The sequence below is a fragment of the Neorhizobium lilium genome, from assembly GCF_004053875.1.
GTDB lineage: Bacteria > Pseudomonadota > Alphaproteobacteria > Rhizobiales > Rhizobiaceae > Neorhizobium > Neorhizobium lilii.
In genome coordinates, this window is the sequence record NZ_SBIP01000001.1 from 57672 (window position 1) to 171541 (window position 113870).

Sequence of the window (113870 nt, forward strand, 5' to 3'; positions counted from 1 at the left end):
GATGGGGCGTTGGTATGCGCGTGGTTCGGCGGATCGCTCGAAGGCAAGTCCGACATTTCGATCTTTGCTTCCGTTCTCCTGCCAGGTTCCAGCAAATGGGGACCAGCGCAACGATTGAGCAATGACCCTGCGCATTCGGAGCAGAACCCGGTCTTCTTCACGGCGCCCGACAGCCGGCTATGGCTGTTTCACACGTCGCAGCCCTCCGGAAATCAGGACGAATGCCGTATCCGCATGGCGAAGGTGGTGCGCGACGGTAAGGACCCGACCCGTCTGAGGACGGACGAAGGCCGATATCTCGATCTACCCCTCGGCTGCTTCGTGCGCGCTCCCTTGACCGTGCGCGATGACGGAGCTTGGTTACTTCCGATCTTCCGATGCCTGCAGCGGCCGGGGCAGAAATGGAACGGAAGCCATGATTATGCAGCAGTCGGCGTGTCGGAAGACGAGGGTCGGACATGGCGGCTGGAGGAAATCGGTCAATCCACAGGCTGCGTGCACATGAGCCCCGTTTCTCTGGGCGCAGGCCGGCATGCTGCCTTCTTTCGTCGCCGGCAGGCCGATCAGGTCTACCGCACCGAAAGCAGCGACGATGGTCGCTCCTGGAGCGCGCCTGAACCGACCGATATCCCGAACAACAATTCCTCCGTCGCAGCTATCCGTCTGAACGACGGGCGCGTGGCTGTCATCTGCAATCCGGTGAACGCAGCGCAGTCCAGCGACAGGCGCGCCTCCCTCTACGACGAATTGGGCGAGGATGACACGCGTCCGGATGCCGATCCGACCGGCGGCTGCGTGCCGGTCTGGGGCGTGCCGCGCGCACCCGTATCCGTCTGTCTCTCTGAAGATGGCGGAGGCAGCTTCCCGACGCGCGTCGTTATCGAGAATGGTCCCGGCACCTGCCTCTCCAACGATTCCACGGACGGCCGGAACAAGGAAATGTCCTACCCCTCGCTGCTGGAGGGACCGGACGGCAGCCTTCACATCGCCTATACCTATTACAGGCGCGCCATAAAATATGTGCGCCTTGCGCCCGGCTGGGCAGCAGTCATGGAAAGGAACGACCAATGAGCACGACCATCGGCATCACCATGGGCGATCCCTGCGGCGTCGGCCCTGAGATCACAGTGCGAGCACTGGCGGAAATGAGCGAAGCAGATCGCGGAGCGACGCGGATCTACGGCAATCTCGCGACGCTGGAAGCTGCACGGGACGCGGTCGGCGTCACCATCGATCTAACGCCCTATGTCGTCGACCTGCCGATCGAGGGAGCACCGCTTGCCTGGGGGCAGCTTTCCGCTATCGCCGGCGATGCCGCCTTCCGCTTCATCGAGAAGGCGGTGCGGGATGCGCAGGCCGGCGATATCGGCTGCATCGTGACTGCGCCAATCAACAAGGAAGCGCTGAACATGGCTGGCCATCACTATGATGGCCATACCGGCATGCTGCGCAGCCTGACAGGATCGTCGGCGGCCTACATGCTTCTCGCCTCCGAGCGGCTGAAGGTCATCCACGTCTCCACCCACGTTTCCCTGCAGGAAGCCATACGCCGCGCGACGACTGAGCGGGTTCTGGCAACGATCCGGGCCGGCGACAGTCACCTGAAGCGGGTCGGCTATGCCAGGCCGCGCATTGCGGTTGCCGGTATCAATCCCCATTGCGGCGAAAACGGGCTGTTCGGCACGGAAGACGAGGAGCAGATTGCGCCGGCGGTCGCGGCAGCGCGGGCCGAGGGCATCGACGTGCAGGGGCCGATCTCGGCGGACACTGTGTTCCACCGGGCCTATTCCGGCGGCTTCGATCTGGTGGTGGCGCAATATCACGACCAGGGGCACATCCCCATCAAGCTTGTCGCCTTCGACACAGCCGTCAACGTCTCCGTCGATCTGCCGATCGACCGGACCTCCGTCGATCACGGCACGGCTTTCGACATCGCCGGCAAGGGCATCGCCAATCACGGCAACATGAATTCCGCCATTGCCTATGCGCGCAAGCTCGTGGCTGGCGGAAAAGAAGGATAAATTACCATGGCCGTCGCTCCCATCACCATTCACCAGCCGCGCCGGCTTGCCGTCGGAGCGGGCATGATCCGCGAGGTCGGCACATGGGCCGACGAGGCCGCGTCCGTGCTGGTTATCGCGACGCCCATTACCGCAGGCTTTGTCGAACGGCTCCAACTGTCCGGACGGGTATCGGTATTCGACGCCATCCCCGGCGAGCCTGATATCGCCACTCTGGAGGCCGCGCTTGCGGCGGCCCGCACTGTCAGTCCGGATCTGATCGTCGGCCTGGGCGGCGGCTCCGTCATGGATGTCGCAAAGCTGGTGGCAGCTCTCTGGGACAGCGAGCAGGGGATCGCCGATGTTGCCGGACCGAACCGGGTAGTCGGCAGGAAGACACGCCTGGTCCAGGTAGCGACGACCGCTGGAACGGGCTCGGAAGCCGGCATCCGCTCGCTGATCACCGACCCGGTCAAAGGCAACAAGATCGCCGTCGAGAGCCCTCATTTGATCGCCGATTTCGCAGTTCTCGATCCCGAACTGACCTACAGCGTCCCGCCCGCCGTGACGGCGGCGACCGGTATCGACGCCATGGCGCATTGTGTCGAAGCCTTCACCAACCGTCGCGCCCATCCGATGATCGACGATTTCGCCCGCATGGGCTTTCGCCTGGTGGGCAAATATCTGGCGAGAGCGGTGAAGGACGGTGCCGACACCGAAGCCCGCGAAGGCTTGATGCTGGCCTCCTATTACGGCGGCATCTGCCTTGGACCGGTCAATACTGCGGCCGGACATGCTATTGCCTACCCGCTTGGAACGCTGCTGCACCTGCCGCACGGGCTAGCGAACGCGATCATCTTTCCCCATGTGCTTGCATTCAACCAGCCGGCCGCACCAGAGAAGACGACGGAAGTTGCCAAGGCTCTCGGCGCGGAGAGCGCTCGCTCACCCGGCGACGTCAGCGAGATTGCAAAAACCTTCTGCCTTGATCTTGGCGTGGAAATGGCGCTGGCTGCGCATGGGGCGAGGCAAGAGGATCTTCTGCGTTACGCAAGCGATGCCCACGCCATCCGCCGCCTGATGGACAACAACCCGATCGACATGAGCGTCGAAGACGTTCTCGGCATTTATCGCGCCGCGTATTGAGGCTGGCAACGACGACCGCCGTATTTCAGTCCCGCTGAGTCGTCTGGAACAGGCGCTCCCGCGATCCTTCGAGATGCGTCTGCATCAGTTGTCGTGCCGCCGGCCCGTCCTTGGCCAGGATTGCATTGGCGATCGCCTCATGTTCCGCGAAGACCCGAGAAAGGCCGGACGCCTCGCGCTTGACGGAAATGCCATGGAACTTCATGCCTGCCGAGATGTGATCTTTGAGAGCTACCATGGCGGTAGAGAAGTAGCTGTTATTGGCTGCGCGGGCGATGGCGAGGTGGAACTGATAGTCGGCATCCTCCCTGTGCGATTGCCGGTTGGTGGCATCGCGCAGGAGTTCAAGCGCCCGACGGATGGCGGCGAAACTATCCGCGTCATGCCGCGCGGCGGCGGCGGCTGCTGCGGCAGGCTCAAGCGTCAGGCGGAACTCGTAGCAGCTGAGAAGGTCCGCAACGTTTTCCAGCTGCCCGAAACCCAGCGGCTCGCGCAAGCCCACCGCGCGCACGAAGCTGCCGGCACCACGCCGCGAATAGATGAGCCCCTGCTCGCGCAAACGCCGCAGCGCCTCCCGGATCACCGGCCGCGACATCTCGAATTCGGTTGCCAGTTCATGCTCCGTCGGCAAACGCTCATCGGGCTTGTAGGCGCCGGATTTGATGGCCCTGAGCATTCGCTCGAAGACGATATCCGGGAGTGCCTTGCGTGCCGTTCCGTTGACCAGTCCCATGTCAGATCGCCCCGATGACCCGTGCGGCAATATCTTTCAGCGTGTGCGGCCGCCCGAACCCGCCCGATTTGGCGATGATGCAGTGACCATCCGCTTCGGCGACACCGAGACCGGGAAGACATTCTCCGCGAAGATCGAGCTCCGTAATGCCGGCTTTCGCCAAAACCGCCTGCGCCGTCGCACCTCCCGAGAGCAACCATGTCGTCGCAACGTCCGTCAGTCGAGGCACCACCCCCTCGGCAAGACGGCGCGATACCTCCTCAGGCGAACTGTCTTCCTGCCCGGGCAATGCCTGCACCAGCGTCACTGGCCCATCCGCTGGTGCCCTTGGCTCAACATGTCCGTTCGGCGCACCGGAATAGTCCACCGCTATCGCTTGCCGCAAAGCCGCCACCTGCGCAAGGGTGATCGGGTCCTGCGAACCGATGACGAACAGCGCATTGCCCTTGGCAACCTCGGCGGGTCGCGCCTCCGCCATTCCGGTCATCGACCGCGCCAGCGCTTCGGCCAGACCACGTGCGCCGATCAACAGATCGACGCCTTGCGCCAGCGCCGTATGGAGTGCCTGCTGCATCTGCTCTTCGGTCATCGTATCGGGGATCAGGTAGCGGTCGTCCGCACCTCCCAGCGCGGCGAGGAGCGAAATGGGTTCAGCGACGCCGAACCCTTCCACATGCCCTGCCCTCACCGCACGGCCGAATTCAGGAATGGCCGGCGCCACCAGCGCACGAGTGAACGGGATCGCGGACAGTTCGGCCGCAATATTTCCCTTCAGCCGCGAATCCACCTTCTTGAAAAGCGTAACGCCCTGAGGAAGAGCAGACAGTGATTGGGTAACCAGTTGATGCGCCGCTTCCGGCGAACATTCCCGGCAGTTCAGATCGATGGAAAGTACGTCCGGCTCATCACGCAAAGAATGCTCAATGGCATCTACATTCAAGACCACGCGCGTGCGCAGTCCGCGCCCCGCGAAGGGTGCGGCAGCATCAAGTGCGCCCGTGACGTCATCGGCGAGAATGACCAGCATTCAGCATGTACCTGTTGTAATCTTCCCAGAGCAATAAACCATATTCGCCAATGGGCTGAAATTCAACAGTAACAAATACGGCAGGCCTTGTTGCTGTATTTTCGTGTTGGCATTAGTCGGATGGAAGGCCTGAAAACATTCTAGCTTAAAGCGCGATGCCGCTTTCGCGATCGAAGACATGCACCTGGTCGGCGGGAATATTGGCGTCGAAACGAGCGCCGTAGCGGGCGGGATATTCGCCGTCGACGATTGCGGTCACAGGATGGCCGGCAAGGTCGAAAACGATATGAGTTTGCGCCCCGGTCGGCTCGACCAGCAGCGTCTGGCCTGAAAGCGTAGTTCCTCCCTGCCCTGGGCTCAGATGTTCCGGGCGAAGCCCGATCTTGATCGCCTGGCCGCGTGTTACCTTTCTGTCCGGCGCTATACGAATGGCCGTACGGTCGGCCAGCCGTGCCGCTGCCTCGCCTCCATCCCCATCCACTGTTCCGTCGAGAAGGTTCATGGCAGGCGAACCGATGAAGGCGGCGACGAAGAGATTGGCCGGCTTCCGGTAGAGATCCATCGGAGTTCCCTCCTGCTCGACCCGCCCCTGGTTCAGCACGACGATACGATCCGCCAGCGTCATGGCTTCGATCTGGTCATGGGTTACGTAGATCGATGTGGTTCCGACCTTCTGATGCAGCGTCTTGATTTCCGAGCGCATCTGCACGCGCAGTTTGGCATCGAGATTGGACAGTGGCTCGTCAAACAGGAAGACGGCAGGGTTGCGAACGATGGCGCGGCCCATGGCGACGCGCTGGCGCTGCCCACCCGACAATTGCGCAGGCTTGCGGTCCAGCAGGGCGGTGAGATCCAGCATCCTGGCCGCCTCGTTTACCCGCTCGGCGATGGCAGGTTTCGGCGTGCCGGCGAGGCGAAGGTTGAAGCCCATGTTTTCGGCGACCGTCATGTGCGGGTAGAGCGCGTAGGATTGGAACACCATGGCGATGTTGCGCTCCCGCGGCGTCAGATCGTTGACGACCCCGTCGCCGATGATGACATCGCCGGCACTGATCTCCTCAAGGCCCGCGATCATGCGCAGCAAGGTGGATTTGCCGCAGCCCGACGGGCCAACCAGCGCAATGAATTGCCCATCCTCGATGGACAGGGAAACGCCGTGGATCACTTCGAGTGCGCCATAAGCCTTGCGGACTTGTCTCAGTTCGACGGGTGCCATTCTGGTTACTCCGGATAGGGCTCAGGACTTCACCGCGCCGGCCGTAAGGCCCGCAATGATGTGCTTCTGTGCCAGGAAAAAGGCGATGATGGTGGGAAGGATGGTCAGCGTGATGAAGGCCAGCACCAGCTGCCATTCCGTGCTGAATTCGCCGCGATAGATCATGATGCCGAGCGGCCAGGGATAGAGGCTGTCGGAATTGAGCATGATCAGCGGCACGATATAATTGTTCCAGCTGCTGACGAAGGAGATGATGCCGACGGTTGCGATGATCGGCCGCGAAAGCGGCAGGGTTATATGCCAGAAGAAGCGCATATAGCCGCAGCCATCGACGAATGCCGCGTCGAACAATTCCTGCGGCAGGTTCCGGAAGTAGTTTCGAAACAGCATGATGCTCATGCCGAGGCCGAAGGCTACCTGCGGCAGCACGACGCCCCAGTAGGTGTCGATGAGCCCAAGATCGCGGATGCGGATATAGAGCGGTAGGATGGCGGTCGCGGCCGGGAACATCAGTCCGATCAGGAAGTAGTTGAGCAGGTAGCTGGACCCGAAGAAGCGGATATGCGCAAAGCAGAAGGCCGCCATGGCGCCGAATGCCAGTGTCAGGAAGACGGTGAGCAGCGCGATGATCAGCGAATTGCTCATCTGCAGCCAATATCGCTTGCTGAGGATGATATCCGTGTAGTTCGCCCATTGCCACTCGCTCGGCAGACCGAATGGATTACCACGTAGCTCGCCGAGCGTCTTGAAGCCGCCGAGCGCGGTGCTGAGCAAAGGCACCACGACGATCGCCGCGACTAGCAGCAGAGAGACATACATATAGATTTGTGTACCGGTGCGGACCCGCTGGCCTGACGTCGGCGCGCTGGCGGCATCGATGGGAGCGGAAGCGGAAATCTCAGTCATGGCGCATGAACACCCGCTTGTAGCTGAAGGCGAGCGTCACGCAGAGCACGAAAAGCACGACGCCGACGGCGCTGCCGAACCCGATCTGCATGCGGGTCACCCCAAAATTATAGAGGAAGGTTACCATGGTCTGGGTGGAGTTCGACGGACCGCCGCCGGTCAGAGGCATGATCATGTCGAACAGCTGCAGCGAGCCCACCACTCCGAAGAAAACCGAAAGGCGAACCGTAGAACCGAGCAGCGGCAAGGTGACCAGCCGGAATTTCTGAAACCCGGTCGCGCCGTCGATATCGGCCGCTTCGAGCACGCTTTTGTCGATCGACTGGAGCCCGGCGATGAACAGCATCATGTGGAAGCCGAAGTATTTCCAGACCACGACGCCCAGGATGGCATACATGGCCATGTCGCGGTCAGCGAGCCAGAACGGCGCTTCGACACCCAGGAAATGCGAAATACCGGCTACCAGGCCAAAATCGCCGTCATAGACAAAACGCCAGATCATGCCGGCAGCGACATCCGCCAGCACGTAAGGCAGAAAGAAGATCAGGCGGAAAAACAGGGCGCCCTTGATGCGGCTGGCAACCATGCTCGCAAGCCAAAGGGCAAGTGGTATCTGCACGCACACGGAAACAACGACGATCAACCCGTTATTGATCAGCGCCTGCGTGAAGGCGCCATTGCGGAAGATAAGCTGGTAGTTGCGCAGCCCGATCCACTGCGTCGGGCTGCCATAGCCGTTCCAGTTGTAGAAGGAATACCAGCCCGCCTCGCCCATGGGGAGGATCACGAGCACGGTGAACAGAAGCAGCGCCGGCGGCAGGAACAGGATCAGGACCGGCCACTTGCTGTGGGCCAGCGACCGCTTTCGCCGCCTCGGCACCGAAAGTGCACTTCCAGCGGTCACGACGTTGGTGGATATAAGCATCTCGCTCATTGGCTTTCGGGCCTCTTAGAACGCGCAACCCGGCGTCAGCCGGAAACAGAAGCCGGCGCTCCCGAGGCTTGCAGCCTTAAGGAATGAGAGGCCGGCATTGCATTTACTTGCGTTCGAGTGAGTAGGCGTCCTCGATCTGCTGTGCGGCGTCGGCCGGCTTTTCACCACCAGATACGATCTCGGTGCTGACGTCGTTGACGATCGCCCCGACATTGGGTCCGAGATCCTGGTCGAGGAAATTCTGGTGCCAGGTTTCCTTGGCCAGCGCCTCCGCCACCTCCTTCAGCAGCGGCCGGGAAATGGCCTCGCTTGCGCCCTTTGTGACGGGCATGATCTGCGTTTCCTTGGCCAACTGCTTCTGCACATCAAGGCTGCCCATGTAGCGCAGGAATTCCTCCGTCTCCGGCGGCGCATTCTTGGTCACTGCCCAACCGTTCAAACCGCCGAAACTGTCGGTGATGACACCGGGCCCACCCTTGACGACCGGGAACGGGAAGCGGCCGATATTGTCGTCAGCCAGACCCTTTCGGGTCGTTGAATTGGTCGCCTGGGTTGCCGGCGTGTTCTCGAAGCTCAGGATCATCGCTGCCCGTCCATCGCCGAAAGCGGCAAGCGCATCGTTCCAAGTTGCCCCGAGATAACCGTTCTGGAAGGGTTCGAGCTTTCCAAGAGCCGCAAGGTCTTCGCCAGCCTTGGCGAAGGCTGGCGCTGCAAAGCCGTCATTCTGACCGGCCTTGGCGTCTGCAAATCCCTTCTGCCCCGCCTCGCGCATGGCAAGATAGCTCCAGTAGAAATGCAGAGGCCACTTGTCGCGACCCCCACCTGCAATCGGCGTGATGCCCGCCTGTTTCAAGGTCTTCACAGTAGCTAGAAAGTCGTCCCAGGTGCCGATCTTGGACGCATCGATACCGGCCTTCTGGAATAGCTCCTTGTTGTAGTAGAAGGAGACAAGCCCGCTCTTGGAAGGCGCTGCCCAGACCTTCCCATCGAAGCTCAGGCCTTCTACAGCAGAGGGATTGATCGACTTGCGCCATACTGCACCATCGGCATCCAGCGTCGCATCGATAGGGCGAAGCGCTCCCGTAACAGACTGCGCCTGCAGCACACCGCCGCCCCAGGTGTAGTACATGGCCGGCGCATCCTTCGACTGAAGCAATGTCGGCAGCTTGGCCTTGAAGGCCTGGTTTTCAAGAAACTGCAATTCGATCTTGACGCCCGGATGCTTGGCTTCAAACTCCTTGGCGATCTGCGTCCAAAGCGCTATCGTAGATGGCACCTGCTCGACGTGCATCCAGCGGATCACGCTGTCGGCCGCTGCCGTACCGGCTGTCATGAACCCGCCCATCAGCGCGAGAGCTGCGGTCGAGACCGAAACGGTTTTAGTGATATTGATGGACATCGAAGACGCTCCTCCCAAAGCTTTAATTCTGTATCCGAATTAAATAATCGACATAAGCGACATCCTGTCAATAGCTCGGCTGCGTATAACTCCAAAATTGCCTATTTTATCGCCCTTAGATGATTATCTCTTGCGCATGTTTTGAAAATCGCCTTAAGAACGATGTGGATTTAATTTGCATCTCGAATTAATTTGAGCTGCAGTCACACGATGCAAGTGCGCCCAAGAGATGAAGACTGCCGATCCGGAACTCATGCGTGCGATGAACCGCCTCAGCGTGCTGGACACCATCCGGCGCCGCGGACCGATTTCACGGGTGGAAATATCCGAAGGAACAGAGCTATCGCCGACAACTGTGTCCGCCATCACGGGATCATTGCTTGATGACGGCCTTATCCTCACCCGCCACGAGGGGGACATCCGCAGCGAGACAGTTCGTGGGCGTCCGCGGGTCATGCTGGAGCTCAATCCGGCCGCCGCACGCGTGGTGGGCGCGAAGATCGCCGCCAGCCGTATGGTCTTTGTCGTTACCGATTTTTGCGGCGAGGTGCTGGCGACACTGACCCTGCCGATCCGGATCGACCGCCAGCCAATCAGCGTCATCGCCGACATTGTCGAGGACGGGGTGCGCCGATGCGTACTCGACGCCGGATTGTCGCTGGTGGACGTACACAGCGTCTGCCTGGGTTTGCCGGGAGTTATCGAACATCGTAGCGGACATATCCGTTCGAGCCCCATTCTCCGCGACACCAATGTGGATTTCGCCGCCGAGATGTCCGCACGCCTCGATACGACAACAATTGTTGAAAGCGACGCAACGGCCATCACGCTTGCGCATCATTGGTTCGGCCGCGCCCGCGATCTGGAAGACATGGTGCTGGTGTCGCTCGAACAGACCCTCGGCCTCGGCGTCCTGCACAACAACCGGCTGTTTCGTGGCGCCGGCGGCCTCAGCCACAATCTCGGCGATCTTGTTCTGGGGATGAGCAAGGATGGCGTCGTGCGGCTTTCAAGCCAGGCGGGCGAGAACGCCATACTCGGGTTTCAGCAGACGGATGGCCGCTTGGCAGAGGCTGTTCGGCTCGGCCGCGGCATGGCGCATGCGCAAACCCTTATCAAAGCCGACGATAGCCAGCTGATTACCGCGGCAATCCGTGCCGGCGAGACCATCGGCTTTACTATCGCTAATATCGTGACGCTGTTTGCGCCACCGCGGGTCATCCTCGTCGGCTCCTCGCTGGCTCTGGGCGAGCCTTTTCTGAACAGCCTGCGGGATGCCTACTCGCTTGCCATCCCGCCTTCGCTTCAGGGGGTCAGCGAGCTCGTCTTCGATGATTCGAACGACGACTTCTGGGCTCGGGGCGCGGCGGCCGTAGCGCTTTACGAACTTTACGAATCTCCCTGGAACACCACGGGGCCAGCGCGCTGAACAGTTAGAAGCATATGCCATCGGGAGGAAAATGATGGAAAAAGTCGGCATTGGCATCATCGGATGCGGTAATATCTCCGGCGCCTATCTCAAGGCCATGACCACGGATTTTCCGATCCTCGACATTCGCGGACTTGCTGACCTGAATGGCGAGCTGGCGCAATCAAGGGCTTCCGAGTTCGGGTTGCAGGCGAGATCGATCGAGGAGCTTCTGGGTGATCCGGATATCCAGATCATCGTCAATCTTACGGTTCCCAAAGCGCATGTCGCCGTCGCCCTGCAGGCGCTGGATGCGGGCAAGCACACCTATTCGGAAAAGCCGCTCGGCATCAATTTCGCCGAGGGCAAGAAGCTTGCCGATGCCGCACGCGCCAAAAACCTACGGATCGGCGCGGCGCCGGACACGTTTCTCGGCGGCGGACACCAGACCGCTCGCACATTGATCGATCAAGGGTTGATCGGCCTGCCGGTCGGCGGAACGGCCACCTTCATGTGCCCCGGCCACGAGCGCTGGCATCCCAACCCCGACTTCTATTACGAAGTCGGTGGCGGTCCCATGCTGGACATGGGACCCTATTACATCACCGACCTCGTCAACCTGCTGGGGCCGGTTTCGCAGGTCGCAGGCTTTGCCATCACGCCGCGTGCCGAGCGCATCATCACCAGCGAGCCGCGCAATGGCGAACGCATCCCTGTGCATGTGCCGACCCATGTGGCGGGCGTCATGGCCTTTGCCAGCGGCGCGGTCGTGCAGATCGGCATGAGCTTCGACGTTGCAGGACACAAGCACGTGCCGCTCGAAGTCTACGGCACCGAGGGCACGTTGATCGTGCCGGACCCGAACCGCTTCGGCGGGCCGGTGGAATACCTCAAGAAGGGCGGCCAGTTCGAGGAGCAACCTCTGACGTCGCCCTATTCGGACGGAAACTTCCGGTCGATCGGCGTTGCCGATATGGCCTATGCCTTGCGATCGAACCGGCCTCACCGCGCCAATGGCGACCTTGCCCTGCACGTGCTTGAGGTGATGGAAGCCTTTCATACGGCCGCCGCGGAAGGCCGCACGATCAAGATTACCACCACCACCGAGCGGCCGGCACCCCTGTCGGTGTCGCTCATCGACGGCCGGTTGGCCCAGTAATCGGAGGAGAAGAGAATGCGCGAAGCACTTATCGTATGGGGTGGCTGGAGCGGCCATGAACCACAGGAATGCGCCGAGGTCATCAAGGACATGCTGGAGGATGACGGGTTCAAGGTCTATCTCGAGCATTCCACCGAAGCCTTTGCGGATCCTTCAATCCATGACCTGAGCCTGATCGTTCCGATCATGACCATGTCGAAGATCGAGAAGGAAGAGGTGAAGAACCTAGCCGCCGCGATCGAAAGCGGCGTCGGGATCGCGGGCTATCATGGTGGAGCAGGCGACGCCTTCCGCGAGTCGGTTGACTATCAGTTCATCATCGGCGGCCAGTGGGTGGCTCATCCCGGCAACATCATCGATTACACGGTCAACATTACCAAGCCCGACGATCCGTTGATGGAAGGAATTACCGATTTCCCCTACACGTCCGAACAGTATTACATGCACGTCGATCCGTCGAACGAGGTGCTGGCGACGACAACCTTCACTGGCGACCACGCCTACTGGATCGATGGCGTCGTGATGCCGGTGGTCTGGAAGCGTAAATACGGCAAGGGCCGCGTCTTCTATTCCTCGCTTGGTCATGTGGCCAAGGAATTCGACGTGCCACAGATGAAGACTATCTTCCGCCGAGGCGCCAACTGGGCCGCACGGTAGTTTCAAAACTAGCGCTATATTCAGAGCAGATCCGGCGTCTACCGGATCTGCTTATTGGCCTAGAAGGACGCCCGCGGATCTCGCTTTGCCAGACGCGCCAGCAGATAATCCACCTCCGCGCGCGCCGTCGGCGTCAGCATCTGGGCCGGCTTGCGCTGCGCATCCAAGGCGATGACGCCGCGCCGTTTCAGCACATGCTTGCGTACAGCAAGACCTATCCCGAGCTGCTGTTCGTAGCGGATGAGCGGCAGATGCGCATCGAAAAGATCATGTGCCTCGTCGCGCCTGCCGCTTGCGAAAAGTCCTACCAGCTTTGTCAGCATGTCCAGGAAACCATAGCCCGTCATCGCGCCGTCCACACCGCGCTCCGGCTCGAAGTCGAGGAACATGCCGCCATTGCCGCACAGGATAGAGAAGGGCCTGAGTTCTCCCGCCTTCTGCATGGCGCGCAGCTTCGAGACCTTCTCCAGCCCTGGCCAGTCCTCGTGCTTCAGCATCAGGCATGACGGGTGGTTGGCCATTATCTTGGCGATCACGCCGGGAGACATGACCACGGTCAGCGTCAGCGGATAGTCCTGCAGCACCCAAGGCACGTCGTCGCCGACCGCCTCGACAGCACCCGCGAAATAATTGACGATCTGATCATCCGTCCTCAGGGCCGGCGTCGGCGCAATCATCACGCCTGCCGCGCCCATGTCCATCGCGCTGCGCGCAAGAGACCGCATAGCGGCAAAGCCGGGCGCCGGAACACCGACGATGACAGGCACGTTCGCACGCGACACGACGCGCTGGATGATAGCCCGACTTTCCTCGGGCTCCAGCTTCGGTGCCTCGCCCATGATGCCGAGAATGGTGATGCCGGTGCAGCCGCTCCGCTCATAGAAATCGGTGAGCTTGTCGATCGAGTGGAAATCGATTGACCCGTCCTCGAAAAACGGGGTGGTGGCAATGGCGTAGACACCTTTGGATTCTGTGCTGAATGTCACGGCTATCCCCTGATACACGGCTTCGCCCTGGCGGGCAGTCATGCAAACGTGTTAGCCGCTGCAGCCGCAAAGAACCAGCCGCAACGGAGACCATTGCGGCTGCCAATTTCAGCGCTGCTCCTGGTTAGCTCAGGCTTTTTCCATAGCGCTCGAAGCTCGCCGCAAGAGGCGTTGTACTCGCGCCCGGCTGCTGCGGGCGAAGATAGACGCCCTCGCGCACATTCGCCGGCTCCTCGAAGTGGTCCTTGATCCATGGAATATATTCGAGGATCGTTGACGCCGGATGCCAGTAGCTGAGATGCACATGCACCTGGCTCATTTCTCCGGCATGCGGCACGACAGGCAGCCGGTTTGCAAGCGCAAGATCCGCCACCTGGATATATTCGGTAATTCCGCCGAGACGCGTCACATCCGGCTGGACATAGGCCACTGCCCGCGCCTCGATGAATGAGCGGAAGGCATCCACCGTATAAAGCTGTTCCCCAAGGGCGATGGGTATCGAGGTATTGCGAGCCAGAACCGCATGACTGCCGACATCGTCGTACCAGAGCGGCTCCTCGAACCAGTAGATGTCGAGATCGCGTGCGCGTTCGCAGAACCTTTGGCATGTCGGAAGGTCCCACTTTCCGTTGCCGTCGATGGCAATACGGACATCCGGCCCCAGCCGGGCGCGCAGGGCAGCAAGCCTTACGACGTCGGCGTTGGGGTCGTCGTGCCCGACCTTGACCTTGATGCGGGTAAAGCCTTCGTCCTCGACCGCCCGCGTTGCGCCGGCGATAAGCTCGTCGCGGGAGAAGGACAGCCAGCCGATATCGGTATTATAGGCTTCGAGCTTCTCGGTGCGGGCTCCGCCGAGATAGCTCCAGAGTGGAAGGCCAGCCTTCTTGCTCTTCAGATCCCACAGCGCCACATCGACGGCCGCAAGGGCGAGCTGGGTTATGCCTGCCCGTCCGACCCATTGCAGGGATGGATAACGCGCCAGCTTCGTCCAGAGACGCGAGATATCCGAGGCATCTTCGTCAATCAGAAGCGGAGCATAGCAATCGCGTATGCAGGCCGTGATCAGCCGGTCCGAGGCGAGATGAGCATGGGTGCCGGTAAAGCCGTATCCTGTAAGGCCATCATCTGTGGTGATGGCGGCGCCGACGACAGCCCAATGGGTGATGCTGTGGGTGGAGTCCGATATGGAATCCGAGGTCAGTGGAAGATGCAGGATGAAGGGTTCGATAGTCTTAATTTTCACAGGCGGGCTCCTCCCTTTGGATGTTTGTGATTAGGATTGCGGCGTCACAAGACGCTCGATGTAAGGCAGATCGCGTGGCGAGATTGTTTCCGCCACTGCCCGAATTCGCAGCATGGCGCGCTCGCGCGAGACCTGGAGATGTTTGACAAGCGCTTCCCGCGCTTCACCCACATGTCCAGCGGACAGGCGCTCGATCACCGCCAGATGCTCCGGCAGAAAGGGTTCGGTCTCGAAGAGATGTGCGGCTGCGTGGTACAGGAAGTGGTGCGCAACCAGCAACGCCTGCGGCAGGCTGATTGCCTGCATCAGCGCGTCGTTTCCGCAATAGCTGAGAAGCTCCACATGCAGCTCCTGCTCCAACGCATCCAACACGCGCGAATCGACCGTCGTGATGGCTGCATTCGCCGCGGCCACATTGGTGGCAAGCCTCGGCAGCAGGTCTGCGGGGAGATGAGGAACCGCCTTCTCAAGCGCCAGGGGTTCCAGCACCCAACGCAGTTCATAAAGCTCGTTGATATGTTTTGCGGTCAGGCCGGGCGCATACCAACGGCCGCTATCGTCCTTGCGCACAATGCCGCGCTGCTGAAGTCGCCCCATGACGTCCCGGGCGACCGTGCGACTGACGTCATACGTCTTGGCAAGTGCGGCCTCGTTGATGCGCCAGCTCGCCAGTGACGTCCTGGACACGATCTCGATCTCGACCTGGCGGTAGATGAGCTCCCAGCTCGGCAAAAACTGGATCTTCTCGCCGATACCGGACGCGATCCCGATTGGCTGCCGAGGTTCTACCGACGAGACCGAGCCCTGGTTAGCCACCTCGTAGCCTCTCGCTCCTGCCCTATTGATCAGCCCCGAACGCTCCAGTTCGCCAAGCGCCTGTCGGGCAGGCGCACGGCTGATCCCGAACCGGGTCGCCAAGCCGGTTTCCGTCAGTCTTGCGCCTGGTTCCATTCGGCCTGTGCGGATTTCCTCCTCCAGGATTTCGAAGGCGCGCTGATAGAGCTTCTGCGCAATGTTCGCCATCGGCCTCTGGATCTCGATCTTTCGTACTCACCAAGATCAGGATTGCACTCCTCACGAATGATGTCTAGTGTGTACACAGTACATTCCTTGGGAGGAGCCGGGATTGACTCAAGCAGATACAGAACCGAAAGTTTCTCTAAAATCCCTGGAACAGTTCTGCCGCGGGGTACTTGCGGGTTGCGGAGCCGACGAGGCAACCGCTGCCGCTGCCGCACGTGCAATGATGCACGGGACGCGTTTCGGTGTGGACAGCCATGGCGTTCGCCTGCTTGGGCATTATGTGGAGGCGCTAGTCGGCGGTCGTATCAACAAGACACCGAAGCTTCACACAATCGGTGGCTTTGGAGCTGCGGAAACCCTGGACGCTGATCACGCGCACGGCGCACTGGCCACCTACACGGCAATGGAGCGGGCAGTCGCGATTGCTCGCCAGCTCGGCGTCGCCGCCGTGGCGATCCGCAACAGCTCGCATTTCGGCCCCGCCGGCGCTTATGCCCTGGAAGCCGCACGCCAAGGCCTGATCGGCTTTGCCTTCTGCAACTCCGACAGTTTCGTGCGCCTGCATGGCGGCGCATCGCGCTTCCACGGCACGAACCCGATTGCGGTCGCTGTCCCTGTGGCTGGGCAAGACCCGTGGCTGCTCGACATGGCCACCAGCGCAGTACCATTCAACAGGGTGCTGCTCTACCGCAGCCTGGGGAATCCGCTCCCCGAATCGGTCGCTTCCGACGCCCAAGGTGTCGATACGACTGACCCCAACGAGACCGAAATGCTGGCGCCGCTCGGCGGAGAATTCGGCTTCAAAGGTGCAGGCCTTGCAGGTCTTGCCGAAATCCTCACCGCCGTGGTCACCGGCATGCGTCTCAGCTTCGAGATCGCCCCCATGATGGGGCCGGATTTTACGAAACCGCGGCAGCTTGGCGCCTTTGTCCTGGCAATACTTCCGGAGGCCTTCGGCGATCGGGCGATGTTCAACGACGGCATGAAACGCTACCTCGAAGCTCTCCGGAATTCGCCGGCTCGATCGGACGCGACGGTTATGGCGCCAGGGGATCGGGAATGGCAGATTGCAGCGGACCGGGAGACCTATGGAGTGCAGCTGGATCCGGCCACATACCGGAGTTTCGAGTTGCTGGCGACGCGTTATGGCGTGCCCCTGCCGACAGCTGCGATCAACTCCTAATTGCTACAAAAGACGGCCGTTGCGAAAAAAGCCTTGCTGCACCTATTGACGGATGCAAATTGGTAAGACAACCTGACAAGACGCGCCGAGGAGGATCTGGCGCTGGGAGGATAGCATGTTCATGGCTCTGGAGCCGCGCCGCCTTTACAGGCAGGTCGCGGAGCAGATTCGCGCACTCATCGCATCCGGTGAGCTTCCGGCAGGTGAACGCCTGCCGGCCGAACGCGAGCTTGCGGAACGCTTCGGCGTGTCGCGGCCAACGGTGCGGGAAGCCTTGATCGTACTGGAAGTCGAAGGCCGTGTGCAGATCCGCATGGGCTCAGGCGTCTATATCAGCGGCAGTTCTCAACCTGCGGCCTCTGTTCTGCCGGATGACGACAGCGATGGACCTTTCGAAATTCTCCAGGCGCGCTGCATCATCGAGAGCGCCATTGCTGAGGAAGCCGCACGCTGTGCGACGCCTGCGGGCATTGCAAAACTCGACGAGATCCTGCTGCAGATGGAACGGTCGCTCGACGTTCCATCGAAAACCGTCGCTTGCGACCGCGCCTTTCATACGGCGGTTACCGATATAATCGGCAATGGCGCGCTGAACCGCTTCACAGGCTTCATATACGACAGCCGCATGTCGCCTTATTTCGAAAAGCTGGCGAGCCATTTCGAAAGCGTCGGCAGTTGGGGTCACGCGCTTTCCGAACACAGGGCCGTTCGCGACGCAATCGCGGCCAAGGATCCAACCGCTGCCCGCGAGGCAATGCGGCGGCATCTGACGCTGTCACAAAAGAGATTCTCTGAAAGCTTCGGGGAGGAGCCGGCGAGAGAGGACTGACCGCCCATCGCAGATGCGCGGTTCTTGGAAAATTCGAACATCATTTTGGGAGGAATTCATGACGTTCAGATGGAAAATGCTCTTGGGCGCAGCGGCAGTGACGCTCGCTTCTTCACTCACCGCTCACGCGGAAACGGTTCTGAAATGGGCTCATGTCTATGAGACGTCCGAGCCTTTCCACACGGAATCGCTCTGGGCGGCGCAAGAGATCGCCAAGCGCACCAACGGCCGTTACAAGATCGACGTCTATCCTGCATCCCAGCTCGGCAAGGAAGCGGATATTAACCAGGGCCTGAAACTTGGCACGGTCGATATCATCATCTCCGGCTCAAGCTTCGCCGCGCGCGACTACAAGCCGATCGGCGTCACCTACTTCCCTTATATCTTCCGCAATCCGGAGCACCTGATCGCCTACACCAAGAGCGATGTCTTCAAGCGGCTGGCCAAGGGCTATGAAGACAAGACGGGCAATATCATTACCGCCGTCAGCTATTATGGCACCCGCCAGACCACGTCCAACAAGCCCATCACCAAGTGCTCGGACATGGCCGGCCTGAAAATGCGCGTACCGGACGTCCCGGCCTATCTTGCCATGCCACGCGCCTGCGGCGCCAACACGACGCCGATCGCGTTCGCCGAAGTCTATCTTGCCTTGCAGAACGGCACAGTGGACGCCCAGGAAAATCCGCTGACGACGATCGAGGCAAAGAAGTTCTTTGAAGTCCAGAAGAACATCGTTCTGACCGGCCATATCGTCGATCACCTCAACACCATCGTCTCCAAGAGCCGCTGGGCAAGCCTTTCGGAAGAGGATCGCCAGATCTTCCGGGAAGTCATGCAGGAAGCGGGCGCTCGCACCACGAAGATCATCGAGGAGCGCGAAAAGGCGCTGGTAGAGGACTTCAAGAAGCGCGGCATCAATGTCGTGGACGTAGACAAGGCCGATTTCGAGAAGACCGTGCTGGAAAAGGTCGCCTTCGAGGACTTCGGCTACGTCAAGTCCGACTGGGAAGCCATTCGCGCCATCAAGTGAGAACCCGCCGGCGCGGCTTTGAAGAGCCGCGCCGCCATCCAATCCAGACGGGAACGCACATGTCTCATACCCAGGAAATCCACACACCGGTCACCCCGGAAGAACTGGCGCATACGTTCGAGGACGTGCCGGTCGAGGTCGATCTCAAAGCCTATGCCATCGAGGACTGGATAACGCTTGCCCTGTTCTGGCTGATGACGGGCTGCGTCTTTCTACAGTTCTTCACCCGCTACGTGCTGAACGACAGCTATGCCTGGACGGAAGAAATCGCCGTTAACTGCCTGATCGGGGTCGTTTTCCTTGGCGCGGTCATGTGCGTACGTGTCTCGCGCCATATCCAGGTGGATGTGCTGTATCACTACCTGCCGGCGCGCCTCACCCGCGTCATGGCGATCGCCGTAGACCTCGTTCGAATAGGCTTCTTCGCCTACGGCTCGTGGCTGATGTGGCGATACATGGAGATCGTCGCCGACGAGCGAATGGTCACCGTCGATCTGCCGCGCAACATCGTTTTCTACTCGGTGCTTGCCGCCTTCGTCCTCATGTTACTGCGCTCCATCCAGGTATTCGTCGCGAATATGCGCCGCGGCTATTCCGTGCTGGAGCGTCCCGAAGAATTCCAGTCGGTGGGAGATTGATCCATGCTGCTTCTGATCGGCTCATTTCTCGGCCTGATGATCATCGGCCTGCCGGTTGCCATTTCCATGGCAGTCTCCTCGGTTCTCTACATCGTCATATATGACGTCGCGCCGGACATCATCGTCGCGCAGCGCATGATCGCTGGCGTCGAGAGTTTTCCGCTTCTCGCCGTCCCCTTCTTCATCCTTGCCGGCAATTTGATGAACATCGCCGGCGTCACGGGGCGCATCTATTCCTTCGCGGTGGCGCTGGTCGGCTGGATGAAGGGCGGCCTCGCTCAGGTCAACATCATCGGCTCCGTTGTCTTCTCGGGCATGTCCGGCACGGCGCTGGCGGATGCGGCCGGTATCGGCACGATCGAGATCAAGGCGATGAAGGATCACGGCTATCCGATCGAGGCTGCCGTCGGCGTTACTGCGGCGTCGGCGACGCTCGGACCGATCTTCCCGCCATCGCTGCCCTTCGTCATCTACGGCATGATGGCCAACGTCTCTATCGGGGCGCTGTTCATGGCCGGCATCCTGCCCGGCGTCGTCATGACCCTGCTGATGATGATCACCGTTGCCGTTTTCGCATGGGTCAAGCGCTGGGGTTCGGACACACCGTTCAGCATGAAGATGATCGGCGGCGCCTCGCTGGAAGTGCTTGTCGTGATGATGGTGCCGCTTAGCGTCTACCTGCTGACGCTTGTGGGACTCTCACTCAATGTGGCGCTGCTGGTCGCGCTTCTGGTGCTGCTCGCATGCGACTGGTACTTCAACTTCTCGGCCGTGATGGCGCTGATGACCCCGGTCATCCTGATCGGCGGCATGACCATGGGCTGGTTCACGCCCACGGAAGCGGCAGTCGCCGCCGTGCTGTGGTCGCTTTTCCTCGGCCTTGTGCGCTATCGCACGATGACGATGAAGACGCTGGCCAAGGCGACCTTCGACACGATCGAGACGACCGCTTCGGTTCTGTTCATCGTGGCGGCGGCCTCAGTCTTTGCCTGGCTGCTGACGGTGAGCCAGACGGCGCAGCTGCTCTCCGGCGCCATCCTGTCCATAACCGACAGCAAATGGGTGTTCCTCATTCTCGTGAACATACTGATGCTGTTCGTCGGCTGCTTCCTGGATACGATTGCCGCAATCACTATCCTGGTGCCGATCATCCTGCCGCTCGCACTGCAGTTCCATGTCGATCCGGTGCATTTCGGCCTCATCATGACGCTGAACCTGATGATCGGTCTTCTTCATCCACCGCTCGGAATGGTTCTCTTCGTGCTGTCGCGCGTCGCCAAGCTGTCGGTCGAGCGGACGACCATGGCCATCCTGCCATGGCTGGTGCCGCTTTTCATCGCACTGATCCTGATCACGTTCATTCCGGCCATCACCTTGTGGCTGCCGACCGAAATGGGCCTGATCCGCTGACAAACCCCGGCCCGCGCCGCGGTGCGCGGGCTTTTCCTCCCAAAACCGAGACAAAGACATGCAGACCCGGATCGTCCGCCTTCACGGCAAGCAGGATATCAGGATCGAAACCGAAAATGCCCCGGCTCCCGGGCCGGGCGAGGTGCTGCTGCGGATGGCCGTGGGCGGGATCTGCGGCTCCGACCTGCACTACTATCACGATGGTGGTTTTGGGCCGGTTCGGGTCCGAGAGCCCATCATCTCCGGGCATGAGGCTTCAGGCTTCGTTGCAGCCCTTGGTGAGGGAGTGGCCTTTCCACCCGTCGGAACGCTTGTTGCCGTTAACCCGTCTCAGCCCTGCGGCAAATGCATCTATTGCGCCAAAGGGCAGCCGATCCATTGCCTCGACATGCGCTTCATGGGCAGCGCCATGCGGCTGCCGCACGAACAGGGCATGTTCCGCAACCTGCTTCTGGTTCCGGCCAAACAGTGCTTTCCCGTCGCGGAAGGCATATCGCCGGCGGAAACCGCCTGCGCCGAACCGCTTGCGGTCTGCCTGCATGCGGTCGCACAGGCCGGTGATCTGTCCGGGGCCAAAGTCCTGGTAACCGGCGCCGGCCCGATCGGGCTCCTGACGATAGCCGCCGCCAGATATGCAGGGGCGTCAGAGGTCGTGGCGACCGATCTTGCGGATGCCGCGCTGGAACGCGCCGCACCCATGGGCTCGACATCGACGATCAACGTGGCGCGCGAACCGCAGGCGCTTTCCCTTTATGAGGAAGGGAAAGGCTATTTCGATGTCGTGTTCGACTGCTCGGCCGCAGCGCCTGCCCTGCGTTCCGCTTTCGCGACAGTGAAACCGCGCGGCACCATCGTGCAGGTGGGCGTCACCGGAGACGTCACGATCCCGCTCAACGCGCTGGTCGGCAAGGAAATCGTCTGGCGGGGCTCGCAACGCTTCGACCAGGAATTCGCCCAGGCGGTGGATCTCATTTCGCGCAGGGCGATCGATGTCCGGCCGATCATCTCGCATTCCTTTCCGCTGGAACAGTCTGTCCAGGCCTTCGAACAGGCAGGCGACCGCACAAGCGCCTGCAAGGTTCAGATCGATCTCGGCACCCAAGCCTCACCTCTGGGAGTGATAGCATGAAGCATACATGGCGGTGGTTCGGACCCATCGACAAGGTGACGGTTCGGGATGCGGCACAGGCCGGCGCCGAGGGTATCGTCAGCGCCCTCCATCATATTCCGACCGGAGCGGTCTGGCCTAAAGATGAAATCGATCGGCGGCATCAAGAGATCAAAGCTGGCGGCCTGGTCTGGGATGTGGTCGAAAGCGTTCCGGTGTCGGAGGACATCAAGACGCAGAAGGGCGACTGGCGCGCGCATATCGGCGCCTGGCACGAAACACTGAGGCGGCTGTCCCAGAGCGGCATCCGCAAGGTCTGCTACAATTTCATGCCTATTCTGGACTGGACGCGCACTGACCTGCGCTGGGAAACGCGGCATGGCGCCAAAGCCATGCGGTTCGACCTTGCCGACTTCATTGCCTTCGACATTCACATCCTTAGACGGCCGGGCGCAGCGGAAGATTATCCGCAGGGTCTGGCAGAGGCCGCAGCCCGCAACTTCTCTCAGATGACCGACGAGAAGATTGCAGCGCTTGGGCGCAATATCGGTGCCGGCCTGCCCGGCTCGGCTGATGGCTATTCGCTCGACCAGCTTCTTGAAAAGCTGCGCTCCTATCACGGTCTGGAAGCAGCCCGCCTGAAGTCCAACCTGATCGATTTCCTATCGGAAGTCGTGCCCGTGGCGGAGGAAGTGGGCATCAATATCTGCGCTCATCCGGACGATCCGCCATGGCCGCTTCTCGGCCTGCCGCGAATCCTGTCCACGGAACAGGACTATGGGCATATGCTGAGCCATGTCGACAGCCAGGTAAATGGCGTCACGCTCTGCACCGGCTCGCTCGGAGCCCGGCACGACAACGACCTGGCGGCGTTTGCTGAACGCTTCGCCTCGCGCATCCACTTCGTGCATCTTCGCAATGTCACGCGCGATACCGACAGCGTTCCCTGCTCCTTCTTCGAGGACGAGCATCTGGAAGGCGGAACCGACATGGTTGCCGTCATTGCCGCTCTCCTAAAAGAAGAGCGGCGGCGGAAAGAGACTGGCCGCGAAGACCACCGCATCCCCATGCGCCCCGATCACGGCCAGGAAATCCTTGACGATCTTTCTCGTGGCGCACAGCCTGGCTATCCGGCCATTGGTCGCCTCAAGGGCCTTGCCGAACTGAGAGGCATAGAGCGTGCCCTCAGTCATACTCGATTTGGATTGAATTGAATGACCTCGCCGCGCCTCTCCTCCGCCACCGAACTTCCGTCATCCGTTTCCGCTCCAGCGTATGACCGCGGCGCCCTTGGTCCGGGCATTGTGCATCTTGGTATTGGTGCCTTCCACCGGGCGCACCAGGCCGTCTACACGCAGCGCGCCTTGCAGGCTGAATTCGGACCATGGGGCATCGTTGCCGTCAATCTGCGCTCGCCCGAGCCCGTGCAGGCTCTGGCCGAACAGGACGGGCTCTACTCGGTGCTGATGGGAGAGCGGGACGGAGACCAGGCAGAGGTTATCGGCGCGACGATCGACTGGATCTGCGCGGCCGAGCAGCGTGATCAGGTACTGGCCTATCTCGCCGACCCGCAGATCAGGATCGTGACACTGACAGTGTCCGAAAAAGCTTATGGCCTGCATCCCGGCACAGGCGGACTGGACCCGGCGCATCCGGCCATCGCTGCGGATCTTCAGAACCCGCAAGCGCCCGTCGGTGCGGTCGGCTTCCTGGTGAAAGGACTGGCGCTGCGCCAGGCGCGAAACGTGCCGCCTTTCACCGTTCTTTGCTGCGACAACCTGCCGGCCAATGGCCGCGTCGTTCGGCGTCTTGTGCTGGATATGGCTGAACGCCGCGATCCGGAACTGGCCCGGTGGATCGCCGAGCAAGGCGCCTTCCCCTGCAGCATGGTGGACCGTATCGTGCCCGCCGCGACAGACGATACGCGCCAGCGTGCAGCAGAGCTTCTTGGGGTCGAGGACCGTCTGGCAATCGAGACGGAGCCCTTCATCCAGTGGATCATCGAAGACAAGTTCGTCTCCGGTCGTCCTCAATGGGAGGCCGGTGGCGCCGTTTTTGTAAAGGACGTCGAGCCTTACGAGAAGATGAAGCTGCGGCTTCTCAACGGTTCCCACACGCTCATAGCGCATCTGGGCATACTGCACGGCCTGGACTACGTGCGCGACGTGATGACCATGCCTGCTCTTGCGGCAGAGGCCAAGCGGCACATGCAGGCAGCCGTGACGACCCTCGATCCGGTCTCCGGTATCGACCTCGATGCTTACATGCAGCAGTTGCTGGAAAGGTTCGCAAATCCGCGGATCGCCCATCGCAACATCCAGATTGCCATGGATACCAGCCAGAAGCTGCCGCAGCGCATCCTTGCACCCGCAATGGACGCGCTTGCCGCTGGCGGTAACGGCGCCGCTTTTGCAAAGGCGGTCGGCGTCTGGTTTGCCTCGTTGCGCCAGCGTATGGACTGCAACGATCCGCGCCGGGAAGAACTGGTAGCCGCTGCCCAAGAAAATGATCCCGCAGATCCGTCCGCACCGTTCTTCCGGATCGAGGGACTGTTCCCCGTCGAACTGATCAAGGCCCGCGCCTGGCGCGATCTGGTCAATGCGGAACTGGCGAACTGGCCATAAAAACTTAAGCCGGCGAGACCACGATGCTGTCCAGCATTGTGGTTCTTGCCGTTTCGAGGTGCAGCCGGCAGGCACTAAGCGCTTGCTCCGGCTTTCCACTGCGCAGGCCTGCGATATAAGCCAGATGTTCGGTCAGCGCGATCTCGTTTCGCAGCCGCTCGTCCTTCTTGTTCCATTGATAGTGGTAGTGGAAGATCAACGACATGACGCCCTGGATATTGCCAAAGAACCGGTTTGGCGCGACGCTGCCGATCAGCCGGTGAAAGCGGTGGTCAAGATCGGAAAAATCGCGGAAGCGGCGCTCCAGATCGCCGAGCAGCGCATGATGCTCCTCCTCGAGTGCAGCCAGTTCGTGCCAGGCCGGATGATCGGCTGGCAAGGCTACAAAGCGTTCCACGGCGCGGAACTCCATCACCTCCCGCATGTCGAACAGTTCGGCCACGAAATCGACCGTCAGGCCCAGCGCGCGCCAGCGACCGTTGCTCTGCTTTTCCAACAGGCCGAACAGGCTGAACCGGCTCAGGCAGTCGCGCACGGACGAGGTCGAAACGCCGAACTGCCGGGCGAGATCCAGCCCATTGACCACATGGCCGGGGCTGCAGTCGGGCCCGACCATCCATGCCATGAACTGCCGCTCCACCCGGTCAGTCAGCGGTTCCAGGTCTCCACCAGAAAGATAATCGCCCTTCAGCGGCGCCCGCGCCAGAAGCTTTGACCGCCCCTGCGCTGCCACGATCCCGCTGTGGGAAAGTGCAGCCAGGATTGCCCGCACCGTCGTACGGCTGACGCCGAGCCTAGCAGCCATTGAGGGCTCCGAAGGAAGGCTTTGCCTCAGCTCCAACCCGGCGAGGAAATCGAGGCATTGGTTATAGGTCCGTTTATAGACCGTCTTCGTCTTCATGCCCTGCTCCCGCCATTCCGAGATGATTCCATACGTCAATAACAGTCTGTTTTTTAAACCTGCTCTTTATCGATAAAAACAGATTGCCTCTGAGGCTAATGTCTTTTATCCAAAAAGAACAGAGCATGAGGAGGATATGATGAAGGCGCTTCTTTGCAACGAGCCGGGCAGCCTTTCGGTGGTCTCGCGGCCGGAACCGGTGCGGGCGGAGGGCGAGGTTCTTGTCCGTATCCGCCATGTTGGTATCTGCGGCACCGACTTCCACATTTTCGGCGGAAAGCATCCTTTCCTCGAATATCCGCGCGTCATGGGGCATGAGCTGTCCGGAACCGTCGAGGAAGCCGGCGCCAATAGCAGCCTGAAGAAGGGCGACCCCGTCTACATCGTGCCCTATCTCTCCTGCGGCACCTGCCAGGCCTGTCGAAAAGGCCTGACCAACGCCTGCCGCAATATCCGTGTGCTTGGCGTCCACTGCGATGGCGGCATGGCGGAATATCTATCCGTACCGGAGGGGAACGTGGTGCCAACCGGCAACATCCCGCTGGAAGACGCGGCTATGATCGAGTTCTTGGCGATCGGTGCCCATGGCGTCAAGCGCGGCAATCTGACATCTGCAGATCGTGTCCTGGTGACCGGCTCCGGCCCGATCGGCATGTCCGCCATCATCTTTGCCAAGGCGCGCGGCGCCCATGTGACAGTCATGGATACACGCGAGGACCGGCTGGCTTTCGCGGTCGACCGTCTTAGTGCCGACCAGACTATTATTGCCAATGGCGATGCAGAAGCGGAGGCCGAGCGTCAGACCGGCGGCGAATGGTATGACGTGGTCATAGACGCGACCGGCAATGCCACCCCTATCGAGCGCGGCTTCAACTTCCTTGCCCATGGTGCGCGATACGTTCTGCTCTCTGTCGTGCGGCAGGACATCACCTTCGCAGATCCGGAGTTCCACAAACGCGAGGCGACGTTGATCGCCAGCCGCAATGCCCAACCGGACGATTTCGCCGAGGTTGTACGGCAGATAGAGGCGGGCCGGGTCCCAACTCGCGCGCTCAATACCCATCGCGGTCGCCTGGAAGACGGCCCGACGCTGTTTACGGACTGGCTGAAGCCGGAAGCCGGCGTCATCAAGGCAATCCTGGAGGTTTGATCATGCTCGCCAAGAAGACCCTTCGCCTGAACCCGCAGGACAATGTCGTGGTGGCGATCGCAGACCTGCCAACCGGCAGTCCGGTGGAGAACGAGATTGTCTCGAGCGTGCGCGTTCCCCGCGGCCACAAGGTGGCGAGCCGTCCGATTCCGCGCGGCGAGCCGATCCGCAAGTTCGGTCAAGTGATCGGCTTTGCCAGCAGCGATATCCAGCCAGGAGACTGGGTGCACGAGAAGAACGTCACCATGGGCGACGACTTCGAGCGCGACTACGCCTTTGCCGCAGAAGCAACCCCGCCGGAGGGCCTGCGGCAGGGCGAGATGCCCGCCTTCTTCGAAGGTTTCCGGCGCGCCGACGGAAGGACCGGCACCCGCAACTATATCGGCATCCTCTCCTCCGTGAACTGTTCCGCCACCGCGGTCGATTACATCGCCGACGAGATCAACCGGTCCGGCATCCTCAACGACTATCCCGGCATTGACGGCGTTGTGCCGCTGCCGCACGGCCAAGGTTGCGGCATGGCCGGCAAGGGCGAAGCTTTCGACGTGCTGTCCCGGACACAGTGGGGCTATGCCAGCCATCCGAATTTTGCGGCGACGCTCCTCGTCGGTCTCGGATGCGAGGTCTTCCAGATCCCGCGCATGAAGGAAACCTACGGCATTGCCGAGGGTGACCACTTCCAGTCGCTGACGATCCAGGAGATCGGCGGCACGCGCAAGGCTGTCGAAGCCGGCGTCGCCCGCATCAAGGAAATGCTGCCCTTCGCCGCCCGCTCCGTCCGCGAACCCGTTTCGGCATCCGAACTGACGCTCGCGCTCCAGTGCGGCGGTTCTGACGGCTATTCCGGCCTGACCGCCAATCCAGCGCTCGGAGTGGCCGCCGACATGCTGGTGCGCCATGGCGGCACCGCCATTCTTTCCGAGACACCGGAGATCTATGGTGCGGAACACCTGCTGACCCGGCGCGCCGAAAGTGTCGAGATCGGCCAGAAGATCGTCGATCTCATCCACTGGTGGGAAGAATACTGTCAGCGCAATGGCGGCGAGATGAACAACAACCCCTCTCCGGGCAACAAGGCGGGCGGCCTTACCACTATCCTCGAAAAGTCGCTCGGCGCCGTCGCCAAGGGCGGCAATTCCACGCTGCGCGGCGTCTACCGATATGCAGAGAAGATCGACCGCAAGGGCTTCGTCTATATGGATACGCCCGGCTATGACCCGGTCGCGGCAACAGGTCAGGTGGCCGGAGGCGCCAATGTGCTGTGCTTCACCACCGGGCGCGGCTCGGCCTATGGATGCAAGCCTGTCCCCTCGATCAAGCTTGCGACCAATAGCGAGCTCTATGCCCGTATGCCCGACGACATGGACATCAATTGCGGCGATATCATTCAGGGCGTGACGCTGGAGGAAAAGGGCCGTGAGATCTTCGAAACGGTTCTGGCCGTAGCATCCGGGCGCCCGTCGAAATCGGAATCGCTTGGCTATGGCCGCAACGAGTTCGTGCCCTGGCAAATCGGCGCGGTGATGTAACGTTTGGCGACGGGCGCTTTGGTGACACCCGCTTTTGTCTGGCGCGTAAGTTTAGATACCCTCATCCCTGTGCTTGTCACAGGAATCTAGCCAGCCCAAGTCTTTGGGCTGAATAGGTTCCTACGCTGCAGACGCAGCATGCTGGATCCCTGTGACAAGCACAGGGATGAGGGAGAGTGGGGCAACCGCATACCGGGACAGTATCGTCGCTGCCGGAGCCGGTAAGCGTCTTTCAAAACCCGACCCGGTTGTCAGGCCGCCTTCTTTTGCCCGTGTGTATAGGCGGCGATAGACTCGGCCTTCATCTCGATCGAGAAGCCTGGCCGTGACGGCGGCATATAGGCCGCATCACGAATGACGCAGGGGTCGAGGAAGTGCTCGTGCAGGTGATCGACATACTCGATCACACGGCCTTCCTTGGTTCCCGACACTGCGATGTAATCGATCATCGACAGGTGCTGTACATATTCGCAGAGCCCGACGCCGCCGGCATGAGGCCAGACCGGTTTACCGTATTTCGCTGCAATCAGCAGCACCGCCAGCACTTCGTTCAATCCGCCCATGCGGCAGCTGTCGATCTGCACGATGTCGATCGCGCCTTCGGCGATGAACTGCTTGAACATGATGCGGTTCTGGCACATCTCTCCAGTGGCGACCTTGACCGGGGCGATGGCCTCACGGATTTTCCGGTGGCCCGCCACATCGTCCGGGCTTGTCGGCTCCTCGATGAAGAAGGGCTTTGCGAAAGCGAGTTGCTTGACCCAATCGATCGCCTGGCCGACCTCCCACACTTGATTGGCATCAATCATCAGGTAACGATCAGGCCCGATCACTTCACGCGCAATGGTGAGGCGGCGGATGTCATCCTCCAGATCGCGGCCGACCTTCATCTTGATGTGGTTGAAGCCGGCATCGATAGCCTCCTGCGCGAGACGCCGCAGCTTCTCGTCGCCATAGCCCAGCCATCCGGCCGAGGTCGTGTAGCAGGCATAACCCTCGCGCTCGAGGATCTCGATCCGCTCCGCCTTGCCAGCCTCGGCCCGCGTCAGGATCTCGACCGCTTCATCGCGGGTCAAGGCATCGGTGAGGTAGCGGTAATCGACGATATCGGCGATCTCTTCCGGCGACATGGTGGAGACAAGCTTCCACACAGGCATGCCCGCTTCTTTCGCCATGGCATCCCAGAGCGCATTGACCACGGCACCCGTTGCCAGGTGCATGGCGCCCTTGTCGGGACCGATCCACCGCAATTGGCTGTCACCTGTCAAATGGCGCCAGAAGCGTCCCGGTGCTTTACGGACTTCGGCTAGGTCCGCCCCGACGACAAGATGGCGCATGGCTTCGATAGCCATGCAGCATATGTCGTTGCCCCGGCCGATGGTGAAGGTCAGGCCGTGACCAGCCAAACCGGGGCTATCCGTTTCGAGAATCACGTAGGCCGCCGAATAATCCGGATCCGGGTTCATGGCGTCCGAACCGTCTAGGCTTGCCGAAGTCGGAAAACGCAGATCGAAGACGCGGAGATTGGTGATGCGGGTCATGGGCGGCCTTTCGTGATTACAAGTTGAGCAAGCTCAGACGTCGGCGACGAAGGTCTGCGTCTGGCTGCCAAGCCCTTCGATGCCGAGTTCGACGACGTCGCCAGCCTTCAGGAAGCGCTGCGGCTTCATGCCGAGGCCAACGCCGGGGGGCGTGCCGGTGGAGATGACGTCACCGGGATGCAGCGACATGAACTGCGAAAGGTAGGAGACGAGGAAGGCGACGCCGTAGACCATGGTCCGCGACGAACCGTTCTGCATGGTCTCGCCGTTCACTTTCAGCCACATGGAAAGGTTCTGCGGATCGGCGACCTCGTCTTTCGTCACCAACCAAGGACCGATGGGGCCGAAGGTGTCGCAGGACTTGCCTTTGGTCCATTGTCCCGAGCGCTCGCTTTGAAAGGCGCGTTCGGAAACATCGTGGCTGACACAGTAACCGGCGACATAATCCATAGCATCTGCTTCGGATACGTATTTCGCCGTCTTGCCGATGACGACGCCCAGCTCGACCTCCCAGTCGGTCTTCTGCGAGCCGCGCGGGATGACCACGTTGTCGTTCGGGCCGACGATGGCCGACGTCGCCTTCATGAAGATGACCGGCTCCGGCGGAACGGTCGCGCCCGTCTCAGCCGCATGGTCCGAATAGTTGAGACCGATGCAGATGAACTTGCCCGTGCCGGCTACGCAGGCACCAAGCCGCGGGGACCCATCGACGACCGGAAGCGTGGAGGGATCGACACTGCCAAGCTTTGCCAGCGCAGCAGGATCAAGGGCGGCGCCGGCCAAATCCCCAATCTGTCCGGACAGGTCCCTGATCTTGCCTTCAGCATCCAGAAGGCCAGGCTTTTCAGCGCCGAGGGCACCGTAACGGAGAAACTTCATGTCATTGTCCTTTCAGAATGTTTGGATCGCTTAAATCGACCAGCCGCCGTCGATACCACAGGCCTGGCCCGTCGTATAAGTCGCGCCCGCGAGATAGACGGCAAGATCGGCAATCTCTTCCGGCGTACCCAGCCGTCCCATGGGCTGGCGAGAGATGAAGGCGGCGCGGGCCTCGTCATAATTGCCCTGAGCGCGCATGCGGCTCTCCAGCGACGGGCTTTCGACCGTGCCTGGGCAAATCGCGTTGCAGCGGATGCCGTTCGCCACATAATCAGCCGCAACGGACTTGGTGAGCCCGATCACGGCTGCCTTGGTGACGCCATAGGCGCAGCGGTTAGGCACACCCTTTGCGGAAGAGGCGATGGAGGCCATGTTGATAATGGCGCCGTCTTTCCGCTCCAGCATGCCCGGCAGCACTGCCTTGATGGTGCGGACCATAGCGCGAACATTGAGGTTGAAGGCGAAGTCGAGATCCTCGTCCGTCATGTCGAGCACCGTGCCGCCATGGACGAAGCCGGCGCAGTTGAACAGCACGTCGACGCGGCCGACCCTGTCGAAGAAGCCCAAGACGGCGGCATTGTCGAGCACATCAAGCCGTTCGGTCTGAATGCCGGCCTCGCCAGACAGTGTCTGCAACGCCGCATCGTTAATGTCCGTCGCCCAGACTTTGGCGCCTGCCGCTGCAAAGGCAAGGGCGCTTGCCCTGCCGATCCCCTGGCCGGCCGCCGTCACTACAACCACCTTGTCCTGCAAATATGCTGTCATTGCCATTCCTTTCAATCAGGTGGAAGACTTCGTCGATCGCCGACCACCACTTACCCTAGTACCAGCCGCTTGGGCCTTGAATTCTTTACAACGAATAGAAGCGGCGGGCATTTCCGCCGAAGACCGCAGTATGATCCACTTCCGGAACGATGTCCCGACACTGCCTGATCCAGTCACCGTACTGGCCGAAAAGATCGAGAACCGGCCAGTCGCTGCCCCAGATGGTGCGGTCGGCGCCGAACAGCTCAAGCACGGTTTCGGCATAGGGCCGGACCGCTTCCGGTTTCTGGTCCCCCGCTTCTGTCAAAAGGCCGGAAAGCTTGCACCAGACATTGCCCAAGGCGGAAAGCCGCTGCATGGGCACACGCCATTCGCTATAACGCCCTTGCGAGATCACCGGCTTAGCGGCGTGGTCGATGACGATGGGAAGCTCGGGATGGCGGCGTGCAAACGCCTCCATCGCACGCAAATGCCGCGGCAGCACCAGAGCATCGAAGACCAGGCCATGAGAACGCATGGCCGCAACAGCATGGTCTAGCGCGGGATCGTCTATCCAATCGTCTTGCGGCAGATCCTGCAGCATAGGCCGCAGGCCCTTGAGTTTCGGTGCACGCGCCAGATCCGCGATCGCGGACGGCGCATCCAAGGCCTTCATGTCGACCCAGCCGACGACGCCGAGGATGAAATCCGTCCGCTCCGCCAGATCGAGCATGAAGCGCGTATCCTCAACGCTCGGCAGCGACTGAACCAGAACAGTTCCTTCGACGCCTGCGCCCTGAAGCTGCGACGAGAGATCCTCGGGCAGGAAATCCCGATGGATCGCCGCAAGCTCCGGCGGCGGCCAGCCGCCCTGCCGGTCCTTCAGGAGCCAGAAATGCTGGTGGGCATCGATGACCACGACCTTACACTTCCCCGATCGGCGCATCGGCGGAAATCACGCCGTTTTCCTTGAGCCGCCTCCAGAACGACGCCGGGATGTCCTGCTCGAACCAGGCCGTATTGCTTCTCATCTGCTCGCCATTGCGCGCCCCCGAAACAACCGTGACAACGGCCGGATGCAGCAAGGGAAAAACCAGGGCAGCGGCCTGCATGGTTACGCCTTCGGCTTCGCAAGCAGTTTCGATCTCCCCGACCCGCGCCATGATATCGGCCGGTGCGTCGGCATAGTTGAACTTGCGGTTGCCGGCGAGAATGCCAGAATTAAATGCGCCAGCGACGACGATGCCCACACCTTCGCGGTGGCAACGGTCGAGCAGTGAAAGACTGTCCTGTTCCAGCAGCGTATAGCGGCCGGCGAGCATGGTGACATCGATGTCGAATTCATCCATCGCCTCGCCAACGGCCTGCCACTCGTTCACCCCAAGCCCGACCGCCTTGACGAGGCCTGACGAGCGCAACTCGCCCAGCGCCTTGAAACCACCGCCCTTGGTCAGTTGATCCCAATAATGCTGGTGGCGATCGGCGTGGGTGAAGCGGCCGATGTCATGAACATAGAGAATGTCGGGCGCGAAGATGCCGAGCCGCTGGCGGCTCGTCTCGAACGATTGCATAATTGCGTCATAGCTGTAGTCGTAGACCGGCCGGAACGGCAGCGGCGCGACGTAGGCGTCCTCTTCTGGACCGACCGTCGCATCCGGAACCATGATGCGGCCGACCTTGGTGCTGAGAATATAGTCCTCACGCGGTCTGTCGGTGATCATCGTGCCGAGACGGCGCTCCGACCGTGTATAGCCGTAGAAAGGTGCGGTGTCGAAATAGCGGATGCCTGCATCCCATGCAGCCTCGAAGGCGCTATAGGATTCGGCATAGCTGGTCAGCCGGTAAAGATTGCCCATCTGGGCGCAACCGAGGCCCATCAGCGTAAACGACAGGTCGCGATTGCGCAGCTTGCGCTGGTCCGTCACTTTCATGTTTTCAATTCCGATATTTAAATGAGAGCCGCACGCGGAGTATCCGCGTGCGGCCAAACATTAGTAGAGAACGTTCTTCGCTTCCGGCTTGTCGATATTGTCCTTGGTCACCACGACGACGCCAGTGTCGATTGTCTTGTCGACCTTCTGCTTGTCAAGGAGCTTCAAGAGTGTCTGAATGCCCTTTTCACCCATCTGGTAGGAGCCCTGAACGACAGTTGCATTGAGGGTGCCGTCCTTGACGAATTCCTGCAGGTCCTGGTTCCCGTCGAAGCCGATCGCGGCAATCTTGCCGGCCTTGCCAGCCTGCTTGATGGCGCGGCCCATGCCGATGGCGGTCGGCTCGTTGGCACCAAAAATGCCGACGAGATCGCTATTGGCAGCCAGCACGTCTGTGGTCTGGTTCAAGGCCGTCGCCATCTGCGACTGCGAATAGAAAGGTCCGACGATCTGCAGCTTGGAGTTTTTCTTGATGTAATCGGTGAAGCCTCCGACGCGACCGATTTCGGAACCGGCGCCAGCCACATAGGACATGACGGCGATCTTACCGGTGGTGCCGGCCTTCTCGATCAGCGCCTTGGCGGCAAGCTCGCCGGCCTTGTGGTTATCTGTCGCCAGGAAAGCCTGATAATACTTGTCGGCGCCTGCCGCGAGCTGGCTGTCGATGATGACGACCGGGATACGTGCTTCCCAGGCCTTCTTCACCGCCGGCACCAGTGCGTCCGGATCGGACGGGGCCAGCAGAATGCCCGCGACCTTTCGGTTGACGGCGTTTTCCACCATGTTGACTTCATCTGCGATAGCAGATTCGGCAGCCGGACCCTGGAAGGTCAGCGTGTTGCCCTTTGAAGCGCCGATGGCCGCATCCGCGCCCTTCTGGACGTTCTGCCAGAAGGTCGAGTTGACGGTCTTTACGATGACGGCGATTTCCGCCGCCGAAGCACCGGCCGCTCCCGATAGGGCGAGCGCCGACGTCATCAATGCCAATACCAGTTTACGCATGTCTTCCTCCTAAAATGCCAGACCCTGCCGGGGCCTCAACGGGGGAAGGCTCCTCCCCTTCCCGTCCCTATTTTCGGGTAAGGCCGAAGCCGCACCCGTCATCTCTCACCGGCGGTTGCGTAACTGGTCGATCCAGACCGTAACCAGAATGACGAGACCGATGATGATCTGTTGCGTGAAGGCTGAAACGCCGTTCATATTCAGTCCATTGCGAAGTATCCCGATCACGAAAGCGCCGATCACGGTTCCAGAAATCGTGCCGACGCCACCGATCAGGGACGTACCGCCGATCACGGCGCTGGCGATGGCGTCAAGCTCGTAAGCAACGCCTTCGTTTGGTTGCGCCGTGACCAGACGCGACATCAGCACGCAGCCGGTGAGGCCAGCCAGAGTTCCCGAGACGATATAGGTAAAGGCGGTCACGCGAGTGACATTGACGCCCGACAGGCGAGCAGCATCAGCGTTCGAGCCGATCGCATAGATATAGCGGCCAAGAACGGTGCGGTTCAGCATCAGACCAGCGGCGATCGCAATCACGATCATCAGCACGACCGGATAAGGAATGCCGGGAAAGCTCACGACGGGAAAGCCCTGGTCATCGAGCGACTCGAAGCGGAAGAGCGAGCCATTGCCCAGCTCACCAAACGATTCGCCAAGGCCGGACACCGCACGAGCGCCGGTGATCTGCAACGCGACACCGCGGGCAATCAGCATCATGCCCAGTGTGGCAATGAAAGGCGGCAGACGCAGCCGGGTGACGACGAAGCCATTGATGACGCCGCAGGCGCTTCCAGTTAGAATGCCGAGCAGCATGCCGATCCAGATAGGCAGGCCGAGCTCCTTGACGGCAAGTGCTGCAACCACACCGGCCAATGCCAGCACCGAGCCGACCGAGAGATCGATGCCGCCCGTGATGATGACATAGGTGGCGCCAATGCCCAGCAACCCGATCGACGTCACCTGAAGGGCGATCGTCATGCCGTTGTTGACCGTGAGGAAGGCGCTGCTGGTGATCGAGAAGACGGCGGCCAGCACGACTAGACTGCCAAAAGCTGCGAACTTCTGGATGATGTCCTTCTGACGGTCGCTCAGTCGGTTGACCTGAACGGCCTCCGGCGGCTTCTCGTTTGTAATTTCGGCCATGGTAAACGTCCTTTATTCCCCGACCCGGCTGCGGCCGGAGGCATAGAGCATGATTTCTTCCTGCGAAGTCTCGCTGGTCTTTAACGTTGCGGTGATGCGCCCCTCGTGAAACACCGCAATGCGGTCGGATAGACCTAGAACCTCAGGGAGTTCCGAGCTGATCAGAACAATGCCGATGCCGCGGGCTGCAAGCTCGTCCATGATCTGGTAGATGGCGAACTTGGCGCCTACATCGATGCCGCGGGTCGGCTCATCGAAGAACATGATGCGCGGCTCGCGGAACAGCCATTTGCCGATGATGATTTTTTGCTGATTGCCGCCGGACAGGAGCCGCACGGGCTGGCTGAGGCTCGGCGTTCTGATGTTCAAGAGATCCACATAGCGCTGGCCCGCGGCGCGGTGCCGTTGCCGATCGATAATGCCGAGCGAATTGCTGACAGCGTCCATATTGGCCATGACCAAATTGACATCGACCGGCATCTTGACGGCCAGACCCTGAGCCTTCCGGTCTTCGGAAAGATAGGCAATGCCGGCTTCGATGGCGCTGCGCGGATCGGTGATGGTAAGCTCATTGCCGTTCAGCGCGATGCTGCCGGAATCGAATGGGTCCGCACCAAAGATCGCCCTTGCAACTTCCGTACGACCCGCACCCATTAGGCCAGCAAAGCCCAGGATCTCGCCGCGCCGGATATCGAAGGAAATATCCGAAAAGACGCCGCGTCGGGTCAGCCCTTTTACTGAGAAAACAATCTCCTCAGTCGGCGTGCGGGTGGGCTCGGGAAATTTCTCCTCAAGCGAACGGCCGACCATGCGCGAGACGATATCGTCGACAGTGATCTCGTTGAAATTGTCGGTGGAAATATAGCGACCGTCGCGCAGCACCGTCACCCGATCGACAATCGCTGCCATTTCGTCCAGGCGGTGCGAGATATAGACGATGCCCGTACCTGATGCCTTGAGGTCGCGGATGACGCGAAACAACAACTGCGCCTCCTGCTCGGTCAGGGACGAGGTAGGTTCGTCCATGATGAGCACGGTTGCGTTCAGCGACAGCGCCTTGGCGATTTCCACCATCTGACATTGAGCGACGGAGAGACTGCGCACCTGCCGCGTCGGGTCGATATCGACACCCAGACGATCCAGACAGCGGCGGGCATCGGCCAACAGTTTGCGGCGATCGACAAGGAAGCCACGGCGCGGCTCCCGGGCCAGATAAATGTTTTCGGCAACAGAAAGATGCGGAACTAGGTTCAGTTCCTGATGGATGATCGCGATGCCGGCGGCTTCAGACTGCAAGGTGGAAGTGAACTTCACCGGCTCGCCATTGTAGACGATGATGCCGCCGTCGGGCTGGTAGACGCCGCTGACGATCTTCATCAGCGTCGATTTTCCCGCACCGTTCTCCCCGCAGATTGCATGCACCTCGCCGGCGCGCAAATCGAAATGCACGTTGGACAGAGCCTTGACGCCCGGAAACTCTTTCGACACGCCGTCGAGCTTCAGCAGCACGCGTGCTGCATCCAAGATTTCGGCATTTGCCGCTACTCCTCCCATCGCGATCTCCTCTTCGCGCAGAAGCCATCAGACTCCTTAAGGGAAATAGGTAAAACCGCAGCGGATATTGGTCAAGCCAATTTTTGACAGCCGGGGTAAGATCAGGCATTGATGCTCTATTCGAGCTTGCCGCCTCATTAAACCGACCGATTGGCCTGACCACGATGAATGACAACCGTCGCCTCTATCAACAGATCGCCGACCGGGTGCGGTTGCTGATCCAGGAGGGCAAATACGGTCCAGGTTCCCGGCTGCCGGCCGAACGAGAGCTTGCGCAGCAGTTGGGGGTGTCCCGCCCTTCGCTACGCGAAGCCCTGATCGCGCTTGAGATAGAGGGCGCAATCGAAATCCGCATGGGCTCCGGCATCTATGTTCTGTCGATCGGTAAAGCCGCGCCTACGGCGACTCCGTTAGGAGAAAGCCCGGCGGAGCTCATGGAAGCCCGGGCTACGATCGAAAGCGCTGTGATCGTGCAGGCTGCGAGCGTCATCACGGATGAGACGCTAGCAAGTCTCAGGGAGATCCTCGTCTCCATGCGGATCGAAATCGAAAAGGGCCGCAAGCCGATCGAACAGGACCGGCAGTTTCACCTGACTATCGCTGAACTTCCCGGCAACGCCATTCTTGCAAAGATCGTCGCCAACCTGTTCGACGAGCGACACAGCCCCATGTCCGACCGCATTCGAGGACGGTTCGAGACTCCCCAGACCTGGACAATCGCCTTGGAGGAACACGAAATCATCCTCGCCGCATTGGAGGCGCGCAAGCCTCTGGCTGCGCAGGCTGCCATGTTTTCCCATCTTTCAGCATCGGGACGCCGCTGGCTGGAAGGCTGAATGCGACTTCATCGCGCATCACTTACAGAAGAGGCGGTTGCTTCCCAGGTCACCGCGAGTCTCTCAGCATCCAGAAGGTCGCTATCGGGTTCGTCGATAGATAGCGCCACAATAGCTTATTGGGCTTCGTAATCATACGGTGAAACCATTCGAAGCCGGAGCGCTGCATCCATCTGGGCGCACGGCGATAGTGCCCCGTGGCAAAGTTGAAACATCCGCCGCAGGTGATGATCCAACTACAGGACAGGCGCTCACGAGCCCGCAGGCCGAAGATCTGCTCCAGCGGCTTGCCCAGACCGACCCAGAGAATATCTGCGCCGCTTCGTTCGATCTTCTGCAGCACGGCAGCTTCTTCAGCGGGGGAGAAAAATCCATGTTGCCGCCCGGCGATCTTCAGGTCAGGAAACATTTCGGTCAGGCGTTCTGCACATGCGACGTTCGTCGCCTCGTCTCCACCGAGAAGAAAGAAGGATACCTGCTCCCGTGCCGCCCGCGCCGCATAGTCTATCAACATGTCGGTGGTGGCCGTCCGCTCGCGGATCGGCTGCGCGCAAAGGATCCGCGAGGCAAACACCACCGATTGCCCATCGGCATGAACAAGATCGGCCGCCTGCAGGGCGTCACGATAGCGACCATCGGAGTGAAAGAGGCTGATGGCGTGACCGTTTATATCATAGAGAAGCTTCGGCCGGACATCAGTCGTGCCCCTGCGCACCCCAGCAAACACGAAATCCTCAAGATCCCCGCGTCCCATGGTTGTGGTCGTTATTCCGGCTACAATCGCTTCGGTCATTCCTCATGCCCTGCTGTTTGCTGACAGGCTTGTTAAAAGTGTCCTATCGGCAATCAAAAGCATGCGCACTGATGAAAGCTTATTAAGCCTAATACATTGGATTTTAACTATTAACTACTTCTAGGCGAACTACAGTCACGGCTGTTCGTCGATTCTAAGACCCGGACACTACCCTTTGCGTGGCGATGATAGATGGCGTCGGCGCAGGATGCTGCCACACTGAAATGCCAAACCAAGATTATCGAATCTGCAGTCTACTTTCCACCTGATGGCGCCCACCCGACCAAAGCCTAAATGCACCGAAACCGAGAGGGCTTCAGGAACAATCGACCGACCGCCTGGTTCGACGCATGATCGCTGTCGTCACGGCAGTGTGATTGTCCTCACAATCCGGGAGAGTTCCATGACGGAAAGAGATTCGGGCCAAGGCGGCGTGGGAACGACATCCTCCAGCTACGCCTCGTTCAAGGACCAGGCCGCCTCATATGGCGACGGCCAGGCAACACAGGCATCGCCTTCTTCGCAGTCACCAGCGGTCGATATCAAGCAGAAGGTTTCAGAAGACCTCCGCTCGGTTCAGCAAAAGGCTCAGGACGGAATTGCCGATGTCACCGACAAGGCGAAGGACACAGCCTCCAAGCAGAAGAACATGGTTGCCGAGAAAGTCAGCGGCATTGCGGCTGCGATGGAAAAGATCGGCAGCGAACTCGAGCAGGGCGACCAGGCCGATATCGGGCGCATGACAAAAAACCTCAGCACCAGCATTCGGAAGTTTTCCGAAGACATCAAGGATCGCGACCTTGGCCAGATCGCCGAGATGGCCGAAGACTTCGGCCGCAAGCAGCCTCTGGCCTTCCTCGGGATTGCGGCCGTAGCCGGCATTGCGGCAACGCGTTTCCTGACGGCCTCCGCCAGCCGCCACGGAAGCAGCAATGCACCCGTATCCCCTCAGGCAGGAGCCTTTGGTGCGGCAACGTCCTCCTCGGCTTACCCGTCTTCGGGTTCCGTGACCACGGAGGATAAGACCCATGGCTAACGGCACCGAAAATCAACCGCTCTCAACATTGGTAGCCGGGCTCGTCTCCGATATTTCCGGGCTGTTCCGCAAGGAAATCAACCTGGCCAAGACGGAAGCCTCCGAGAAATTGTCTCATGCACTGACCGGCATCGAGGCATTTGCGGCGGGTCTGGTGTTTGCCATCGCTGCAATCGGCGTGCTGCTGTCGGCGCTCGTGAGCGGGCTCACTGCCTTTCTCGTGGCGCAGGGAATGACCGAGCCTGGTGCCAATGCTCTTTCCTCGGTCATCGTCGGCGTCGTCGTAGCGCTTGTCGCTTGGCTCATGATTTCGCGTGGCCTTGCCGCCTTGCGGGGCGAAAACCTGTCACTTGACCGTACATCCGCCTCGCTTCGTCGCGACGCCGAGATCATCAAGGAGAGAACCTGATGTCTTACACAACCGATAACAAGAGCACAGCGAAGATCGAGCGGGAGATCGAGGAAGATCGTCGTCGCATCGAAGAACGCATTGACGCCATCCAGCAGCGAATGTCTCCGGGACAACTCGTCGATGAGGTCGTGAACTATGCGAAGTCGAGCGGCGGCGGGGAATATGTCTCCAATTTTAGCAGCGCTCTGAAGAACAACCCAATCCCGCTCGCTCTGATGGGCGTCAGCCTCGCATGGTTGATGGCCGGTCCGAAAACCGGCAGCGCCTACCTGCACAATAACGAGAACGACAGCAGTGAGCATCCGCTGGCGACAGTGGAAGGATCGATTCGGCGGACGGGACCGATCCAGTCGGACGGCGGCAGCCGTTACAGCCATTTTGCCGATACGGCTGGCCAGAAGTTCAAAGCGCTGACGGATGAAACCGGCCGCCGCGCGGGCCATTTTGTCGACGACAGCGGACGCAGTTTCCGTGGTTTTGCCGACTCGACCGGCCAGCAGGTCCACGACATCCGCGACGAGGCGGGTAAACTGTTCGACGACGCCTCGGGCTGGATCTCCAAGACCTGGCAGCAGGTAACGCAGCAGGTTTCCGGTTCGGCTGGTTACCTCGGTGACAAGGCAAGCAGTGCCGGGCGCAGCTCGCTCGATTTCGGCTCCCAACTCAATGACGGCATCCTGAAGCACTTCAAGGACCAGCCGCTGATCGGCGGGGCACTTGCCTTTGCCGTCGGCGCTGCCATTGGCGCCGCTTTGCCGCATACGACCCACGAAGACGAAGCTCTGGGTGCCACGGCAGACGAGATAAAGAAGAAGCTCTCAGACGAAGCCCACAAGACTATGGACAAGGCGGAGAACCTGGCGACGGATGTCTTGGACAAGGCCGTGGCTGTTGCCTCCGACGTGCATGATGTCGCCCGCGACCGGATCGCCGAGGAAGCAGAGAGCCTGCAGCGCCCGAATACGGATACCGCTCGAGCCGCCGGGGCCGCACCTGGGCCTGGTACAGGCGTACCGTCCAACAACGGCCGACCCAACTGACCTATGCCCTGAAAGAAAATGCCCGCGTTTCAAACGCGGGCATTTTTGCATCCAGATGTCGAACCATGCGTCTCAAAGAGTCTGCGCGGCATTGATGGATGAGATGAACTGTTTGGTCCGCTCCTGCTGTGGATTCTCGAACAAGCTTCCTGCCTTGCCAGATTCCACGATCAGGCCCGCTTCTAGGAAAACCAGGTTATTGGCGATCCGCGAAGCGAGCCGCAGATCGTGCGTGGCCATCACCATGGTCGTGCCTTCGGCGGCCAGTTTTCCCAGGACATCGACAACTTCGCCTGAAAGCTCCGGGTCGAGCGCCGAAGTCGGCTCGTCGCAGAGCAGGACACGGGGCGACGGCGCCAGAGCCCGCGCAATCGCAATGCGTTGCTGCTGCCCGCCCGACAGGGTCGCCGGCCAGACATCGGCCTTGTGCGACATCCCGACCTTGTTCAGGAGCTCCATTGCCCGCTCGCGCGCCTGCGCCTTCGGCCAGCGCAACACCGTCGTCAGGCCCTCCATCACGTTCTCGATCGCCGTGCGGTGCGGAAAGAGCTGAAAGTTCTGGAACACCATGCCCGTCTGGCGCCGGATCGTCTGGATCGCCGGCCAGCCAATCTTCCGGCCCGGCGAAAACTCCAGTTTCGATTCGCCGATCTGAAGTGAGCCCAGGGTCGGGATTTCGAGAAGGTTGATGCAGCGCAGGAGCGTGCTCTTGCCGCCGCCGGAAGGACCGATCAAGGCGGTGACGCTGCCCTCGGTGATGTCGAGGCTGATATTCTTGAGGATCACCGCATCCCCGAACCGCTTCTCGATGTTGGAGAGCTTGATCATCGGTTGGTCTCCATCATGCCGCCATAGCGGGCGAAGCGCCGCTCCAGCCTTACCTGAAGCGTCGACAGGACCGAGCTCAGCACCAGATAGATCAGCGCCGCCTCTATATAGAGGATCAGCGGCTCGTAGGTTGTTGCCACGACGCGTTGCGCCGCCTGGAAGAGTTCCGGCACGGTGATAGCGGCGGCAAGTGAGGTATCCTTAACGAGCGAGATGAAGGTGTTGGAGAGCGGCGGTACGGCCACGCGCGCCGCCTGCGGCAGGATGGTCCGCACCATGGCCTGGCGCCAGCTCATACCGATGGAATAGGCGGCCTCCCATTGTCCTTTCGGTACGGACGAAATGACGGCCCGGATGATCTCGGAGGTGTATGCGCCGACATTGAGCGTGAAGCCGATCAGGGCGGCAGGAAAGGCGTCCAGCAATATACCGAGGCTTGGAAGGCCGTAGAAGATCACGAAGAGCTGCACCAGCAGCGGCGTGCCGCGGATCACCCAGACATAGAATCGGGCGATCATCGCCAGCGGCACCGGCCCGAAAAGCCGTGTCACCGCCGTCAGCAGCCCTAGAGCCAAGCCGAGCGCAAAGGACAGGAGAGTGAGCGGAATGGTGAACTTGATGCCGCCCCACAACAGCGTGGGCAACGAATCCACCATCAATTGAAGCCAATGCGGCACGACGGACCTCTATAAAAACATCGTCCGGCGAGGCCGCCGGACGATTCTCAGTCAACGTTTACGGAATCCTCCGACTGGAAGGCTTGACCTTACTTAGACACGTCCTGCCCAAAATACTTAGCGGAAATTTTCTGGTAGGTGCCCTCGGCCTTGATCTCGGTCAAGGCCTTGTTGATCGCTTCCAGCAGTTCCGGCTCGCCCTTGCGGATGATGATGCCGGAATATTCCGCATCATCCTTCTGGGCAGCGATCTTCAGCGGCGCATCCGGCTTCTGCTTCTTGAAGTCGAGGAAGGACAGGCTATCGTTGATCGTTGCATCGGCGCGGCGGGTCAGCACCAGCTGCACCGACTGGTCGAAACCATCCGTACCGACAAGCTCCGCACCGGACTGTTCGGCGAGCTTGCCGTAATTGCTGGTCAACGACTGGGCGGCCTTCTTGCCCTTGAGATCCGCAAAGCCCTTGATTCCGTCATCATCCTTCCGCACGATCAACACGGCCTTTGACGCAATATAGGGCTCCGAGAAGTCGTATTTCTGCTTGCGCGCATCGGTGATGCCAACCTGGTTGATAACCGTGTCATAGCGCTTGGCATCGAGACCGGCGATCAGCCCGTCCCACTTGCCTTCCACGAACTCGGCCTTCACGCCAAGCTTCTGCGCCACAGCTTCACCAATCTCGACGTCGAAGCCGACCAGCTTGCCACTGGCATCATGGAAGGTGAAGGGCGCGTAGGTTCCTTCCGTGCCGATCTTGAAGATCCCGGCCGATTTGACCCCTGCGAGATTCTCTCCCGCCATCGACGGCGCGATGGTCACGACCTGAAGGAGTGCCGCCACTGCAACGCTTTTCAACCAGCTCATTTGTAAGTCCTTTCAGAGCATCTGTGCTGCTCTCTGCAATGCCAGAAACTAGGGCGGCAGGATTGAAAGAAAAATGCAAATTTTTTGAGCAAATGCAAAAAACTTACCTCCGCGGGGTGAAGAGGCAATGCGGAGGCTAGATTTTACGGCGAACGCCAGGCTTTGTTGGTTCCAATATTACCGGCGAGGCGTGGGCTATTGCGCCCACGCCTCGCAGTCTTTGTTATTGGCCAGCTCTGATCTTGTTGACCTCTTCGGTGCTCATCTCGCCGACGGTTGCCACCTTGCCGTCAGTGATCTTCCAAAGGCGGAAGGGGCCGGTGATATCACCATACTGGTCGAAGCTGACCGGGCCGATGACGCCCTCGTATTTGATCGGCTTGCCCTCCTTGATCAGCTGCAGAGCCTTGGCGAACTCTTGCTTGCCGGCATGGATGGGTGTGCCACCTTCCGACACGACCTGCGGCATGGCATCCTTTATCGCCGTAGCATCGGACTTGCCGGCCTTGGCGATGGCGAGCGCAACGATCGCGCCTGCGTCATAGGAACGGTCTGCGGCGGGTGCAGACGGCGAGATGCCGCCGGAAAAAGCTCCGTAGTTGGCGTTGAAGTATTCCGTCGAGGCCGTGGGCGTCGTGCCGGAAGAGGTGCCGTAGGCTTTTTCCAGATATTGGGCGCCGACGCTCTCGATGAAATCGTTCGAGTTCATGCCGTCGTTCAGGAGGAAGGCTTGCTTGCCGCCGCCGGATACCCAGGCGCGAGCGATGGTGGCGCCGTCGACCGGCGTGCTGATCAGGTAGAGCGCATCCGGATCTCCGTCCATGGCGGCGCTCGCCTCGGAAGAGTAGCTGGACTGCTTTTCGTTATAGGGAACGGTGGCAGTGATCGTGCCGCCCAGCTTCTTGTAGGCGGCGGAGAATTCTCGGACTAGGTTGACGCCGAAGTCGTTGTTGACGTGGATGATCGCAATCTTCTTCAGTCCCTGGTCCAGGGCATATTTGGCGGCCGCCGTACCCTGCAGCGCGTCCGAGGTAATGGTGCGGAAGAAGACGCCCTTGGTCTTGCCGTCACGGCCAAGCTGGGTGAGCGTCGGAGAAGACGAGGCAGGCGAAACCTGGACGACGCCGGCTGGCGCCGTGACCGACGTCAGGATCGGGATCGACACCGACGAAATGATGCCGCCGATGATGACCGGCACCTTCTTGATGTTGACCAGCTGGGTTGCCTGATCCACCGCCACATTGCCCTGGCTCTGGCTGTCGCGCGTATCGGCAACGATCTTGCAGCCGCCGACGCCGCCGGCATCGTTGAAATCGCGGAAGGCCATCTGAACGGATTTCGCGCCCGCCTGGCCGTATTCGCCGGCAGGTCCCGTCAGCTCCATGACAAGGCCGACTGTGATGTCGCAGTCGGCGGCGAAGCTCGGCGCGGTGGAGGCGGCAAGTGCCCCGACCAGAGCCGACAATAGAATTGCATGTCTCATGTTCATTCCCCTTTGTTGAGATTGTATTTCATTATGCTGCCGTGGCGACCCTCGCGGTCCCGCTCCAGCGTGTAGACGTCCCCGTCGAGCGGCTTTGCCTGCGACAGGGTCGTCTCCAGCTCGGCCCGGTCGGTGTCCGTGAAGACGAGATCGGAGATCGCCAGATTGGCTGCAAGGTGGTCGCGGTTGCGGGCTCCGATGATCACTGCCGCGACACCCGGACGGGTCAGCATGGCGGCGCTGGCCACCGTCGCGATATCCACCTGATGGCGATCGGCGATCGTCCTCAACGTCGAGAGCAATGCCTGAAGGAAGTCCCAGCCGCCGATATCGTCGATGATCAGCTTGTATTTGGTCAGCGACCGGTTTTCGAGAGGATGCTCGGGTTCCGGCTGCCCAAGCCAGCGGTCGCCAAGGAAGCCGCCGGCCACTGTCCCGTAGCAGAAAAGGGCAAAGCTCTTCTCTGCCGCAAGCTGTACCATCCGCTTTTCCGGCCGCCGGTCCAGCAGCGAGTATTGCAGCTGAAGCGAAGTCAACGGCACGCCCGTGCCGACAATGGCCTCGACATGGTCCGTATCGAAATTGGTGCCGCTGATCTTGCCGATCTTGCCTTCCTGGTGAAGTTCCTTCAGCCAGCCGGCGGTTTCTAACCAGCCAGGTACATCATAGGCCCACCAATGGAACTGCACGAGATCAAGGCATTCCAGGTTCAGCCGCTTGCGGGAGGTGTCGATGACGCTCTCGACATAGGCCTTGCTGATCTTGGGCAGGACGGCCAGATCGGGCACGAATTTGGTATGAACACGGATGCGCGACAGGGCTTCTATGCCTCTCAGGTCGCGGTAGCGCAGCCGGAACCGCCCGATCAGTTCCTCAACGCCGGTGTAGATGTCAGCGCAGTCGAACGTGGTGATCCCCGCATCGGCGAAGGCGATCATGTCTTCGATGGCGCGTTCCGCATCGATATCGCCATGTCCACCAGCCAGCTGCCAGCCACCACGGATGACGCGGGAAATCTCGTAGTTCGGAGCGATGGTGATGCGCTGCATGAGAGGCCTATTCATCTTTCAAAGGAACCGCCGTGGTGGCGGCATGGCTGAACCGGCGCAGGCCCGTGCGAGTGATCCTGAGACGGGTCGAGCAATTGGGATCGGGGCAGGCGATCTCGGCATCCGTCGTCATCCAGTCGTTAGGATGCGTCGGACGCTGCTTTGCTGCCAGTAGCGGCAGGACCGATGCCAGCGAATAGATGGAAATGCCCTGCCCCGGCGGCAGATGCAGCATTTCGCCCCGCATCTCGAAGTGGTCGCCGGGCTTGGCGCCGCAATAAACCACCCCACCCTCGGGGATCATCACATCCACCCGAAGATCGAAAAGGTCGAACCCATCGTCCTTCTCAGCCATGGGCGACCTCCCGCGTTTCCTCTTCTTCCAGAACGAAGCGTCCTCGGATCAGGTCGAAGGACCGCCCGATATCGTTCGACAGCGACTGCATTGAAGCGACAAGGTCGCGCCGCTCCAGCGCATCGATCAGCGCCCAATGATGGTCGGTGGCTGCAAGACCACCGTGTTCGTCATGGATATGGGCCGCCTTGCGGATGATGGCGCCCGATTGCAGCCAGAGGCTCTCTACGATCGGAATGAGTACAGGCGAACGGGCAGCGCGGTAGATATGAAAGTGGAAGCGCTGGTTGAGTTCCGACGTGACCTGGCCGATATCCTTGCCATGGCGCTCGAAGGCCGCATCGCAATCGATATTGATCTGCTTCAGGGTCGCGAAATCGTCGTCCTGAAGATACGGCAGCGCAAGCGCCACCATCTGGCCTTCGATGAGGATGCGGGCGCGTGCCAGGTCGTCCAGCCTCTCGCGCGTAATCAGCGGCACTCGCACCGATCGGTTCGGCAGCGCTTCCAGCGCCTGCTCTGAGACCAATCGCCCCAAGGCCTCACGCACCGGCATGGTGCTGGTCTGAAGCCGATCGGCCAGATCGACGATCCGCAATACATCGCCGGCGTCGAACATTCCGTTGATCAGCGATCGGCGCAGCTGGAGATAGACACGCTCGTGAAGCGTTTGGCGGATGACAGGCGACAAAGCTTCGCCGTCATGGCCGGGACCGGTCGTCTCCCGCTTCCGCTGCGCTTGGTTCACCACTGGCCTCCCCTGACATCCGGCATTTTCCGGTTGCATTTCCTCGGGCAGTGAAGTTTGATCAAACATCAATCATCAAATCAAGACCTCTTGTGCAATGCCGCGTCCCGACCAACCTTCGCTTGAAGCCTCGCCCGCCGACCCCGTCATCGATGCGCGCGATCTCGTGAAGCGTTTTCAGGGCGTCAGTGCCGTAGATGGCATGTCGCTACGGCTTGGGGCGGGTGAAATGGTCGGGCTGATCGGACCGAACGGCGCGGGCAAGACGACCCTGTTCAACTTGGTCGCCGGCAGCCTCAGACCAACCTCCGGCGAGATCTGGATCAGCGGGTGCGAGGTGTCCCAGGAAAGCCCCGAACGACGCATCGGCCATGGCGTAGGCCGCACATTCCAGATCCCGCGCCCGTTTCCGGAAATGACTGTGCTGGAAAACGTCCTGACCGGCGCCCAGGGACAGCATGGCGAGGGCCTGCTGGCAAACTTCATCCGCCCCGGCCGCGTCCGTCGCGAGCAGGCGGCTGCAATCGGCAAGGCAAGGGCCCTGCTGGATTTCGTCACGCTTTCGGCGCTTGAGCACCAGCCGGCCAGGATCCTTTCGGGCGGCCAGCGAAAACTTCTGGAACTCGCCCGCATCCTCATGGCGGAGCCCAAAGCCATCCTGCTGGACGAGCCGGCGGCTGGCGTCAACCCAGCCCTGCTGGAAACCATCATGGAGCGGGTGGTCGAGCTCAACAGGCAGGGCCGCTCGATCCTGCTGATCGAGCACAACATGGACATGGTCTCCCGGCTCTGCACCCGCGTCGTGGCGATGGCGCTGGGCAAACCGCTTGCAGAAGGCAGTCCTGCACAGGTCGCAGGCAATCCCGCCGTTATCGAAGCCTATCTCGGAGGCGCGGCATGACGGCAGCCGTTCGTCCAACGCCGGCCCTTGCGACCCAAGCGCTTGTCGCAGGCTACGAGCCGGATCTGCCGATCGTGCGCGGGGTCGATCTGTCCGTCGCAGCCGGCGAACTGCTGGTCCTGTTGGGGCCGAACGGCGCCGGAAAATCCACGCTGGTGAAAGCGATTGCGGGCGTCGTACCCATTCACGGCGGAACGGTCTCGATTGGCGGGCGCGACATCACCCGGCTTCCGGCACATCGCAAGATCAGCGAAGGCCTCGCCTTCGTGCCGCAGACGGAAAACATCTTCGGGACCCTTTCCATTCACGAAAACCTGCAGATCGCCGCAGCCGTCTTGCCGAGGGAGAAGCGGGCGGCGCGGATCGCGGCCATGTATGACCGCTTTCCGGACCTCGCCGTCAAGCCGGCGCGACTGGCGGGAAGCCTTTCGGGCGGGCAGCGGCAGATGCTGGCGATTGCGCGCGCCCTGATGGTCGATCCTCAGGTCCTGATCCTGGATGAGCCTTCCGCCGGCCTCTCGCCAAGAATCGTTGCGGAGGTCTTTGCCATGCTGACGGATATCAATGCTTCTGGCGTGACGGTGGTCCTTGTGGAGCAGAATGTGAAGGCGGCACTCGCCATTGCAAGCCGCGCCGTCATTCTCGTTGAAGGCAAGATCCGTCATGAAGGCTCAGGTGAGAGCTTGCAGAACGATCCCATCTTGGCGCGGCTCTATCTCGGCACCGGCCAGACCATGAAGGCGGACCGCTCATGAACCCGCAATTCATCATGGACGGCCTGATAGCAGGCGCGCTGATCGGGCTCGGCGCGATCGGCGTTACCCTCACCTATTCCATCCTGAGGTTCGCGAACTTCGCCCACGGAGAATTCCTCTCCTGGGGCGCCTATCTGGCGCTCGCCATAAGCGGCAGTATCGGCTTTCTGTCAGCCAACCTCACCAAACCCATCGCGCCTTTCTCCTTTGGCTGGTCGCTGCCGATTGCCGCCCTTCTTGCGGTCCTGCTCACCGGTGTTCTGGCGCTCGCGCTCGATGCCGTGCTCTTTGGGCGTCTGCGGTCGCGCGGCGGCGCCGTCATCATTCTCGTCATGGCCAGCTTTGGTGCCTCGCTTGCGCTGCGCAGCCTGCTCGAATTCCTGTTCACCTCCAAGCCCGCCTATTACACCAAGGCCCTGCAGATCGCCGTGCGGCTGGGCGGCGGGCTGCGCGCCACGCCGGACCAACTCCTGGTGCTCGGGGTGACGCTGGTGGTGGTCATCGCCATCCACCTTCTCCTGACCCGCAGCGAAATCGGGCGGTCCATGCGCGCCGTCAGCGAGAACCCGGCGCTGGCTGGCATTGCCGGGATCGACGTTCGCCGCATCATCCGCTTCGTGTGGTTCATCGGCGCAGCACTTGCCTGCATTGCCGGCATCATGACCGGACTTCTCGTGCAGATCCGTCCCTATCTCGGGCACGACCTCCTGTTGCCGCTGTTTGCGGCAGCGATCCTCGGCGGGATTGGCAGCGTGCCGGGCGCCATGATCGCAGGGCTGATCGTCGGCCTTTCGGAAGCCGCGGCCGTGCAACTGGTGGGAGCCGAATGGCGAGCCGCGGTTTCCTTCGTGATCCTGGTTCTGGTTCTCCTGCTGCGGCCGCGCGGCCTGTTCGGGAGGCCGGCATGAGCCTCGACCTGGTCGCCTATGGCGCCTTCTTCCTGACCATGGCGCTTACCTACGCCGTGATGTGCCTCGGCCTCAATATCCAATGGGGCCAGACTGGCCTCTTCAATGTCGGCATCGCCGCCTTCGTCGCGATCGGCGCCTATGTCTCTGCCATCCTCACCACGCCTGACACGCCCGACCGGCTGGGCGGGTTCGATCTGCCGATCGCGGTGGGATGGCTGGGCGGTGCCTGCGCAGCAGGCGTGGCTGCATGGTTCGTCGGGGCGCTGACCATCCGGTTGCGCTCGGATTACCTTGCGATTGCAACATTCGGGGTTGCGGTCACGGTACAGCTCTGCGTCCTCAATCTCCAGCCGCTCACCGGCGGCCCCTTTGGGATCGGCTTTATCCCCCGGCCGTTCAACAGTCTGGCCGGCGACCCCTTGGCCTTCGGGCTTGCCAATCTGGCACTGATGGCAGCGCTTGTGCTGGTGCTATATCTGGCGCTCCAGCATCTGGCGAAAAGCCCCTGGGGGCGTGTGCTGCGCGCCATCCGCGAGGACGAGGTGGCCGCGCAAGCTCTTGGTAAGCGGCCGATCCGCTTCCGGCTTCAGGCCTTCACCATCGGCGGTGCTATCATGGGCCTGGCGGGTGCAGCGCAGGGCCATTTCATCGGTTTCATCGCGCCCGATAACTACCTGCCGATCCTGACCTTTCAGGTCTGGGCCATGCTGATCGTCGGCGGCTCCGGCAATAATCGTGGTGCGATCCTCGGCGCCATTATCGTCTGGGGCATATGGGCGCTGTCGGCCGCCGCCGTCTCGGCCTTCGTGCCCCCGGAACAGCAAGCGCGGGCCGCTGCGTTGCAGATCGTTATGATCGGCGTCGGCCTATGCCTCATCCTCCTCCTGCGACCGAGAGGTCTGGTCGGAGAGCGACGGTCTATGCTGTCGCTCGGCAGGGGCCGCAAATCTTGAGATGACAGGAAGCAAGATCATGAACCAGCATCCCGAACGCATCGCTCTGCGGCCTGATCTGTCGATCAGCCGCATCGTCTGCGGCCTCTGGCAGGTTGCCGACATGGAGAAGGACGGGTCCACGCTAGATCCGGAAAAGGGCGCGGATGCTCTGCAGGCCTATGCCGCCAAAGGATTCGACACATTCGACATGGCCGATCATTACGGCTCCGCCGAACTGATTACGGGGCGCCTGCTGGCCCGCTACGAAAACCGCCCGCGACCGGTCGCCTTCACCAAATGGTGCCCGGAGCCCGGACCGATGACCCGCGACGTGTTGAGACGCGGCGTCGAGCAGCGGCTGGAACGGCTGGGCGTCGACAAGGTCGATCTGCTGCAGTTCCATTGGTGGAGCTTCGAGCACCCGGCCTGGCTGGATGCGTTGCACGAGATGCAGGCGCTTACCGAGGAAGGACTGATCGGCGCGCTGGGCCTCACCAATTTCGACGCAGGCCATCTGGCGCTGGCGCTCGCGGATGGTATCGACATCGCAACCAACCAGGTTTCCTTCTCACTGGTTGACCGCCGCGCTGCCGGAGCGCTCTCCGAGCTTTGCGGTAAGAGCAATGTGAAACTTCTCGCATACGGTACGCTCTGCGGCGGTTTCCTGTCGGAGAAGTGGCTTGGTCGACCGGAGCCAACCGAAATCGCCGACTGGAGCCGCTCCAAATACAAGCGCTTCATCGATACCGCCGGCGGCTGGGAAGCCTTCCAGGGCATTTTGCGCGCCGCCCACCAGATATCCGAAAAGCATGGCGTATCGGTCTCCAACGTCGCCAGCCGTTGGGTGCTGGAGCATGAGGCGGTGGCCGCCACCATCGTCGGCGCAAGGCTTGGCGAAAGCGAACACCGGGACGACAATCTCAAGGTCTTCACGTTTGCTTTCGACGAGGAGGATCATGCGCTTCTCAATCGGGCCTTCGCAGCGACCAAGCCGATCCCGGGCGACTGCGGCGACGAATACCGCAAGCCACCCTTCCTGACCGCATCCGGGGATCTCAGCCACCATCTGGACAGCATTCCCTCGATCTACAGGCCCGAGCCGATACCCGGTCGCCCGGATCGCTTGCGCGTGTCGTCCGGCAGCATATGGGAACCAATCGCTGGCTACAGCCGCGCCATCAGGGTGGGCGACCGCATCCTGGTCTCCGGCACCACCGCCACCCATGGAGCCGACCGCGCTGTTGCGCCGGGCGATGCCGGGGCGCAGGCGACCTATATCCTCGACAAGATCGCGGCCTCCATATCAGCGCTCGGCGGCAGCATGGAAGACGTGGTGCGCACCCGTGTCTATCTTCGCGATGCGAGCCAGTGGGAGCCGGTATCGCGTGCCCATGGGCGCGCTTTTGCAAATGTCCTGCCGGCGAATACGCTGACCCAGGCCGGAAACCTGATCGGCGATTACGAAGTGGAGATCGAGGCAGAGGCTGTCTGCGGCTGAGGCGAGCCTGAAGCCTCCATCATTCTTCGGCAAAGAGGACGCAGACGGGGCTGCCGATCTCGAACGGTTCGCCGACTGGCGTCAGAGCACCCGACGTCGGATCGATAGAGAAGACGGTCAGCGCATGGCTGTCCTGATTTGCGGCGACCAGCCAGCGGCCGGACGGATCAATGGCAAAATCGCGCGGGGCCCGGCCACGTGTCGCGAAGTGCCCGATCGGCCGCAGAGAGCCGTCGTCCTCGACCAGTTCAAAGCCTGCTATACTGTCATGCCCGCGGTTGGAGGCATAGAGGAACCGACCCTGCGGATGGACGCGAATGGCAGCAGCGGCGGACTGTCCGGTATAGCCTGCCGGCAGCGTCGATACCTCTCCCAAAGAGCGCAGGCCGGACGCGCCGTACTCGTAGCTCGTTATCGTGTTGGCCAGTTCATGCACAACATGGACGTAGCGGCCGTTCGGCGAAAAAACGAGATGACGCGGAAGCGAACCGCTGCCGACCTTCGTCACCATGTCCGGCAGCGGATCAATCAACGATTCATCGACGCGGTAACGCGCAACCTCGTCAGCTCCTAGATCGCAGACCAGGACATGGCGGCCGTTGGGCGTGAGGACCGCCTGATGGACATGCGACGCTTCCTGACGATCCGCCACCGGACCGCTTCCGGATCTGCGGATATCCACGATCCTTCCTTTCGGAAGGCCCTCGTCGTCGAGTTCGTAGACGACGAGGTTGCCGCTCATGTAGTTCGAGACGAATAGTCTCTTCCCCTTTTCATCGATCGCGATGTGGCAGGGACTGTCGCCATGTGCCGGGAGCCTGTCGGCTAAAGAAATAGACCGGCTTGGGATGTCCAGGTTTAACGTCGCCACACCTGCGCCATCGGGTTCGGACAGTTTCTCGACCGCATACAGCTTTGATCGGTCGTGGGAGAGCGCCAGATAGGTCGGATTTCTTAAATCCCCGAAGATAAAGAGCGGAGATATTTCACCGGTTAACCGGTCAAACGAAAGCAGGCTGACGCCACTGCCCTTTGCCTGCACATGCGGCAGTGAATCCGTGTAGCTGCCAATCACCAGGATCATCCCGACCTCCCGTTTTGCCGCGCCGGCATGGCGGGAACTTCCCATAGCCCGTCTTGTTCACTCCGGAAAGATAAGGATGATAACAATGGCAGGCTCCGGCTTGCTTCCGCGGAACCTGTGTCGCTTCTTCCGGTTAGAAGGGAAACTACAAGGAGGATCACATCCATGTCGAACGCAACACAGACCGGCAATCAGGGCGACCGCAATGACGGCACCAGCCCCAACACGTTCGGCCGTTCGGTCGAGAGCAAGGCGCAGATTGCCGACGCCGAAACCCTGGCTACGGGAACCGAGGCCGGCGAGACGCTGAACATCTACCGCCTCGTGCCTATCGCGCCGCCCAATGATGCCCGCTGGCGCGGTGCGCCTCCCAGCGGCGATGTCATCGTTGCTGCTCGCACATCCGGCGATGCGCGGATTGTCGCCGCCGGTGCAGAACTCGACTACATGGAAATCGACGCCATGCCCGCCGAAGACGTGACGACCCGCAATGCCAGCCTCTTTCGTGACGAAAAAGCATACACCGTGATCGCGATCGAGTTCGGGCGCGTGGATCTGCGCAGAGGCGTTATCGAAGGTGACCTGCCTGTTCCCAACATCAAGCCTGTTCAGGTCTAGCGGAAGTTTCAAATCTTCGGGATGAACGCGCTCATGCCGAGTAAGTGCTGGCCTACGGGAACTTAGCGTCCAGGCTGTGGTTACTTAAGCATCATCAACCCCAGGGCCAAGGCCCGCGCTGACACGAGCATCATGTCCAAAAACGCGATCATAGCTATTCTTGGCCTTGCCATCATCGTTCTCGTTGCCGGATTTCTGATGCGCGGCCCCAGCCAGCCGGCAGTATCCGGATCGGCACTGGTGCCCGCGCCGTCCAATTCACCACCTGCAGTAACCGGTCCATCGCCACCCGCAACGGCTCCCAGCAATTGAAGTGCATCGACAATTGGGGGTGCGCGCGAACGCCACCCAAGCGCTGCAGCTTGCATTCCCCTAAATGAGAAGAGCATCATGTCCAGTCCCAAGCGTACCTCCTCCGATTCCGCCTTTGAGCATCTGGCGGAAAGCCTTGGGGTAGCCGCTCAGTATGAGAATATGGAAGGCGAAGTGCGGGATGTTCCTCTCGAAACCCGCAAAGCCATGCTCGCCGCGATGGGCATATCCAGCAAGAATGACCTGCCCGGCGGCATGACTTCATCGCCTCCTCGCTTGGCGGTGCCTGATGGCGTCCGTTGCTATCTTCCTGGCTTTCTCGAACAGGCTCCGGTGTGGGGCATCGCCGCACAGGTGTACGAGCTGAACTCTGACCGAAATTGGGGTATCGGCGACCTGGAAGACATCAGGACCCTCTGCGATATTGCCGCCGAGGCCGGTGCCGATTTCATCGGCCTCAGTCCGCTCCATGCTTTATTTCTGTCGGACCCGCAGCGCTGCAGCCCCTATTCCCCGTCCAACCGATCCTTCTTGAACCCCATCTTCCTCGCTTTGAACAAGATCCCTGGCTTCGATCATAGCCTTGCTGATTCAGGACGCCTGAAGGAACTTCGCGCGCTGCCTTTCGTGGATTATGAGGCGGTCACCGAGTTGAAGATCAGGGCACTTCGCACTCTCTTTGAGGACTGGAGCGGGCGCCTGCAAGAGCCGCTGCCTTACAGCCATCGTGAGTTTGCCGAGTTCAAACAGTCGGGCGGAAGCGAGCTTTACGGGCATTGCCTGTTCGAAGCGCTGTCCTTCGAAATGGTCTCGAAGGGCCATGGCGGCGGTTGGCACAGCTGGCCGGAGGACTTTCGTCACGCGAGCAGCGCTGCCGTTGCGGCCTTTAAGGACAGCCACAGCAAGGAGGTTGAGTTCTTTCTCTGGCTGCAGTGGTTGATGAATGTTCAGCTTACCGATGTCGCGGAGCATGCGGCCAAGGCCGGGCTGCGACTCGGGCTCTATTTCGACTTTGCGGTCGGAGAGGCACCCGATGGTTCCTCCAGTTGGTCGACGCCGGATCTTGTTCTCGCGGATCTGCGGATCGGCGCGCCGCCGGACATCTTCAGCGTTGCCGGACAGGATTGGGGGCTGGTTCCGCTTTCGCCCGAAGCTTTGCGAGAACAGCAGATGCGGCCCTACAGGGACCTCCTCAAGCGCACCATGCGCTATGCAGGTGCCTTGCGGCTGGATCATGCAATGGGCATTTGGCAGCTCTTCGTAATGCCGGAAGGCGTGCTTCCGAAAGATGGCGGCTATCTTCGCTACCAGTTTGAAGAGATGGTCCGCGTCGTCGCTGACCTATCCAGAGAAACCCGCACCGTGATGATCGGTGAGGATCTCGGCAATGTTCCGGATGGTTTTCGTCCGGCAATGGATAAGGCCGATATCCTCGGCTATCGCGTTCTCTACTTCGAAGCAGACGCAGACGGCTTCGATCCGTCTGAACTATCGCAGAAAGCGCTTGCCTGCCTATCGACCCACGATCTGCCGCCGCTCATCGGCTGGTGGGCAAACAGCGACATCAATTTCGGGCAGAGACAGGGGCTATATGCTGCTGATGAGGCGACCTCCCTGCGTGAAGACCGGGAGCTGCGCAAATCGAGCCTGCTGAAGGCGGCCGGAGCACCAGCATCGAAAACCGAAGCTGCTGAAGAAGCGATATCCGAAGAGGTCGTGGTCGCGCTTCACCGCCTGCTTGCCCGTTCCGCCAGTATGCTGGCAGCTGTGCGGCTTGCCGATCTCAGCGGCGAAGAGCGCTCCTCCAATATCCCCGGAACGTCCACCGAATATCCAAACTGGCGCGCGAGGCTCCAGTTACCGCTCGAGGAGCTCGCGCAGTTTCCGTTGATGAACAAGATCGCCGCTGCGATGCGGGCCGAGCGTCCGAAGACATAGCGGCGGAAACCGTCTAGTTCCGGAAGACCGTGCAGGCGCTGCCGGCAGCCTGGATCTGTCGGCAGAGATCGGTAGCCTCCGCACGGTTAGCCCGGCCGATCCTTGCCGCATATCGCGGCCTGTACCCGAAATTGCCGCCTTTCTGACGTACGAGAATTGCACGTTCCGCGTTGAGAGGCGGCGGCAGGCGAGTGAGCACGGAGAGGAAAAGCCGGCTCGCCACCGCTGGCCTGCGGTGGGCGGCCAGCTGAACACCCCAGGGCGCCCAATCTGCCGAGCCAAGCAGAACAGGCTCGTCCAGCCGTCTGGTCATGGCGAGCTGAACACAACCCTCCTTGAAAGGTTTGGAAGCATCGAGCGGCGGCGCGGCCTGTTCCGGCGCCCGCTCCTTCCACGTTTCGACCGGATAGCCGGTGATCGCAAAAACATAGTCTCGCGTCTCCAGCGGCAGGCCTCTGCCGGCGAGATAGCCGGACAGTCCAGCCTCTCCTGCGTTATAGGCAGCGGCCGCCAGACCCCAATTGCCGAAACGGTCGCGCATTTCCTTGAGATAACGTGACGAAGCGAAGAGGGCCGCGATGACGTCGAAGCTGTTGCCGAGCCCACGTTGTCTCGCTGTTGCCGGCATGAACTGTGCAATGCCTTCCGCGCCCTTGGGGCTGACGGCGTCCGGACGGAACAGGCTTTCGCGCCAGATCAGCCTGGCAAGATAATCGGGCGGAACCTCGCTTGCCAAAGCAGCCTGTTCCAGCGCGTGGCAGAGATCCTGATGAAAGCTCTTGGCGCGGATGCAGACGGCGGGCCGGCCTTCCTCTGCCGGAGCTTGATACAGGCACGCCTCGTCCTGCTGCTCGGCAGCCAACACAGACCCCATGGCAAATGTTCCGGCGAGGATCATCACGCTCCCGCAGAGCAGGCGGGAGAGGAAACTCGACATGAGGCGGTTGTTACGGCTGGCTGACATCTATCCTGGCATACTCGTTCCTGGCCCGGTTGGGACCTGCAGCAATGCCCACAGCGTCAACCGGTTCCAGTGGCAGCACGACCTTAACAGCTCTCAGTTTTTTTAACCGCTTTTCGGATTGAGCTTCTCCAGATGCAGCAACAGCCCGCTATGGTCTTTACCGCCCCCGCCTTCGGCCACGAAGGTTTTGAACGCTTCACGCACCTGTGTCGTCAGCGGCAGATCGAGCGACAGCGCCTCTGCCAGAGCAGCCACGGCATTCAGGTCCTTCAACTGGTTGTTCGAAGTTCCGCCGGGTTCGAAGTCGCGTCGGATCATGCGAGCGCCATGCAGATCCAGTATGCGGCTTTCGGCAAAGCCGCCTCGGATCGCGTTGCGGAAGGCTTCGCGCGATGCACCTCCGGCTTCGACCAGGATCATGGCTTCCGCAACCGCGCCGATGGTGATGGCGACGATTTGCTGATTGGCGAGCTTGCAGACTTGCCCCGCTCCGTTCGGACCGACATGGGTCACCCGGCCCAGCGCCGCGAATACATCCGCCAGTTCCTGCACAAGGGCGGCTTCCCCGCCAGCCATGATTGCAAGCGTCCCTGCTTCCGCGCCCACCACGCCGCCGGACACCGGCGCATCGAGATAGCGAATGCCTCGCTCTTCAAGCCTTGCTGCGTGGACCTTGGCAATATCGGGGGCAATGGAACTGCAATCCACCACAACGGCTCCCGGTTTCAGCGCATCGACGCAGCCGCTATCGAACAGCACCTGCCCGACAGCCTCTCCATTGGTCAGCATGGTGAAGACGATCTCCGCATCTTGCGCAGCTTCAGCGGGAGCCACGGCAACTGCGGCACCGTCCGGCTGCAAACCTGCCGACTTTGTCGCATCGCGGTTCCAGACCCTGACCGGAAACCCGGCCCTCAACAGGCGGCGGGCCATAGGCGCACCCATGAGCCCCGTTCCGAGAAAGGCGATGCGGCGCTTGCCGCCTTTGTCCATCGCTCCTGTCACAGCGTGCCTCCCAGTTCGTCCTCGATATGAACGCGGATGATCTCGTCAAAATTCTTTTCGGCAGTAAAGCCGAGTTCGGTCGCCCGCTTGGCTTCAAACCCCGGCGCCCATCCGGCGACCATCTTCATGATCATCTCGTCAGGCTCGCGGCGGATCAGCCGGACTGCCTTCTCGCCCGCCACGCGCCGAAGCGCTTCGATCTCCTCGCCCACCGTGGCGCTGACCCCCGGCATGGACAGGCTGCGGCGGGACCCCACCCTGTCCAGATCGATCGTCGCCGCATGCACGAGGAATCCGACCGCCGAGCGCGGCGACGCATGCCAGTGTCGGACATCTTCCGAAACGGGAAGAACCGCTTCCTGGCCGATTAGCGGCTCGCGCAGGATGTTGGAGAAGAAGCCGGACGCGGCCTTGTTCGGCCTGCCTGGGCGGATGCACACCGTCGGCAGGCGGATGCCGATCCCGTCGAAAAAGCCGCGTCGGCTGTAATCGGCCAGCAGCAGTTCGGAGATCGCTTTCTGGGTGCCATAGCTGGTGAGCGGTGTCAGGTGGAAATCGTCGGGTATCGACAGCGGCAGTGGCGCTCCGACGACGGCGATGGACGAGGTGAAGACAACGCGCGGCTTGTAGCCGTCCTGCCCGTTTGCCAACCGGATCGCGTCGAAGAGATAGCGCGTGCCGTCGAGATTGATGCGATAGCCCTTCTCGAAATCGAGCTCGGCTTCACCCGAAACGATCGCCGCGAGGTGGAAGATGACATCCGGCCGGGCGGCAATCAACTTTTCCGCCTCTCCCGGCAGCGAGACGTCCGTTTCTACTGCATCAACGATACCGGCAAAACCATCCGGATGCTCCGGCTTGACCACATCGACCAGGGTCATCTTGTCGATGGACTGCTCTCCCAGACTGCCATTTGCGACCAGCCGCGCCGTTAATTTGCGACCGACCATTCCGGCCGCCCCGATAATCAGGATGTGCATGTCTTCTCCTCCCGTGCTTTGTTGTGCGCCGGATGCACGCGCGATTTTCCGGCTTGTAGGGTTGTCTGATAACCTTATATGATTGCGTTGAAAACAAGGAATTTGCCGACGACCGGATACACGGAGTCCAGTCGGAACGGCAGCCGCATCGAGGAAATACCTATGACAAATCAGGGCAGCGCCACCGCTGAGCATCGCCTTACCTTGCAGGCGAAGCTTGGAGAGAGCATGGTTCTTACCGAAAGTGCAGACATGCTGCGCTATTGCCGCGACTGGCATGGCGACGTGACCAGTGGCGCCGTTGCGGTGATCCGGCCCCGTTCGACGCAGGAAGTCGCCGACGCGGTCAACCTGTGCCGGACGCTCGGTCTTTCGATCGTTCCGCAGGGCGGCAATACCGGTCTCGTACTTGGTGGTATTCCGGACAAGCCGGATGGGCAAGTCATCCTCAGCCTGGAGCGGATGAACCAGATCCGCCGCATCGATGCAGAGGATTTCTCGGCCGTGGTAGAGGCCGGCTGCATCCTGTCGGAAATCAAGGATGCGATCATGGACAAGGGCATGTTCTTCCCGCTTGCCCTCGGCGCACAGGGAAGCTGTCGAATCGGCGGCAATGTTTCCACGAATGCAGGCGGCATAAACGTTCTACGATACGGGATGACGCGCGAGCTCGTGCTTGGCCTTGAAGTCGTTCTGCCGGATGGCACGATCTATGACGGGCTGACGACCCTGCGCAAGGATAATCGCGGCATCGACCTCAAGCAGCTTTTCATCGGCGCCGAAGGCACGCTCGGGATCATCACCGCGGTCTCGCTCAAGCTGACGCCCTATCCCGACCACGTCACGACGGCCCTGCTGGGGCTGGCATCGCTGGAAGATGCCATCGCCCTCTATCGCCGGGCGCGTCGCGACTGCTGCGATCTGATGTCAGCCTTCGAGTTCATGCCGCCGCTTGCCTTCACCCTGGCGAAGGAAGCCATGCCGGACCTGCCCATCCCCATCTCCGCGGACTATCCGGCCTATGTGCTGATGGAAATTTCCGGCAGTGGCCTGGTCGATATAGACGATCTCATGCAGCGCTTCCTGGAAGGTGTCATGACGGACGAGCTCGTCCTCGATGGCACGATCGCGGCTTCGCAGGCTCAGGCCCGGAACCTGTGGCTGATCCGGGAAGGCATGAACGAGGGGCAAGCAAAACGAGGTTCGCATATGCGCAGCGATGTCTCCGTGCCGCTGTCCAGCCTCGCTGAGTTCGTTGCGGAAGCGGAAATGGCCATTGCTGCAGCGCTTCCCGAGTGCATCAGCATCTCCTACGGGCATGTAGGCGACGGCAACGTCCATCTTAACGTCCTGCCCCCGAACGACATAACCGGACAGGCGCGCCTGGATGCTATCTATACCGCAAAGACCGTCCTCAACGAGGTCGTTGACCGGTTTCTCGGCAGCATCAGTGCCGAGCACGGTATCGGCCGCCTCAAGCGGTCAGATTTCGAAAGCAGGCTGCCGGAGACTCATCGTAATCTTCTGGTCGCAATCAAGCGGGCGATCGATCCTGATCTACTGCTGAACCCTGGATGCCAGTTGAGTTTTCCCCCGATCTCGTAGAAGAGCTAGTTGACGAAGAAGACGAGCGTGGCCGTGGCGGATTTCAATCAGATCAGACGAAGCGAGCATCTGCCGGCGCGCATAGCGGCGCAGATCGGCAAGGAGATCAGCGAGGGACGCATCGCCCCCGGTGAGAAGCTGCCGACCGAACATCTCCTGTCCAAGACCTTCGGCGTCAGCCGCTCCGTCGTCCGTGAAGCCATAGCACAGATGCGCAACGAAGGCCTCGTGGAGACGCGCCAGGGCGTCGGCGCTTTCGCGACGGATACCCAGCACCGCCATTCGATCCGCATCGAACAGGACAATTTGGCCGATCGCGGCAGTTTCCGCAGCCTCTTTCAGCTGAGGCTGCCGCTCGAAATCGAGGCAGCAGGACTGGCTGCCGTTCATCACACGGCCGACGATCTGGCGAAGCTCGACGAAACGCTTGGTAGGATGTCCGGGGCCGACAAGTGGACGGATGAGGGCATCGTTGCCGATCTCGCCTTTCACCGACAGGTCGCCGCAGCAACGCAGAACGAATATTTCCTGATGTTCCTCGGCTTCGTTGCCGAACGAATCCATCTCGCCATCAACGCGGCGCGGGAAACGGCAGTCCTAGAAGAAATTGTAGAAATCACCATAGCCGAGCACGTCGCCATTCGTGATGCGATCGCCACAGGCGATCCGGTGAAGGCGCGGGACGCCATGCGCCGCCATCTTATCGGGGCAGCCGATCGTGTCGATCTCAAGGTCGACGTTTTCTAGCGTCAGGCGTGTAAACAGCCGGCTTGGATCGATCCACCCCCTGTGGACACAGCCTGAGGTGGCGCTAGACATCCTCCAAAACTCCATCTACAACAAATGTGGGAGCGGTTGTCAGACATCCTGACAATCAGCATATCGGAGCATGGCTCCGCATACGAGGAGGAGCGCGCGGTGACGGCCGAGCATGCACTTATACCGGAAATGATTCTGCCCGAAGAAGCGACGGGTGCCTTGCTTATCGGCCGTGTCTGGTCGAAGACCGCGGGCGGCCCCTGCCCTGTGCTTCTGGACAGCACCTCCGGACAGATCCTCGACCTTTCCAGCCTGGCCCCCACCCTCTCCCAGATTCTCGAAATCAAGGACCTGGTCCAGGCTCTCCAGGACCGTTCGAGCTTTGCACCACTCGGCATGCTTCAAGCTTTTCTCGACGGCAGCGCCGGAGAACTGCTTGCCCCGGCAGACCTGCAGGCGATCAAGGCCGCCGGCGTCACGTTTGCCGATAGCATGCTGGAGCGCGTGATCGAGGAACAGGCCAAGGGCGATCCGCTTCGGGCGCAGGAAATCCGCAAGCAACTTGCACCGGTGTTGGGCGACAGCCTTAGAGGCTTGGTAGCAGGTTCGGATAAGGCGGCCGAGGTGAAATCCCTTCTGCAGGACATGGGCCTCTGGTCGCAGTATCTCGAAGTCGGGATTGGCCCGGACGCGGAAATCTTCACCAAAGCCCAGCCCATGTCGGCCGTCGGCTGCGGCGCGCTGGTGGGCATCCACCCGAAGTCGCAGTGGAACAATCCGGAACCGGAAGTGGTGCTGGCCGTGACGTCGGCCGGCCATATCGTCGGCGCCACCCTCGGCAACGACGTTAACCTGCGCGATTTCGAAGGCCGGTCCGCACTGCTGCTCAGCAAGGCGAAGGACAATAACGCCTCCTGCGCGCTTGGTCCCTTCATTCGCCTCTTCGACGGCAAGTTCACTCTTGAAGACGTCAAGTCTGCCGAGATTTCGCTATCGGTAACGGGAAGCGACGGCTTCGAGATGACCGGCGTCAGCCCGATGAAAGCCATCAGCCGCTCGCCGGAAGAGCTGGTGGGCCAGCTCGTCAACGAGAATCATCAATATCCCGACGGTGTCGTCTTCTTCCTGGGCACCATGTTTGCGCCGGTGAAGGATCGCCGCGGCGCGGGCCTCGGCTTCACGCACGAGATCGGCGACGTGGTGGAAATCTCATCGCCGAAGCTCGGCCGGCTGATCAACCGGGTTGAACACAGCGCCAACTGCCCTGCCTGGAGCTTCGGCCTGTCGGCGCTGATGAAGAACCTTGCCCAGCGCAAGCTCATTTAAGGTCGGGAGGGGAACATGCAAAAAACCATCGATCTATTCTTCAAGGCGCTGGAAGTCCTGCTGATCGTGTTGCTCTCGGTCATGGCAATGATGGTCTTCGCGAATGTCGTGCTGCGCTACGCGTTCAATTCCGGCATGTCGGTTTCCGAGGAGCTTTCGCGCTACTTCTTTGTCTGGCTCACCTTCATCGGGGCAGTCGTGGCCTTTCGCGAACACGGCCATCTCGGCGTCGAAAGCGTGGTAGCGCTTTTTGGCCGGATCGGCCGTCTTATTTGCATGGTTCTTTCGAACGTCATCATCCTCGTGTGCTCGATGATCTTCTTCTGGGGCACCTGGCAGCAGTTCGAGATCAACGCCAGTATGACGGCTCCGGTAACCGGCCTATCGATGATCTGGGTCTACGGCATCGGCCTGTTTACCGGCCTCGGCATGTCTTTGATAGCGCTGGAGCGCCTGTTTAGGTATCTCACCGGCCGGGTCTCGGACCAGGAAATCAGTATATTTGCCGGTGAAAACCTCACCATCGAGCAGATGGCGGAGCGCACCTGATGACCCTTATCGTCTTCATCGTTTCGCTTCTCGGCGCCATGGCGGTCGGTGTCCCCGTCGCCTTCTCGCTGATGTTCTGCGGCGTCGTGCTCATGTGGTACATGGACATGTTCAACACGCAGATCATCGCCCAGAACATGATCGCAGGCGTGGACACATTCACCCTGCTCGCCATTCCCTTCTTCATCCTGGCCGGCGAGCTCATGAACTCCGGCGGTCTGTCACGTCGTATCATCGATTTCGCGATCGCCTGCGTCGGCCATATCCGCGGTGGCCTTGGTATCGTCGCGATCATGGCGGCCATCATCATGGCAAGCATTTCGGGTTCGGCGGCTGCCGATACGGCGGCACTGGCCTCGATCCTCATTCCGATGATGGCAAAGGCAGGCTATAACATTCCCCGCTCGGGCGGCCTGATCGCTGCCGGCGGCATCATCGCCCCCGTCATCCCGCCATCGATGGCCTTCATCGTGTTCGGTGTCGCAGCCAACGTGTCGATCACCCAGCTTTTCCTAGCCGGCATCTTCCCGGGCATCCTGATGGGCCTGTCCCTGATCGTCGCCTGGCTGATCGTCGTGCGCAAGGACAATGTCCAGCCGCTGCCGAAGGTAGCCATGGCCGAGCGGCTTCGCATCACGGGCCGCGCTGCCTGGGCGCTCGGCATGCCGGTCATCATCCTCGGCGGCATCAAGGCCGGCATCATGACGCCGACCGAAGCGGCTGTCGTCGCTGCTGTCTACGCGCTGTTCGTCGGCATGGTTGTCTACCGAGAGCTCACGCCCAGCCAGTTACCGCACGTCATCCTGCGGGCTGCCAAGACCACGTCCGTCATCATGTTCCTGGTGGCGGCTGCGCTCGTATCATCCTGGCTTATTACAGCCGCCAATATTCCTGCCGAAATCGTCGGCTATATCGAGCCGTTGATCGACCGCCCGATGTTGCTGATGTTCGCGATCATGATCCTGGTTCTGATCGTCGGTACGGCGTTGGACCTGACGCCGACCATCCTGATCCTGACGCCGGTCCTGATGCCGATCGTCAAGCAGGCAGGCATCGATCCGGTCTATTTCGGTGTTCTGTTCATTATGAACAACTCGATCGGCCTCATCACGCCACCGGTCGGCGTGGTGCTGAACGTGGTCAGCGGGGTTGCGCGCATACCACTCGGAAAAGTAACCGCCGGGGTGTGGCCCTTCCTCGTCGCAGAAACGCTTGTGCTGTTTCTTCTCGTTCTGTTTCCAGACCTCGTACTCGTGCCAGCACGCTGGCTTCACTAAACCTGTCTCACGCTCATCCATGGGAGGATAAAATGAGAAAACTGCTACTGACCACCACTGCCCTCGCACTCGCCTGCTCGGCAGCCGCTCCGGCCCTAGCCGATTTCAAGGCGCGCAATATCCGCGTCTCCAACGGCATCAATGCCGACCACCCGGTCGGCAACGGCATCAAGGCCATGCAAGCCTGCCTGGACGAAAAATCCGGCGGCAAGATGAAGATCACCGCCTTCTGGGGCGGCGCACTCGGCGGCGACCTTCAGGCGACCCAGGCCTTGCGTTCGGGCGTTCAGGAAGCTGTTGTTACGTCCTCGTCGCCGCTTGTCGGCATCGTGCCCGCGCTCGGCGTGTTCGACCTGCCCTTCCTGTTTTCCAACCCGCAGGAAGCCTACAAGGTGCTGGACGGCAAGTTCGGCGACATGATGAACCAGAAGCTGGAAGCTGCTGGTCTCGTCAATCTCGCCTACTGGGAAAATGGCTTCCGCAACCTGTCGAATTCTGTTCGTCCGGTCACCAAGTGGGAAGACTTCTCGGGGATGAAGGTTCGCGTCATGCAGAACAACATCTTCCTCGACACGTTCCAGAACCTCGGCGCCAACGCGACTCCGATGGCTTTCGGCGAGGTCTTCTCGGCGCTTGAAACCAAGGCGATCGATGCCCAGGAAAACCCCTATGTGACGATCGACACGTCGAAGTTCTTCGAGGTCCAGAAATACGTGACCGAGACGAACCACGCCTATACGCCCTTCCTCCTGCTGTTCTCCAAGGCGATCTTCAACACCTACGCACCGGAAGAACAGGCTGCCCTGCGTGATTGCGCAGTTGTCGGCCGCGATGTCGAACGCCAGGTTATCGGCGACCTCAACAAGACGTCGCTGGAAAAGATCAAGGCGGCAGGCCTTCAGGTGAACACGCTTTCGCCGGAAGAGCAGCAGCGCATCCGCGAGAAGTCCATGGTCGTTTACGAGAAGCACAAGGCCGAGATCGGTCCTGACGTCGTGGACGGCATCCTGGCCGAACTGAAACAGGTTCGGGCCAAGTAAACCACCGGCCGAAACAGGTTGGAAGGCCCGCAGTTGAGTTGCGGGCCTTCTTTCATTCCGGAATCGCGGGCAAGATTCTCTCTCGCTTCTTCAACGTTTGTTCGCGGATGAAGATGAACAACCCCGACGCGACGATCAAGCCCGCGCCGATCATCATGGTCAGCCGCGGCGTGTCGCCGAAGAACAGCCAGCCGAATACCACTGCCCAGAGCAGAAGCGTATATTGCAACGGGGCGACCGTTGCGGCATCCGAAATCTTCAAGGCCCGGTTGACGAGCATGTGTGCCGCCATTGCGACGATGCCGAGCAGGGCGAGAAGCAGGAGGTCGCCCGTCGAGGCGATCGGCGACCAATCGGCAGGCGCGAAGACAAGCCCTGCCAGCCCCGCACCGCCCACCTGGAAGAACACCAGCGTGCTGTCCGGCGTGCCGCGCAGGAAACGCCCGGAAATCAGCATGAAGGCGAAGGCCGCGCTGCCGATGATGGAGATGATCGCCGGCATGGTGAACATGGCGCTCGACGGCTCCAGGGTAACGATGACACCGACAAATCCGATGGCGATTGCCGTCCAGCGCCGCCAGCCGACCTTTTCGCCGAGCAGGAACGGTGAGGAGGCTGCCACATAGATCGGTGCCGCCAGCCAGTAGGTCATGACATCCGCAAGCGGCAGATATGCGACCGCATAATAGAAGCAGAACACCTCGGCCGTGGAGAAAAAGACGCGGGCGAATTGCATCCATGGCCGCTCGACAGACTTCAGGTTCTGCCATCCGGCATGCCAGACGATGGGTGTGAGTATCAACAAGGCAGCAAGGCTGCGCAGCATGACGACCTGTCCGAGGCCATAGCTGGCGACCAGCCATTTGCCCATGGCATCGTTGAGCGCGAACATCAGCATGCCGACAAGCATCAGCAACGGGCCGGTCGTGGAAATAGCGCGCCGGGACGCAGCGAAAGACGGTAAAGACATGAGTTTGATCTCAGACGCTGGATATGTCGGATATACGCCAGCCCCCGGGGAAGGCACGCTGGGCCACCCGCACCCTCTCGATCCATATAGTCGTCATTCTTGCTCCTCCTGATTCCCGCCTTGGTTTATCAGGTCGAAGCCGCAGATACTGCCGAACAAAAGACATTTCGCATCTTTTTGATTGGCCGCCTCTTGCGCAGAACAATGAGGCCTCCGGCAGCTTTTCCGCCGAAGGCCGGTCATTATCCTCAGGAGCGCTTCTTCATCACCCCATAGACGATGTTCCGGTTCTTGCCAAAGAAGACCTTCGACTCGTACTTACCGTTCTCGTCGCAGGCGTGGATGATATTCCACATGTCAGCCTCCGAGCGCAGCAACAGCTGCCAGTTCATGAAGGTCTCGATATAGCCATCGACCAGGATCGGATAGGAATAGTTGGCGAACAGGAAGGTGCCGTTGGGCTTCAGCATCTCCAGGCAACGTTGAGTAAGCTTTATTGCGACCTTGTCGATGAGGTAGTCGTAAAGACCGGACGCGTAGACCAAGTCGAACTTGCCCGGCTGCTGGCGGCCAGTTAGGATCGCCCGGACGGATCCGTCGATCGCTTCCACCGCGGTTCCCTGATAATCCCGCGCGATGGTTCCGATGCTGATCGGGTCCTGGTCGAGAGCGACCCAGCGCTTCAGCCGTTTCTCTTTGAAGGCGGCGGAATATTCCGCCTCGCGCAGGTGCCCGGCGGCGACGCTGAGAACTTCGGTGCCCGGCCCGTTCGCGGCTGCCACCTCGTCCACCTGGGCTGCAAGGATGTCGCGCCGGTCCCAGTTGGCAAGCGATGACGGTGCCGTGCTGGTGTACTCGAACAAGGCACGGCCGAGATCCGTGGCACGCGCCACGTCCTCGGTCACACTCTCATGCCGGTAGATGAAGTCGAGCAACCTCGCATCGCCGGAATAGCCGCGCGGCTTGTCCCATGACCAGCGGGTCAGCGGATCCTGCAGAAAGAACTCTGCAATCGGGTGGCCCTGAATGAAGGGCATCAGTTCCTGCCAGACGCGTGTCGGCAGCCTGCCGCGAATGTCATGAAGCGATCTTGTTACGCGATCGATGGCTCGGGTCGGGTCTTCACCCTTTTCGAACTGCTGCCGGGCAAGCTCCAGCATCAGCGCCAGCTCCCCACGCCCTTCCGCCAGATACTCCTCGAACCGCTCACCTCTATCGGCTTCAAGCTCGCCCGCAATCGCCGCAGGCGTTATAAGGCTGTGACCGTCGAATTCCATCTTCATTTGGGTCATAGGAAATTTCCGTCATATGATGAGACACTTGCAGAAAGACGGCGTCTTGGGCCGCTGCCTTCCCGCAAATTTGAACATAGTCGTAAACTTCTGATTAACCATTAGATTTCTTAGTGCCCTGGGGAAATCAGGATTCTTGGTAAATTTAACCAGATTTAATTGCCGCCCCCCTATTTAGGTGGGATCAGCGCATGGTTCGTGTCGCCCAAAGGATCGGCGCCCGGCAATACGCAGTCAACGTTTGAGGGCATGCAAGCTTGGCGAGCCCCGAACCAAGAGCCGATAGGACAGTGCATGAGGCACACGTTTGCCGAGACGGTGGAGACCGATCTGCAGGAAAAACTGCAGAGGCCGTCAGCGCATCAGCTTCGTCGCCTTTACGAGGCGAATGACGAAGTCGTACGAAAGAACGCGACACGGCAGGGGCTGTGGATCGCGGTGATTGTCTATATTCTGTTTTCTGCAAACGACATTCTGCTCATTCCAGACGTGGCAGTCTACACGATCGCCGCCCGGGTCATGCTCGGCGTACTGGCGCTGACCGTTCTTGAAATCCAGATCACCATGAATGTCGGCATCAAATGGTTGGATGCCACCAGCGCCGTTGCGCTCGTGATGGGTTTTGCCGTGTGGGTACTACCGGCGGTGCATACGGCCCATGCACAGAGCCTTTCCTATTTCATGGTGTTCGGAACCATCTTCATGATGGGCGCCAACCTCTTCTTCAGCTTCCGCTTCCGCTTGTCCGTCCTGGCGTCGAGCGCGGTTCTTCTCACATTTCTCTTTTCTTTCTCAGCGTTCTGGCCGGGAGATATGTATGCGCTCGCCTTCGGCACTTTCTATATCTCCTGTTTCGTCTTCACGACCTATGTGAACTGGAAGCTGAACCGTGAGCGCTACAACGTCTTCCTCAATGCCCATGAAGCGAGGACGCAGCAAAAAGAAGCGGTGCTGCGGGGTGCCGCGTTGCTGCGGATGTCGAGCACCGACTATCTGACCGGTCTCGAAAACCGGCGTGCCGTCGATGAAAGGCTGAAGCAGTATTGGAATAATTGGCAGCAGACTGGCAAGGGTTTTGCCGCGATCCTGGCGGATGTCGATTTCTTCAAGAAGTACAACGATGCTTACGGCCATCAGGAGGGTGATCGCTGCCTGATCGAGGTTGCGACAGCCATCCGGGAAGCGATCGAGCCTTACGAGGGGTCGATCGGGCGCTATGGCGGTGAGGAATTCATTATTCTTTCTCCCATCGACAGCCGCGATGGCGTTGTCGCGCTGGTTGAAACCATCCGTCATACTGTCGAAAAGCTGAACATCGTCCATGAGGAACGGCGCGACGGGACGGCTATCGTCACCGTCAGCGTCGGTGGCGCCTTCACCCGCGAGCAAAGCGGCGCCAAGCTTGAAAAGATCATCCACGAGGCCGACCGCGCACTTTACAGCGCCAAGGCGAGCGGCCGTAATTGCGCCCGCGTCTTCGATCCGGCCGATCCCGAAAGCAGCGACGAAAGCGAGAACATCGCAGCTCTGCTTAAGATCGCTATCAAGCAGGATCTCGTCTCCCTGGTCTACCAGCCGATCAAGGATCTAACCTCGCAGGGATCGGGAACCTCTGTCGAAGCCTTGATGCGTCTCAGGACGCTGGATGGCGCAGCAATTCCGCCCAGCCTCTTCATCCCGATTGCGGAGCGAACGGGGACGATCCTGGAACTTGGACGTTGGGCCATCCGTACCGTCTGTCGGGACCTCCTCGTGGACAATCATGTGGAAACGGCGAGTGTCAACGTATCGCCTATTCAATTGAAGACGCCAGGTTTCGCAGCCAGCGTCGCAGCTATCCTCTACGAGACCGGAATTTCCGGCAAACGGCTTGCCTTCGAAATCACCGAAGGACTTGACATGGAGACCCATTCCGAGATCCTGCGGTGCATCAACGACCTCAAGACGTTAGGCATCAAGATCTGGCTCGACGATTTCGGCACCGGATTTGCGGGCCTGTCATGGCTGAGGCTGATCGACTTCGACAAGGTGAAGATCGACCGCTCTTTCCTGCATGACAGCGATACGCTGCGCGGCAGAACGATGCTGCAGGATATTATCGGGCTTATACGCCATCGCGGCCCCAAGATATTGGTCGAAGGGGTCGAGACAGAAGAGCAATTGCAGCTCTTGCGGGAATTGAAAATCGACGCCGTTCAAGGGTATCACGTCGGTCGCCCAGCCTCCGTCGGAAGCTTTCTGAATGAAACTCGGCAAGCGGCCATGTTCGATATTGCGACCGCAGTTGCCCAACGCAAGCCAAGCCTTCGCGGCTAACCCTGCGGCGAGGCCAAGACCCCGACCGATCACGAACACTGAGAAGAACTAGCCACACTCTCGATCGCTGATGGCCGCTTAGCCTTGACCTTCTGCTGAAAAAGGAATTAGATCGATCCAATTGCTCAGCTGGGGAGGAGACGCCAGTTGTTCAAGCGTTGGGGAGGTCCCAGTTGTACACCGTCAATTTTGCGCCCGTATTTGCGGGCTTCGATCAACTTCTGCTTGGCGCGTGGCTGACGATCCAGCTTTCGGTCGCCGCAATGATCGTCGGCCTGATCGTCTCCATTCTTTGCGCCGCGGGCAAGACTTCCGGCATCGCCCCGCTACGCTGGGTGATTGATGCCTATATCGAGATCATCCGCAACACGCCCTTCCTGGTGCAGATCTTCTTCATCTTCTTCGGCCTTCCCTCTCTTAGTATCCGCCTGACTCCAAACAGTGCAGCCCTGGTGGCGCTTGTGGTCAACTTCGGCGCCTATGGCACCGAGATCATCCGTGCGGGCATCGAGTCCATCCAGAAGGGTCAGTTGGAAGCAGGAACAGCACTTGGCCTCTCCAAGCTGCAGATCTTCCGCTACATCATCATGAAACCGGCCTTGCGAACCGTCTATCCGGCTCTCACCAGCCAGTTCATCTACCTGATGCTGACCTCAAGCGTCGTTTCGGCCATATCCGCCGACGATCTTGCGGCAGCCGGGAACAATCTCCAGTCCCAGACCTTCGCCAGTTTCGAGGTCTATATCGTCATCACCCTCATGTATCTCGTCATGTCGACCGGCTTCTCGGCAATCTTCGCCATAATCGAGAAGGCAGCATTCAAATACCCGCTGAGCCGATAGGAGCAGGATCATGCCGCTTATTCGACCGTTCGGATTGCCCGAGTTCTGGATCATCGTCATGGCGGCGAAGTGGACCGTCGCGCTGTCGGCGATCGCCTTTGCAGGCGGCGGTCTTGGAGGACTTCTCATTGCGCTCGGCCGAGTTTCCGATAGCAAGTGGCTTCGTGGTCTGGCAACCGGCTTCATCCGCCTGTTCCAGGGCACGCCGCTTTTGATGCAGCTCTTCCTGGTGTTCTTCGGTATGAATATCCTGGGTCTGGCGATCAATCCCTGGATCGCCGCCGCCGTCGCACTGACGTTGCACGCCAGCGCCTTCCTTGGGGAAATCTGGCGAGGCTGCATCGAAGCCGTGCCTTCCGGCCAACGGGAAGCGGCGACGGCGCTCGGCCTTCGCTATGTCAACCGCATGCGCTACGTCGTCCTTCCCCAGGCAAGCCGCATCGCGGTGGCGCCGACGGTCGGTTTCCTTGTTCAATTGATCAAAGGCACGTCGCTTGCCGCCATCATTGGCTTCACGGAGCTCACACGGCAGGGTCAGATCATCAATAATGCCACCTTTAGCCCGTTTATGGTGTTCGGCACGGTGGCGGCTGTCTATTTCGTGCTCTGCTGGCCGCTCTCCGTGCTGGCGCGCCGAATGGAATTTCGTTTCTCCCGCGCAACGGAACGTTGACGGACATTCACAGCCGGACGGAGGATGCCGGCGCAACACACAAGGGTAGGATCATGAATATTGGCTCTCACATTTCCCGGCGGATATTAATCGCGGCTGTCGGTGCTGGCATGATCGTCGGCGCGACTGCTTCCACCGGGTCGGCACAGACGGTCGATAGCGTAAAGTCAGCCGGCACGGTAAAAGTCGGCATGCTGGTCGATTTCCCGCCATTCGGCATCATGAACACGTCCAACGAGCCGGACGGTTATGATGCCGATGTGGCAAAGCTGTTGGCCAAGGAATGGGGCGTGAAGGTGCAGATCGTGCCGGTCACCGGGCCCAATCGCATTCCCTACCTGCAGAGCAACCAGGTGGACCTTCTTGTCGCCTCGCTTGGCATTACCGAGGAGCGTGCAAAGAGCGTCGATTTCTCCCAGCCCTATGCCGGCATTTCCATCGGCGTCTTCGGCGCCACCGCCACCAAGGTTGCCAAGCCGGAGGACCTGTCCGGCAAAACAGTTGGCGTAGCACGCGCTTCCACGCAGGATACGGCCGTCACCAAGGTTGCGCCCAAGGATGCCAAGATCCAGCGCTTCGATGACGACGCCAGTGCCGTCCAGGCCCTCTTGTCGGGCCAGGTCGAGTTGATCGGCGTATCCAATGTCGTGGCTGCCCAGATCGAAAAGGCTGCGCCGGGCCGCTTCGACCAGAAGCTGCAGCTCAGCCAGCAGGTTCAGGGGATAGTGGTACGCAAGGGCTCTACCGAGCTGTTGACGGCTGTCAACGCCTTCATCGACAAGGTCAAGGCCGATGGCGAGCTGAACAAGATCCATGAGAAGTGGCTCGGCGCGCCGCTTCCGGATTTTGTCGCCGCGGCTAAGAAGTAAGAACGGCTCGGGAAAGGGAGATCTCGCATGACTGGAATAGCAGCGGCCGACATTACGGGATCTTCCGACCTGGCAGTGCAGATGGAAGGCGTCAACAAATGGTACGGCGCCTTTCACGCCCTGAAGAATATCGAGCTTTCGGTGCGCCGTGGCGAGCGGATCGTCATCTGCGGACCGTCCGGCTCGGGCAAGTCCACGTTGATCCGCTGCATCAACCAGTTGGAGACGATCCGGGATGGCCGCATCGTCGTTGATGGTCATGACCTGACTGCCGGCGGCAAGAATGTCGATCTGGTGCGGCAGGAGACCGGCATGGTCTTCCAGCAGTTCAACCTCTTCCCCCACATGACGGTGCTGGAAAACTGCACGCTCGCGCCGATGAAAGTGCGTGGGATCGCGCGGGTGGAGGCGGAAAAGACGGCCCGCGCCTTCCTGGAGCGAGTTCGAATTCCCGAACAGGCTGAGAAATATCCGGCACAGCTTTCCGGCGGACAGCAGCAGCGCGTCGCCATTGCCCGCGCTCTCTGCATGAACCCCAAGATCATGCTGTTCGACGAGCCGACCTCGGCGCTCGACCCGGAAATGGTCAAGGAGGTGTTGGACACGATGATCGATCTCGCCAAAGAGGGCATGACCATGCTCTGCGTGACGCACGAGATGGGCTTTGCCCGACAGGTGGCGGACCGCGTCATCTTCATGGACCGCGGCGAGATCCTCGAAATGGATACGCCGGACGCCTTCTTCGGCAATCCTAAGAACGAGCGACTGAAGACCTTCCTTGGCCAGATCTCCTGATCGGCTGTTTCAGATGGAATTTTAAAGATGAAGCCAGAGATCCTGTTGGTCGAACCGATCATGAAGCCTTTCGACGAAAGGCTCGAAGCCGATTATGCGGTGCATCGCTTGTATGAGCCAGCGGAGAAAGCCAAGATCGACGCGGCGCTGCCCAATATTCGCGGCGTCGTCACCGGAGGCGGCAATGGCCTCTCCAACGAGTGGATCGAGAAACTTCCGAACCTCCGCGTCATTTCCGTCAACGGGGTTGGCACGGACCGGATCGATCTTGCCTTTGCCCGCAGCCGCAATATCGACGTGGCAATCACGGCGGGCGTGCTTACCGACGACGTCGCCGATCTCGGCATCAGCCTGATGCTGGCCTCACTTCGCCATGTCGCCAAGGGCGACGCCTTCGTGCGCAAGGGCCTCTGGGGCAAAGACCCCTTCCCGCTCGGCACCAGCCCGAAGGGCAAGAAGCTCGGCATCCTGGGTCTTGGCCAAATCGGGCGCGCCTTCGGTCAACGTGCAGAAGCCTTCGGTATGTCGGTGCGCTACTGGAACCGCTCGCCTGTCAAGGACACGAACTGGACATCCTGCGAATCGCCATTAGCGCTCGCGCAGGACAGCGACGTGCTTTGCGTGATCATCGCGGCAACAGCGGAAACGAAGAACATCGTCAATGCCGAGATCCTGAAGGCGCTCGGTCCCAAGGGGATCATCATCAACATCGCCCGCGGGACAGTGATCGACGAGGATGCCCTGCTTGCGGCCCTCAATGACGGCACGATCGGAGGCGCCGGCCTCGACGTGTTTGTCGGCGAGCCCAACATCCGCAAAGAGTTCTTCACCGCGCCGAACACGGTTCTGATGCCGCACCAGGGCAGCGCGACATTGGAGACACGAATGGCCATGGGCGAACTCGTCCTGTCCAACCTGGCGGCCCATTTTGCCGGCCGGACACCTCCCACCACCGTCAACTGATCTGGGGCGCGACATGATCATCCGACAGGCCTTCTTCGAGGGCACGATTCACGCAGGCAAGGAAGCGGCATTCCGCGGTTACGTCGCCGAGACGCTGATGCCGATGTGGCTCGCCTTACCTGGCATTCGCGAAGTGCGCGTGCTCTACAACATCGAGCGTGACGATGGGGCACCGACATATCCCATGGTGCTTTCCACCATGTTTGACAGCCGTGAGGCACTGGCCGAAGCGTTGGAGTCCCCCGTCCGCTACGAGAGCCGCGAGGCAACCAAGGGCTTGCTCGCCATGTTTGATGGCCACATCCACCACCACGTCTTCGACCTGGCCCAGGACCAATCGACCTTCAGGATTTGGGGCGTGGTATGAGGGGAAATCGTTCAGTTCTAGGAGCGAAACCGAAGGTGGATCCTATTTCCATCGAGGGTTCGCGACGCGGAAATGGGCGATTTTCACCATATCCCTTTGGGACGCGGCGGATTTTGTCCCTGAAGACGTCGGAAAGTCCTTGTGGAGGAAAGGCTCCACTGCAGCCTTCCCTCCTGTTCAGAAACAAAATCAGCTCGCGCCACGCCCGAAACCTGAATGTCGATTGGTCCTAGACGTGACCGGCGGGAGTGCTACCGGCGATCCGCCCGCTCGCAAGATCATGTCGGCGCACTACGGCCGCAATTGCCAGGAAAGCGCCGCAGCCCGCGACGCCCAATAGCACGATCACCGTCAGGGACGACGTGATGCCGATGCGCTCCATCGACAGGGCAAGCGCGAACGGGGCAACTGCCGAGACGATCAGGCGCGCTGCCATCAGCTTGCCTTGGAGGCTGCCATAGCCCTCACTGCCGAACAGGGTCAGCGGCAGCGTCCCGGCCACGATGCTGAAAAGCCCGTTGCCCATGCCGAAGATGACAGCGAAGGCCGTAGCGCCGGCAATCGACGGCGCCGTTGCCGCCAGGATGGCCGCACCCCCCGGTATCAGCACAGCCGATATGACCGCGAGATGGAGCGGTGCAAGATTTCGCCCAAAGAACATGTTGGCGAGCCGGCTCAACACCTGCGACGGCCCGAACAACGTGCCGACCAAGGCCGCACTTGCGCCAAGCCCCAGGCCCGCCAAGAGCGGCACCATGTGAACCAGCACCGCCGCGCTTACCAGCGACTGAAGGCAGAAGCCGACGACCATCAGGCCGAAGCCAAGACGGCGTAGATCCGGATGCAGGCGCCCCGGCACAGGGGTCGCGGCGGCGGAGGCAGAGGCTGCCCGCTTTCTTGTCCCCCTAAACGACAACCAGGTGTGCAAAGGCAGGCAGACCAGAAGGTTCAGTACCGCGAAGCCGAGATAGACCTGCTGCCAGGTCAAATGCGCGTGAAGCGCGCTGGTGATGGGCCAGAAGATTGTCGATGCAAAGCCGGCAATCAGGGTGAGATAGGTGATGCTGCGCTGTGCGACCTGCGGCCCGATCTGCACCAGGAGTGCAAAAGCTGCTCCGTATTGCACGAGATTGGCCGCGGTCTCGATGAGCACAAGCGCCAATACAAAGCCCACTCCTCCTGGTGCGAACGCGCAGGCCACCAACGCCACAGAGGCGACGGCGGAACCCAGCATCATGATGCGGCCGGCGCCAATACGGTCGAACCACTTGCCCAGCCATGGCGCTGTCAGTCCACCGACCAGAAGCGCCACCGAAAATGCCGCGAACACCCATTCCGTCGGCCAGGAGAGTGATGAGGCCATATCCGGCGCAAGGATACCGAAGCTGTAATAAAGAGTGCCGTAGCCGATGATCTGCGTGACGCCAAGGGCAAGGATGGCGGTAAGCGGCAGCCGTTCGGTCATATTGATTTGAGGCTCGCGCGTTGCTCCAGCTTTTCCGCGTCTTCCTTCCGTTCGCTATAGCGGTCTGTCAGGTAGTTGGAGGCGTCTCGGGTCAGCAGTGTGAACTTCGCCAGCTCCTCGCAGACGTCGACGACGCGGTCGTAGTAGGCTGACGGCTTCATGCGGCCGTCCGCGTTGAACTCCTGAAACGCCTTGGCGACTGAGGACTGGTTGGGGATGGTGATCATTCGCATCCAGCGGCCGAGAATCCGCAACTGGCCAATCGCATTGAATGATTGCGACCCGCCCGACACCTGCATCACCGCCAGCGTCTTGCCCTGGGTCGGCCGTACCGAGCCCACCGCAAGCGGGATCCAGTCGATCTGCGCCTTCATGATGCCTGTCATCGCACCGTGGCGCTCCGGCGACACCCAGACTTGGCCTTCCGACCAGGCCGAGAGGTCGCGCAGTTCCTGCACCTTGGGATGTGTCGCAGGTTCAGCATCGGGCAGCGGCAGGCCGGTGGGGTCGAAGATCTTCACCTCGCACCCGAAATGCTCCAGTAGCCGGCCGGCTTCGTGAGCAAGCAGCCGGCTGTAGGAGACGGCTCTCAGCGAGCCATAAAGGATCAGGATACGCGGCTTGTGCGTCGAGAATGGCGGACGCAGCGCGTCCAGGTCCGGTTGGTTCATATGTGCAAGTGATGCGGCAGGCAAATCAGACAATGCGCTTGCCCTCCGCATCGAGAACCTGTTCGCCGTCTTCCTTGGCGAACGCCCCCTTATGAGTCTCCGGCAGGATATCGAGCACGACTTCGGACGGTCGTGACAGCCGTGTACCCATAGGTGTGACCACGAACGGGCGGTTGATCAGGATCGGATCTTTGAGCATCGCGTCGAGCAGCTGATCGTCGGTGAGATCCAGGTTGTCGAGGCCCAGTTCCAAATAGGGCGTACCCTTCTCGCGGATCGCCTGGCGCACCGTCAGGCCCGCGTCCGAGATCATCCTGACCAGCTCTTCCCGGCTGGGCGGGTCCTTGAGGTACTCGATCACGATGGGCTCGATGCCGGCATTGCGGATCATTTCCAGCGTGTTGCGGGAGGTGCCGCAGTCGGGGTTATGGTAGATGGTGACGTCCATAATCACGCCTTTTTCTCGACAGGTGACGGTGAGTGGCAAGCGACTGCTGCCGCCGGTGTGCAGATGTGGGGATTCCCGGCGCAGCAATCTTCCGTCAGGAAGCGGATCAATCCAGCCAAGGCATCGTAGTTGGCGGTGTAGATGATTGAACGCGATTCGCGCTGCTGACCAATCAGGCCAGAACGGTCCAGCTCCTTAAGGTGGAAAGACATCGTGGAAGGGGAGACGCCAAGCTTTTCGGCAATCGCTCCGGCAGCCATGCCCTCAGGGCCTGCCACTACAAGGGTGCGGACGATCTGCAGCCGGGTTTCCTGCGAAAGCGCTGCAAAGGAGGACAAAGCCTGACGTTCATCCATATTTCCATAATCCTTGAATTATAGAAATATATAATCGCAACTCGGTCTGTCTGGCAAGACCGCTTATTCAGGGGAGATCAGCCGATTGCCATCAGGCTGGCATTGCCGCCCGCCGCCGCCGTGTTGATCGAGGTCGAGACCTCCTCCAGCAGCCAGGCTAGGCAGTAGGCGCCAGGATCATCTCGCAGCGCGGCACTTGAAGCCGCCTGGGTCAGGACAAGCGGTCCCGGCAGCGAGGCAATCCGCTGCATGACGGATAGCAGCGTGTCACCCTCCCCTTCCAGAAGAGCACCTGAATAGGGTGCAGTTTCCGCCCAATCGTCGGTCCAGCTTATCTGATTCACGACGGTTGCCGGCAGGCCGGCAAATTTCTCACGCAACCCCGATGCACTATCGATGACGGCGCTGTTGCCGGTAGACAGCACCGCTCCGAGCTGAGCGATCAGTCCCTCTTTCGTCTGCGGCACCAGCAGGATGCGCCCGCGCGGGTGGAGGGCGTAGAGGTTCTTCTCTCCGACCGGCCCCTGCAGTTCGAGATTGAGCCCGAGTGCCGAGCTGCTGCCGAATTCCCGCACACGCTCGGCCGCATCCGGTTCGCCGCGCTCGCGCAGCCAGGTCGAGAAATCGACGGCAGCGGGATGCAGATAGACGGAACTGTGCTGCGGCGGCACCGGCGGCGTCTGCACCAGCCGCCCGATATAGAGCGGACCGCCTGCTTTCGGCCCCGTACCGGACAGACCACGACCACCGAACGGTTGCACCCCCACCACCGCACCGATAACATTGCGGTTGACATAGATATTGCCGGCCCGGACGCGGTTCGTCACATGCGCCACCGTCTCATCCAGGCGGGTGTGCAGTCCGAAAGTGAGGCCGTATCCGGTGGCGTTGATGTCGTCGATCAGCCGGTCCAGTCCCTCGCGCTTGTAGCGGATGACATGCAGGACCGGGCCGAAGACTTCCCGCTCCAGATCCTTCAGCGAGTTCAGCTCCACGATCGTCGGCGCCACGAAAGTGCCGGCAGATGCTTCGGCCGGAAGCGAAACCTGCTCGACCTTGCGCCCCAGCGCGCGCATCTTGCCGATATGGCTGTTGATGTTCTCCCGAGCTTCCGCCGTGATGACCGGGCCGATATCCACCGCGAGGCTATCCGTGCGACCGATCTGCAATTCCGCCAGCGCGCCCTTCAGCATGGAGAGCGTCCGCTCAGCGATATCCTCCTGCAGGCAGAGCACCCGCAAGGCGGAGCAACGCTGCCCCGCACTATCGAAGGCGGAGGCGATCACATCGCCCACCACCTGTTCGGCGAGTGCCGAGGAATCGACGATCATGGCGTTCTGGCCGCCGGTTTCCGCAATTAGCGGGATCGGCTTGCCGGAGACGGAGAGCCGCCCGGAAAGCTCCTTCTGGATCAGACGCGCCACGTCCGTGGAGCCGGTAAACATGACGCCCGCCGTTTCGGGAGCGGCAACCAAGGCGGCGCCCACACGGCCGTCCCCAGGCAAGAACTGAAGCGCGCCCGCCGGCACACCAGCTTCATGGAGAATTGCCACGGCCTGGGCAGCGATCAGCGGCGTTTCCTCGGCAGGCTTGGCCAGAACGGGATTGCCTGCCACCAGCGCTGCCGCGATTTGGCCCGTGAAGATCGCCAGTGGGAAGTTCCACGGGCTGATGCAGACGACCGGGCCAAGCGGCTTGTGGCCCACACCCAGCGTGCGGCGCGCCTGCTCCGCGTAATAACGGAGAAAATCCACCGCCTCGCGCACTTCGGCGATCGCGTTCGAGAGCGATTTCCCGGCTTCGCGCATGGCAAGGCCGAGCAGCATCTGCATGCGGTCTTCCATGAGGGCTGCCGCGCGTTCCAGGTAGGCAGCCCGCTCCGCAGATGGCGTCGCCGCCCATTGCGCCTGCGCCGCAATCGCAAGCCGTACCGCCCTGGCCGCATCCTCGACCGAGGTTTCGGTCACCTGCCCGACGATATCCCCATGGTCGGCGGGATTGAGCACTGGCCGTGTTTCACCATTGCCCGTTCCATCCGCCAGTAGCGGCTGCGCCGTACGCAGGATACCCGCCTCGATCCGCAGCGCCTGCGAGATCTCTGCCAGCAGCGTCTCGTTCGACAGGTCGAGACCGAGCGAATTCGTGCGGCCTTTACCATAGAGATCAGCCGGCAGGGCGATCTGCTCATGCTTGGCGCCGGGCACCGCCATCGACTTCACCACCGTGACCGGATCAGCGATGAGCTCATCGACCGAAACGTTGGGATCGGCAATGCGATGGACGAAGGAGGAGTTGGCGCCGTTTTCCAGAAGCCGTCGCACCAGATATGCGAGCAGCGTCTCGTGTGTGCCAACCGGCGCGTAGATGCGGCAGGGCCGGTCGAGCTTGCCGTGCCCGACCACCTCGTCATAAAGCGGCTCGCCCATGCCGTGCAGGCACTGGAACTCGTACTTGCCGACTTTGAACTCCGGTCCGGCAAGATGGTAGATCGCCGACAACGTCTGGGCGTTGTGGGTGGCAAATTGCGGGAAAACCACATCGGTTGCCGCCAGCAGTTTGCGCGCGCAGGCGATGTAGGAGACGTCGGTGTGGACCTTGCGGGTGAAGACCGGAAAATCCGCCTGGCCGTCAAGCTGGGCGCGTTTGATCTCGGCATCCCAATAGGCACCCTTGACGAGGCGCACCATGATACGCCGGTTGGAGCGGCGGGCGAGATCGATAATGTAGTCCAGCACGAAGGGGCAGCGCTTGCCATAGGCCTGCACCACGAAGCCGATGCCGTCCCAGCCGCCAAGATCCGGATCAATGCAGAGATCCTCCAGAAGGTCGAGCGAGAGTTCCAGCCGATCGGCTTCCTCGGCATCTATGTTGAGACCGATATCGTAGGACTTGGCGATCGCGGCGAGCGCTTTTACGCGCGGCAGAAGCTCCCGCATCACCCGCTCGGCCTGTGAACGGCTGTAGCGCGGATGCAGCGCCGAAAGCTTGATCGAAATGCCCGGCCCTTCGTAGATGCCACGGCCGGCAGAAGCCTTGCCGATCGCATGGATAGCGGTCTCGTAGTCGCGGAAATAGCGGTCGGCATCGGCCGCAGTCGTCGCTGCTTCGCCCAGCATGTCGTAGGAATAGCGGAAGCCACGGGCCTCCAGTTCGCGCGAGCGGCGCAACGCCTCATCGATCGTTTCGCCGGTGACGAACTGCTCGCCCATCATCCGCATTGCCATGTCCACACCGCGGCGGATGACCGGCTCGCCGCAGCGTGCAATAAGACGGGTCAAGGCCGCGGTCAGGCTGCGGTCATTGACAGTCGAGGTCAACTTACCCGTCACCACCAAGCCCCAGGTAGCCGCGTTGACGAACAAAGAGCGACCTTCGCCGACATGCGACTTCCAGTTGCCGTCGGCGATCTTGTCGCGGATCAGCGCATCGCGGGTAGCCGTATCGGGAATGCGCAGCAGAGCCTCCGCCAGGCACATCAGCGCGACGCCTTCCTGGCTCGACAGCGAATATTCCTGCACCAGGCCTTCGACGCCGGAACCCTTATGCTTGGCCCGCAGGGCCAGGATCAGCTTGCGCGCAGTTTCCCGCGCTCCTGCCGCCATGTCGGCGGGAAGCGTTGCACCGCCGAGCAGTTGAGTCAGACATTCCGGCTCCGGCTGCCGGTATGCAGCGGTGATCGCCTGGCGCAGAGGCGACTGATCGCGGATGGGTGGAGCGAAGTCTGCGAAGACGGAAGACGGGCCGGGCTGAGAGAGAGTGTCCATGAGATCCACCGATAGCTTAATATCGCGCCATAATATCCTTGCACGGCTAGGCATTCTCACTAAAAATATCCGCTGTGATTTATATTTCACTATTATAATGGCTTGGAGCGAGAGAAATGGCAGACACTGGCTCAGCGGATGGTGAAATCGACCATATCGACAGAAAGATCCTCGATCTGCTCGTGGATAATGCCCGCATATCCGTGACCGAGATTTCCGCCAGGGTCGGGCTCTCCAAGACCCCCTGCGCGCTTCGGCTGCAACGCCTGATCAGCGATGGTTATATCGAAGGCTTCACGGCCATCCTCAGCACCAAGAAGCTCGGGCTGGATCACGTCGCTTTTGCCGAGGTGAAACTCTCCGATACCAAGGAAAAGGCGCTGAACGCCTTCAACACGGCGGTGCGCAAGATCAAGGAGGTCGAGGAGTGCCACATGATCGCCGGGCGCTTCGATTACCTCCTGAAGATCCGCACATCGGATATCCGCAAATACCGGGAAGTGCTGGGCGAGAAAATTTCGGCCTTGCCGAACGTGGCCAGCACATCCACCTCGGTTGCCATGGAAGCGATCAAGGAAAGCGGAAGATAGATCGGCGCTTCAGCGCTCGAAGGCGTCGAGCATCCGATACCAGGCGATTGTTGCAGCGATGCCGACCTGGCGAAACTGGTGGAAAGGAATTGGCACGAGCGCGGTGACGGGAAAAGGCAGGACGTCGCGGTTGCCGCTGGCGATGTAGTCGGCGAGCCGTTGCCCCATCGCCGTCATCATGCCGACGCCGCGTCCCTGGCAACCGACGACAGTCATCAGACCCGGTTCGGGCTCGTGAATATGCGGCAGATGATCGGGCGTCATGGCGACGCGGCCGAACCAGCGTCGATCGATGGCTATCCCGTCCAGTTGCGGATAGAGCCGCGCCATCGCCCGCTGCAGATGTCGCCAGTCCTCTTTGCTCCTCGGCAAGGCCATCCGGCCGCGGCCACCGAGCACCAGCCGCCCGTCTGCTGTCTTGCGGTAATAGACGAGGATGCGGCGCGAATCCGAGACTGCCTGCTGCTGCGGCAGTATGGCCTCCTGAAGTGATGCGGGCAGCGGCGCGGTGGCGATCTGAAACGAATGCAGCGGCACCAACGTTCGCGCCAGGCCGGGCAGCAACCCGTCCGAATAGGCATTGGTCGCCAGCACGGTGAAGCGCGCGTTCACGGCCTCGCCTCTGTCGGTTTCTACCGACCAGATACCGTCTGCGCGCCGCGCGGATTTTGCGCGTACTTGCTCCGAGATTTCGACACCGGCGGCCTGCGCGATGCGCGCCAGTTCGGTGACGAAGCTCAAGGGATCGATGATCCCCGCCCGTCGGTCGAGCCAACCGCCGAGATAGCCGCGCGCACCGGTGAGCCCTGCGATACGATCCACCGAGAGGATTTCGACATCGGCGCCGCGGCTCTGCCAGGCACGGTCGCGCACTTGGATCGCGGTCAGTGCGGCCTTCGTGTGGGCCGCCTGGATCCAGCCGTTGCGAACATGCGAAACGTCCAGACCTTCTTGGGCAATGAGATCGAAGACAGCATCCGCCGTCGAAGCGCCGAACGTGATCATCGCTTCGCCACGCCGCTCGCCGAATTTCTGCAGCAGCCAGTCCGGATCGTATTTCAAGCCGGGGATCACCTGCCCACCGTTCAGGCCGGATGCCCCCTCCCCGACCGTTCCGGCGTCAAGCACCCGCACAGACAATCCGCGCCTTGCCGCGTGCAGCGCCGTCGACAGGCCCATGAAGCCCGCACCGACCACCAGCACGTCCACGGATTTGCGCGGCACGGATATAACGTCCGCTTGCCATCGCGGGCTGCGCTTCCAGATCGGCTGGCGGAAAGCGGCGGACGGCATGTGGCATTCTCCCTTGCTTTGCGATCAAGCACCGGTTCCCTCTTACGAAGCATCCAGCTTGATATGCGGCACGCCATGCTCTTCAGCTGCCTCGATAGCCTCGTCATAGCCCGCATCCGCATAACGGATGATACCGAGCGAGGTATCGTTGGTGATCGCGTGGGCAATCCTCTCGGCCGCCGCTGCCGTTCCGTCCGCGACGATGGTTACCCCGGCGCTGGTCATATATCCCGCATACCCGCCGCCGCCGGAATGGATGACAACGAGATCGGCCATTGACGAACACATGGTCATGGCATTGATCAGCGGCCAGTCGGCGATTGCATCGGAGCCGTCCTTCATGTTCTCGGTCATGATATTGGGATGCGCCATGGCGCCGGCATCGAGATGGTCGCGGGAGAAGGCGACGGGGCCAGCTAGTTCGCCCTTTGCCACCAGTTCGTTGACGCCGAGCGCCAGTTGCGTCCGCTCGCCATGCCCGAGCCAGGCAATGCGTGCCGGCAGTCCCTCGAAAGGAATGTTTTCCCGGGCCAGCCTGATCCAGTTGGTAACGATATGGTTGTCCGGAAAAAGCTCCAGCACGAGATCGTCGATCCGGGCAATGTCGCTCTCTTCGCCGGATAGCGCCATCCAGCGGAATGGTCCGATGGCTCTCGCAAACAGCGGCCGCAGATAGGCTTCGGTGAAGATCGGAATATCGAAGGCATTGGCGACGCCGCCCTCCCTGGCCTGGGTGCGGATCAGGTTGCCGTTGTCGAAGACCTCGGCGCCCTTTTCCTGCAGCGTCAGCATGGCCCGGACATGATCGGCAATCGAGGCACGGCTGGCCGCCATCAACTGCCCCTGCCCTTCGGTACGCAGGCGGCGAACCTCCTCCAGGCTCATGCCCTTCGGCACATAACCATAGACCAGATCGTGCGCCGAGGTCTGGTCGGAGACGATATCAGGCACGGTGCCGCGCTTGACGATCTGCGGGTAGATATCGGCCGCATTGCCGACGAGGCCGATCGAGACGGCCCGTTTTTCGCTCACGGCCGCATCGATCATCTGGAGAGCCGTATCGAGATCCGGCGCCACCGCGTCGAGGAAGCCGATCGCCTTGCGCTTGGCGACGCGCTCCGGATCGATATCCACCACCAGGATCGCAGCACCAGCCATCCGGCCGGCAAGCGGCTGCGCGCCGCCCATTCCGCCAAGGCCCGCTGTCAATATGAAGCGACCTTCCAGCGATCCGCCGAAGCGCTTTTCGGCGATCCGCATGAAGATCTCGTAGGTGCCCTGAATGACGCCCTGGCTGCCGATATACTGCCAGGCGCCGGCCGTCAGACCACCCCAGCAGATCAGCCCCTTTTCCTGAAGCTCGTAGAAATATTCCGCCTTCGCCCATTGCCCGACGATATTGCAGTTCGCCATGATCACCAGCGGCGCCTTGTCATGGGTCTTGAGCAGCCCCACGGGCTTGCCCGACTGGATGATCAGCGTCTGGTCTTCGTCCATGCTCTTCAGCGTCCGGACGATCGCGTCATGCGCGGCCCAGTTGCGCGCCGCCTTGCCGAGTGCTGCGTAAACGATCAGGTTTTCCGGATCTTCGCCGACCGAGAGAACGTTTTCCAGAAGCCGCAACAGCGCTTCCTGCCGCCAGCCCTTAGCGCGCAACTCCAGGCCGCCAGGGATCGGGAAGTTCGGGTGACGTGGATTTGGCTTCGGCATCTTTATCTCCTCAGGCCAGCGCGTAATCCGCAATGCTGATGCCCAGCGCCTTTTCGCAGATCGGATAGACGGACGGGTCCTTGACGCTGGACGACAGCGGAATGAGCGTCTTCGGCACGTGCAGCAGGAAGATGCGCATGCCGACCTCGATCTGACCGACGCTCATCGGTTCGCCATCCGGCGAGAGCGTTGAGATGATGTCCGGGAAAGTTGCGAGACGATTTCCCCCAGCATCCTCCACCGCCATGTATTCGTTCATCAGATGAAGCGTGACAGCCTTGTCTCCATGCCCGAGTGTGATCGTGCCGATGTCGAAGGCTTCCTTGGTATAGACGACTGATTTGGCGGTCACCTCGGCTTCCGTCAGAATGGTGCCCCCCGTCGTCCTGACGATGGCGTCGATCACCGCGTGGCCGCCCTTGGCGTCCGCCTGAATAATGGCTTCGCCCAGCGTCAGTGCGAGACTGATGCCGCCGAGCGCCGCATTGCCACGCACATAGGATGCCCGCAGCGGATTGCGGCAGGAGGCGATGAAGCCGCCCGACATGTCGGCAGCCGTGCGCAGGATGGGCGAAATCTTGGCGGTCGCACCGCGCACCACCAGCTCGATGTAGCGGTTCTCCGAGCGGTTGCCGCCGACCGCCGTCTGGATCATCTGCTCGGGCGAGTTGGCCATGCCGATCGACCCCATGTCGCCGGTCGGATGCGCCCGCACGTCGCCCACCGCATCCAGCACCTTGGTGCCGAGAATGGCCGAAGGCAACCAGCCATTCAGCGTCGAGGATTTTCCGTTCTGGCCGATCATCAGGGCCGAGACCTGCTCGCCCAGCGCATCTTCCAAAAGCTGGACCGCCTTGACGTAATCCACGCCCTGCATCTCCCAGGGCGTGGTCGAGGCAGGGGCGCCGATGGCGGCTGCCGTCGCCACCCATTCCTCGTCTTCGAGCTCATCAATGGTGATGAGCTCGGGTCTGCCGATGCTGACCGCCGCATAGCCCAGCATCCGGCCATGATCGGCCCAGCCGCCGCCGCCGGCCGCGTAAACGGAGCCGCCGCGTACGGCTGCCTCCACATCCTTTTCGTTCAGAATGCGCCCCATCTGCCTGCTCCCTAGGTTTTATCGAGTTCCAGCACCGCCTCGTAAAGCACTGCAGCGCCCAGCGTGATGTCGTCGTTTTCCGACCATTCCTCGGCCGCATGGCTGCGGCCGTCCTTGCTGGCGATGAAGATCATCGCCGCCGGCGCCACCTTGGCAACGAAGGCGGCATCATGACCGGCACCAGACACCATCGGCCGGCTCGTTGCGCCGATGCGGGCAGCGCTCGCAGCCAGAATCTCCGTCACTTTGCCAGACATCGGCGTCGGTGGATTGTTGGAAACCCGGCGCGGCTCGGAAATCGTCACCGATCGCTTTGCTGCCGTCTGTTTCGTCAGCGTCGAAACTGCAATCACGAAATCGTCCATCACCTTAGGATCGACGCAACGCGCGTCGATCAGCATGCGCACATGCGACGGCACGACATTGGCGGCATTTGGCTCCATCGAGAACTCGCCGACGGTCGCCGCGAAATAGCTGGCCCCGTGCGAAAGCTCGGTCGCGATCCGCTCGATGCCGAGGACGAGGCATGAGGCGGCGGCCAGCGCATCGTATCGCGACCCCATCGGCGTGGTGCCGGCATGATCCGCCCGGCCCTCGACCAGGATTTCGACACGGGTGATCCCGGATATCGCGCCGACAATGCCGATATCGATCTTCCCCTTTTCGAGAATGGTGCCCTGCTCAATATGCAATTCGAGGAAGGCCTTGATATCGGTGCGGGCGACCTGGCTGGACGGATCGCCGCCGACGGAGCGGATGCCCTCGGCAAGATCGATCCTGCCTGCCTCGGTATCCGCCTGCCGATCCAGCCATTCGTCCGGGCGTACTCCAGTCATGCCGCGGCTCCCGATGCAGGAAACGCCGAAGATTGACACTTCCTCGGCCAGGAAATCGACGATCTCCAGGTCGTGCTCCAGCTCTATACCGGCATCGGCAAGTGCCCGCGCCACTTCAAGTGCTGCGATCACCCCGGCAATGCCGTCGAAGCGACCGCCATTCGGCACCGTATCCGTATGGGAGCCCAGCATGATCGTGCCCGTGCCCGACCGGCCCTTGCGGCGGCCGATCAAATTTCCTGCCGCGTCGATATGCGTCTCCAGACCGGCCTCACGAAAAATCTTTTCCACATAGGCGCGCCCCTTCAGGAACATCGGCGTGAAGGCTCGCCTCGTCCAGGGGCGGTCCGGCTCGGTAATTGCGGCCAGTGCATCAATGTCTGATGCGATACGATCCGCCCGCACAGTGAGGTTGCGGCTCATGCGGCAGCTCCATGCAGCGGCAGGGCGGGAAAAGGAAGGCTGATCGGCGGACGCACGAAGCGCCCATTGCCCGGCTCCGCCAGAACCGTCGTCCCGTCATAGGCAAGCTTGCCGCGCAGATAGGTGGCAGCCACCTTGTAGGGCAGTGTCATGCCATCATAGGGCGACCAGCCGACGACGTTATTGCCGGTCTTCAAAGCGTCGAAGACATGCTCTTCCGGCGTCAATACGGCGATATCGGCATGCTTGCCGACCTCCAGTGCTCCCTTGACATGATCGATGCGGAAATGCCGGGCTGGATTGAGCGCCATCAATTTGGCGCCCCAGCTGAGCGACACACCACGTTCCAGTGCGCCCTTGACGAACAGCGGCAGGATCGCCTCAAGCCCCGGCAGCCCGGACGCGTTGGCAAGCATGTCCGGGTTGGTCTTGCGGTCGAGGGACCAGCTGACATGGTCGGTGGATAGAAGCGTAACATTGCCCGCCGCCAGATGCCGCCAGAGCTTCTCCACCTCAGCCCGTGGCCGGATCGGCGGATTGCATTTGGACCGCCCGCCGAGCCGCTTGGCGTCCGTTTCGCTATCCAGTGTCAGATAGTGGATGAGGCATTCCACGGTCGCCTTGTGGCCCTGCGCGCGATAGCCGGCCGCAATTTCGTAGCCGCGGCCGAGCGAGCAATGCACCACATGGGCCGGGCAGCCGGTGGCCGCGCCAATCTCGTAAATCTCCGTCATCGCCAGAAGTTCTGTGAGCGCCGGACGCGACATTTCATGCGCGCGATAGTCGGTGATGCCCGACGCCTTCACCTGGTCCATGGCCCAGCGCACATATTCGTCGTTCTCGTTGTGGACGCCGGCGGCGAGCCCTGTCGGGGCAATTGCGGCAAAGCACTCGGCCATCAGAGGCGCGAAAATCCGCGGGAACCGCTTCGGATCGGTTCCGAAGGTGGAAAACTTGAAGGCGGAAACACCGGCCCCCACCTGCTCTGCAATGCGGTGCGCGCCTTCTTCGGGATTGACCGTGCCGTAAAGCGCGAAATCAACGCGCGCCTGCTCGCTCGCATGCGCGACCTTGCGGACGACCGCCTCCGCGGAGCAGACGAGGTCGCCCTCATCATAGGGCATGTCGACAATCGTCGTGACGCCGCCGGCGGCGGCCGTCCGTGTCGACCAGATGAAATCTTCCTGGTTCTTCTGCGACAGCGAATGCACCTGCGCGTCGATGACGCCGGGGAAGATGAGTGCCGCGCCGAGATCGTGCCGCTCCCTCGCGCTCGGCATAGCGCCCTGCCCCAGGGCCGCGACGAGACCATCGCGTACCGCGACGAAGCCTTGCGGCACGATCCGGTCTGGCAGCACCAGGGTTCCCTTCAGCACGAGATCGAAATCGGACACGCTCGTTCCCTCTTTTCCGTGGCTGCCTTGCGAACCTCAGGCACGATAGGCCGGTTTGCGAAGCGGTGGGATATCTCATATCGTGAACAAACTATCCCGTCGCACGTCCTGCCTAAAGGCCTAACCGTGGGTGTCGCATTGCCATGAACCTTTCAAGCCTGCTTATTGCCCATCGCGCGCTCTCGCTCGGCAGCATCCGGGAAACAGCGCGCCGTCTGAAGCGGCCAGCCGCCAGCGTTTCGTCCGCTTTGGGCAAGCTGCAGGCGCATCTGGCCGTTCCGCTCGTCACGACGGCTGGCAACCGCATCCTGCCTACGCTCGAAGGGCGCCGGATTGCACGCGAGCTATCCCGCATCGCCGACCTCGTCCTCCGACTTGCGGCGCTCCAACAAAGCGCCGATCCATCGGCTGGCGAGCAGGAGGCGGCACGCCTGTCGATTTCCCTGCTGGCGCTCTCTCGCTTTATCGTCGTTGCTCGTACGGGCAGTATTCGCAGCGCTGCGCTCGAAATCGGCATGGGACAGCCGCAGTTGACGCGCCAGATGAAGACGCTTGAAGCGGATATGGGTATCCGGCTTCTGCAAAGGGCGGCAGCGGGTGCAACACCCACCCCGGCTGGAGAGCAGTTTCTGAAGGTGAGCCAGGAAATAGAAAAGCTTTGGCTGCGATTGTCCGAGCCGGCCGGTGAGCGGTTCCGGCGTCTCACCATGCGCACCAATCTCGGCTCCGTCGCACCTCTCGGCCGAGAAAGCCTCGTTGCCCGCATACTGGCGCAGCTCGCCGCCCAGTGGCCGAAGCAGCAGCCGCGGAGCCCGCTCTATATCTCTAGCAGCAATGCCGAAGAGCTGCTGTCCGGTCTCAGCAGCAGGCTCTATGATGTCGTTCTTCTCGATACGCTGGACCTGCCCCCGGATATCGAGCACAGGGTCCTGTCGCGATCGGGCCTCTGCCTCGTCGGCGCGCGGGGCCTGGTGGCGCAACTGGATGCGCGTCCGCAGGATATTCTCATTGCCGCACCCATAGCGCTGCCCAGCCTCAAGAGCGGCTTGCGCCAGAAATTCTCGCTCTATGTGGAAGATGTGCTAACCGCAGAGGAACGTGCGGTTCTCGCTTTTACCGAGATCGATTCCATTCCGGTTATTGCCAATCTCGTTCTGGAGCATGGACACTTGGCGGTGTTGCCGGAATGGGCAACGATTGGCATGGAGCCTTCGCTGAGCGCCCTCCGACTGCCGTCAGCCTATGACATGCAGCTTTCGCTCGCCTGGAGAAAGACGGGAAATGCCGCAGCGACGGCGAGACTTGTGGAATCCATTCTGGCGGCCGCCGGCCTTGTCGAGCCGGAGCCGGCAAGCCTTGCAGATCCCTCGCGCGCCCAACGGTAGAATTTTCGGCTTTTGCCCGCATAGGCACGGTGGCCACCTCTCTTGGCGGTCGGTCAGGGGACAGTCGCAATGAAGCTTCTCCTATTGGAGGAACAATCGAATAGGAGGTACGGCGACTACCGATCTATCCGGCGGTCTTCTAAGCCCGGGTGCACACTCCTAATCCATAGAGCCAGCTTGAGGACGTTTCATGCCTCGCTGACACTCCGATCCAAGGCCCTACCGGCTCGCGAGTAACCGCAACATGAAGATCGTCTTCGTCAATCGCTACTTCCACCCCGATCAATCGGCGACAAGCAGGGTTTTATCGTCGCTCGTCTTTTCGCTGGCCGAGCGCGGGCTGGACGTGTGGGCGCTCGCAAGCCGGGACATTCATAACAAGTCAGGCGTGCAACTCGCCCCCGAGGAAATGGTCAACGGCGTCAAGATCAGACGATTGGCCAGCGGAAAGTTCGGACGGCATAGCCTGTTGGGACGGAGCGTAGACTATGCTCTGTTCCACATCCTTGCCTTCTTCTGGTTGATGCGCAACGTCTCAGTCGGCGACATGGTCGTGGTCTGCACCGATCCGCCGCTTCTATCCGTCTCGACCAGCATCGCGCTTCGCATCAAGGGAGCAGTGATGACGAACTGGATCATGGACCTATTTCCGGAAACCGCGATCGAGCTTGGCTTCTTCAAGCATGCCCGATGGCTGGGACGATGGGTCGTCAAGGCCCGAAACTGGTCGCTTGGGGCGCCCGGGATCACTGTCTGCCCGACCGAGAAGATGGCTGAATACTTGATTCGGGAGGGCGTCTCTCCCGATCGTGTGACCGTGATGCACCACTGGTCCGATGGGGAGGAGATCTATCCGGTTGCTGCGAGCGAAAACGCCCTGAGGGTCAAGTGGGGTCTGCGTGACGCTTTCGTCGTCGGATATTCCGGCAATTTCGGACGAGCGCATGATTTCAACACCATCATTGAGGCGGCGCAACGTCTTCGCCATCGTTCCGATATCCGATTTCTTCTTATCGGCGGCGGTCATCAGCATTCTGCCGTAGTCGAAGCCGCCCGGAACCTCGATCTCGACAACCTGATTTTCAAGCCGTTGCAGCCCGCATCGGACCTGGCATCGAGCCTGAGCGTTGCCGACGTACATCTCGTCTCGCTCCTGCCGGAACTCGAGCATTGCATCATTCCAAGCAAATTCTATGGCATTCTCGCCGCCGGCCGGCCGACCATCTTCATCGGCGACCTCGATGGGGAAGTGCCGCGTGTACTGGCAGCCAAGGGTTGCGGGCGTGCCGTACCGATCGGCGGCGCGCAACAGCTCGCCGCCCTGATCGAGGACATGCAGCAGCACCCGGACGCCACCGCAGCAACAGGACAGGCCGCCAGACGGCTGATGACGGACGAGTATTCCCGAGAGCACGCAGCCGATGCCTGGTGCGCCTTGATTGCGCGGATGCAGGAAGCAGAGCGCCTCATACCTACCCTCGCCCAAGGTGCTCTACCATGAACAGATCTGTCGTCGTCAGCCAACTCGGCGCCCGCATGCACTATGCAGTTCCGCAAATACTCGCGTCGGCCGGAAGGCTGGCCCATTTCTATACCGATATCTGCGCAACGAAAGGCTGGCCCCGGATTGTCGGCTCTCTACCGAAAACTGTCTGCCCGGCTCCTGTCAGGCGTCTGGCGGGACGCCGCCCGGTGGGCGTGCCGCCCGAACTCACGACGGTCTTTTCCAACTTCGGACTGCGCTCCGTGCTTCGTCATATGCAGGCAAACGATCCCGTCAAGGAAACGTCTCATGCGGTTTGGGCCGGTGCGGCCTTTTCCGAGATGGTCGCGCGCAGCGGATTCCACGGTGCAGCCGGGCTCTACACCTTCAGCGGCGACGGGCTGGAGCAAATGCGGGCAGCCAAGCGACGCGGGCTCTGGACGGCCGTCGAGCAGATGATAGCCCCGCGAAACGTTGTGGAAATGCTTCTAGAGCAGGAAAGACAGCGCTTTCCGGCATGGGCGGGAGCCGCCTATGACAATCCCTATGCCAGGACATTCGCTAGCCGCGAAACATCGGAATGGGCCTTGGCTGATGTCATCCTCTGCCCCTCCGAATTCGTTCGCAGACACGTCATCGAGCAGGGCGGCGCAGCGGACCGCTGCGTTCTCGTGCCCTACGGTGTCAACCCACGCTTCAAGACGGATCGCCGGTCGCGCCTGCCGGGGCCTTTAAGAGTGCTGACTGTCGGCGAGGTGGGGCTGCGGAAAGGCTCTCCCTACGTCGCCGAGGCGGCAAGGCTCGTCGGCGCCGCTGCCCGGTTCAGAATGGTTGGGCGACCACGAATTCCGCAAGAAATAGCGCAGCAGATATCGCAATGGGTCGAGATCAGGGGTGCCATACCCCGGGCCCAGATGGCCGATGAATTCCTGTGGGCCGACGTCTTCCTCCTGCCTTCGATTTGCGAAGGCTCTGCAACCGCGGTTTATGAGGCACTTGCCGCCGGTTTGCCGGTCATCACCACGGAAAATACAGGAACCGTGGTTCGAGCAGGGGTGGAAGGCTTCATCGTCCCCGTCTGCGACGCCTCCGCCATCGCATTTGCGGTCGAGCAACTCGCCGCCAATGACGGATTGCGCATGTTGATGTCGGCGAACGCTTCGGCTCGCGCTGCCGACTATACCGTGGAAGCCTATGGAAAAAGACTTCTGGCAGCCCTGCCTCAGACAACGCCCATCGCGCACGATTCTGGATACGAAACCGCAAAACTGCTCGACCGGCAGGCCGTGCGATGAAAGTCGTTCACGTTATTTCATCGATCGATCCGCGAAACGGCGGATTGCAGGCTGTGGCCATGCGGATCGCTGCCGCGCAGGCTGCCCTTGGTCTCGACGTCCACATCGTCAGCTATGGCAGTCTGGCGGTCGAAGCGCAGGTCCGGGAGATCGCCAAGAACATACCGCATTTTTCGGAGGTTCATCTGCACCTGCTGCCGGAGCCCGACCGGTTGGAGAGCATTTTCTGCTCCCGCGGCCGCCGGCTGTTGCGTCAGGTGCTGAAGCAGGCATCCTTTGTTCATATCCACGGTGTGTGGGAGCCGTTCCTATTGTACGCGTCCAAAATCGCCAAGAACGGCAAGATCCCTTACTGCGTCTGCCCAGCGGGAATGCTCGACCACTGGAGCCTGGCGCAGAAGTCCCGGAAGAAGAGGCTCGCGCTGCGCTTGTGCTACAGGCGAATGTTGAACGATGCAGCCTTCCTTCATGTTCTCAATATCGACGAAGTGGCCGCCATCAAGCCGCTCAATTTCAGTTCCCCAAAACTGGTTATTCCGAACGGGGTCTTTGTGGAGGAATTCCACCCGCTTCCAGAGCGGGGACTTTTCAAGCAGAGATTGGCCCTCTCGCCGGACAGGCGTTACATCCTCTTTCTCTCCCGGCTGCACATCAAGAAGGGTACGGATATCCTGGCAATGGCCTTTGCGGCGATATGCGACATGTATCCCGACGTCGATCTTGTCATCGCCGGCCCGGATGGCGGTGCGGAAGACGACCTGATGTCCCTGGTCGAGAAGTTCGACATCCATCACCGCGTGCACATGATCGGCGCCATCTATGGCAGCGAGAAGATCGAAGCCATGGTCGATGCGGATTGCTTCTGCCTTCCAAGCCGTCAGGAGGGGTTCAGCATGGCCATAACCGAGGCGCTGGCCTGCGGGACGCCGGTGGTCATAACCGATCAATGTCATTTCCCCGAAGTCGCGACGGCCAATGCCGGCATCATCGTTCCCGTCGATCCGGTGGAGGTGGCCAAGGCCTTAGGCCTCGTTCTGAGCGATGCCTTGCGCGCCCGATCCATGGGCGAGAACGGCCGCAGACTGGTTCTCGACAATTTCACCTGGCCGGCGATCGCGGATGCGACCCTTCGAGGTTACCGCTTGAGCGCATAAGAGGCGCCAGCCTCAAGCCTTCGACGGCCGACCGCCCTTGCCGGGTTTCCGACATAGACAGTCCACGACTCCAGGGACTTCGCGGTAACACCTCGTGCTCCAAGCACCGCGCCCTCTCCCACCACTACACCCGGCCCGACGAAAGCTTCCGCAGCGATCCACGCATTTGCTGCGATGACGATAGGCTTTGCCACGAGTGGGAACGCGCTGTCCTGAATATCGTGAGAACCTGTACAGAGATGCGCCCGTTGCGACACGGACGCGAACTCGCCGATCGTGATCCGATCCACGTTATAGCAGATCACGCCCGGCCCCATGGACGAGAAGCGGTCCATGACGAGATGCTCAGGCCACCAGATAACGGCCTTGGCGTGGACGCTCGCCGTTGCGTCGAGACGCGCCCCGAAAGCACGAAGAAGGAAATTGCGCCAGCGTCGCAAGGGCGGAGGCGTCCAGGACGCCAGCAGTTTCCAGGTGAACATCCAGGCCAGACGCTTCAAGCGAAAGCGCAATGCAAAGGTCGGCCCGCCAAAGCGGGGCAGCGGCGTCGTTGTGTGTTGAAAGGTTGGGTCGTCGTATCTGGACAGCATATCTTATCCACCGGCCGCAACCATGGCAGATCCACTCCCATCACGGCTGCGGCCGCCGGCAGGAACGATTGCGAACGCCAGAACTGGCGCTGCGAACATGAGCATGTGCACCCAAACCATCAAAACCCAGTCGGTCTGATGGGAAACGGCGTGCATGGAAGGGATGATCGACAGAACATAAACGAATTGCGCGGCGAACTCGCCCTGGTTCGCAGTTACCCAGATCCGGCGAACGAAATAGGAAAGGAGGAAGAACTTCAATGCTCCGAAATACCAGAACGACTCGAAGGCATCCGTCATTCCCGTCTCGGTCGTCCCGACGATTGGGTTGTAATCGCGCGCCATGGCCGGCACCGGCAGCATAAGCGACTGCTTGACGTCCGTGCCGAGAAGCTGAGCCGGTATGAAATTGAAGACGAGCCGGTTCCAGTGGAATTTACCGTAATCGAACTGCAGCGTCGCCGCGGTATTGTTGATACGCAAAACGGCGTTGCGCATTTCGTCACCGCCGTCCCGCAATATTTTTTCGAGGTTTCCGACGAAGTCGATTTGCATAACGTCGTCCCATACGGGCGCATCGTTTGCTTTGGTTATAGCGCGATAATCGCCCATGCTGTTCATCGACAGCGTGCCTAGAAAAATGCTGACAATGATGAGCGCGCGCGGAACGGCCCATCCCTTGTAGAACCACCAGGCCAAGGCAAACACCATCACCAGTTCCACGGCTTCCGCTCGCTTGCCCGTAATGACGATACGGTCCAGGTAAAAGACCAGATCGAACGCCAGGATGATGACTGCCCACCAGGAAAAACGCCGGGCGAGGCAGAGTACGGCTATGGCCAAACCGTAGCTCAGGAGGCGGGAGAAGAAGATGTAGATGACCGGCACACCCGTCATCTGCACTGCAATGGTAAGTTCTCCGGGTAAGCGGCTGAGCTTGAAATAGAAATAGGCGCCGGCGAACGACAGAAGTGCTGCCACGATCAGCAATCGCCCCTCGTCGAAATCCAGGCGGAAGGATTGCAACGGCTTCGCGTTCGCTCTCCACCCCCACCAGCACATGAACAGGCACATCATCATGAAGATGGCTGTTCTGGCGAACGCGCCTTCGGGAAGGAATGTATCTGCAGCGAGACCCGGAATCTGCGGGAGGATAAAGCTGAAAGCGATGACACCTGTCAGAAACGGGAACTCAAATATCCGGCCACGTCGCATCATGCCCCAGATGAGAAGAAACAGAACGCTGCCGAACAGGGCAAAGACCAGGAAGCTGCTCACGGCGCACACCTTGCTTCTGCGGCCGCCGCTTGCGCGACTGCCGTGATCGGTACAGCCAATTCAGACATCAGCGATCTTAGGTCGTAGACAAGCGTCTTGGCGTATTCCTTGAAAATCTGAATGCCGTCGAACTCGAAAGCGAGCTTCCAATAGGATCGTGTCCGCTCCGCTGGCACAGAGATCCATCTGACTCCAGGCATGACCGAACGAAACCGCTTCATGGCGCGCTTGGAGTGATACCAGCTGGTGACGAGGATAGCGCATTGCACACCCATGGCGGCCAGTATTGGCTGCGAGAAAGATGCGTTCTCCCAGGTATTGGAGGATAAACATTCCGTCCGGATTGCCGCCGGCGTGACACCCTCTTCGATCATTGTCTGGCGGATCGAGCCGCAATCGCCATAACCGCTCACGAGCAGAGATGGAGCTCTCCCTTCCCGCCACAGGGACGCCGCCTCGGCCGCCCGCGGCGGCCCGTCGCCGCCTAGAACGACGATGACATCCGCTTTCCGCACTACGTCCCGTTGCGTCAATAGCGTGTCTGCGAGCACCAGGGCAATTGCATAAACCCATAACCCGACAAGCAAGATCGTCGCGAGGCAGATGGAAATCCTCATCGGCCGCCGGAGAGAGTTGTGCATTTTCAAGGAGGTTAGGTGCTCCCTTATCCGCACATCCGTACCAATGGACGAACGCAGCCCCGATTGGATCTTGTTCATGGGCTTGTCACATCCTTGGCGACCGGCTCTGCCGCCCTGGTGGAGAATGAGACATTGCCCATGAGATCGAATGAGGTCGCCGAGGCGCCAGACAGGCTCAAGCGCTTCCGGTGAAGCCAGACCTTTGACAGGTTGCCACTGATAGCCATGACAAACATCGTGTGGAGAGCGATCGGCACAAGCAGACCGATCGCCATGACCTCGCCCGGGATATTGGCGCGGATCCCGGCATAGCCTATCGCGCCACAGACCGCCGAAACCACCATCAAAGTGCCGGTCGTCGCCGCCGGAGTGAGACCTTGATCCAGCAGAAGGTGATGGAGATGCCAGCGATCGGCGGACATCGGGCTGCGGCGCGCCAGCAGCCGGCGGACGATCAGGCTCAATGTATCGGCCACGGGAAGGATCACAATCCAGACCAGTGCGGGAAACGACACCTCGACGCTCTGCGTGGCGAGCAGGAGGATGACGTAGGCGATGGTCGCACCAAGCGCGGTACTCCCGGCATCTCCGAGAAAAATACTTGCTCTGCTGCGCCAAGGGCTCCGCATATTGAACACCAGGAAGGCACAGAGGCATACTAGCAGTGTCTGAAGCGACAGGATAAGCTCCGGCATCTGCGCAAGGCCGGCCACGACAATCAACCAGATCAGGGTGACACTGGCGACCCCGCCGGCGAGGCCATCGACCCCGTCGATCATGTTCCAGGAATTCACGAGGCCGGCCACGAACAAGACGCCGATGAAAAAGAAAAGTGGCAGAAAGAATTGGGACTCGCCGGAAAACAGCACGCCGACGGACAAGGAACCGATGTCTGCGCCGCCGACGAGAGCAATGGCCATGGTTATCTGCATGATCAGGCGCCCGAAGGCTGGAAGCGGCCGGCGGTCATCGACTACGCCCATCAGCAAGATGACGAGCAACCCCAGCCAGAAATTCAGGCCCAACTCGTCCGGCCGTCTGACAGCGAAGGTCGCTATGGCAAAAGCGGAAAATATGGCGATCCCACCACAGAGGGGTACGGCGCCCTTATGCTGCTTTCGCACTGAATCGGGCCGATCCACCAGATGGAAGACAGTCGTGAGACGCCGAAGAACCATGAGCATCGAAACGCCCAATATGAATGTGGCAGTTGTGGTGATGAACAACGGAAGCATGGTAAAATCCCTCAAGGATGAGAGCGGGAGCGACCGCTAAAAAGCCGAATCTGCCTGGAAATACCCTAGAAAACCTCTGTCACAGGGGGTATCCGAGCAAATGGAGCAGTCCTCTCCGCCATAGGGCGGTGCATGCGGGTAGGAGAGTAAGGAAACCGGCCGGGTGGACGATTTCCATATCGAAAGGCGTAAGTGCGTCAGCTTGACAGCGCAGTGGTTCGAAGCCCGCAGAAGCCTCTATCAAGCCGTTTTGGCAGGGCTCCCATTGGGGATGCTTCCGCCGTCAGGCACTTGTCCTGCCGACAGGGGAGTAGCGATATTTGAATCACAATCGCTCACGGACGACCCGCAGCCAGTTCTTGAGCGGCAAGGGCACATAGGTTCGTAGACCAGGCCGCAATCCGCCCGGAATTGACCAGTTTTCCAAATCAAGAACGGGCGGCAGTTTCGGTCGTCCTGCCATTGCAGAGCTTATGATCGCCTGGTAGCTGTTAGCGATCTTCTCGATGCTGTACCGCTTGGGAATTGCCTCGCGTGCCGATTTTGACATACGCTCCAGAAGATCACGATCCGCATGAAGACGTGAAATGGCTTTGGCGGCCGCGCTGTAATTTCCGACTGGGAACAGGAAGCCGTTCTTTCCGTCGTCGACGACCATGTCAGTCACTCCCCTGATTTGAGAAACAACGGGGACACAGCCGCCGGCCATCGCTTCGATCAAGGTCATGCCCAACCCCTCGAAACGGGACGGCATGATCAACACATCATGTTCTGCCATAACTGCCGGTATCTCGGAAAGCGGAACAGCACCTGTATAATTTACGCGGCTGGCGTGCCCGGCAAGCCGGCGCTTGAGCTTGCCCATGTCGGGACCGTCTCCCACCACGGTCAGACCAACTGTCTCCGGCAAGCCGTCCATGATCTCCCTGAGCCACAAGACCCCCTTGGAAGAATCTTCGATACGCCCGGCAAAAAGAAGCTTTAGTTCCCCGTCCCGGTTTATCGTGCCCCGAGCGGTCTCGCTGAAGGCTGCAGTATCGACAGCATTGGGGATCGCGTAGGTGCGGTCGCTTTGGAAGCCATAGCGTTCGACAAGATCGGCACGGCACCTTTCCGATACGCAGATGGTGGCATGGGCGTAATCGCGGATCGATCTCGCTGCTGCATAAGTGCCGGGCGAGATATTGTGGACGACCATGATCCGCAGGATATCCTCCGGCAGATAGCGCACGATGTTCGTCTGCAGCCGGTCGCCGAGAACATTGACGATCACGCCGTCAAACCCTCCGTTGCGGATAGCGGCCGCCATTTTCCTGGCGCGGCCGCTTTCGCTTAGCGCCTCCGGCATGGGAACCAGCGTACCGAAGAACTGCTCCTCCCGCATCTCATACGGCAATTCATAGCCATCGGGACACCCGCCGAGCCATCGCAGGTCAATGCCATGTGCGGCAAGCCCAGTGTGAAGATGCTTGAATACCGAATAGGTGCCTCCCGTATGGGGCAGAACAAAATAGGCAAGTTTCATTGGGGTTCCCCTTCGGACCAATCGAGCTGATCCTGTGGCACGATGATCGACACCGCACCTCTGAGCCAGCGAAGGAGATAGTAGAAACCCCTAAGCTGCGAGGTAGTCGGATCGTAGGCGAGGCTGCATCGCCCGTTAGTCGGTAGAACCCGGCTCCTCAGTTCCTTTGAGGTATCTGCAGAGCCGGACAGCGAGATTTTGAGGCGCGGGCGAAACCGATAGATCTCGTCAGCGCGAATTGCCCGATTACGACCGGTCGCACTCGTACGGTGACGGAGCCAAGATGAAGATCAGCCTGCTCGGACAATTCGGCTCTGGAAATTCCGGCAACGACGGATCACTGGAGGCTATGCTTATCTGCTTGCGCCGGCTTAGGCCCGACGCCGAGCTGTTGTGCATATGCTCCAATCCGACGGTTGTTCGTAGCCAGTATAATATTCCATCTATCAGCGTCGGAGGACCGGCGCTGAGTAATTCCTGGATCAACGCCCTGGACCGGATGCTTGCAAGACTGCCGCGCCGGCTTGCCCTGCTCTATGGAGCACTCGCCCATTTCCAGATGGGGGATATAATGATCATTCCGGGCACGGGCATTCTGGACGATTTTCAGGAAAGGGCATTCGGATGGCCCTTTGTTATATTTTGCTGGTGCCTGGTTGCGCGTTTGCGCCAGACCAAAATCGCCTTCATCAGCATTGGTGCAGGACCGATAACAAACCGCTTGAGCCGGTGGTTTCTGCGCTCGGCAGCGAAGATGGCCTCCTACCGTTCCTATCGCGACGATTACTCGTTGCGTTACATGAAAACGATCGGCTTGGACGTATCCGGCGATCGTCGTTACCCAGACATTGCTTTCGATCTTCCCGTTCCTGCACCGGGTACTAAAGCCCATCCTGACAATCCGCTAAGGATTGGCGTCGGCATCATGCACTACCGCGGCTGGCAGAGCGAGCACCCACGTTCGGAGGCTATCTATCAGGAATACATCACCAAAATGTCCAGATTCGTGGCCTGGCTTCTCGATCAGGGCTACCATGTCAGCTTGCTTATGGGTGACGTAACGGACCGCAAAGCCTGCGACGATCTGGTTGCAATGCTTGCCCCGACGATAGCAAGCGAGGATGGCGCGCTGCTGGAGATCGGTTCCGCCCGCTCACTTCACGACATCATGGATCAGATGTCGACAGTCGATGCGGCGGTCGTGTCGCGTTACCACAATCTCGTCTGTGCCCTGAAGCTTGGTCGGCCAACCATATCTCTCGCTTACGCTCATAAGAATGACGACCTGATGAAGGACTTCCGACAGGACAAATTCTGTCGCCACATTGAGACCTTCCAGGTGGACGACCTGATCGACCTCCTGAAGAGCGCGCTTGCCGACCGCGAGCTCGTAAAGGAACAGATCGACTTCACTAACGGACGTTTGAAGGCTGAGCTTGGCGAACAACAGGAACTGTTGAAACGATCCCTGCTGTCAAGCAGCCCGACATGAACACCGTCGATCTCTCCTTAAAGCCTTCGCGGAACTCTTGCACGCGTCGGGCCCCAGTCGACGAGGCAAGGGAAGGGAACCAAGCTTGAACAGGAAAAGTACAGAATGAGCACGCCGCGCCGCGCCTTCATCATGTCGTCGATCGAGCAGTATCTGGCTATGGTCATCAATGTCAGCGTCATCGCTACCATGGCACGCATCCTAACGCCCGACGAAGTCGGGCACGCCGTGACTGGCATCGGCATCGGCGCTATTGCGCTGTCGTTGCGGGAATTCGTGACGCCGGAATTCCTGATCCAGAAGAAAGACATCGATCGACAGGATCTCAGCACCTCTTTTACCCTGCTCTCCGGCATTACCATTTTCGTGGGGCTGGCGGTGTTTGCAGTCTCCGGAGAAATCTCACGGCTGTACGGCTCACCGGAACTGGTGTTGTTCCTCTTGCTGTTTCTGCTGTCTGCTGTCGCTGAAACCATATCGCTTCCGGTCATCGCCGTGCTCAGGCGAAACATGTCCTTCGGCGCGCTCGCCAACATGCGCACTGTTGCCCTGATCGTCTATGCCGTCGTCACCATCACGCTGGGCTTTCTGGGTTTCGGGTTTGTCAGCTATGCCTGGGGTACGCTTGCCAATGCCATGGTGCTTGCCTGCATGACGGCTTACGCCGCACCCTACCCTATCTCGTCCATGTGCAGGATCAGCGTGGCAGGATGGCGGAATGTAGTGGCCTTCGGACGCTTCAAAGGGGCTTCCCAGGCCATCGACCGGATCTATGAGACCGTTCCGCAACTGATCCTCGGCAAGATCATCTCGATGTCCTCTGTCGGTCTCTATAATCGCGCCAACACAATCTGCTCCATTCCCGACCGGCTCATCATGTCGGCTTTCTATGCGATGGCATTTCCGGCCCTGGCGGCAGGCGTCCGAGACGGCCGTGACATAAAGCAGGCCTATCTCGATACGCTGAGCTATCTATCCGGCATATATTGGCCGGGCGTACTCCTCATCGCGCTGACGGCGGAGCCGATCGTCAATCTTGTTCTCGGACCCCAATGGCACGAAGCAATCCTGATCGTGCGGCTTCTTGCCGGAGCGGCCGTGTTCTGGTTCGCCGTTATCGGCATCAACCCATTGCTATTGGCTTTGGGGCAGAACCGGGATGCCTTCCTGTCCAGCTTTATCTGCCGCAGCATCGCTGCCGCTCTTCTCTGCACCGCAAGCCTTCACGGCATCTTGGCCATGGCGCTCAGCCAGTTCGTCGCCATGCCTGCGCAGATGATCATTTCCCTCTACTTCGCCAGGCGTCATCTCAGATTTACCTTTGCAGAACTCTGGGGCGCCATTGCGCCCAGCATGCTGGTCACCTCCTGCTCCATGGCAGGCCCGCTCGCAATGCTGGTTGCCAATCACGGGAACGCAGACACCAATCTGCCTCAGCTTGCCGCGACACTTGTTCTGGCGGCTGCAGGCTGGTTTCCCGGCCTCATGCTGGCCAACCATCCTTTATTGGTGGAGGTCCGGCTTGTCTTCAAGACGCTGCTGAGCCTCGCCCCATGGCTTCGCCGAAATTCCGCAACTACGGGGTGAAGGCACATGGCTGCAATCGATGTCGTGGTTCCCAATTATAATTACGGCAAATACCTGCGCACCTGCGTGGAAAGCGTTCTGAATCAGGCGGATGTCGCGATACGAGTGCTGATCATCGACAACGCATCGACAGATGACAGCCGAGATATCGCCCATTCTCTGGCACAGGATGAGCGCGTCGAGCTTATCCTGCGGGAGAGCAATGCCGGGACTCACGCCTCGTTCAACGAAGGCATAGATTGGGCGCAAAACGACTACTTTCTTTTGCTGTTTTCGGATGACTTTCTGGTTCCCGGCGCGCTGAAACGCGCAACCGATATCATGGAGCAAAACAGCGCAATTGCGTTTTGCTACGGCCGGGATGTCGCGGTCCATGGGGATGATCCGGTTCCGATCATGCCAGGGCGGACATCGCCCGTTGCATTCCGCCTTCACAAGAGCCGGGCCTTCATCGAGAGCTTTTGCCGGCGCGCGGTTTTCCAGATACCCGGTTCGTCGGTTGTTGTCCGGACTGAAGTCCAGAAGCGTGCAGGCCATTATCGCACGACACTTCCGCACAGCGATGACTATGAGATCTGGCTGCGGCTAGCCATGCTAGGGCCGGTCGCCGAACTCGACGCTGTCCAGGTCGGGCTTCGCACACACGACAGCAACCGCTCAAGGGAATTTGCGGCACGCCAGCTGGAGCACATTCTTCACACCGCGGCCGCGGCGGAAAGCTTCTTCAATCACGAAGGCGGAAGTCTGGAGGATTGTGGAGCCCTGAGGCGCCTTGCCCGCCAGGGTGTCGTCGGCCGAGCCTATTGGAGTGGGATCGCGCATCTGCTGCGCGGCGATATGGAAGCCATGCGTCTGCTGGGGTTCGCCATCCGCTCGTCACCAGTCTCGGCAGTCGTACCGCCTGTGAGCTATCTCATGAGCCGGCCAGACCTGGCAGGCCGGATCTCATCCTTCTTCGCCAATTCGGCTCGATCCAGACATATCGTCTTTTGAACAGTTGATCCGGGTCGCCGATCTCCGTCGTCACTCTTCGGCGGCGGCAACAAGCCTGAGTAACGCAGGCAAAGACGACGAACCTGTTCGGCGCATGATCGATGCACGGTGATTTTCAACGGTTCGCTGACTGAGCTTTATTTCGGCGGCAATGATCTTGTTGGGCTGGCCGAGGATGATGCGGTCGAGAATCTCGCGTTGTCTTGTCGTCAGCAGGGCCAGAGCCGCCCTTGCCGCTTCACGACGATCCGAGCGTTCCATCCTGTTGCGTGAGACCTCGAGGGCTTTCTGTACACTGGAAAAGATCTCTTCTGAGGAGAATGGCTTTTCGATGAAATCGACCGCGCCGTTCTTCATAGCCTCTACCGCCATCCCGACATCGCTATGACCCGTGATCACGATCACAGGCAGCTGATGCCCTTTCTCCCTCAAGAGACGCAGGAGTTCCAAGCCACTCATGCCTGGCAGATAAGCATCTACGATAAGGCAATTTTCTCGCGCTGAACTGTATTGTGCGAGATAGTCTTCAGCCGAGATATAAGTCTCTACCGACCATTCGGGCCCTTCGAACAGACTTCGGATGCTATCCCTGACCCCCTGCTCGTCATCGATGATCTGGATGCGGCGTCGAGACCCGCTAGTTGCCGCGCCGTTCGGCCGATCGCCAGGTGTCTTCCAATCTGGAAGATGCGCAGGCAACCCCTCAATTGCATTCACGAGTTCCGCGAAATTGACAGGCTTGTGGAGATAGGGGATTTTTTTGCTGACATATCTTCGAAGCGCGCTGCCCGATATCTCGCCGGTCAATATAAGTGCAGGCGCGGGGCGCCCAAGAACACGACGCACATCTTCGATTGCCGAGATACCGTCGAGTTCAGCCGACAGATTGAAATCCGCTAAGATGACATCGGGAGCGAATTTGGCGCCTTGAACGGCCTCCAGAGCTTCATCCGCATTGGCGGTCACCGTGACAATATAACTGAGTTGTTCCAGACCCATTTTCAAGAGTTCACGCATATCGATCTCGTCCTCGATCACGAGGATGGAGTTCACCGAGCCATTCCGCCGGCTTGCAGGGCGTTTCGCCGATTGAGGCAAACTCACCAGCGCGTGCCCTACGGCCGCACGTCGGATCTCCACGGAAAATGCCGATCCCTTTCCGGGTTGGGAGCGGACAGACACATTCAGTTCAAGCAGATCGCTTAGCCGTTTGACGATCGAAAGGCCTAGTCCAAGGCTGCGCTCCCGATTCCCGCCCAGGGCGTCAAGTCGGTGAAACTCATTGAAAACATTTTCAATCTGATCCTGGGGGATGCCGATGCCGGTATCCCATATCTCAAGACGGACAGTCGCACCGCGACGCCGGCAACCAACAAGGATTTTTCCACTAGGTGTGTATTTCAGCGCGTTCGAAAGCAAATTCCGAAGTATCTGCTCAAGAAGGCGTGGATCCGTTTCGACTGCAAGACTCGATGAGACGAGACACAACTCCAGCTTTTTGGCAGAGGCCTGAAAAGCAAATTCCGACAATAGCGGCGCGAGAAGATCCGCCAGAAGAAACATTTCAGGCCGGGGCCGAACCATTCCATCTTCGATCTGATTGATGTCCAGCACATTGTTGAGAATGCCGGACATGGAGTTGAGCGTTTCCTCCATGCGCTTGACGAGCGTATGCGACTGCTGGTCGGCAACGCTTTTTTCCAGCAGGTCCTGAAGCAGCTTCAACGTCTGCAAGGGTTGACGCAGATCATGGCTTGCAGCGGCCAAAAAATGTGATTTTGCCTGGCTCGCAAGCTCTGCAGATTGCCTTGCTGCTTCCCTGTCTTCGGCAATCTGCTTCTGCACGCTCATGTCGAGGAAGGTGACGACCACGCCTTCGATGCTGCCCGAGCCCTTCAGGTAAGGTTTGATCCGGCGGATATACCAGCTGCCGTTCCCAGCCGCGATCTCCTTGTCGATCGAGCCGCCGTCATTGATGACCGTTAGTGCATCCGCCTGTAGATCGCTATCCACCGTGAACTTGCTAAGATCGGAGAAGGGCCTGCCGACGTCTGAGGGTATTATATTGAAGAGCGTTCTCGTCGCAGGTGTGACGAATCGGATCTTCAGTTCCCGATCAAGAAAGAGTGTCGGCACATCACTGCTATTGAGAACGTTTTCCAAATCATTGGAGACAGCTTTTTGGCGTTCGAGGCTCTCAAGCAATTGAGCATTGAGCGCGGTTAGTTCATCATTGAGCCAATGCAATTCCTCTTTGGTCATAAGGAGATCCTCGACGTCGACCGACACTCCTCATTTCGAGGAAACGCTCAACCACGGAAGGTTGGACAGCGGCCCGGCGGAATGCCGGGCTGGATCTTTTCCAATCAATCCGGGTGATCGCGGTCTCGCCTGACAGCAAGTCCGCTTCTGTGTGTTGGGTTAAGATACTCACCTGGCAGAAACCAAACCGTCTATGGTTTGGTAACGTGGAGGCACCCGCTGCGCCCAACATCGTATCTGTTGGGATTGCATTTTCTGACGCCAGTCGGCTGAATCAGCGATTTGCGTCTATTCCTTCCCATCTCTTGGTCGGTAGACCGTCGCAACCGACAAGAGTTGCATTCATCGATGCCGTTACGTGACCGAGCCGCCTGAAGAGCATTGGGACTCATTTACAGATCTCAACGCCTGGTTTAATTCACACATCCCGTGGAATCTGTCATCTTTTAGATGATGAAGATCAAGATCCTGTCGTAATGAAGCGCCATCGTTTAGAAAGTTCCCTCGACAGGATAAACCGACGCATCAAACTTAGTTATATATCCCTAAGGCGTAGAGTGTTTACATTGATATTAAGCAATGTCATATCTATTTCAATACTAATGTTACACATACCTACTATGGCAGGGTTTCGAGGCGGTCGCGGATAAGATAATCCTTTATCCAACGAGAAATTTGCGTACTTTCCGATGCTTCCGTAGTCACAGTACTCCATTATGATACGTAGTCGGATAGAAGCGGCGGCACGGCCAATCGGATTGGCGAAGGTATAAGTACACCTACTGGTTTTGTAAACTTACGCGAACATTATTCCATGCGTGACCAAAGTTGCCTGCGACAATGAACCCAGAGACGGCAATGACGTCTTAGGTAATAGGGGGAAAGAATGGCAGTAGGAATAAGCAGTTACAACCCTAAGGCTAAGCTAGGCAGGCCGTTCAAACCGGTCATTTCCAAATTCGAAGACGTTAAGTCTGGAAAGCTGGCCATCATCGACAACCGCGCCTTGGATCGCGAGTGTCTGGCTCAGAGCCTGATCGCTCACGGCCTGGATCTGGATGTGGAGCAATTCCCGTCATTGGCGGCCTGGCGAAAAAGCTCAGACTCCAATTCCGCCGGCATTTTGATCAACATAGGAGGGAACGACATCAGCGACGAGCCGCTGAAGCGCGAGATCACAAGCTTGATCGTCGATTTCCCTGACCTCCCGATCGTCGTTCTTGCTGAAAGCCGCGACCTCCGGCAGGTTCTCCATGCTTTCGAAGCTGGTGTGCACGGTTTCATTTCGTCAGCGATCGGACTGTCGGTTTGCGTCAATGCCATAGCTTTGGCGCTGGCGGGCGGTGCATTTATCTCGGCGGAGAACCTGACGGATTTGCGGCATCTTCTCATGGTCGCCGCAAACAAGGAGCGTCGCAAGGCCGCTATATTCACCGAACGGGAGGCGGATGTCATCGACGCGCTGACCAAGGGAAAACCCAATAAAATCATAGCGTACGAGCTCAACCTTCGCGAAAGCACAGTCAAGGTTCATGTTCGCAACATCATGAAGAAGCTGAAGGCAAAGAATCGTACGGAGATCATCTTCAAGATATCCGGCCTGTTCAACTAGGGCATTCTGCGCGTCAAAAGCGGATTGATATTGAGGCCAGAGATTTCATCTGGTGGCTTTGCATTTCTCGTTTCCGCAAAACATGTTCGCCTCGACAAAGAGGCGTCACTTCGGCAGCTCCAGATAAGCCTATCGGCCAGCCTAATCTCCAAAAGGTGAAGTAAAGGCGCGCCTAGGGAATGCGATATCATTGCCTCCTGGATTGCGAGCAAAGGCTGTATCATGGAAGACCTCATCGAAAACTTCGAGTATTCCGACCGCTTGCGCGTATTCGCTCACCAGATGATTCCGGGCGGCTCCCATACCTACGCCAAAGGTGACGATCAATATCCGGTTCTTTCTCCAGGCTTCATAGCCAGCGGCTACGGCTGTCATGTGTGGGACGTCGATGGCAATGAATATATCGAATACGGGATGGGCAACCGCGCGGTTGGCCTCGGCCACGCCTATTCCCATGTGCTGAATGCCGTCCGAACGGAACTGGAGCACGGCTGCAATTTCACCCGGCCGGCGAAAATCGAAGTCGATTGCGCGGCGACCTTCCTGGACACGATCTCGTCGGCCGAAATGGTCAAATTCTGCAAGAACGGTTCCGATGCCACATCAGCAGCGATACGGCTCGCAAGAGCCGTGAGCGGCCGCGATCTTATTGCCCGCTGCAGCGATCACCCTTTCTTCTCGACCGACGACTGGTTCATCGGGACCACGGAAATGAACGCAGGCATTCCATCTGCGATCCAACAGCTGACGATCGGCTTCAGCTATAACGATCTCGACAGTGCGAAAAATATGTTTGCCCGCCATCCCGGTAAAATCGCAGCGGTTATTCTTGAGGCGTCCCGAGGGGAAAACCCCCAAGATGGCTTCCTTCACAAGCTGAAAAGGCTCTGCCATGAAAACGGAGCGCTCTTCATTCTCGACGAGATGATCACGGGCTTCAGATGGCATGTCGGCGGCGCCCAGAAAGCCTTTGACATCGTTCCGGACCTGTCTTGCTTCGGCAAAGCGCTGGGAAACGGATTCTCTATCTCCGCCCTTGCCGGCAAACGCGAGTTCATGGAAAGAGGCGGGATCGAGCAAAACGTCAATCCGCGCGTGTTTCTTCTTTCGACGACCCATGGCGCTGAGACACATGCCATGGCGGCAGCAATCGCCACCATGCACGTCTATCAGCAAGAACCGGTCATCGCCCACTTGGTGCGTCAGGGAACAAGCTTGAAAACGGCTATTGCCGAGATCGCCGCAGCGCACGGGCTCTCAAGCCATTTCGGCACGAGCGGATATCCCGCCTGCCTGAGCTATTTTACGCTGGATGCAGAAGGAAAACCGTCCCAGACGTTCCGCTCGCTGTTTCTTCAGGAAACCATTCGCCGAGGTCTTCTCGCCCCATCGCTCGTCGTCAGCTACACCCACAGCGATGAAGACATTGCCAAGACATTGGATGCGATCGACGGAGCGCTCGCGGTCTACAAGAAGGCATTGGAATACGGCGTCCACAACTATCTGGTCGGCAGGCCTTCGGACGTGGTTTTCCGACGTTTTAACGGTCCAAAGGAAGCAACGGAAGCATTCTCCCAGCGGGAAACGGTTCGCCGTGTCAGAGCAGAAACCTGAACGCTCATCCTAAAGCCGTATGACGGCTTCGATACTCTCCCCTCGCATATATTCACCGATCTTTTTCGTCGGTTCGCAGCGCTTCGGACCGCCGCTAGGCTAGCGCATCACACAAGTTTGGGAAGGAAGCGACAATGAAGGTCCTCGTCACCGGTCATCGGGGTTATATCGGCTCGGTCATGGTTTCTGTCCTAAGCAGAGCCGGCCATGAGGTTCACGGCTACGATTGTGAACTCTACCATCGCTGCGCCTACCTTCCCGGAGGGCCTATCCCGAATGTGCCCAGCGTCTTCAAAGATGTGAGGGATATCACTCAAGCGGATCTGGAAGGTTTCGACGCGGTCGTCCACTTAGCCGCCCTTTCCAACGATCCGCTAAGCAACCTCAACCCGGACATCACCTATGCAATCAACTACCATGGCAGCGTCCGCACCGCGATCGCAGCCAAGAAGGCTGGCGTAAAGCGATTTCTGTTTGCATCGTCCTGCAGCAATTATGGAGCGGCAGGAGAAGGACTGGTGAACGAGACCGCGGAACTGAAACCGGTTTCCGCCTACGGGATTTCGAAAGTGCTTGCAGAGCGTGAAATCTCGGGTCTCGCAGATGCCGAATTCTCTCCGGTCTACCTGCGGCCGGCAACGGCCTACGGACTCTCACCCATGCTTCGCTTCGACATCGTCCTCAACAATCTTACCGCCTGGGCCGTGACGGAAGGGCTTATTCTACTGAAGTCCGACGGTACGCCGTGGCGTCCGATCGTTCATATAGAAGACATTTCACGCGCTTTTCTGGCCGCCCTCGAGGCGCCGACGGATGTCGTGCACAACCAGGCCTTCAATGTCGGCCAGGATGCGCACAATTATCAGATCAAGGAGATCGCAGAGATCGTTGCGCGAACGGTTCCGGGTTGCCGGCTTCAATATGCCAGCGATGCCAGCCCGGACGCACGCTCCTATCGGGTCGATTTCGGAAAGATCGCACGGGCTCTTCCTTCGTTCAAACCGACATGGACAGCCGCCGCCGGCGCGCAGCAGCTCTATGAGGCCTATACGAGCGCCGGGCTCACTCTCACCGAATTTGAAGGACCGCGCTACCAGAGGATCGGTCAGATTCAGAAGCTAATCGCCGATGGCGAACTCGACCAAGATCTTCGGCGGCCCCAAATTTCGCAAAGCGAACCGCCGCGATATGCGTCTGCCCTATCCGTGTGAAAAAGCATGGACAGGAAAGAAGACGCAACCGAGGCATCACCTCTCCCGCAAGACGACCTCGTGATGGGAAATGCAATCTACCGGCTTGCCTGTAGATTGTTTCCGCTCTGCCGCAGCATCACAGGCCAAGGGGTGCGAGAAACGATCGGCATCCTCGGCGACTATATCGCTATCGAGCGTCATGACGTTCCAAGCGGTACACGGGTGTTCGACTGGACGATACCTGACGAATGGATCGTGCGGGGCGCCTGGGTAAAGGACCCTTCCGGGCGTAAGGTCATCGACTTCGAGAAATCGAACCTCCACCTTCTGAACTACAGCATTCCCGTCCGTCGAGTCATGCCGCTGGCCGAACTCAAGGCGCATATCTTCACCCTACCTGCGCAGCCGGACCTTATCCCCTACAAGACGGCCTATTACACCGATGCCTGGGGCTTCTGCATGGCTCATGCCGAACTCATGAAGCTTGCCGAGGGCGAATACGAGATCTGCATCGACACAGAAAAGACAGCAGGCCATCTCTCCTATGGAGAATACCTACACACCGGCACCAGCGGCAAGGAGGTTCTCCTCTACGCCCATATCTGCCACCCGTCGCTTGCAAACGACAATTGTTCAGGCTTGGCATTGCTGACGTGCCTCGCGGCCTACATGAAATCAAGAAAGACGTATTACAGCTACCGCTTTGTCTTCGCGCCCGGAACGATCGGCTCGCTGACTTGGCTGGCGCGGAACGAGCACCGCCTCGCCACCATTGCACAGGGCTTCGTGGTCTCTTGCGTGGGCGACGGAGGAGGTCCCAACTACAAGCGAAGCCGCCGCGGAAACGCCTTGATAGACCGGATCGCCGCCTGCACACGCTGCGGTCCGGACCAAAAACCATTGAACATCGCCGACTTCAGCCCGTACGGCTATGACGAGCGGCAGTTCTGCTCGCCCGGCTTCGATCTGCCCGTCGGATTGCTACAAAGAAGCGCCTTCGGCACTTTTCCAGAATATCACACCTCTGCGGACAATCTCGACTTCATCAGACCGGAACATCTGGGAAGCTCGTTCCGGATGGTCAAAGACATAATCGACGGCCTGGAAAGTAACTGGACGCCGCTGAACCTGTCTCCCAAAGGAGAGCCGCAGCTTAGCAAATATGGTCTGTTTCCAACAATCGGCGGGCATAAGGTCAACACCGACCGCACCATGGCCTATCTGTGGATACTCAACCTTGCCGACCGCAGCAATTCCCTGCTGGACATTGCCGAACGGTCAGGAATGCCATTTGCAGAGATCGCCGCCGCCGCCGCCGATCTTGAGAAAGCCGGCCTAGTGGAAAATCTAGGTTTCGGCGAAAGGTAATGCAGCCGCATCCTGCCACGCCGGCCAGGCGAGATCCCGATCCGAGATGACCGATGGGATTGCAGGCCACTCGATCCCCACCGCTGGATCATCATAGCGCATCCCATGCGCGCTGCCTGGCGCATAGGGAGCGGAAATGAGGTATGAAACGGCGACATCGTCCGTCATCGACTGAAAACCGTGAGCACAGTTTTCCGGGATATAGAATTGTTTCCCGTTTTCTGCAGTCAGCAATGCAGCCACCCAGTGTAGATAGGTGGGCGATTCCGTCCGCAGATCAACCACAACGTCCCAGATCGCTCCCCGGACACAGGAAACGACCTTGGCTTCCTGATGCGGTGCCTTTTGGAAATGAAGGCCACGCAGCGTGTGCTTCATCGTCGACATGGAAATGCTGTGCTGGGGGAACTCCGTAACCAGCCCCTGACTATAAAACTCCTGCTTGCAAAACGTTCTTGCGAAGGAACCTCGAAGATCTACAAACCGCTCCGGCTCTATGATCCAGAGCTGATCTATTTCTGTCTCGGAAAAACGCATAGCCGTCTCCAAACTTGACACACCACCGCTTGCTGACTGAGTATCGGATATGTTGGCCGGAAGGCAAACACGTATCTAAGTTGCATATCCGAAGGAATTTTAGCGGAAATGCGTCAAAATATACTCTCAAGTTGTAATTTAGATGGAGTTCGGTTGAAATGGAGATGAATTACTACTTTATGTACCGCTAAAGGATGATGCCAGGCCCAGAAGAAGATCTCCCTCATCCCTTCATTTCGTAATAGATTGTCAACTAATCATTACTCATCGCGGGGATGGGGCCAGACAACCGGGGGACGTATTATGAACACCCAAATCGACCTTGGGCTCGATCCAGTCGGCGTGCGCCCAATCGGGTTATGCCGGCTGTGCGGTACGTCGCTCGAACATACGTTTGTGGACCTTGGGATGTCCCCACCCTGCGAGAGCTTCGTTCCCGCGACAAGCATGGGCAATATGGAAGCTTATTACCCCCTTCGCGCCTTCGTCTGCAGCGAGTGCTTGTTGGTTCAACTTCCCGAACATGTTACTCCCGAAAACATCTTCGAAGAATATGCGTATTTCTCTTCCTACTCGGACAGCTGGGTCGCACACGCAAAACTTTATTGCGACGCAGTGACCGAGCGCTTCGCATTGGGCGCAGACAGCTTCGTCGTCGAAATTGCAAGCAATGACGGATATCTGCTCCAGCATTTCCTTTATACCAACATCGAGATCCTGGGGATAGAACCGGCGATCAATGTTGCAAAAGTCGCTGTGGAAAAAGGCATCCCCACGATAACGGATTTCTTCTGCACGACACTTGCGGCCGATCTGGCCTCGGACGGCAGGCAGGCTGATCTGATCATCGGCAACAATGTTCTCGCTCAGGTTCCGAACCTCAACGATTTTATTTCCGGGTTAAAGATCCTGCTGAAACCCGCCGGCGTTATAACGCTCGAATTTCCCCATATCGAGAAGCTGATAGCGGAAAACCAGTTCGACACCATCTACCACGAACATTTCTCCTACTTCTCTTTGATAACCATCGAAACAATGGCGCAGCGTCATGGCCTTGTGGTGTTTGACGTCGAAGAACTGCCCACCCATGGCGGCTCCCTGCGCGTCTATCTTACGCATAGCGCCGGTCCGCATGGGCGCAACATCAGCGTAGACTTGCTCCTGGAACGGGAGCGGGTCGCGAAGCTCGATCGCATCGAGACCTATACGGCTTTCGGTGAAAGCGTCCGCCGCACGAAGCGGAATCTTCTATCCTTCCTCATTGACCTCAAGAAGCAGCACAAATCCATATGTGCCTATGGCGCTCCGGGAAAAGGTAATACCCTGCTCAACTACTGCGGCATCGGGCCGGACTTCATCGACTTCGCGGTCGACCGCAATCCATACAAGCATGGGCGGTTTACCCCCGGCATGCACATCCCCATCCGGCCGGTCGGCGAAATAGAACGAACCAGGCCGGACTACGTGCTCATTCTGCCATGGAACCTGAAAAACGAAATCGTCGAACAAATGAAGCAGATCGGCGAATGGGGCGGCAAATTCGTGCTTCCCATTCCCGAGGTGCTCGTCATCGATCCGAAGGAGGCTGCGATATGAAAGTCGTCCTGTTCTGCGGTGGCAGGGGAACCCGCATACGTGAGTATTCGGAAAGCGTACCGAAACCTCTGATCCCGCTTGGCTCACAGCCCATCATGCGCCACGTCATGCAATACTATTCGAGTTACGGCCATGACGACTTCATTCTGTGCCTCGGTTACAAGGCGCATGTCATCAAAGAATTCTTTCTCAACAGCAGGCCTGAAACCTATCGCGACTGCGTCGTGTCGGGCTCTGGACGTGTCGAGATGCTGGATGACCTGCCAAAGGACTGGCGGGTA

104 protein-coding genes (2 of these 104 cut by a window edge) are annotated in these 113870 nt (G+C 60.1%); 54 read left to right on the forward strand and 50 right to left on the reverse strand.

Annotated elements, in window-relative coordinates:
* The 3 genes in view from EPK99_RS00255 to EPK99_RS00265 are tightly spaced (at most 6 nt apart) and all read left to right on the forward strand, a layout consistent with a single transcriptional unit that may run on beyond the window.
* Positions 1-1071 carry the 3' portion of a sialidase family protein gene (locus EPK99_RS00255; protein WP_128440642.1) on the forward strand. The gene continues 126 nt to the left of window position 1, outside the view, so the window shows 1071 of its 1197 coding nt (coding positions 127-1197); its start codon lies beyond the left edge, outside the window; the stop codon is at positions 1069-1071.
* Positions 1068-2021, forward strand: coding sequence for a 4-hydroxythreonine-4-phosphate dehydrogenase PdxA (gene pdxA / locus EPK99_RS00260; RefSeq protein WP_128440643.1), 954 nt, complete (start codon positions 1068-1070; stop codon positions 2019-2021). Before EPK99_RS00255 ends, pdxA begins: the two co-directional genes overlap by 4 nt.
* 6 nt (positions 2022-2027) lie before the next feature.
* Positions 2028-3146, forward strand: coding sequence for an iron-containing alcohol dehydrogenase (locus tag EPK99_RS00265; RefSeq protein ID WP_128440644.1), 1119 nt, complete (start codon positions 2028-2030; stop codon positions 3144-3146).
* Positions 3147-3171: 25 nt separating this feature from the next.
* Here EPK99_RS00265 and EPK99_RS00270 read toward each other — a convergent pair whose 3' ends face one another.
* The 6 genes from EPK99_RS00270 to EPK99_RS00295 form a co-directional block, all read right to left on the reverse strand.
* Entirely contained in the window at positions 3172-3879 is a 708-nt protein-coding gene (locus EPK99_RS00270; protein ID WP_128440645.1) for a FadR/GntR family transcriptional regulator, read from the reverse strand.
* Position 3880: 1 nt separating this feature from the next.
* Positions 3881-4906 (reverse strand): four-carbon acid sugar kinase family protein, encoded by a 1026-nt coding sequence (locus EPK99_RS00275; protein WP_128440646.1) that lies wholly within the window; start codon positions 4904-4906, stop codon positions 3881-3883.
* Positions 4907-5051: 145 nt separating this feature from the next.
* Positions 5052-6122: an ABC transporter ATP-binding protein gene (locus tag EPK99_RS00280; protein WP_128440647.1), complete on the reverse strand. Its 1071-nt coding sequence runs from the start codon at positions 6120-6122 to the stop codon at positions 5052-5054.
* Between the two features lie 21 nt (positions 6123-6143).
* Positions 6144-6941: a carbohydrate ABC transporter permease gene (locus EPK99_RS00285; protein WP_128442072.1), complete on the reverse strand. Its 798-nt coding sequence runs from the start codon at positions 6939-6941 to the stop codon at positions 6144-6146.
* A 79-nt stretch (positions 6942-7020) separates the two neighbouring features.
* Positions 7021-7953 carry a carbohydrate ABC transporter permease gene (locus EPK99_RS00290; RefSeq protein ID WP_245455707.1) on the reverse strand — a complete coding sequence of 311 codons (933 nt, stop codon included), beginning with the start codon at positions 7951-7953 and terminating at the stop codon, positions 7021-7023.
* A gap of 112 nt (positions 7954-8065) precedes the next feature.
* Positions 8066-9361 (reverse strand): ABC transporter substrate-binding protein, encoded by a 1296-nt coding sequence (locus EPK99_RS00295; protein WP_128440648.1) that lies wholly within the window; start codon positions 9359-9361, stop codon positions 8066-8068.
* A 229-nt stretch (positions 9362-9590) separates the two neighbouring features.
* Here EPK99_RS00295 and EPK99_RS00300 point away from each other — a divergent pair, with 229 nt between their 5' ends.
* Genes EPK99_RS00300 through EPK99_RS00310 form a run of 3 tightly spaced genes read left to right on the forward strand, consistent with a single transcriptional unit; the run spans position 9591 to position 12585 of the window.
* Complete coding sequence (locus EPK99_RS00300) at positions 9591-10790, forward strand: ROK family transcriptional regulator (protein WP_128440649.1); 1200 nt, start codon at positions 9591-9593, stop codon at positions 10788-10790.
* 34 nt (positions 10791-10824) lie between these two features.
* Entirely contained in the window at positions 10825-11928 is a 1104-nt protein-coding gene (locus EPK99_RS00305) for a Gfo/Idh/MocA family protein (RefSeq protein ID WP_128440650.1), read from the forward strand.
* A gap of 15 nt (positions 11929-11943) precedes the next feature.
* Positions 11944-12585, forward strand: coding sequence for a ThuA domain-containing protein (locus EPK99_RS00310; protein ID WP_128440651.1), 642 nt, complete (start codon positions 11944-11946; stop codon positions 12583-12585).
* Between the two features lie 59 nt (positions 12586-12644).
* Here EPK99_RS00310 and EPK99_RS00315 read toward each other — a convergent pair whose 3' ends face one another.
* The 3 genes from EPK99_RS00315 to EPK99_RS00325 all read right to left on the reverse strand — a co-directional run bounded on the left by EPK99_RS00315 (position 12645) and on the right by EPK99_RS00325 (position 15837).
* Entirely contained in the window at positions 12645-13571 is a 927-nt protein-coding gene (locus tag EPK99_RS00315) for a dihydrodipicolinate synthase family protein (RefSeq protein WP_205909026.1), read from the reverse strand.
* 124 nt (positions 13572-13695) lie between these two features.
* Positions 13696-14814 (reverse strand): mandelate racemase/muconate lactonizing enzyme family protein, encoded by a 1119-nt coding sequence (locus EPK99_RS00320; RefSeq protein WP_128440653.1) that lies wholly within the window; start codon positions 14812-14814, stop codon positions 13696-13698.
* Positions 14815-14844: 30 nt separating this feature from the next.
* On the reverse strand, positions 14845-15837 hold the full coding sequence (locus tag EPK99_RS00325; RefSeq protein WP_128440654.1) for a GntR family transcriptional regulator: 993 nt from the start codon (positions 15835-15837) through the stop codon (positions 14845-14847).
* Positions 15838-15940: 103 nt separating this feature from the next.
* Between EPK99_RS00325 and EPK99_RS00330 the strand changes: the two genes are divergently transcribed.
* The 8 genes from EPK99_RS00330 to EPK99_RS00365 all read left to right on the forward strand — a co-directional run bounded on the left by EPK99_RS00330 (position 15941) and on the right by EPK99_RS00365 (position 24662).
* The gene (locus EPK99_RS00330) at positions 15941-17020 is read left to right on the forward strand and encodes an Ldh family oxidoreductase (RefSeq protein WP_128440655.1); all 1080 of its coding nucleotides are present in this window, start codon (positions 15941-15943) and stop codon (positions 17018-17020) included.
* A gap of 115 nt (positions 17021-17135) precedes the next feature.
* A complete protein-coding gene (locus EPK99_RS00335; protein ID WP_128440656.1) occupies positions 17136-17849 on the forward strand; it encodes a FadR/GntR family transcriptional regulator in 714 nt (237 codons plus the stop codon).
* 58 nt (positions 17850-17907) lie between these two features.
* Entirely contained in the window at positions 17908-18882 is a 975-nt protein-coding gene (locus EPK99_RS00340; RefSeq protein WP_128440657.1) for a sialic acid TRAP transporter substrate-binding protein SiaP, read from the forward strand.
* 59 nt (positions 18883-18941) lie between these two features.
* Positions 18942-19520, forward strand: a complete 579-nt coding sequence (locus tag EPK99_RS00345) for a TRAP transporter small permease (RefSeq protein ID WP_128440658.1) — start codon at positions 18942-18944, stop codon at positions 19518-19520.
* 3 nt (positions 19521-19523) lie between these two features.
* Positions 19524-20930, forward strand: a complete 1407-nt coding sequence (locus EPK99_RS00350) for a TRAP transporter large permease (RefSeq protein WP_128440659.1) — start codon at positions 19524-19526, stop codon at positions 20928-20930.
* Between the two features lie 58 nt (positions 20931-20988).
* Entirely contained in the window at positions 20989-22059 is a 1071-nt protein-coding gene (locus EPK99_RS00355; protein WP_128440660.1) for an L-idonate 5-dehydrogenase, read from the forward strand.
* A complete protein-coding gene (gene uxuA, locus EPK99_RS00360) occupies positions 22056-23252 on the forward strand; it encodes a mannonate dehydratase (RefSeq protein ID WP_128440661.1) in 1197 nt (398 codons plus the stop codon). The genes EPK99_RS00355 and uxuA overlap by 4 nt, the downstream gene beginning before the upstream one ends.
* Positions 23253-24662 carry a mannitol dehydrogenase family protein gene (locus EPK99_RS00365; protein WP_128440662.1) on the forward strand — a complete coding sequence of 470 codons (1410 nt, stop codon included), beginning with the start codon at positions 23253-23255 and terminating at the stop codon, positions 24660-24662.
* A gap of 4 nt (positions 24663-24666) precedes the next feature.
* Here EPK99_RS00365 and EPK99_RS00370 read toward each other — a convergent pair whose 3' ends face one another.
* A complete protein-coding gene (locus EPK99_RS00370; protein WP_128440663.1) occupies positions 24667-25563 on the reverse strand; it encodes a GntR family transcriptional regulator in 897 nt (298 codons plus the stop codon).
* Between the two features lie 139 nt (positions 25564-25702).
* On the opposite strand from EPK99_RS00370, the gene EPK99_RS00375 reads away from it, so the two are divergent.
* Positions 25703-26713, forward strand: coding sequence for a zinc-binding alcohol dehydrogenase family protein (locus EPK99_RS00375; protein WP_128440664.1), 1011 nt, complete (start codon positions 25703-25705; stop codon positions 26711-26713).
* Between the two features lie 2 nt (positions 26714-26715).
* Positions 26716-28242 carry a UxaA family hydrolase gene (locus tag EPK99_RS00380; RefSeq protein WP_128440665.1) on the forward strand — a complete coding sequence of 509 codons (1527 nt, stop codon included), beginning with the start codon at positions 26716-26718 and terminating at the stop codon, positions 28240-28242.
* A 251-nt stretch (positions 28243-28493) separates the two neighbouring features.
* Here the strand turns inward: EPK99_RS00380 and EPK99_RS00390 are convergent, their stop codons facing one another.
* From EPK99_RS00390 to EPK99_RS00425, 8 genes are all read right to left on the reverse strand, one after another.
* Positions 28494-29783: an L-fuconate dehydratase gene (locus EPK99_RS00390; RefSeq protein ID WP_128440666.1), complete on the reverse strand. Its 1290-nt coding sequence runs from the start codon at positions 29781-29783 to the stop codon at positions 28494-28496.
* Between the two features lie 33 nt (positions 29784-29816).
* Complete coding sequence (locus tag EPK99_RS00395) at positions 29817-30662, reverse strand: fumarylacetoacetate hydrolase family protein (RefSeq protein ID WP_128440667.1); 846 nt, start codon at positions 30660-30662, stop codon at positions 29817-29819.
* A gap of 30 nt (positions 30663-30692) precedes the next feature.
* Positions 30693-31427 (reverse strand): SDR family oxidoreductase, encoded by a 735-nt coding sequence (locus tag EPK99_RS00400; protein WP_128440668.1) that lies wholly within the window; start codon positions 31425-31427, stop codon positions 30693-30695.
* Between the two features lie 85 nt (positions 31428-31512).
* On the reverse strand, positions 31513-32325 hold the full coding sequence (locus EPK99_RS00405) for an amidohydrolase family protein (protein ID WP_128440669.1): 813 nt from the start codon (positions 32323-32325) through the stop codon (positions 31513-31515).
* Positions 32326-32329: 4 nt separating this feature from the next.
* Entirely contained in the window at positions 32330-33337 is a 1008-nt protein-coding gene (locus EPK99_RS00410; protein ID WP_128440670.1) for an aldo/keto reductase, read from the reverse strand.
* Between the two features lie 60 nt (positions 33338-33397).
* Positions 33398-34339 (reverse strand): ABC transporter substrate-binding protein, encoded by a 942-nt coding sequence (locus EPK99_RS00415; RefSeq protein WP_128440671.1) that lies wholly within the window; start codon positions 34337-34339, stop codon positions 33398-33400.
* Between the two features lie 105 nt (positions 34340-34444).
* Positions 34445-35482 (reverse strand): ABC transporter permease, encoded by a 1038-nt coding sequence (locus tag EPK99_RS00420; protein ID WP_128440672.1) that lies wholly within the window; start codon positions 35480-35482, stop codon positions 34445-34447.
* A gap of 12 nt (positions 35483-35494) precedes the next feature.
* On the reverse strand, positions 35495-37036 hold the full coding sequence (locus tag EPK99_RS00425) for a sugar ABC transporter ATP-binding protein (RefSeq protein WP_128440673.1): 1542 nt from the start codon (positions 37034-37036) through the stop codon (positions 35495-35497).
* 164 nt (positions 37037-37200) lie between these two features.
* Here EPK99_RS00425 and EPK99_RS00430 point away from each other — a divergent pair, with 164 nt between their 5' ends.
* Positions 37201-37872 carry a FadR/GntR family transcriptional regulator gene (locus tag EPK99_RS00430; RefSeq protein WP_128440674.1) on the forward strand — a complete coding sequence of 224 codons (672 nt, stop codon included), beginning with the start codon at positions 37201-37203 and terminating at the stop codon, positions 37870-37872.
* 49 nt (positions 37873-37921) lie between these two features.
* Here the strand turns inward: EPK99_RS00430 and EPK99_RS00435 are convergent, their stop codons facing one another.
* Positions 37922-38665, reverse strand: coding sequence for a WecB/TagA/CpsF family glycosyltransferase (locus EPK99_RS00435; protein ID WP_128440675.1), 744 nt, complete (start codon positions 38663-38665; stop codon positions 37922-37924).
* A 403-nt stretch (positions 38666-39068) separates the two neighbouring features.
* On the opposite strand from EPK99_RS00435, the gene EPK99_RS00440 reads away from it, so the two are divergent.
* The 3 genes from EPK99_RS00440 to EPK99_RS00450 are packed head-to-tail and all read left to right on the forward strand — an operon-like array spanning position 39069 to position 41153.
* A complete protein-coding gene (locus tag EPK99_RS00440; RefSeq protein WP_128440676.1) occupies positions 39069-39701 on the forward strand; it encodes a nutrient deprivation-induced protein in 633 nt (210 codons plus the stop codon).
* Positions 39694-40110 (forward strand): phage holin family protein, encoded by a 417-nt coding sequence (locus EPK99_RS00445; protein ID WP_128440677.1) that lies wholly within the window; start codon positions 39694-39696, stop codon positions 40108-40110. Before EPK99_RS00440 ends, EPK99_RS00445 begins: the two co-directional genes overlap by 8 nt.
* The gene (locus tag EPK99_RS00450) at positions 40110-41153 is read left to right on the forward strand and encodes a YtxH domain-containing protein (protein ID WP_128440678.1); all 1044 of its coding nucleotides are present in this window, start codon (positions 40110-40112) and stop codon (positions 41151-41153) included. The genes EPK99_RS00445 and EPK99_RS00450 overlap by 1 nt, the downstream gene beginning before the upstream one ends.
* A 72-nt stretch (positions 41154-41225) precedes the next feature.
* Here EPK99_RS00450 and EPK99_RS00455 read toward each other — a convergent pair whose 3' ends face one another.
* The 7 genes from EPK99_RS00455 to EPK99_RS00485 form a co-directional block, all read right to left on the reverse strand.
* Positions 41226-41981 carry an amino acid ABC transporter ATP-binding protein gene (locus EPK99_RS00455; protein WP_128440679.1) on the reverse strand — a complete coding sequence of 252 codons (756 nt, stop codon included), beginning with the start codon at positions 41979-41981 and terminating at the stop codon, positions 41226-41228.
* Entirely contained in the window at positions 41978-42658 is a 681-nt protein-coding gene (locus EPK99_RS00460) for an amino acid ABC transporter permease (protein ID WP_128440680.1), read from the reverse strand. Before EPK99_RS00460 ends, EPK99_RS00455 begins: the two co-directional genes overlap by 4 nt.
* Positions 42659-42747: 89 nt before the next feature.
* The gene (locus EPK99_RS00465; RefSeq protein WP_128440681.1) at positions 42748-43521 is read right to left on the reverse strand and encodes an amino acid ABC transporter substrate-binding protein; all 774 of its coding nucleotides are present in this window, start codon (positions 43519-43521) and stop codon (positions 42748-42750) included.
* A 223-nt stretch (positions 43522-43744) separates the two neighbouring features.
* Complete coding sequence (locus EPK99_RS00470; protein ID WP_128440682.1) at positions 43745-45004, reverse strand: ABC transporter substrate-binding protein; 1260 nt, start codon at positions 45002-45004, stop codon at positions 43745-43747.
* A 2-nt stretch (positions 45005-45006) separates the two neighbouring features.
* Positions 45007-46053, reverse strand: a complete 1047-nt coding sequence (locus tag EPK99_RS00475; RefSeq protein ID WP_128440683.1) for an aldo/keto reductase — start codon at positions 46051-46053, stop codon at positions 45007-45009.
* Between the two features lie 7 nt (positions 46054-46060).
* Entirely contained in the window at positions 46061-46408 is a 348-nt protein-coding gene (locus EPK99_RS00480; protein WP_128440684.1) for a TIGR04076 family protein, read from the reverse strand.
* Entirely contained in the window at positions 46401-47156 is a 756-nt protein-coding gene (locus tag EPK99_RS00485; protein ID WP_245455568.1) for a GntR family transcriptional regulator, read from the reverse strand. Before EPK99_RS00485 ends, EPK99_RS00480 begins: the two co-directional genes overlap by 8 nt.
* A gap of 97 nt (positions 47157-47253) precedes the next feature.
* Here EPK99_RS00485 and EPK99_RS00490 point away from each other — a divergent pair, with 97 nt between their 5' ends.
* The 5 genes from EPK99_RS00490 to EPK99_RS00510 are packed head-to-tail and all read left to right on the forward strand — an operon-like array spanning position 47254 to position 52156.
* Complete coding sequence (locus EPK99_RS00490; RefSeq protein WP_128440685.1) at positions 47254-48057, forward strand: ABC transporter ATP-binding protein; 804 nt, start codon at positions 47254-47256, stop codon at positions 48055-48057.
* On the forward strand, positions 48054-48812 hold the full coding sequence (locus tag EPK99_RS00495; RefSeq protein WP_128440686.1) for an ABC transporter ATP-binding protein: 759 nt from the start codon (positions 48054-48056) through the stop codon (positions 48810-48812). The genes EPK99_RS00490 and EPK99_RS00495 overlap by 4 nt, the downstream gene beginning before the upstream one ends.
* Positions 48809-49720, forward strand: a complete 912-nt coding sequence (locus EPK99_RS00500) for a branched-chain amino acid ABC transporter permease (protein WP_128440687.1) — start codon at positions 48809-48811, stop codon at positions 49718-49720. The genes EPK99_RS00495 and EPK99_RS00500 overlap by 4 nt, the downstream gene beginning before the upstream one ends.
* The gene (locus tag EPK99_RS00505; protein ID WP_128440688.1) at positions 49717-50676 is read left to right on the forward strand and encodes a branched-chain amino acid ABC transporter permease; all 960 of its coding nucleotides are present in this window, start codon (positions 49717-49719) and stop codon (positions 50674-50676) included. Before EPK99_RS00500 ends, EPK99_RS00505 begins: the two co-directional genes overlap by 4 nt.
* A gap of 19 nt (positions 50677-50695) precedes the next feature.
* Positions 50696-52156 carry an aldo/keto reductase gene (locus tag EPK99_RS00510; RefSeq protein WP_128440689.1) on the forward strand — a complete coding sequence of 487 codons (1461 nt, stop codon included), beginning with the start codon at positions 50696-50698 and terminating at the stop codon, positions 52154-52156.
* 19 nt (positions 52157-52175) lie between these two features.
* On the opposite strand, the gene EPK99_RS00515 is transcribed toward EPK99_RS00510, so the two are convergent.
* Complete coding sequence (locus tag EPK99_RS00515) at positions 52176-53240, reverse strand: lactonase family protein (RefSeq protein WP_164901654.1); 1065 nt, start codon at positions 53238-53240, stop codon at positions 52176-52178.
* A gap of 165 nt (positions 53241-53405) precedes the next feature.
* Here EPK99_RS00515 and EPK99_RS00520 point away from each other — a divergent pair, with 165 nt between their 5' ends.
* On the forward strand, positions 53406-53858 hold the full coding sequence (locus tag EPK99_RS00520) for a hypothetical protein (RefSeq protein ID WP_128440691.1): 453 nt from the start codon (positions 53406-53408) through the stop codon (positions 53856-53858).
* 80 nt (positions 53859-53938) lie between these two features.
* Here the strand turns inward: EPK99_RS00520 and EPK99_RS00525 are convergent, their stop codons facing one another.
* Entirely contained in the window at positions 53939-54262 is a 324-nt protein-coding gene (locus tag EPK99_RS00525; protein WP_128440692.1) for a hypothetical protein, read from the reverse strand.
* On the opposite strand from EPK99_RS00525, the gene malQ reads away from it, so the two are divergent.
* The gene (gene malQ / locus EPK99_RS00530; protein ID WP_128440693.1) at positions 54249-56108 is read left to right on the forward strand and encodes a 4-alpha-glucanotransferase; all 1860 of its coding nucleotides are present in this window, start codon (positions 54249-54251) and stop codon (positions 56106-56108) included. The genes EPK99_RS00525 and malQ overlap by 14 nt on opposite strands.
* A 13-nt stretch (positions 56109-56121) precedes the next feature.
* Here the strand turns inward: malQ and EPK99_RS00535 are convergent, their stop codons facing one another.
* From EPK99_RS00535 to denD, 3 genes are all read right to left on the reverse strand, one after another.
* Positions 56122-57072 (reverse strand): transglycosylase SLT domain-containing protein, encoded by a 951-nt coding sequence (locus EPK99_RS00535; protein ID WP_245455570.1) that lies wholly within the window; start codon positions 57070-57072, stop codon positions 56122-56124.
* Between the two features lie 102 nt (positions 57073-57174).
* A complete protein-coding gene (locus tag EPK99_RS00540; RefSeq protein ID WP_128442080.1) occupies positions 57175-58065 on the reverse strand; it encodes an NAD(P)-dependent oxidoreductase in 891 nt (296 codons plus the stop codon).
* A gap of 8 nt (positions 58066-58073) precedes the next feature.
* Positions 58074-59057 carry a D-erythronate dehydrogenase gene (gene denD, locus EPK99_RS00545; protein ID WP_128440694.1) on the reverse strand — a complete coding sequence of 328 codons (984 nt, stop codon included), beginning with the start codon at positions 59055-59057 and terminating at the stop codon, positions 58074-58076.
* Between the two features lie 162 nt (positions 59058-59219).
* Here denD and EPK99_RS00550 point away from each other — a divergent pair, with 162 nt between their 5' ends.
* From EPK99_RS00550 to EPK99_RS00575, 6 genes are all read left to right on the forward strand, one after another.
* Entirely contained in the window at positions 59220-60662 is a 1443-nt protein-coding gene (locus EPK99_RS00550) for an FAD-binding oxidoreductase (protein ID WP_128440695.1), read from the forward strand.
* A gap of 27 nt (positions 60663-60689) precedes the next feature.
* Entirely contained in the window at positions 60690-61409 is a 720-nt protein-coding gene (locus EPK99_RS00555; RefSeq protein WP_128442082.1) for a FadR/GntR family transcriptional regulator, read from the forward strand.
* A 201-nt stretch (positions 61410-61610) separates the two neighbouring features.
* Positions 61611-62747, forward strand: coding sequence for a fumarylacetoacetate hydrolase family protein (locus EPK99_RS00560; protein ID WP_164901711.1), 1137 nt, complete (start codon positions 61611-61613; stop codon positions 62745-62747).
* Between the two features lie 15 nt (positions 62748-62762).
* Entirely contained in the window at positions 62763-63296 is a 534-nt protein-coding gene (locus EPK99_RS00565) for a TRAP transporter small permease (protein WP_128440697.1), read from the forward strand.
* Complete coding sequence (locus EPK99_RS00570; RefSeq protein WP_128440698.1) at positions 63296-64573, forward strand: TRAP transporter large permease; 1278 nt, start codon at positions 63296-63298, stop codon at positions 64571-64573. The genes EPK99_RS00565 and EPK99_RS00570 overlap by 1 nt, the downstream gene beginning before the upstream one ends.
* Before the next feature lie 32 nt (positions 64574-64605).
* On the forward strand, positions 64606-65613 hold the full coding sequence (locus EPK99_RS00575; RefSeq protein WP_128440699.1) for a TRAP transporter substrate-binding protein: 1008 nt from the start codon (positions 64606-64608) through the stop codon (positions 65611-65613).
* 52 nt (positions 65614-65665) lie between these two features.
* On the opposite strand, the gene EPK99_RS00580 is transcribed toward EPK99_RS00575, so the two are convergent.
* Together EPK99_RS00580 and EPK99_RS00585 are read right to left on the reverse strand one after the other, a co-directional pair.
* Entirely contained in the window at positions 65666-66583 is a 918-nt protein-coding gene (locus EPK99_RS00580) for a DMT family transporter (protein WP_164901655.1), read from the reverse strand.
* A 248-nt stretch (positions 66584-66831) separates the two neighbouring features.
* On the reverse strand, positions 66832-67875 hold the full coding sequence (locus tag EPK99_RS00585; RefSeq protein WP_128440700.1) for a class I SAM-dependent methyltransferase: 1044 nt from the start codon (positions 67873-67875) through the stop codon (positions 66832-66834).
* Positions 67876-68169: 294 nt separating this feature from the next.
* Here EPK99_RS00585 and EPK99_RS00590 point away from each other — a divergent pair, with 294 nt between their 5' ends.
* The 7 genes from EPK99_RS00590 (at position 68170) to EPK99_RS00620 (ending at position 74700) form a co-directional block, all read left to right on the forward strand.
* Complete coding sequence (locus tag EPK99_RS00590; protein ID WP_128440701.1) at positions 68170-70191, forward strand: putative bifunctional diguanylate cyclase/phosphodiesterase; 2022 nt, start codon at positions 68170-68172, stop codon at positions 70189-70191.
* Between the two features lie 173 nt (positions 70192-70364).
* Positions 70365-71033 carry an amino acid ABC transporter permease gene (locus EPK99_RS00595; RefSeq protein WP_128440702.1) on the forward strand — a complete coding sequence of 223 codons (669 nt, stop codon included), beginning with the start codon at positions 70365-70367 and terminating at the stop codon, positions 71031-71033.
* Between the two features lie 10 nt (positions 71034-71043).
* Positions 71044-71706 carry an amino acid ABC transporter permease gene (locus EPK99_RS00600; protein WP_128440703.1) on the forward strand — a complete coding sequence of 221 codons (663 nt, stop codon included), beginning with the start codon at positions 71044-71046 and terminating at the stop codon, positions 71704-71706.
* A gap of 53 nt (positions 71707-71759) precedes the next feature.
* Positions 71760-72575, forward strand: coding sequence for a transporter substrate-binding domain-containing protein (locus EPK99_RS00605; protein WP_128440704.1), 816 nt, complete (start codon positions 71760-71762; stop codon positions 72573-72575).
* Positions 72576-72602: 27 nt separating this feature from the next.
* On the forward strand, positions 72603-73370 hold the full coding sequence (locus tag EPK99_RS00610) for an amino acid ABC transporter ATP-binding protein (RefSeq protein WP_128440705.1): 768 nt from the start codon (positions 72603-72605) through the stop codon (positions 73368-73370).
* Between the two features lie 27 nt (positions 73371-73397).
* Positions 73398-74333, forward strand: coding sequence for a 2-hydroxyacid dehydrogenase (locus EPK99_RS00615; RefSeq protein WP_128440706.1), 936 nt, complete (start codon positions 73398-73400; stop codon positions 74331-74333).
* Positions 74334-74346: 13 nt separating this feature from the next.
* A complete protein-coding gene (locus EPK99_RS00620; RefSeq protein WP_128440707.1) occupies positions 74347-74700 on the forward strand; it encodes an EthD domain-containing protein in 354 nt (117 codons plus the stop codon).
* 229 nt (positions 74701-74929) lie between these two features.
* Here the strand turns inward: EPK99_RS00620 and arsK are convergent, their stop codons facing one another.
* From arsK to putA, 5 genes are all read right to left on the reverse strand, one after another.
* On the reverse strand, positions 74930-76165 hold the full coding sequence (gene arsK / locus EPK99_RS00625) for an arsenite efflux MFS transporter ArsK (protein ID WP_128440708.1): 1236 nt from the start codon (positions 76163-76165) through the stop codon (positions 74930-74932).
* A complete protein-coding gene (gene arsH, locus EPK99_RS00630) occupies positions 76162-76887 on the reverse strand; it encodes an arsenical resistance protein ArsH (RefSeq protein ID WP_164901656.1) in 726 nt (241 codons plus the stop codon). Before arsH ends, arsK begins: the two co-directional genes overlap by 4 nt.
* On the reverse strand, positions 76862-77290 hold the full coding sequence (arsC, locus tag EPK99_RS00635) for an arsenate reductase (glutaredoxin) (protein WP_128440710.1): 429 nt from the start codon (positions 77288-77290) through the stop codon (positions 76862-76864). The genes arsH and arsC overlap by 26 nt, the downstream gene beginning before the upstream one ends.
* Positions 77287-77640 (reverse strand): ArsR/SmtB family transcription factor, encoded by a 354-nt coding sequence (locus tag EPK99_RS00640; RefSeq protein WP_128440711.1) that lies wholly within the window; start codon positions 77638-77640, stop codon positions 77287-77289. The genes arsC and EPK99_RS00640 overlap by 4 nt, the downstream gene beginning before the upstream one ends.
* A 77-nt stretch (positions 77641-77717) precedes the next feature.
* The gene (gene putA, locus EPK99_RS00645) at positions 77718-81404 is read right to left on the reverse strand and encodes a trifunctional transcriptional regulator/proline dehydrogenase/L-glutamate gamma-semialdehyde dehydrogenase (RefSeq protein ID WP_128440712.1); all 3687 of its coding nucleotides are present in this window, start codon (positions 81402-81404) and stop codon (positions 77718-77720) included.
* A gap of 116 nt (positions 81405-81520) precedes the next feature.
* On the opposite strand from putA, the gene EPK99_RS00650 reads away from it, so the two are divergent.
* Positions 81521-81994, forward strand: coding sequence for an Lrp/AsnC family transcriptional regulator (locus EPK99_RS00650; RefSeq protein WP_128440713.1), 474 nt, complete (start codon positions 81521-81523; stop codon positions 81992-81994).
* Between the two features lie 9 nt (positions 81995-82003).
* Here EPK99_RS00650 and EPK99_RS00655 read toward each other — a convergent pair whose 3' ends face one another.
* Genes EPK99_RS00655 through EPK99_RS00675 form a run of 5 tightly spaced genes read right to left on the reverse strand, consistent with a single transcriptional unit; the run spans position 82004 to position 88749 of the window.
* Positions 82004-83287 carry an NAD(P)/FAD-dependent oxidoreductase gene (locus tag EPK99_RS00655; protein ID WP_128440714.1) on the reverse strand — a complete coding sequence of 428 codons (1284 nt, stop codon included), beginning with the start codon at positions 83285-83287 and terminating at the stop codon, positions 82004-82006.
* A 42-nt stretch (positions 83288-83329) separates the two neighbouring features.
* Positions 83330-84997: a thiourocanate hydratase gene (locus EPK99_RS00660; protein WP_128440715.1), complete on the reverse strand. Its 1668-nt coding sequence runs from the start codon at positions 84995-84997 to the stop codon at positions 83330-83332.
* Positions 84998-85007: 10 nt separating this feature from the next.
* Positions 85008-86096: a thiohydantoin desulfurase gene (locus EPK99_RS00665; RefSeq protein WP_128440716.1), complete on the reverse strand. Its 1089-nt coding sequence runs from the start codon at positions 86094-86096 to the stop codon at positions 85008-85010.
* Between the two features lie 11 nt (positions 86097-86107).
* Entirely contained in the window at positions 86108-87355 is a 1248-nt protein-coding gene (locus EPK99_RS00670) for a Zn-dependent hydrolase (RefSeq protein ID WP_128440717.1), read from the reverse strand.
* Entirely contained in the window at positions 87352-88749 is a 1398-nt protein-coding gene (locus EPK99_RS00675; RefSeq protein WP_128440718.1) for a dihydroorotase, read from the reverse strand. Before EPK99_RS00675 ends, EPK99_RS00670 begins: the two co-directional genes overlap by 4 nt.
* 143 nt (positions 88750-88892) lie before the next feature.
* Between EPK99_RS00675 and EPK99_RS00680 the strand changes: the two genes are divergently transcribed.
* From EPK99_RS00680 to EPK99_RS00695, 4 genes are all read left to right on the forward strand, one after another.
* Complete coding sequence (locus tag EPK99_RS00680; RefSeq protein ID WP_128440719.1) at positions 88893-90134, forward strand: LysR family transcriptional regulator; 1242 nt, start codon at positions 88893-88895, stop codon at positions 90132-90134.
* 244 nt (positions 90135-90378) lie between these two features.
* Complete coding sequence (locus EPK99_RS00685) at positions 90379-91635, forward strand: glycosyltransferase family 4 protein (RefSeq protein WP_245455572.1); 1257 nt, start codon at positions 90379-90381, stop codon at positions 91633-91635.
* Entirely contained in the window at positions 91632-92912 is a 1281-nt protein-coding gene (locus EPK99_RS00690; protein ID WP_128440720.1) for a glycosyltransferase family 4 protein, read from the forward strand. Before EPK99_RS00685 ends, EPK99_RS00690 begins: the two co-directional genes overlap by 4 nt.
* A 59-nt stretch (positions 92913-92971) precedes the next feature.
* Complete coding sequence (locus tag EPK99_RS00695; protein ID WP_245455574.1) at positions 92972-94066, forward strand: glycosyltransferase; 1095 nt, start codon at positions 92972-92974, stop codon at positions 94064-94066.
* Here EPK99_RS00695 and EPK99_RS00700 read toward each other — a convergent pair.
* From EPK99_RS00700 to EPK99_RS00720, 5 genes are all read right to left on the reverse strand, one after another.
* Positions 94048-94656: an LbetaH domain-containing protein gene (locus EPK99_RS00700; RefSeq protein WP_128440722.1), complete on the reverse strand. Its 609-nt coding sequence runs from the start codon at positions 94654-94656 to the stop codon at positions 94048-94050. The genes EPK99_RS00695 and EPK99_RS00700 overlap by 19 nt on opposite strands.
* Positions 94657-94659: 3 nt before the next feature.
* On the reverse strand, positions 94660-95934 hold the full coding sequence (locus EPK99_RS00705) for a hypothetical protein (RefSeq protein WP_164901657.1): 1275 nt from the start codon (positions 95932-95934) through the stop codon (positions 94660-94662).
* Positions 95931-96653: a YdcF family protein gene (locus EPK99_RS00710; RefSeq protein WP_128440723.1), complete on the reverse strand. Its 723-nt coding sequence runs from the start codon at positions 96651-96653 to the stop codon at positions 95931-95933. The genes EPK99_RS00705 and EPK99_RS00710 overlap by 4 nt, the downstream gene beginning before the upstream one ends.
* Complete coding sequence (locus EPK99_RS00715) at positions 96650-97810, reverse strand: MraY family glycosyltransferase (protein WP_128440724.1); 1161 nt, start codon at positions 97808-97810, stop codon at positions 96650-96652. Before EPK99_RS00715 ends, EPK99_RS00710 begins: the two co-directional genes overlap by 4 nt.
* 325 nt (positions 97811-98135) lie before the next feature.
* A complete protein-coding gene (locus EPK99_RS00720; RefSeq protein ID WP_128440725.1) occupies positions 98136-99335 on the reverse strand; it encodes a glycosyltransferase family 4 protein in 1200 nt (399 codons plus the stop codon).
* Positions 99336-99618: 283 nt separating this feature from the next.
* Between EPK99_RS00720 and EPK99_RS00725 the strand changes: the two genes are divergently transcribed.
* The 3 genes from EPK99_RS00725 (at position 99619) to EPK99_RS00735 (ending at position 103407) form a co-directional block, all read left to right on the forward strand.
* The gene (locus EPK99_RS00725; RefSeq protein WP_128440726.1) at positions 99619-100827 is read left to right on the forward strand and encodes a polysaccharide pyruvyl transferase family protein; all 1209 of its coding nucleotides are present in this window, start codon (positions 99619-99621) and stop codon (positions 100825-100827) included.
* Between the two features lie 105 nt (positions 100828-100932).
* Positions 100933-102414: an oligosaccharide flippase family protein gene (locus EPK99_RS00730; protein WP_128440727.1), complete on the forward strand. Its 1482-nt coding sequence runs from the start codon at positions 100933-100935 to the stop codon at positions 102412-102414.
* Positions 102415-102420: 6 nt separating this feature from the next.
* A complete protein-coding gene (locus EPK99_RS00735; protein WP_128440728.1) occupies positions 102421-103407 on the forward strand; it encodes a glycosyltransferase in 987 nt (328 codons plus the stop codon).
* Between the two features lie 30 nt (positions 103408-103437).
* On the opposite strand, the gene EPK99_RS00740 is transcribed toward EPK99_RS00735, so the two are convergent.
* Positions 103438-105669 carry a response regulator gene (locus tag EPK99_RS00740; protein ID WP_128440729.1) on the reverse strand — a complete coding sequence of 744 codons (2232 nt, stop codon included), beginning with the start codon at positions 105667-105669 and terminating at the stop codon, positions 103438-103440.
* Between the two features lie 886 nt (positions 105670-106555).
* Between EPK99_RS00740 and EPK99_RS00745 the strand changes: the two genes are divergently transcribed.
* The 4 genes from EPK99_RS00745 to EPK99_RS00760 all read left to right on the forward strand — a co-directional run bounded on the left by EPK99_RS00745 (position 106556) and on the right by EPK99_RS00760 (position 111456).
* Positions 106556-107281 (forward strand): helix-turn-helix transcriptional regulator, encoded by a 726-nt coding sequence (locus tag EPK99_RS00745; RefSeq protein ID WP_128440730.1) that lies wholly within the window; start codon positions 106556-106558, stop codon positions 107279-107281.
* Between the two features lie 222 nt (positions 107282-107503).
* On the forward strand, positions 107504-108895 hold the full coding sequence (locus EPK99_RS00750; protein WP_128440731.1) for a glutamate-1-semialdehyde 2,1-aminomutase: 1392 nt from the start codon (positions 107504-107506) through the stop codon (positions 108893-108895).
* Between the two features lie 134 nt (positions 108896-109029).
* Complete coding sequence (locus EPK99_RS00755) at positions 109030-110106, forward strand: NAD-dependent epimerase/dehydratase family protein (protein ID WP_128440732.1); 1077 nt, start codon at positions 109030-109032, stop codon at positions 110104-110106.
* Between the two features lie 63 nt (positions 110107-110169).
* Entirely contained in the window at positions 110170-111456 is a 1287-nt protein-coding gene (locus tag EPK99_RS00760) for a DUF4910 domain-containing protein (RefSeq protein ID WP_425374171.1), read from the forward strand.
* On the opposite strand, the gene rfbC is transcribed toward EPK99_RS00760, so the two are convergent.
* Positions 111436-111993 (reverse strand): dTDP-4-dehydrorhamnose 3,5-epimerase, encoded by a 558-nt coding sequence (gene rfbC, locus EPK99_RS00765; RefSeq protein WP_128440734.1) that lies wholly within the window; start codon positions 111991-111993, stop codon positions 111436-111438. The two genes, EPK99_RS00760 and rfbC, sit on opposite strands and share 21 nt — an antisense overlap.
* A 303-nt stretch (positions 111994-112296) precedes the next feature.
* Here rfbC and EPK99_RS00770 point away from each other — a divergent pair, with 303 nt between their 5' ends.
* The gene (locus EPK99_RS00770) at positions 112297-113589 is read left to right on the forward strand and encodes a class I SAM-dependent methyltransferase (protein ID WP_128440735.1); all 1293 of its coding nucleotides are present in this window, start codon (positions 112297-112299) and stop codon (positions 113587-113589) included.
* Positions 113586-113870, forward strand: the 5' end (the start) of a protein-coding gene (locus tag EPK99_RS00775; protein WP_128440736.1) for a glucose-1-phosphate cytidylyltransferase. Its footprint extends 528 nt past the window's final position; 285 of the gene's 813 nt are visible here — the first part of the coding sequence; it begins with the start codon at positions 113586-113588; its stop codon lies beyond the right edge, outside the window. The genes EPK99_RS00770 and EPK99_RS00775 overlap by 4 nt, the downstream gene beginning before the upstream one ends.

Excerpts from the sequence above, each read along its gene's own strand:
- pdxA (WP_128440643.1), top strand. The coding sequence starts at position 1,068 with ATGAGCACGACCATCGGCATCACCATGGGCGATCCCTGCGGCGTCGGC.
- EPK99_RS00265 (WP_128440644.1), top strand. The coding sequence starts at position 2,028 with ATGGCCGTCGCTCCCATCACCATTCACCAGCCGCGCCGGCTTGCCGTC.
- EPK99_RS00270 (WP_128440645.1), bottom strand. The coding sequence starts at position 3,879 with ATGGGACTGGTCAACGGAACGGCACGCAAGGCACTCCCGGATATCGTC.
- EPK99_RS00275 (WP_128440646.1), bottom strand. The coding sequence starts at position 4,906 with ATGCTGGTCATTCTCGCCGATGACGTCACGGGCGCACTTGATGCTGCC.
- EPK99_RS00280 (WP_128440647.1), bottom strand. The coding sequence starts at position 6,122 with ATGGCACCCGTCGAACTGAGACAAGTCCGCAAGGCTTATGGCGCACTC.
- EPK99_RS00285 (WP_128442072.1), bottom strand. The coding sequence starts at position 6,941 with ATGTATGTCTCTCTGCTGCTAGTCGCGGCGATCGTCGTGGTGCCTTTG.
- EPK99_RS00290 (WP_245455707.1), bottom strand. The coding sequence starts at position 7,953 with ATGCTTATATCCACCAACGTCGTGACCGCTGGAAGTGCACTTTCGGTG.
- EPK99_RS00295 (WP_128440648.1), bottom strand. The coding sequence starts at position 9,361 with ATGTCCATCAATATCACTAAAACCGTTTCGGTCTCGACCGCAGCTCTC.
- EPK99_RS00300 (WP_128440649.1), top strand. The coding sequence starts at position 9,591 with ATGAAGACTGCCGATCCGGAACTCATGCGTGCGATGAACCGCCTCAGC.
- EPK99_RS00305 (WP_128440650.1), top strand. The coding sequence starts at position 10,825 with ATGGAAAAAGTCGGCATTGGCATCATCGGATGCGGTAATATCTCCGGC.
- EPK99_RS00310 (WP_128440651.1), top strand. The coding sequence starts at position 11,944 with ATGCGCGAAGCACTTATCGTATGGGGTGGCTGGAGCGGCCATGAACCA.
- EPK99_RS00325 (WP_128440654.1), bottom strand. The coding sequence starts at position 15,837 with ATGGCGAACATTGCGCAGAAGCTCTATCAGCGCGCCTTCGAAATCCTG.
- EPK99_RS00335 (WP_128440656.1), top strand. The coding sequence starts at position 17,136 with ATGTTCATGGCTCTGGAGCCGCGCCGCCTTTACAGGCAGGTCGCGGAG.
- EPK99_RS00340 (WP_128440657.1), top strand. The coding sequence starts at position 17,908 with ATGACGTTCAGATGGAAAATGCTCTTGGGCGCAGCGGCAGTGACGCTC.
- EPK99_RS00345 (WP_128440658.1), top strand. The coding sequence starts at position 18,942 with ATGTCTCATACCCAGGAAATCCACACACCGGTCACCCCGGAAGAACTG.
- EPK99_RS00350 (WP_128440659.1), top strand. The coding sequence starts at position 19,524 with ATGCTGCTTCTGATCGGCTCATTTCTCGGCCTGATGATCATCGGCCTG.
- EPK99_RS00355 (WP_128440660.1), top strand. The coding sequence starts at position 20,989 with ATGCAGACCCGGATCGTCCGCCTTCACGGCAAGCAGGATATCAGGATC.
- uxuA (WP_128440661.1), top strand. The coding sequence starts at position 22,056 with ATGAAGCATACATGGCGGTGGTTCGGACCCATCGACAAGGTGACGGTT.
- EPK99_RS00365 (WP_128440662.1), top strand. The coding sequence starts at position 23,253 with ATGACCTCGCCGCGCCTCTCCTCCGCCACCGAACTTCCGTCATCCGTT.
- EPK99_RS00370 (WP_128440663.1), bottom strand. The coding sequence starts at position 25,563 with ATGAAGACGAAGACGGTCTATAAACGGACCTATAACCAATGCCTCGAT.
- EPK99_RS00375 (WP_128440664.1), top strand. The coding sequence starts at position 25,703 with ATGAAGGCGCTTCTTTGCAACGAGCCGGGCAGCCTTTCGGTGGTCTCG.
- EPK99_RS00380 (WP_128440665.1), top strand. The coding sequence starts at position 26,716 with ATGCTCGCCAAGAAGACCCTTCGCCTGAACCCGCAGGACAATGTCGTG.
- EPK99_RS00390 (WP_128440666.1), bottom strand. The coding sequence starts at position 29,783 with ATGACCCGCATCACCAATCTCCGCGTCTTCGATCTGCGTTTTCCGACT.
- EPK99_RS00395 (WP_128440667.1), bottom strand. The coding sequence starts at position 30,662 with ATGAAGTTTCTCCGTTACGGTGCCCTCGGCGCTGAAAAGCCTGGCCTT.
- EPK99_RS00400 (WP_128440668.1), bottom strand. The coding sequence starts at position 31,427 with ATGACAGCATATTTGCAGGACAAGGTGGTTGTAGTGACGGCGGCCGGC.
- EPK99_RS00410 (WP_128440670.1), bottom strand. The coding sequence starts at position 33,337 with ATGAAAGTGACGGACCAGCGCAAGCTGCGCAATCGCGACCTGTCGTTT.
- EPK99_RS00415 (WP_128440671.1), bottom strand. The coding sequence starts at position 34,339 with ATGCGTAAACTGGTATTGGCATTGATGACGTCGGCGCTCGCCCTATCG.
- EPK99_RS00420 (WP_128440672.1), bottom strand. The coding sequence starts at position 35,482 with ATGGCCGAAATTACAAACGAGAAGCCGCCGGAGGCCGTTCAGGTCAAC.
- EPK99_RS00425 (WP_128440673.1), bottom strand. The coding sequence starts at position 37,036 with ATGGGAGGAGTAGCGGCAAATGCCGAAATCTTGGATGCAGCACGCGTG.
- EPK99_RS00430 (WP_128440674.1), top strand. The coding sequence starts at position 37,201 with ATGAATGACAACCGTCGCCTCTATCAACAGATCGCCGACCGGGTGCGG.
- EPK99_RS00435 (WP_128440675.1), bottom strand. The coding sequence starts at position 38,665 with ATGACCGAAGCGATTGTAGCCGGAATAACGACCACAACCATGGGACGC.
- EPK99_RS00440 (WP_128440676.1), top strand. The coding sequence starts at position 39,069 with ATGACGGAAAGAGATTCGGGCCAAGGCGGCGTGGGAACGACATCCTCC.
- EPK99_RS00445 (WP_128440677.1), top strand. The coding sequence starts at position 39,694 with ATGGCTAACGGCACCGAAAATCAACCGCTCTCAACATTGGTAGCCGGG.
- EPK99_RS00450 (WP_128440678.1), top strand. The coding sequence starts at position 40,110 with ATGTCTTACACAACCGATAACAAGAGCACAGCGAAGATCGAGCGGGAG.
- EPK99_RS00455 (WP_128440679.1), bottom strand. The coding sequence starts at position 41,981 with ATGATCAAGCTCTCCAACATCGAGAAGCGGTTCGGGGATGCGGTGATC.
- EPK99_RS00465 (WP_128440681.1), bottom strand. The coding sequence starts at position 43,521 with ATGAGCTGGTTGAAAAGCGTTGCAGTGGCGGCACTCCTTCAGGTCGTG.
- EPK99_RS00470 (WP_128440682.1), bottom strand. The coding sequence starts at position 45,004 with ATGAGACATGCAATTCTATTGTCGGCTCTGGTCGGGGCACTTGCCGCC.
- EPK99_RS00475 (WP_128440683.1), bottom strand. The coding sequence starts at position 46,053 with ATGCAGCGCATCACCATCGCTCCGAACTACGAGATTTCCCGCGTCATC.
- EPK99_RS00480 (WP_128440684.1), bottom strand. The coding sequence starts at position 46,408 with ATGGCTGAGAAGGACGATGGGTTCGACCTTTTCGATCTTCGGGTGGAT.
- EPK99_RS00490 (WP_128440685.1), top strand. The coding sequence starts at position 47,254 with ATGCCGCGTCCCGACCAACCTTCGCTTGAAGCCTCGCCCGCCGACCCC.
- EPK99_RS00495 (WP_128440686.1), top strand. The coding sequence starts at position 48,054 with ATGACGGCAGCCGTTCGTCCAACGCCGGCCCTTGCGACCCAAGCGCTT.
- EPK99_RS00500 (WP_128440687.1), top strand. The coding sequence starts at position 48,809 with ATGAACCCGCAATTCATCATGGACGGCCTGATAGCAGGCGCGCTGATC.
- EPK99_RS00505 (WP_128440688.1), top strand. The coding sequence starts at position 49,717 with ATGAGCCTCGACCTGGTCGCCTATGGCGCCTTCTTCCTGACCATGGCG.
- EPK99_RS00510 (WP_128440689.1), top strand. The coding sequence starts at position 50,696 with ATGAACCAGCATCCCGAACGCATCGCTCTGCGGCCTGATCTGTCGATC.
- EPK99_RS00515 (WP_164901654.1), bottom strand. The coding sequence starts at position 53,240 with ATGATCCTGGTGATTGGCAGCTACACGGATTCACTGCCGCATGTGCAG.
- EPK99_RS00520 (WP_128440691.1), top strand. The coding sequence starts at position 53,406 with ATGTCGAACGCAACACAGACCGGCAATCAGGGCGACCGCAATGACGGC.
- malQ (WP_128440693.1), top strand. The coding sequence starts at position 54,249 with ATGTCCAGTCCCAAGCGTACCTCCTCCGATTCCGCCTTTGAGCATCTG.
- EPK99_RS00535 (WP_245455570.1), bottom strand. The coding sequence starts at position 57,072 with ATGTCAGCCAGCCGTAACAACCGCCTCATGTCGAGTTTCCTCTCCCGC.
- EPK99_RS00540 (WP_128442080.1), bottom strand. The coding sequence starts at position 58,065 with ATGGACAAAGGCGGCAAGCGCCGCATCGCCTTTCTCGGAACGGGGCTC.
- denD (WP_128440694.1), bottom strand. The coding sequence starts at position 59,057 with ATGCACATCCTGATTATCGGGGCGGCCGGAATGGTCGGTCGCAAATTA.
- EPK99_RS00550 (WP_128440695.1), top strand. The coding sequence starts at position 59,220 with ATGACAAATCAGGGCAGCGCCACCGCTGAGCATCGCCTTACCTTGCAG.
- EPK99_RS00560 (WP_164901711.1), top strand. The coding sequence starts at position 61,611 with ATGATTCTGCCCGAAGAAGCGACGGGTGCCTTGCTTATCGGCCGTGTC.
- EPK99_RS00565 (WP_128440697.1), top strand. The coding sequence starts at position 62,763 with ATGCAAAAAACCATCGATCTATTCTTCAAGGCGCTGGAAGTCCTGCTG.
- EPK99_RS00570 (WP_128440698.1), top strand. The coding sequence starts at position 63,296 with ATGACCCTTATCGTCTTCATCGTTTCGCTTCTCGGCGCCATGGCGGTC.
- EPK99_RS00575 (WP_128440699.1), top strand. The coding sequence starts at position 64,606 with ATGAGAAAACTGCTACTGACCACCACTGCCCTCGCACTCGCCTGCTCG.
- EPK99_RS00580 (WP_164901655.1), bottom strand. The coding sequence starts at position 66,583 with ATGTCTTTACCGTCTTTCGCTGCGTCCCGGCGCGCTATTTCCACGACC.
- EPK99_RS00585 (WP_128440700.1), bottom strand. The coding sequence starts at position 67,875 with ATGACCCAAATGAAGATGGAATTCGACGGTCACAGCCTTATAACGCCT.
- EPK99_RS00590 (WP_128440701.1), top strand. The coding sequence starts at position 68,170 with ATGAGGCACACGTTTGCCGAGACGGTGGAGACCGATCTGCAGGAAAAA.
- EPK99_RS00600 (WP_128440703.1), top strand. The coding sequence starts at position 71,044 with ATGCCGCTTATTCGACCGTTCGGATTGCCCGAGTTCTGGATCATCGTC.
- EPK99_RS00605 (WP_128440704.1), top strand. The coding sequence starts at position 71,760 with ATGAATATTGGCTCTCACATTTCCCGGCGGATATTAATCGCGGCTGTC.
- EPK99_RS00610 (WP_128440705.1), top strand. The coding sequence starts at position 72,603 with ATGACTGGAATAGCAGCGGCCGACATTACGGGATCTTCCGACCTGGCA.
- EPK99_RS00615 (WP_128440706.1), top strand. The coding sequence starts at position 73,398 with ATGAAGCCAGAGATCCTGTTGGTCGAACCGATCATGAAGCCTTTCGAC.
- EPK99_RS00620 (WP_128440707.1), top strand. The coding sequence starts at position 74,347 with ATGATCATCCGACAGGCCTTCTTCGAGGGCACGATTCACGCAGGCAAG.
- arsK (WP_128440708.1), bottom strand. The coding sequence starts at position 76,165 with ATGACCGAACGGCTGCCGCTTACCGCCATCCTTGCCCTTGGCGTCACG.
- arsH (WP_164901656.1), bottom strand. The coding sequence starts at position 76,887 with ATGCGGAGGGCAAGCGCATTGTCTGATTTGCCTGCCGCATCACTTGCA.
- EPK99_RS00640 (WP_128440711.1), bottom strand. The coding sequence starts at position 77,640 with ATGGATGAACGTCAGGCTTTGTCCTCCTTTGCAGCGCTTTCGCAGGAA.
- putA (WP_128440712.1), bottom strand. The coding sequence starts at position 81,404 with ATGGACACTCTCTCTCAGCCCGGCCCGTCTTCCGTCTTCGCAGACTTC.
- EPK99_RS00650 (WP_128440713.1), top strand. The coding sequence starts at position 81,521 with ATGGCAGACACTGGCTCAGCGGATGGTGAAATCGACCATATCGACAGA.
- EPK99_RS00655 (WP_128440714.1), bottom strand. The coding sequence starts at position 83,287 with ATGCCGTCCGCCGCTTTCCGCCAGCCGATCTGGAAGCGCAGCCCGCGA.
- EPK99_RS00660 (WP_128440715.1), bottom strand. The coding sequence starts at position 84,997 with ATGCCGAAGCCAAATCCACGTCACCCGAACTTCCCGATCCCTGGCGGC.
- EPK99_RS00665 (WP_128440716.1), bottom strand. The coding sequence starts at position 86,096 with ATGGGGCGCATTCTGAACGAAAAGGATGTGGAGGCAGCCGTACGCGGC.
- EPK99_RS00670 (WP_128440717.1), bottom strand. The coding sequence starts at position 87,355 with ATGAGCCGCAACCTCACTGTGCGGGCGGATCGTATCGCATCAGACATT.
- EPK99_RS00680 (WP_128440719.1), top strand. The coding sequence starts at position 88,893 with ATGAACCTTTCAAGCCTGCTTATTGCCCATCGCGCGCTCTCGCTCGGC.
- EPK99_RS00685 (WP_245455572.1), top strand. The coding sequence starts at position 90,379 with ATGAAGATCGTCTTCGTCAATCGCTACTTCCACCCCGATCAATCGGCG.
- EPK99_RS00690 (WP_128440720.1), top strand. The coding sequence starts at position 91,632 with ATGAACAGATCTGTCGTCGTCAGCCAACTCGGCGCCCGCATGCACTAT.
- EPK99_RS00695 (WP_245455574.1), top strand. The coding sequence starts at position 92,972 with ATGCGGATCGCTGCCGCGCAGGCTGCCCTTGGTCTCGACGTCCACATC.
- EPK99_RS00700 (WP_128440722.1), bottom strand. The coding sequence starts at position 94,656 with ATGCTGTCCAGATACGACGACCCAACCTTTCAACACACAACGACGCCG.
- EPK99_RS00710 (WP_128440723.1), bottom strand. The coding sequence starts at position 96,653 with ATGAACAAGATCCAATCGGGGCTGCGTTCGTCCATTGGTACGGATGTG.
- EPK99_RS00715 (WP_128440724.1), bottom strand. The coding sequence starts at position 97,810 with ATGCTTCCGTTGTTCATCACCACAACTGCCACATTCATATTGGGCGTT.
- EPK99_RS00720 (WP_128440725.1), bottom strand. The coding sequence starts at position 99,335 with ATGAAACTTGCCTATTTTGTTCTGCCCCATACGGGAGGCACCTATTCG.
- EPK99_RS00725 (WP_128440726.1), top strand. The coding sequence starts at position 99,619 with ATGAAGATCAGCCTGCTCGGACAATTCGGCTCTGGAAATTCCGGCAAC.
- EPK99_RS00730 (WP_128440727.1), top strand. The coding sequence starts at position 100,933 with ATGAGCACGCCGCGCCGCGCCTTCATCATGTCGTCGATCGAGCAGTAT.
- EPK99_RS00735 (WP_128440728.1), top strand. The coding sequence starts at position 102,421 with ATGGCTGCAATCGATGTCGTGGTTCCCAATTATAATTACGGCAAATAC.
- EPK99_RS00740 (WP_128440729.1), bottom strand. The coding sequence starts at position 105,669 with ATGACCAAAGAGGAATTGCATTGGCTCAATGATGAACTAACCGCGCTC.
- EPK99_RS00745 (WP_128440730.1), top strand. The coding sequence starts at position 106,556 with ATGGCAGTAGGAATAAGCAGTTACAACCCTAAGGCTAAGCTAGGCAGG.
- EPK99_RS00750 (WP_128440731.1), top strand. The coding sequence starts at position 107,504 with ATGGAAGACCTCATCGAAAACTTCGAGTATTCCGACCGCTTGCGCGTA.
- EPK99_RS00755 (WP_128440732.1), top strand. The coding sequence starts at position 109,030 with ATGAAGGTCCTCGTCACCGGTCATCGGGGTTATATCGGCTCGGTCATG.
- EPK99_RS00760 (WP_425374171.1), top strand. The coding sequence starts at position 110,170 with ATGGGAAATGCAATCTACCGGCTTGCCTGTAGATTGTTTCCGCTCTGC.
- rfbC (WP_128440734.1), bottom strand. The coding sequence starts at position 111,993 with ATGCGTTTTTCCGAGACAGAAATAGATCAGCTCTGGATCATAGAGCCG.
- EPK99_RS00770 (WP_128440735.1), top strand. The coding sequence starts at position 112,297 with ATGAACACCCAAATCGACCTTGGGCTCGATCCAGTCGGCGTGCGCCCA.